The sequence below is a fragment of the Avibacterium paragallinarum genome, assembly GCF_900450705.1.
Lineage (GTDB): Bacteria > Pseudomonadota > Gammaproteobacteria > Enterobacterales > Pasteurellaceae > Avibacterium > Avibacterium paragallinarum.
In genome coordinates this window covers 452,553-567,895 of sequence record NZ_UGHK01000002.1, presented here as the reverse complement: position 1 = coordinate 567,895, position 115,343 = coordinate 452,553, and the positions used below count along the sequence as shown (strand labels likewise).

The 115,343-nt window shown below is 41.2% G+C and carries 96 protein-coding genes, 5 tRNA genes, 3 rRNA genes, 1 other RNA gene and 5 pseudogenes (1 of these 110 only partly in view); 62 read left to right on the top strand and 48 right to left on the bottom strand.

What is annotated here, in order from left to right:
- Positions 1–968 carry the 5' portion of an HTH-type transcriptional regulator MalT gene (gene malT, locus DXZ23_RS07475; RefSeq protein ID WP_017806060.1) on the bottom strand. Its footprint begins 1,711 nt before the window's first position, so the window shows 968 of its 2,679 coding nt (coding positions 1–968); it begins with the start codon at positions 966–968; its stop codon lies off the left edge, out of view.
- Between the two features lie 175 nt (positions 969–1,143).
- Here malT and glgP point away from each other — a divergent pair, with 175 nt between their 5' ends.
- Entirely contained in the window at positions 1,144–3,540 is a 2,397-nt protein-coding gene (glgP, locus tag DXZ23_RS07470; protein ID WP_017806061.1) for a glycogen/starch/alpha-glucan family phosphorylase, read from the top strand.
- Between the two features lie 22 nt (positions 3,541–3,562).
- Positions 3,563–5,635 carry a 4-alpha-glucanotransferase gene (gene malQ, locus DXZ23_RS07465; RefSeq protein WP_017806062.1) on the top strand — a complete coding sequence of 691 codons (2,073 nt, stop codon included), beginning with the start codon at positions 3,563–3,565 and terminating at the stop codon, positions 5,633–5,635.
- 43 nt (positions 5,636–5,678) lie between these two features.
- Here the strand turns inward: malQ and DXZ23_RS07460 are convergent.
- A pseudogene (locus DXZ23_RS07460) lies at positions 5,679–5,924 on the bottom strand (YtfJ family protein).
- Positions 5,925–6,007: 83 nt separating this feature from the next.
- Here DXZ23_RS07460 and DXZ23_RS15880 point away from each other — a divergent pair.
- The 3 genes and pseudogenes from DXZ23_RS15880 to DXZ23_RS07445 all read left to right on the top strand — a co-directional run.
- A pseudogene (locus DXZ23_RS15880) lies at positions 6,008–6,130 on the top strand (IS3 family transposase); the annotation flags it as partial.
- Between the two features lie 356 nt (positions 6,131–6,486).
- Positions 6,487–7,584, top strand: a complete 1,098-nt coding sequence (locus DXZ23_RS07450; RefSeq protein ID WP_017806064.1) for an ROK family protein — start codon at positions 6,487–6,489, stop codon at positions 7,582–7,584.
- An 86-nt stretch (positions 7,585–7,670) separates the two neighbouring features.
- Positions 7,671–9,010 (top strand): IS3 family transposase gene (locus DXZ23_RS07445; protein WP_114995485.1). Its coding sequence is split into 2 segments (ribosomal slippage): positions 7,671–8,121 and positions 8,121–9,010, totalling 1,341 coding nucleotides; the frame shifts between segments, so codons are not numbered across the junction.
- A gap of 89 nt (positions 9,011–9,099) precedes the next feature.
- On the opposite strand, the gene DXZ23_RS07440 is transcribed toward DXZ23_RS07445, so the two are convergent.
- From DXZ23_RS07440 to DXZ23_RS07430, 3 genes are all read right to left on the bottom strand, one after another.
- Complete coding sequence (locus DXZ23_RS07440) at positions 9,100–9,759, bottom strand: IS1595 family transposase (RefSeq protein ID WP_017805094.1); 660 nt, start codon at positions 9,757–9,759, stop codon at positions 9,100–9,102.
- 194 nt (positions 9,760–9,953) lie between these two features.
- Complete coding sequence (locus tag DXZ23_RS07435; protein WP_017806065.1) at positions 9,954–10,940, bottom strand: TRAP transporter substrate-binding protein; 987 nt, start codon at positions 10,938–10,940, stop codon at positions 9,954–9,956.
- Between the two features lie 24 nt (positions 10,941–10,964).
- Positions 10,965–11,993, bottom strand: coding sequence for a zinc-binding alcohol dehydrogenase family protein (locus DXZ23_RS07430; RefSeq protein ID WP_017806066.1), 1,029 nt, complete (start codon positions 11,991–11,993; stop codon positions 10,965–10,967).
- Positions 11,994–12,167: 174 nt separating this feature from the next.
- On the opposite strand from DXZ23_RS07430, the gene DXZ23_RS07425 reads away from it, so the two are divergent.
- Together DXZ23_RS07425 and uxuA are read left to right on the top strand one after the other, a co-directional pair.
- Entirely contained in the window at positions 12,168–12,905 is a 738-nt protein-coding gene (locus DXZ23_RS07425; RefSeq protein ID WP_017806067.1) for an FCD domain-containing protein, read from the top strand.
- A gap of 31 nt (positions 12,906–12,936) precedes the next feature.
- Entirely contained in the window at positions 12,937–14,124 is a 1,188-nt protein-coding gene (gene uxuA / locus DXZ23_RS07420; protein WP_017806068.1) for a mannonate dehydratase, read from the top strand.
- Positions 14,125–14,260: 136 nt separating this feature from the next.
- Here uxuA and rapZ read toward each other — a convergent pair whose 3' ends face one another.
- From rapZ to lptC, 5 genes are read right to left on the bottom strand one after another with little or no spacing between them, the layout of a single operon-like run.
- Complete coding sequence (gene rapZ / locus DXZ23_RS07415; RefSeq protein WP_017806069.1) at positions 14,261–15,124, bottom strand: RNase adapter RapZ; 864 nt, start codon at positions 15,122–15,124, stop codon at positions 14,261–14,263.
- A 21-nt stretch (positions 15,125–15,145) separates the two neighbouring features.
- Positions 15,146–15,658: a PTS IIA-like nitrogen regulatory protein PtsN gene (ptsN, locus tag DXZ23_RS07410; protein ID WP_017806070.1), complete on the bottom strand. Its 513-nt coding sequence runs from the start codon at positions 15,656–15,658 to the stop codon at positions 15,146–15,148.
- A gap of 3 nt (positions 15,659–15,661) precedes the next feature.
- Positions 15,662–16,387 carry an LPS export ABC transporter ATP-binding protein gene (lptB, locus tag DXZ23_RS07405; RefSeq protein WP_017806071.1) on the bottom strand — a complete coding sequence of 242 codons (726 nt, stop codon included), beginning with the start codon at positions 16,385–16,387 and terminating at the stop codon, positions 15,662–15,664.
- A gap of 11 nt (positions 16,388–16,398) precedes the next feature.
- Positions 16,399–16,911, bottom strand: coding sequence for a lipopolysaccharide transport periplasmic protein LptA (gene lptA / locus DXZ23_RS07400; RefSeq protein WP_017806072.1), 513 nt, complete (start codon positions 16,909–16,911; stop codon positions 16,399–16,401).
- Positions 16,895–17,476: an LPS export ABC transporter periplasmic protein LptC gene (gene lptC / locus DXZ23_RS07395; RefSeq protein ID WP_017806073.1), complete on the bottom strand. Its 582-nt coding sequence runs from the start codon at positions 17,474–17,476 to the stop codon at positions 16,895–16,897. The genes lptA and lptC overlap by 17 nt, the downstream gene beginning before the upstream one ends.
- Before the next feature lie 52 nt (positions 17,477–17,528).
- On the opposite strand from lptC, the gene DXZ23_RS07390 reads away from it, so the two are divergent.
- The 8 genes from DXZ23_RS07390 (at position 17,529) to murA (ending at position 22,499) form a co-directional block, all read left to right on the top strand.
- The gene (locus DXZ23_RS07390; RefSeq protein ID WP_017806074.1) at positions 17,529–17,747 is read left to right on the top strand and encodes a hypothetical protein; all 219 of its coding nucleotides are present in this window, start codon (positions 17,529–17,531) and stop codon (positions 17,745–17,747) included.
- Positions 17,748–17,770: 23 nt separating this feature from the next.
- Complete coding sequence (mlaF, locus tag DXZ23_RS07385; RefSeq protein ID WP_017806075.1) at positions 17,771–18,595, top strand: phospholipid ABC transporter ATP-binding protein MlaF; 825 nt, start codon at positions 17,771–17,773, stop codon at positions 18,593–18,595.
- Entirely contained in the window at positions 18,561–19,346 is a 786-nt protein-coding gene (mlaE, locus tag DXZ23_RS07380) for a lipid asymmetry maintenance ABC transporter permease subunit MlaE (protein ID WP_017806076.1), read from the top strand. The genes mlaF and mlaE overlap by 35 nt, the downstream gene beginning before the upstream one ends.
- A 78-nt stretch (positions 19,347–19,424) precedes the next feature.
- Positions 19,425–19,937, top strand: coding sequence for an outer membrane lipid asymmetry maintenance protein MlaD (gene mlaD, locus DXZ23_RS07375; protein ID WP_017806077.1), 513 nt, complete (start codon positions 19,425–19,427; stop codon positions 19,935–19,937).
- A gap of 27 nt (positions 19,938–19,964) precedes the next feature.
- Positions 19,965–20,603, top strand: a complete 639-nt coding sequence (gene mlaC / locus DXZ23_RS07370) for a phospholipid-binding protein MlaC (protein WP_017806078.1) — start codon at positions 19,965–19,967, stop codon at positions 20,601–20,603.
- Positions 20,604–20,606: 3 nt separating this feature from the next.
- Complete coding sequence (locus DXZ23_RS07365) at positions 20,607–20,942, top strand: STAS domain-containing protein (protein WP_017806079.1); 336 nt, start codon at positions 20,607–20,609, stop codon at positions 20,940–20,942.
- A 12-nt stretch (positions 20,943–20,954) separates the two neighbouring features.
- On the top strand, positions 20,955–21,215 hold the full coding sequence (locus DXZ23_RS07360) for a BolA family protein (protein WP_017806080.1): 261 nt from the start codon (positions 20,955–20,957) through the stop codon (positions 21,213–21,215).
- A gap of 9 nt (positions 21,216–21,224) precedes the next feature.
- Entirely contained in the window at positions 21,225–22,499 is a 1,275-nt protein-coding gene (gene murA, locus DXZ23_RS07355; protein ID WP_017806081.1) for a UDP-N-acetylglucosamine 1-carboxyvinyltransferase, read from the top strand.
- A gap of 61 nt (positions 22,500–22,560) precedes the next feature.
- On the opposite strand, the gene fbp is transcribed toward murA, so the two are convergent.
- Complete coding sequence (gene fbp, locus DXZ23_RS07350; RefSeq protein ID WP_017806082.1) at positions 22,561–23,562, bottom strand: class 1 fructose-bisphosphatase; 1,002 nt, start codon at positions 23,560–23,562, stop codon at positions 22,561–22,563.
- Between the two features lie 147 nt (positions 23,563–23,709).
- Between fbp and mpl the strand changes: the two genes are divergently transcribed.
- A complete protein-coding gene (gene mpl, locus DXZ23_RS07345) occupies positions 23,710–25,089 on the top strand; it encodes a UDP-N-acetylmuramate:L-alanyl-gamma-D-glutamyl-meso-diaminopimelate ligase (RefSeq protein ID WP_017806083.1) in 1,380 nt (459 codons plus the stop codon).
- 165 nt (positions 25,090–25,254) lie between these two features.
- Entirely contained in the window at positions 25,255–25,464 is a 210-nt protein-coding gene (locus DXZ23_RS07340) for a cold-shock protein (protein WP_017806084.1), read from the top strand.
- 309 nt (positions 25,465–25,773) lie between these two features.
- Here the strand turns inward: DXZ23_RS07340 and DXZ23_RS07335 are convergent.
- Positions 25,774–25,850: transfer RNA gene (locus DXZ23_RS07335), tRNA-Met, on the bottom strand.
- Positions 25,851–26,125: 275 nt separating this feature from the next.
- Here DXZ23_RS07335 and mltA point away from each other — a divergent pair.
- The 5 genes and pseudogenes from mltA to DXZ23_RS07305 all read left to right on the top strand — a co-directional run bounded on the left by mltA (position 26,126) and on the right by DXZ23_RS07305 (position 32,627).
- The gene (gene mltA / locus DXZ23_RS07325; RefSeq protein ID WP_026138517.1) at positions 26,126–27,250 is read left to right on the top strand and encodes a murein transglycosylase A; all 1,125 of its coding nucleotides are present in this window, start codon (positions 26,126–26,128) and stop codon (positions 27,248–27,250) included.
- Positions 27,250–28,023 (top strand): tRNA cyclic N6-threonylcarbamoyladenosine(37) synthase TcdA, encoded by a 774-nt coding sequence (tcdA, locus tag DXZ23_RS07320; RefSeq protein WP_017806088.1) that lies wholly within the window; start codon positions 27,250–27,252, stop codon positions 28,021–28,023. Before mltA ends, tcdA begins: the two co-directional genes overlap by 1 nt.
- A 101-nt stretch (positions 28,024–28,124) precedes the next feature.
- Positions 28,125–29,138 (top strand): zinc ABC transporter substrate-binding protein ZnuA, encoded by a 1,014-nt coding sequence (znuA, locus tag DXZ23_RS07315; protein ID WP_017806089.1) that lies wholly within the window; start codon positions 28,125–28,127, stop codon positions 29,136–29,138.
- 132 nt (positions 29,139–29,270) lie between these two features.
- Positions 29,271–31,230: pseudogene (gene rlmKL, locus DXZ23_RS07310) on the top strand (bifunctional 23S rRNA (guanine(2069)-N(7))-methyltransferase RlmK/23S rRNA (guanine(2445)-N(2))-methyltransferase RlmL); the annotation flags it as partial.
- 57 nt (positions 31,231–31,287) lie between these two features.
- Positions 31,288–32,627: pseudogene (locus tag DXZ23_RS07305) on the top strand (IS3 family transposase).
- Between the two features lie 109 nt (positions 32,628–32,736).
- On the opposite strand, the gene frdD reads toward DXZ23_RS07305, so the two are convergent.
- Genes frdD through frdA form a run of 4 tightly spaced genes read right to left on the bottom strand, consistent with a single transcriptional unit; the run spans position 32,737 to position 36,060 of the window.
- Positions 32,737–33,081 carry a fumarate reductase subunit FrdD gene (gene frdD, locus DXZ23_RS07300; RefSeq protein WP_017806092.1) on the bottom strand — a complete coding sequence of 115 codons (345 nt, stop codon included), beginning with the start codon at positions 33,079–33,081 and terminating at the stop codon, positions 32,737–32,739.
- Between the two features lie 4 nt (positions 33,082–33,085).
- Positions 33,086–33,487 carry a fumarate reductase subunit FrdC gene (gene frdC, locus DXZ23_RS07295; RefSeq protein ID WP_017806093.1) on the bottom strand — a complete coding sequence of 134 codons (402 nt, stop codon included), beginning with the start codon at positions 33,485–33,487 and terminating at the stop codon, positions 33,086–33,088.
- Between the two features lie 10 nt (positions 33,488–33,497).
- A complete protein-coding gene (locus tag DXZ23_RS07290) occupies positions 33,498–34,268 on the bottom strand; it encodes a succinate dehydrogenase/fumarate reductase iron-sulfur subunit (RefSeq protein WP_017806094.1) in 771 nt (256 codons plus the stop codon).
- Positions 34,261–36,060, bottom strand: coding sequence for a fumarate reductase (quinol) flavoprotein subunit (frdA, locus tag DXZ23_RS07285; protein WP_017806095.1), 1,800 nt, complete (start codon positions 36,058–36,060; stop codon positions 34,261–34,263). The genes DXZ23_RS07290 and frdA overlap by 8 nt, the downstream gene beginning before the upstream one ends.
- 296 nt (positions 36,061–36,356) lie before the next feature.
- On the opposite strand from frdA, the gene epmA reads away from it, so the two are divergent.
- Both epmA and DXZ23_RS07275 read left to right on the top strand, forming a co-directional pair.
- The gene (gene epmA / locus DXZ23_RS07280) at positions 36,357–37,325 is read left to right on the top strand and encodes an elongation factor P--(R)-beta-lysine ligase (RefSeq protein ID WP_035695598.1); all 969 of its coding nucleotides are present in this window, start codon (positions 36,357–36,359) and stop codon (positions 37,323–37,325) included.
- A 59-nt stretch (positions 37,326–37,384) separates the two neighbouring features.
- Positions 37,385–38,035 carry an IS1595-like element ISHpa1 family transposase gene (locus DXZ23_RS07275; RefSeq protein ID WP_035695600.1) on the top strand — a complete coding sequence of 217 codons (651 nt, stop codon included), beginning with the start codon at positions 37,385–37,387 and terminating at the stop codon, positions 38,033–38,035.
- A 103-nt stretch (positions 38,036–38,138) separates the two neighbouring features.
- Here the strand turns inward: DXZ23_RS07275 and prlC are convergent, their stop codons facing one another.
- Positions 38,139–40,184, bottom strand: a complete 2,046-nt coding sequence (prlC, locus tag DXZ23_RS07270; protein ID WP_017806108.1) for an oligopeptidase A — start codon at positions 40,182–40,184, stop codon at positions 38,139–38,141.
- Positions 40,185–40,324: 140 nt separating this feature from the next.
- Between prlC and DXZ23_RS07265 the strand changes: the two genes are divergently transcribed.
- Both DXZ23_RS07265 and DXZ23_RS07260 read left to right on the top strand, forming a co-directional pair.
- A complete protein-coding gene (locus tag DXZ23_RS07265) occupies positions 40,325–40,687 on the top strand; it encodes a YbaN family protein (RefSeq protein WP_017806109.1) in 363 nt (120 codons plus the stop codon).
- 59 nt (positions 40,688–40,746) lie between these two features.
- Positions 40,747–42,327 (top strand): peptide ABC transporter substrate-binding protein, encoded by a 1,581-nt coding sequence (locus DXZ23_RS07260; RefSeq protein WP_017806110.1) that lies wholly within the window; start codon positions 40,747–40,749, stop codon positions 42,325–42,327.
- A 4-nt stretch (positions 42,328–42,331) separates the two neighbouring features.
- Here the strand turns inward: DXZ23_RS07260 and DXZ23_RS07255 are convergent, their stop codons facing one another.
- From DXZ23_RS07255 to erpA, 4 genes are read right to left on the bottom strand one after another with little or no spacing between them, the layout of a single operon-like run.
- Entirely contained in the window at positions 42,332–43,087 is a 756-nt protein-coding gene (locus DXZ23_RS07255; protein ID WP_017806111.1) for a PIN domain-containing protein, read from the bottom strand.
- Positions 43,088–43,128: 41 nt separating this feature from the next.
- Positions 43,129–45,486: a penicillin-binding protein 1B gene (gene mrcB, locus DXZ23_RS07250; protein ID WP_035695602.1), complete on the bottom strand. Its 2,358-nt coding sequence runs from the start codon at positions 45,484–45,486 to the stop codon at positions 43,129–43,131.
- A 16-nt stretch (positions 45,487–45,502) separates the two neighbouring features.
- Positions 45,503–45,862 carry a YacL family protein gene (locus DXZ23_RS07245; protein WP_017806112.1) on the bottom strand — a complete coding sequence of 120 codons (360 nt, stop codon included), beginning with the start codon at positions 45,860–45,862 and terminating at the stop codon, positions 45,503–45,505.
- Position 45,863: 1 nt separating this feature from the next.
- A complete protein-coding gene (gene erpA, locus DXZ23_RS07240; protein ID WP_017806113.1) occupies positions 45,864–46,205 on the bottom strand; it encodes an iron-sulfur cluster insertion protein ErpA in 342 nt (113 codons plus the stop codon).
- Between the two features lie 199 nt (positions 46,206–46,404).
- Between erpA and map the strand changes: the two genes are divergently transcribed.
- The gene (gene map / locus DXZ23_RS07235; RefSeq protein WP_017806114.1) at positions 46,405–47,208 is read left to right on the top strand and encodes a type I methionyl aminopeptidase; all 804 of its coding nucleotides are present in this window, start codon (positions 46,405–46,407) and stop codon (positions 47,206–47,208) included.
- An 80-nt stretch (positions 47,209–47,288) separates the two neighbouring features.
- Here map and DXZ23_RS07230 read toward each other — a convergent pair whose 3' ends face one another.
- Positions 47,289–48,236: an IS110 family transposase gene (locus tag DXZ23_RS07230; protein WP_017805811.1), complete on the bottom strand. Its 948-nt coding sequence runs from the start codon at positions 48,234–48,236 to the stop codon at positions 47,289–47,291.
- A gap of 331 nt (positions 48,237–48,567) precedes the next feature.
- Here DXZ23_RS07230 and glnD point away from each other — a divergent pair, with 331 nt between their 5' ends.
- The 3 genes and pseudogenes from glnD (at position 48,568) to DXZ23_RS15420 (ending at position 52,430) form a co-directional block, all read left to right on the top strand.
- Positions 48,568–51,150, top strand: coding sequence for a bifunctional uridylyltransferase/uridylyl-removing protein GlnD (gene glnD / locus DXZ23_RS07225; protein WP_017806115.1), 2,583 nt, complete (start codon positions 48,568–48,570; stop codon positions 51,148–51,150).
- A gap of 449 nt (positions 51,151–51,599) precedes the next feature.
- Positions 51,600–52,259, top strand: a pseudogene (locus tag DXZ23_RS07220) (IS1595 family transposase).
- A gap of 27 nt (positions 52,260–52,286) precedes the next feature.
- Positions 52,287–52,430 (top strand): hypothetical protein, encoded by a 144-nt coding sequence (locus DXZ23_RS15420; RefSeq protein WP_165381641.1) that lies wholly within the window; start codon positions 52,287–52,289, stop codon positions 52,428–52,430.
- Positions 52,431–52,465: 35 nt separating this feature from the next.
- On the opposite strand, the gene hemL is transcribed toward DXZ23_RS15420, so the two are convergent.
- Positions 52,466–53,755, bottom strand: a complete 1,290-nt coding sequence (gene hemL, locus DXZ23_RS07215; RefSeq protein ID WP_017806117.1) for a glutamate-1-semialdehyde 2,1-aminomutase — start codon at positions 53,753–53,755, stop codon at positions 52,466–52,468.
- A 142-nt stretch (positions 53,756–53,897) separates the two neighbouring features.
- On the opposite strand from hemL, the gene wecA reads away from it, so the two are divergent.
- The 16 genes from wecA to DXZ23_RS07135 all read left to right on the top strand — a co-directional run bounded on the left by wecA (position 53,898) and on the right by DXZ23_RS07135 (position 68,120).
- Complete coding sequence (gene wecA / locus DXZ23_RS07210; RefSeq protein WP_017806118.1) at positions 53,898–54,962, top strand: UDP-N-acetylglucosamine--undecaprenyl-phosphate N-acetylglucosaminephosphotransferase; 1,065 nt, start codon at positions 53,898–53,900, stop codon at positions 54,960–54,962.
- A gap of 22 nt (positions 54,963–54,984) precedes the next feature.
- Positions 54,985–55,782 carry a Wzz/FepE/Etk N-terminal domain-containing protein gene (locus tag DXZ23_RS07205; RefSeq protein ID WP_017806119.1) on the top strand — a complete coding sequence of 266 codons (798 nt, stop codon included), beginning with the start codon at positions 54,985–54,987 and terminating at the stop codon, positions 55,780–55,782.
- Positions 55,783–55,963: 181 nt separating this feature from the next.
- A tRNA-Arg gene (locus DXZ23_RS07200) sits at positions 55,964–56,037 on the top strand.
- A 26-nt stretch (positions 56,038–56,063) separates the two neighbouring features.
- Positions 56,064–56,139: transfer RNA gene (locus tag DXZ23_RS07195), tRNA-His, on the top strand.
- A 6-nt stretch (positions 56,140–56,145) separates the two neighbouring features.
- Positions 56,146–56,222: transfer RNA gene (locus tag DXZ23_RS07190), tRNA-Pro, on the top strand.
- Positions 56,223–56,380: 158 nt separating this feature from the next.
- Positions 56,381–57,921, top strand: a 16S ribosomal RNA gene (locus tag DXZ23_RS07185).
- Positions 57,922–58,082: 161 nt separating this feature from the next.
- Positions 58,083–58,158, top strand: a tRNA-Glu gene (locus tag DXZ23_RS07180).
- Positions 58,159–58,370: 212 nt separating this feature from the next.
- Positions 58,371–61,371: ribosomal RNA gene (locus DXZ23_RS07175) — 23S ribosomal RNA — on the top strand.
- Between the two features lie 88 nt (positions 61,372–61,459).
- Positions 61,460–61,575: ribosomal RNA gene (gene rrf / locus DXZ23_RS07170) — 5S ribosomal RNA — on the top strand.
- The 16S, 23S and 5S rRNA genes sit together here with 4 tRNA genes alongside, the layout of an rRNA operon.
- 387 nt (positions 61,576–61,962) lie before the next feature.
- Entirely contained in the window at positions 61,963–62,562 is a 600-nt protein-coding gene (locus DXZ23_RS07165; RefSeq protein ID WP_017806120.1) for a TIGR04211 family SH3 domain-containing protein, read from the top strand.
- A gap of 8 nt (positions 62,563–62,570) precedes the next feature.
- Positions 62,571–63,830: a multifunctional CCA addition/repair protein gene (locus DXZ23_RS07160; protein ID WP_021724564.1), complete on the top strand. Its 1,260-nt coding sequence runs from the start codon at positions 62,571–62,573 to the stop codon at positions 63,828–63,830.
- Between the two features lie 10 nt (positions 63,831–63,840).
- A complete protein-coding gene (locus DXZ23_RS07155; RefSeq protein ID WP_017806122.1) occupies positions 63,841–64,473 on the top strand; it encodes a DUF1919 domain-containing protein in 633 nt (210 codons plus the stop codon).
- Positions 64,474–64,592: 119 nt separating this feature from the next.
- Positions 64,593–65,243: a 5-oxoprolinase subunit PxpB gene (pxpB, locus tag DXZ23_RS07150; RefSeq protein ID WP_017806123.1), complete on the top strand. Its 651-nt coding sequence runs from the start codon at positions 64,593–64,595 to the stop codon at positions 65,241–65,243.
- Positions 65,240–66,184: a 5-oxoprolinase subunit C family protein gene (locus DXZ23_RS07145; RefSeq protein ID WP_035695935.1), complete on the top strand. Its 945-nt coding sequence runs from the start codon at positions 65,240–65,242 to the stop codon at positions 66,182–66,184. The genes pxpB and DXZ23_RS07145 overlap by 4 nt, the downstream gene beginning before the upstream one ends.
- Complete coding sequence (gene pxpA, locus DXZ23_RS07140) at positions 66,171–66,911, top strand: 5-oxoprolinase subunit PxpA (protein WP_017806124.1); 741 nt, start codon at positions 66,171–66,173, stop codon at positions 66,909–66,911. Before DXZ23_RS07145 ends, pxpA begins: the two co-directional genes overlap by 14 nt.
- Positions 66,912–66,941: 30 nt before the next feature.
- Positions 66,942–68,120, top strand: a complete 1,179-nt coding sequence (locus DXZ23_RS07135) for an NRAMP family divalent metal transporter (protein WP_017806125.1) — start codon at positions 66,942–66,944, stop codon at positions 68,118–68,120.
- A 707-nt stretch (positions 68,121–68,827) separates the two neighbouring features.
- Here the strand turns inward: DXZ23_RS07135 and trhP are convergent.
- Complete coding sequence (gene trhP / locus DXZ23_RS07130; RefSeq protein WP_017806126.1) at positions 68,828–70,198, bottom strand: prephenate-dependent tRNA uridine(34) hydroxylase TrhP; 1,371 nt, start codon at positions 70,196–70,198, stop codon at positions 68,828–68,830.
- Positions 70,199–70,539: 341 nt separating this feature from the next.
- Here trhP and DXZ23_RS07125 point away from each other — a divergent pair, with 341 nt between their 5' ends.
- Positions 70,540–71,214: an HAD-IA family hydrolase gene (locus tag DXZ23_RS07125; protein ID WP_046098899.1), complete on the top strand. Its 675-nt coding sequence runs from the start codon at positions 70,540–70,542 to the stop codon at positions 71,212–71,214.
- Positions 71,215–71,461: 247 nt separating this feature from the next.
- Positions 71,462–72,340 (top strand): methylenetetrahydrofolate reductase, encoded by an 879-nt coding sequence (metF, locus tag DXZ23_RS07120; RefSeq protein WP_017806128.1) that lies wholly within the window; start codon positions 71,462–71,464, stop codon positions 72,338–72,340.
- 84 nt (positions 72,341–72,424) lie between these two features.
- Here the strand turns inward: metF and DXZ23_RS07115 are convergent, their stop codons facing one another.
- Complete coding sequence (locus tag DXZ23_RS07115; RefSeq protein WP_017806129.1) at positions 72,425–73,357, bottom strand: hypothetical protein; 933 nt, start codon at positions 73,355–73,357, stop codon at positions 72,425–72,427.
- Between the two features lie 119 nt (positions 73,358–73,476).
- A complete protein-coding gene (gene xthA / locus DXZ23_RS07110) occupies positions 73,477–74,280 on the bottom strand; it encodes an exodeoxyribonuclease III (RefSeq protein ID WP_017806130.1) in 804 nt (267 codons plus the stop codon).
- Positions 74,281–74,546: 266 nt separating this feature from the next.
- Between xthA and DXZ23_RS15870 the strand changes: the two genes are divergently transcribed.
- Together DXZ23_RS15870 and DXZ23_RS07105 are read left to right on the top strand one after the other, a co-directional pair.
- Positions 74,547–74,888 carry a response regulator transcription factor gene (locus DXZ23_RS15870; RefSeq protein WP_242510713.1) on the top strand — a complete coding sequence of 114 codons (342 nt, stop codon included), beginning with the start codon at positions 74,547–74,549 and terminating at the stop codon, positions 74,886–74,888.
- Positions 74,876–76,171 (top strand): ABC transporter substrate-binding protein, encoded by a 1,296-nt coding sequence (locus DXZ23_RS07105; RefSeq protein ID WP_152416095.1) that lies wholly within the window; start codon positions 74,876–74,878, stop codon positions 76,169–76,171. Before DXZ23_RS15870 ends, DXZ23_RS07105 begins: the two co-directional genes overlap by 13 nt.
- 135 nt (positions 76,172–76,306) lie before the next feature.
- Here the strand turns inward: DXZ23_RS07105 and DXZ23_RS07100 are convergent, their stop codons facing one another.
- The gene (locus DXZ23_RS07100) at positions 76,307–76,861 is read right to left on the bottom strand and encodes an NAD(P)H-dependent oxidoreductase (protein WP_017806132.1); all 555 of its coding nucleotides are present in this window, start codon (positions 76,859–76,861) and stop codon (positions 76,307–76,309) included.
- 47 nt (positions 76,862–76,908) lie between these two features.
- Between DXZ23_RS07100 and DXZ23_RS07095 the strand changes: the two genes are divergently transcribed.
- Positions 76,909–78,248 (top strand): IS3 family transposase gene (locus DXZ23_RS07095; RefSeq protein ID WP_114995483.1). Its coding sequence is split into 2 segments (ribosomal slippage): positions 76,909–77,359 and positions 77,359–78,248, totalling 1,341 coding nucleotides; the frame shifts between segments, so codons are not numbered across the junction.
- Between the two features lie 235 nt (positions 78,249–78,483).
- Positions 78,484–79,542 carry a protease SohB gene (sohB, locus tag DXZ23_RS07090; RefSeq protein WP_017806134.1) on the top strand — a complete coding sequence of 353 codons (1,059 nt, stop codon included), beginning with the start codon at positions 78,484–78,486 and terminating at the stop codon, positions 79,540–79,542.
- Between the two features lie 75 nt (positions 79,543–79,617).
- Here the strand turns inward: sohB and DXZ23_RS07085 are convergent, their stop codons facing one another.
- From DXZ23_RS07085 to DXZ23_RS07070, 4 genes are all read right to left on the bottom strand, one after another.
- Entirely contained in the window at positions 79,618–80,667 is a 1,050-nt protein-coding gene (locus DXZ23_RS07085) for an ABC transporter substrate-binding protein (RefSeq protein WP_017806135.1), read from the bottom strand.
- Positions 80,668–80,675: 8 nt separating this feature from the next.
- On the bottom strand, positions 80,676–81,764 hold the full coding sequence (locus tag DXZ23_RS07080) for a metallophosphoesterase (RefSeq protein ID WP_017806136.1): 1,089 nt from the start codon (positions 81,762–81,764) through the stop codon (positions 80,676–80,678).
- A gap of 88 nt (positions 81,765–81,852) precedes the next feature.
- Positions 81,853–84,123 (bottom strand): class 1a ribonucleoside-diphosphate reductase subunit alpha, encoded by a 2,271-nt coding sequence (nrdA, locus tag DXZ23_RS07075; RefSeq protein WP_021724551.1) that lies wholly within the window; start codon positions 84,121–84,123, stop codon positions 81,853–81,855.
- A gap of 219 nt (positions 84,124–84,342) precedes the next feature.
- A complete protein-coding gene (locus DXZ23_RS07070; RefSeq protein ID WP_017806138.1) occupies positions 84,343–84,993 on the bottom strand; it encodes an IS1595-like element ISHpa1 family transposase in 651 nt (216 codons plus the stop codon).
- A 244-nt stretch (positions 84,994–85,237) separates the two neighbouring features.
- Here DXZ23_RS07070 and nhaA point away from each other — a divergent pair, with 244 nt between their 5' ends.
- Complete coding sequence (nhaA, locus tag DXZ23_RS07065; protein WP_026138522.1) at positions 85,238–86,410, top strand: Na+/H+ antiporter NhaA; 1,173 nt, start codon at positions 85,238–85,240, stop codon at positions 86,408–86,410.
- A 51-nt stretch (positions 86,411–86,461) separates the two neighbouring features.
- Here nhaA and DXZ23_RS07060 read toward each other — a convergent pair whose 3' ends face one another.
- Together DXZ23_RS07060 and DXZ23_RS07055 are read right to left on the bottom strand one after the other, a co-directional pair.
- A complete protein-coding gene (locus tag DXZ23_RS07060; protein ID WP_017806140.1) occupies positions 86,462–86,776 on the bottom strand; it encodes a c-type cytochrome in 315 nt (104 codons plus the stop codon).
- The gene (locus tag DXZ23_RS07055) at positions 86,776–87,264 is read right to left on the bottom strand and encodes a TlpA family protein disulfide reductase (protein WP_017806141.1); all 489 of its coding nucleotides are present in this window, start codon (positions 87,262–87,264) and stop codon (positions 86,776–86,778) included. The genes DXZ23_RS07060 and DXZ23_RS07055 overlap by 1 nt, the downstream gene beginning before the upstream one ends.
- 162 nt (positions 87,265–87,426) lie before the next feature.
- Between DXZ23_RS07055 and yoaA the strand changes: the two genes are divergently transcribed.
- The 6 genes from yoaA (at position 87,427) to ffs (ending at position 94,023) form a co-directional block, all read left to right on the top strand.
- On the top strand, positions 87,427–89,349 hold the full coding sequence (yoaA, locus tag DXZ23_RS07050) for a DNA repair helicase YoaA (RefSeq protein ID WP_017806142.1): 1,923 nt from the start codon (positions 87,427–87,429) through the stop codon (positions 89,347–89,349).
- A complete protein-coding gene (gene tsaB, locus DXZ23_RS07045) occupies positions 89,346–90,056 on the top strand; it encodes a tRNA (adenosine(37)-N6)-threonylcarbamoyltransferase complex dimerization subunit type 1 TsaB (RefSeq protein ID WP_017806143.1) in 711 nt (236 codons plus the stop codon). The genes yoaA and tsaB overlap by 4 nt, the downstream gene beginning before the upstream one ends.
- Before the next feature lie 85 nt (positions 90,057–90,141).
- Complete coding sequence (gene fadD, locus DXZ23_RS07040; RefSeq protein WP_017806144.1) at positions 90,142–91,830, top strand: long-chain-fatty-acid--CoA ligase FadD; 1,689 nt, start codon at positions 90,142–90,144, stop codon at positions 91,828–91,830.
- Between the two features lie 78 nt (positions 91,831–91,908).
- Positions 91,909–93,063 (top strand): ribonuclease D, encoded by a 1,155-nt coding sequence (gene rnd / locus DXZ23_RS07035; protein ID WP_017806145.1) that lies wholly within the window; start codon positions 91,909–91,911, stop codon positions 93,061–93,063.
- 118 nt (positions 93,064–93,181) lie between these two features.
- Entirely contained in the window at positions 93,182–93,652 is a 471-nt protein-coding gene (locus DXZ23_RS07030) for a PM1805 family lipoprotein (RefSeq protein ID WP_017806146.1), read from the top strand.
- A gap of 272 nt (positions 93,653–93,924) precedes the next feature.
- Positions 93,925–94,023: signal recognition particle sRNA small type (gene ffs / locus DXZ23_RS07025), an RNA gene on the top strand.
- Between the two features lie 31 nt (positions 94,024–94,054).
- Here the strand turns inward: ffs and cydC are convergent.
- From cydC to DXZ23_RS07000, 5 genes are all read right to left on the bottom strand, one after another.
- On the bottom strand, positions 94,055–95,785 hold the full coding sequence (gene cydC / locus DXZ23_RS07020) for a heme ABC transporter ATP-binding protein/permease CydC (protein ID WP_017806147.1): 1,731 nt from the start codon (positions 95,783–95,785) through the stop codon (positions 94,055–94,057).
- Positions 95,785–97,548: a heme ABC transporter permease/ATP-binding protein CydD gene (gene cydD, locus DXZ23_RS07015; protein ID WP_017806148.1), complete on the bottom strand. Its 1,764-nt coding sequence runs from the start codon at positions 97,546–97,548 to the stop codon at positions 95,785–95,787. Before cydD ends, cydC begins: the two co-directional genes overlap by 1 nt.
- 155 nt (positions 97,549–97,703) lie before the next feature.
- On the bottom strand, positions 97,704–98,657 hold the full coding sequence (gene trxB / locus DXZ23_RS07010; RefSeq protein ID WP_017806149.1) for a thioredoxin-disulfide reductase: 954 nt from the start codon (positions 98,655–98,657) through the stop codon (positions 97,704–97,706).
- A gap of 61 nt (positions 98,658–98,718) precedes the next feature.
- Positions 98,719–99,570, bottom strand: coding sequence for a co-chaperone YbbN (locus DXZ23_RS07005; protein WP_017806150.1), 852 nt, complete (start codon positions 99,568–99,570; stop codon positions 98,719–98,721).
- A 163-nt stretch (positions 99,571–99,733) separates the two neighbouring features.
- A complete protein-coding gene (locus DXZ23_RS07000) occupies positions 99,734–101,083 on the bottom strand; it encodes a GntP family permease (protein ID WP_017806151.1) in 1,350 nt (449 codons plus the stop codon).
- Between the two features lie 275 nt (positions 101,084–101,358).
- Between DXZ23_RS07000 and DXZ23_RS06995 the strand changes: the two genes are divergently transcribed.
- Positions 101,359–101,880, top strand: coding sequence for a gluconokinase (locus DXZ23_RS06995; protein ID WP_017806152.1), 522 nt, complete (start codon positions 101,359–101,361; stop codon positions 101,878–101,880).
- Positions 101,881–101,978: 98 nt separating this feature from the next.
- Entirely contained in the window at positions 101,979–103,907 is a 1,929-nt protein-coding gene (locus DXZ23_RS06990; protein WP_017806153.1) for an ABC transporter ATP-binding protein, read from the top strand.
- Between the two features lie 44 nt (positions 103,908–103,951).
- Here the strand turns inward: DXZ23_RS06990 and DXZ23_RS06985 are convergent, their stop codons facing one another.
- The 10 genes from DXZ23_RS06985 to argR all read right to left on the bottom strand — a co-directional run bounded on the left by DXZ23_RS06985 (position 103,952) and on the right by argR (position 113,740).
- Positions 103,952–105,319, bottom strand: a complete 1,368-nt coding sequence (locus DXZ23_RS06985) for a sodium-dependent transporter (protein WP_017806154.1) — start codon at positions 105,317–105,319, stop codon at positions 103,952–103,954.
- Between the two features lie 9 nt (positions 105,320–105,328).
- Positions 105,329–105,964: an endonuclease III gene (nth, locus tag DXZ23_RS06980; protein WP_017806155.1), complete on the bottom strand. Its 636-nt coding sequence runs from the start codon at positions 105,962–105,964 to the stop codon at positions 105,329–105,331.
- Positions 105,965–106,663, bottom strand: a complete 699-nt coding sequence (locus tag DXZ23_RS06975) for an electron transport complex subunit E (protein WP_017806156.1) — start codon at positions 106,661–106,663, stop codon at positions 105,965–105,967.
- On the bottom strand, positions 106,650–107,282 hold the full coding sequence (gene rsxG, locus DXZ23_RS06970) for an electron transport complex subunit RsxG (RefSeq protein WP_017806157.1): 633 nt from the start codon (positions 107,280–107,282) through the stop codon (positions 106,650–106,652). Before rsxG ends, DXZ23_RS06975 begins: the two co-directional genes overlap by 14 nt.
- A 1-nt stretch (position 107,283) precedes the next feature.
- Positions 107,284–108,357 carry an electron transport complex subunit RsxD gene (gene rsxD / locus DXZ23_RS06965; protein WP_017806158.1) on the bottom strand — a complete coding sequence of 358 codons (1,074 nt, stop codon included), beginning with the start codon at positions 108,355–108,357 and terminating at the stop codon, positions 107,284–107,286.
- Between the two features lie 10 nt (positions 108,358–108,367).
- Positions 108,368–111,013 (bottom strand): electron transport complex subunit RsxC, encoded by a 2,646-nt coding sequence (rsxC, locus tag DXZ23_RS06960; protein WP_103846600.1) that lies wholly within the window; start codon positions 111,011–111,013, stop codon positions 108,368–108,370.
- Complete coding sequence (gene rsxB, locus DXZ23_RS06955) at positions 111,006–111,599, bottom strand: electron transport complex subunit RsxB (RefSeq protein ID WP_017806159.1); 594 nt, start codon at positions 111,597–111,599, stop codon at positions 111,006–111,008. Before rsxB ends, rsxC begins: the two co-directional genes overlap by 8 nt.
- A gap of 1 nt (position 111,600) precedes the next feature.
- Positions 111,601–112,182 (bottom strand): electron transport complex subunit RsxA, encoded by a 582-nt coding sequence (gene rsxA, locus DXZ23_RS06950; RefSeq protein ID WP_017806160.1) that lies wholly within the window; start codon positions 112,180–112,182, stop codon positions 111,601–111,603.
- Positions 112,183–112,379: 197 nt separating this feature from the next.
- Complete coding sequence (locus DXZ23_RS06945; protein WP_017806161.1) at positions 112,380–113,273, bottom strand: TIGR01777 family oxidoreductase; 894 nt, start codon at positions 113,271–113,273, stop codon at positions 112,380–112,382.
- The gene (gene argR / locus DXZ23_RS06940) at positions 113,273–113,740 is read right to left on the bottom strand and encodes a transcriptional regulator ArgR (RefSeq protein ID WP_017806162.1); all 468 of its coding nucleotides are present in this window, start codon (positions 113,738–113,740) and stop codon (positions 113,273–113,275) included. The genes DXZ23_RS06945 and argR overlap by 1 nt, the downstream gene beginning before the upstream one ends.
- Before the next feature lie 225 nt (positions 113,741–113,965).
- Between argR and mdh the strand changes: the two genes are divergently transcribed.
- The gene (mdh, locus tag DXZ23_RS06935) at positions 113,966–114,901 is read left to right on the top strand and encodes a malate dehydrogenase (RefSeq protein ID WP_017806163.1); all 936 of its coding nucleotides are present in this window, start codon (positions 113,966–113,968) and stop codon (positions 114,899–114,901) included.
- Positions 114,902–115,343: the final 442 nt, after the last annotated feature.

Sequence of the window (115,343 nt, the reverse complement as noted above, 5' to 3'; positions counted from 1 at the left end):
AAGAAAGAGGCAAAAAGCGGGTGAAAACGCCACCAATTATCATCGCTTTCCATTCGCTGTAAAAATAGCCCTTGTTTTTCTAGCCGTTCCAAAATAAATCGGCTCTCTGTTTCGCCCGTTACTTCAGCCACGAGAGTTTCGTTCATTGAACGCAGAATGGAGCAACGCAAAATAAATTGTCTGGTTGCTTTATCCACAGGGGCAAGCACTTCGTCGTTTAAGTAATCATTGATGTGAAAACTATGATGGGAAAGGCGTTTGGCAATATCTTGTAAAGTACTTTTTTGCTGTTTGGCAGAAAGGCTGATGAGTTGTAACGCCGTCGGCCAGCCCTCCACCTCATCACAAAGTGCGGTAATTTCTTGTTCCGTTAAGGGATCTTCTAAACGAGATTGAAAAAACGCAATACTTTCTTGATGAGAAAAAGGCAGCTGATGTGCATTAATTTCTAATAATTGTTCTTGCACTCGTAAACTGGCTAAGCTCAATGGCGGCTGAGAACGTGAAATCAAAATGAGCGTCATTGCAGGCGGTTGGTGTTTGATCCAATATTTTAATGCGTCGTGAATTTCTTCGTTTTCAATTAAATGATAATCATCAATCACCAGATAAAATGGCTGTTCGTAGGAAGCAAGATTGACCAACAACTGATTAAACAGTGAAAACAAATTGGAATAGGGCGGGTTGTCTTCATTGTGAATGTGGTTGTTGGTAGCTCTCGCTAATGCCGCACAAAAATAGCCTGCGAACCGCTCCGTTTGATTATCGCTTTCATCTAAAGAATACCAGCCTAGATGTGGTTTATCCTTTGCCCATTGGGAAATCAACGTAGTTTTGCCATAACCTGCGGGAGCGGTAATCAGCACTAAAGGATAATCTGAAGCCTGTTCTAGCAAGGATAATAAAGCGGTTCTGGTTACGCTATTTTGTAGGCGGTAAGAACAAATAAGTTTTGATGGAATTAACATTGTTAATAACCCTTTTGTTGATGAAAGATGTCTTTTGGAGTTCTCCTCCCCCAAATAAGAAATTACTTCCTACTCGTCATACTGACAAGATTATAACAAGGAGGATTTATTTTTTCTCCTGCCGAGCATAATAAAACAAGAAGAATGTTTAATTTATGCCTTAAAAGGAGTTTTTATGTCTATTTCTCATACAAATGAAATGGCGTTATTTGATAATAATGTACAAAAATACTGCCGTTTTTTTGAACTTAGTTCGCCGCAACAATTTACCCTTGAGCAATGGTATCAAGTCATCGCTCGTACGGTGCTTGAAATGGCATATCACAAGCCGCAAGGCAAGGTTGATGAGCAACGCCATATTAATTATCTCTCAATGGAATTTCTCATTGGCCGCCTCACGGGAAATAACCTGATGAATTTGGGCTATTATGAAGCGATCAAAGCCTATTTAGCCCAGTATCAGATTGAGCTAGTCGATGTTCTGGAGCAAGAGCGTGATCCTGCTTTAGGCAATGGCGGATTGGGACGCTTAGCCGCCTGTTTTTTAGATTCAATGGCAACGCTAGGGCAAGCGGCGACAGGCTACGGGCTGCATTATCAATATGGGCTGTTTAAACAGGCGTTCCAAGACGGAAAACAAGTAGAAAGTGGCGATGAATGGGGAAGAAATCAATATCCTTGGCATCGCTATAATCCAAGCAAAACCCAACAAGTGCATTTTGGCGGAAAAGTGGTGGCAATCGAGGGAGATCGCTATGAATGGCAACCCAAATTAACCATTGAAGGCAAAGCTTTTGATCTGCCGATTGTGGGCTATCAAAATGACGTAATCCAACCGCTACGCCTCTGGCAAGCAGACAGCCCACAATCTTTTGATTTAAACCAGTTTAATGAGGGCAAATTTGTCGCAGCGGAAAAAACCTTAATAAAAAGCACCGCACTTACACAGGTGCTATACCCGAACGATAATCATCGTGCAGGACAACAGTTACGTTTAATGCAGCAATATTTCCATTGTGCTTGTTCTGTGGCTGATATTCTTTCTCGCCATTTAGCACAAGGCTTCTCGCTAGAAGAATTTCCGAAACGTCAAGTCATTCAGCTTAATGACACACACCCAACCCTCGCTATCCCTGAATTAATGCGGATTTTACTTGATGAGTATCAACTCACTTGGCAACAAGCGTTGTCTATTTGCCAACAAAGTTTCGCTTACACCAATCACACCTTGTTGCCAGAGGCACTAGAACAATGGGATCAACGCCTATTCAAACAATTATTGCCACGTCACTTTAAAATTGTGGAAAAAATTAATCACCTTTTCCATCAACAAGTGAAAGCACAATTTGGCGATGATGCCAAAGTATGGGAAAAACTGGCAATTTTGTTTGATTATCGTGTAAGAATGGCAAATCTTTGCGTCGTGAGCTGTTTTGCGGTGAATGGCGTGGCACAGATCCATTCGGATTTGCTGGTTAGCCAACTTTTCCCCGAATATCATCAGCTTTTCCCGACAAAATTTTGCAATGTTACCAATGGCATTACCCCAAGACGATGGATTCAACAAGCCAACCCTGCATTAAGCCAGTTGCTCGATCAAACCGTCAAAGGCGACTGGAAAAAAGATCTTGAATTGCTCCACCAAGTGGAAAATGTGGTTGATGATACCAACTTCCGCGAGGCTTATTGGCATATAAAACAACAAAACAAAGCGGCTCTTGCCAGAGAAATTGAGCAAACGCTTAGCTTATCTATCAATCCAAATGCGATTTTTGATGTACAAATTAAGCGTTTCCACGAATACAAACGCCAGCATTTGAACTTATTAAATATTATTGCGACCTATCAATGGTTAAAAGATAATCCAAATGAAGATTATACGCCAAGATTATTTATTTTTTCAGGCAAAGCGGCACCAGGTTATTATTTGGCGAAAAATATTATTCACGCGATTAACAATGTGGCTGAGATCATCAATAACGATAAACAGATGAAAGATAAGCTACAAGTGGCGTTTTTACCTGATTATCGTGTTTCATTGGCTGAAAAAATTATCCCTGCGGCGGATATTTCCGAACAAATCTCAATGGCAGGGAAAGAAGCCTCAGGGACAGGCAATATGAAGCTGGCATTAAACGGAGCATTAACCTTGGGAACACTTGACGGGGCAAATGTGGAAATTGCCGAAATGGTGGGGAAAGAGCATATTTTCCTCTTTGGACATACGGTTGAAAGCATTCAAACTCTATTAGCAGAAGGCTATTCGCCGAAAAGTTACTATCGCAATGATCCTGTCTTAAAAAGTGCGGTGGATTTTTTAGCCAAAGGCAAAGCCAGCAAGGGGGATAAAACAGCCTTTAATCTGATGTTAGACAGCCTACTTGAACGCGATCCTTTCCTCGTTTTCGCTGATTTTGAGAGCTATCGAAAAGCTCAGGAACGTATTGGCCAGGCTTATTTAGATCGTGATGCGTGGTTAGAAAGTGCCATTTTAAACACCGCACGGCTTGGCAAATTCAGCTCGGATCGTTCAATCCGTGATTATCAATCACGCATTTGGCTAAAAAAATAGCGTAAAGACAGAGGTTAGCACAATGAACAGATCAACCAAGCGATTTCAGCAAGCAGGCATACTGCCTTATTTTTACGATGAACGAGGGCTAAAAAAAGTTGCCAGCCTGCAAACCCAGCAGCGTTTATTTAAGGCATTTGCGGGAAATACGGGGACATATTCAGCGATGTTGCCACCAGTAAAAATCCTTTATGAAAACACACCGCACTTTTTAAAGCTCCATCGCACGGATCTCAAGCATAACGTGCAAGGAGATTGGCGGCTTCAACTGGAGAATCAACAAGGGGAAATCAAAGGGAAAGTAAAACGCAATACCCTGCGTTTTCCTCATCATCTGCCGTTGGGTTATCACAATTTAACCTTAAAGGTCGGGACGAAAAACTATGCTTGCCGCTTGATCGTTGCCCCAAAACGCTGTTATCAACCACCAGAAATGGAACAAGGTAAAAAGCTATGGGGATCATTTATTCAATTATATAGCTTGAAATCTGAGCATAATTGGGGCATTGGCGATTTTGGCGATCTCAAACAATTTCTACGCCACATTGCGGCGACAGGGGCGGATTTCGTTGGGTTAAACCCCATTCACGCTCTTTTTCCTGCTAATCCTGAAAGTGCTAGCCCTTACAGTCCTTCATCAAGAAAATGGCTCAATATCCTTTATATTGATCTCAATACATTACCTGAATTTCAGCAAAATCCTGAAGCACAGCAATGGTTTCAGCAGCCACAAATTCAGCAAACCTTAGAAAAATTACGCACGGCAAGCCATATTCATTACACAGAAGTGATGGCATTAAAACTCGAAGGGCTACGACTTGCTTTCTCTTTTTTCCAGCAACAGGCAAATTCTGCTCGCCAAGCTGATTTTGGGCAATTTCTCCAACAAAAAGGGGAAAGCCTTATTATTCAAGCCACTTTTGATGCACTTCATCAACATCTCAGTGAGCAATTCCCTGAACAATGGGGGTGGAATTATTGGGCTACGCAATATCAGGATTATCATAGCGAAGCGGTAGCACGCTTTCAGGAAACCCATCAAGCGGATATTCGCTTTTATGCTTGGTTACAATTTATTGCGGAAACTCAGCTCAAAGAATGTAATGAACTCTGCAAAACCTTAAAAATGCCGATTGGGCTTTATCGTGATCTTGCTGTTGGCGTTTCCGATCAAGGCGCAGAAACTTGGTGTGATAAGCAACTTTATTGCTTAAAAGCCAGCATTGGTGCACCGCCTGATATTTTAGCGCCACAAGGGCAAAACTGGGGCTTATCGCCGCTCAATCCACATATTTTGCAGCAGCGAGCCTATCAACCCTTTATTGATCTTGTGCGAGCCAATTTGAACCACTGTGGTGCATTACGTATCGATCATATTATGTCACTGCTACGACTGTGGTGGATTCCTAAGAATGGCCAGGCACAAGATGGGGCATATATTCGTTATCCTGTTGATGATCTGATCGCTATTCTCGCCCTAGAAAGCCATCGACACAAAGCACTTATTATCGGGGAAGATCTGGGTACAGTTCCGAAATCCATCGTGAGTAAGCTCAAAAACGCGGGGATTTTATCTTATAAAGTATTTTATTTTGAATTTGATGAACAAGGAAATAGCCGAGATTTAGCCGATTATCCTTATCAAGCAATGACAACCTTAAGTACGCACGATCTGCCAACCATTGATGGCTATTGGCGAGGCTATGATTTTGAGCTTGGACAGCGTTATGGCATTTATCCAAATGAAAAAATTTTAGCGATATTGCAACAACAACGTCAGGAAGCTAAAGCAAAAATTTTAGCTCGCCTAACAGAAGCAGGAATTGAGCCTGATCTACCAAAAGATTTATCCTCCCCAATTAGTAAAAAATTTAATCATCAACTACAAGCCTATGTGGGGAAGGTAGAAAGTGCTTTGCTAGGGCTTCAACCTGAAGATTGGATAAATATGTCTGAACCCGTCAATATTCCGGGAACAAGCACTCAATATCCTAACTGGCGAAGACGACTAAGCCAGAATATCACAGAGATTTTTAATGATCCTGAAGTTCAGCAACTTTTACAGAAAATAAATACTTGCCGAAAACCGCATTAACTCTATGAAAATAGCCGATTAATCGGCTATTTTTTCAAAATGATTACTGATTTTTCAACAGACTGTTGACTAAACTCAATACTTCATCAATCTGTGCAGAAGAAAGTTTCCCCTCGTGAACAAACTTCACTTTGCCGTTTTTATCCAACACTACGATCAAACTTTCTTTCTCTTTTAATTTCCACGCATTTTTTACCGCACTTTGATTATCCAGCAAAATTTAGCTATACGCATTTTCTTTTTTCGCCTTTTCGGTTCAGCTTCGCACAAAAGCACTTGTGCCGCAAATGGCGTCATCGGCGTTAATGATGTTGGTGATTTGAATGTAAGCTTTTGAAATGTTGAGTTTTAATTGCGTCCATTAACTGCTGATTTTCTCTTTTTCTGCAATGTGTAAAACAACACGGCTTGATACAAAGTATGAGTCGTCGAGGAAATTGTTGGGATAATGTGCCGATGGGGCGTTGGTTTAGATGTTTTAAATATAAATGGATGTTATATGATCGTATTCAACTTCTTTTTTATGCAAAGAGAAATCGAGCGTTGATTAAAAAGTAACTACTTATCACAATCTACAAACAAAACCTGATTTTCACTAAAGTCGAATATATTAATCAAACAACGGCACAAAACTCTCTTTAACAAATCCCCCAAATCGTATAACCTTACAGCTTGAAGATTGCCCAACCAATGCACAGGGCTTATGTAAAATGGACGATTTTTATAACGCGGTAAAAAATGCCTTAAAATAACACCGCACTTTACCCATAGCCGATTACGGCTTCGCTTTTGTATAATGTGAAGCCGTACTCCCGAACCATCGCAAACCGTGAACGAGGCGTGATCAAAAAATGACTGAAAGCAAAAAAGACAATGCGATTTTTAATCTCAAAGCCAGCGAAAAACTGTTACTACGGCTCATTCGCCAATATTCCCCCTCACGCAAGGAATTAAGCGCCTTATCGGGTTTAACCCCTGGGGCGGTAACACAGTATTGCCGTAAACTGTTGTTTCTCGGGCTGATTAAAGAAACGGAGAAAATGGTAAAAAAACGGGGAACGCCTTCTTTTCATTTAACCTTAAATCCCAATGCTTGTTGCTCGATTGGTATCACCTTTTCAGATAACTCATTTCAGCTCGCAATCGTGGATTTTATTGGCAATAAAATTTCCAATGAACGCTATGTTTACCACAATAGCGTGCAATTTGATGAATTATGCCAACAAATTCGCACCGCACTTCAGCAACTTTTAGACAAAAAATTTCTCGCTGAAGCAAAAATTCTCGGCATCGGTTTTTCTCTTTCTGGCTACCTATTGGCCGATCAATCCATTTCCTCCCCTTGGTTTCCGTTATTACAAAATATCCCTAACTTAGCCAACGTATTCAGCGAAAAACTCGGCTACCCCTGCCATATTGAGAACAACATCAACACGGTGGCACTTGGGGAATATTATTCGGGATTATGGAATGATATTGAAGATATGGTGGTGATCAGTCTTGATTTTGGTATCGGTGCGGGGATTATTTCACAAGGTAAGCTAATCCGCGGCGGTTTTGGTAACGCAGGGGAAATCGGCTTATTATTTCCTTATGACGCCCCTCGCCCAAGCTGGAAATATTTGCAAGACGAACTCGGCGAGTCGCAGTTGCAAGAAAATTTAATGGAAAATCCTCAAGTGCAAAAATGGCTCGCACATAGCCAAGAGCAAATCCATTCCCTTATGCTATCTGCCATCGCGTGGCTCGATCCCCGCGTTATCGTCCTCACAGGAATGTTGCCACCGCCGTTAATCAACCAGTTGATTGACTATGTCAAAAACACAAAAACCATACAAAATTTACACCGCACTTCCGCCCAACTCTGTGCCTCAAAAATGAAGTTTGAAGATATTTCCACCGCCGCCGCCATCGTCCCGATTTATCATTTTTTACAGAATAATGAATAAAAAGTGCGGTGTGAAAAAATGAAGGATTTTGATCTGCACCCCAAAAGTTGGACTAAATAACCAACTGATTAAGGTGCAGATTTTTTATGACTAAATATACTCAACGTTTCAAACAACAAGTGCTCGACTTTTATCATCAAAATGGAAAAAACCGTTCGCTTACTCGCCAGTATTTTCAGCTTCCCCAAAGCACGTTAGCACGTTGGATTGCGAAATTTAATCATAATGGAATCAATGGATTAGCTGTGTTAGGTAAAAAACGATGTTATTCTGTTGAGTTTAAATTAAAGGTTATTCAAGCTATCAAAAAAGGCCAGTGCTCCGCTGAAGCCGCCTGCTTTCGCTTTGATATCCCCAGTTCAGGGATAATTAGTCAATGGTTGCAACGCTTTGAAAAACAAGGTATAGATGGGTTATTACTCAAACCTAAAGGTCGTCCAAGTATGAAACTCAACTCACCTAAAATGCCACCAACGCCCAAAACAGAAGAAGAACGCTTGCGTTACCGAATTTTGGAATTAGAAGCGGAGAATGCAATGCTAAAAAAGTTGCAGGAACTCAACCAACAAAAAATGCAGAAAAAGCCGTCATCGTAAATGCCTTACGCTCGCGTTTCCCGTTGGAATTGTTACTCAGGCTAATCGGATTGGCACGCAGTTCGTTCTTTTATCATCTCAAGCCAAAGTCGGATAAAAATGTAGCGATTTCACAGAAAATAGAGGAAATTTATCGCAAAAATGACGAAAATTATGGTTATCGTCGAATTACCTTGGAATTAAGGAAATACTTGATTATCAACCACAAAAGGGGGCAAGCGATAATGCAACGTTTGGGGTTAAAAGGAAAAAGTAAGCAGAAAAAATATCGTTCTTACCAAGGCAAAGTGGGACACATTGCCGATAATCTGTTGCAACGGGATTTTACGGCAACGATGCCGAATGAGAAGTGGGTAACGGATATCACCGAGTTCAAATGTGCGGAAGGCAAAGTGTATTTATCGCCGATTAAAGACTTGTTTAATAACGAAATTATTGCTTATGATGTGGCGAGAAGTCCGAATTTTGAGCAGATAACCAGAATGTTGACCCAGGCGGTGAACCGATTAGCGGGGGAAAAACCGATACTGCATTCCGACCAAGGATGGCAGTATCAAATGATGGGTTATCGGGAGATATTGAAAAAACACGGTATTACGCAAAGTATGTCGAGAAAAGGTAATTGCCTTGATAATGGTGCGATGGAAAGCTTTTTCGGGCGATTGAAGACGGAATGTTACTTTGGCAAGCGGTTTGAAACCTTTGAACAGCTTGAAAAAGTGATTCACGAGTACATTCATTACTACGACAATGAGCGTATTCAAGTGAAGCTCAAAGGACTAAGCCCTGTGGAATACAGAACTCAGTCCTTGAATGAAATTAGAATATAGTCTAACTTTTTGGGGGCAGATCATTTTCGCACCGCACTTTTTTATTCTATTTATTAGGATATTTATTTAGGGGCTGTAGTAGATTAGCCCTAAATTTCACACCATTTTCGCAATATTTTTAACTGCTCTTTTGGTGTCCCAAAGTTAAACCGAAATTCACATTCCTTCAAGAATAAAGGAAAGTTTTTTCGGTTAATTCCATTATATTTTCGCAGTATCCGCTTCGCCTGATTCCAAAAATTTTCAATGCCATTAATATGATTTTGTTTCACCGCAAATAGCTCGGAATGATTGATTCGTTCGTGGTGAAATTCACTCACATCAAGTGCGTCATAACTGCGATAAGTGTCCGTATAAACCCAGCTATCAGGCTTGATTTTTCTTTTAATAACAGGGAGTAATGTTTCACTCTTGGTGTTTTCAACCACAACAGTAAATACCTTTCCTTGTCGTTTTAGTAACCCAAAAACAGCAACTTTTCCAGCCGCTCCTCGTCCTCGTCCTCGTTTTCCCTTTCGATGACCACCAAAATAGCTTTCGTCTAGTTCAATTTCCCCCTCAAAAATCTCGTTAACTTCAAGGGATAAATGATAGCCAATCACAAGCCTGATTTTATGGTAGAACAAAGCGGCTGTATTCGGTTGAATATCTAGCAAATTTGCTGCTGTTCTTGCAGTAACTTCTGCGACAAAAAACTCAAGTAGTTTTTTCTGTATGGATTGCTTTAATTTACAATATGTTATCTTCATTTTTGTAGTATAGCATTGTTACTAATCTACTACAGCCCCAAAAAATAACGTAAAATAGCATTAAAAAAGACTAATAAAATCATTGAAACTAGAGCTGATATGGATAGATATTTTAGTACTCTATCTATTATGTTGAAAATTTGCATACTACCTCCTAAAAAATTCCACCATTTCTGAAAATGGTGGAATGATGATTATTTTGCTTGATTGATTTTTTGGATCGTATCTTTAGCCCAATCATATTTATTATAAAAGTTCTCGTATAATTTTTGAGAAGCATTTATCATTGAATTTCTTAATTCATCAGAGGGAATTACAATTTCATTGCCACTTTTAGCTAAGAAATCTTTTACTTCTTGTTCTGTTTTTATTGCAAGTTCCCATTCTTTTTCTTGATATAATTTAGCCGCATCAAGAAAAATTGCCTGATCTTCTTTGGACATTTTATTCCACGTTTTTAAGCTAATCTGTAATAATCCAGGTGAAAAAATATGATTTGTTTGAATAATATACTTTTGCACTTCATATAATCCAGAATCTCTAATTAGCATATAAGGATTTTCCTGCCCATCAATGACCTTTTGTTCTAAGGCTGTGAAAACTTCACTTAATGGCATACTTTGTGGATTCATTCCCATTGCATTAGCCCAGCTTACAAATAAAGAATTTAGCGGTACACGAAGCCTTAAGCCTTTAAAATCACTAAATTTTTGCACATTCTTATTTGATGAAATCACCCGAAAGCCATTCATACCATAAGCAAGCAGTTTAATACCATAATTTTGCATTTTATCGCCAATTTCTTGGGCGATTGGCGATGTGGTGAGTACTTTTTTTGCTTCTAAATTATCTTTGAAAAGATAGGGCCATTCCCATATACCAAAAATAGGATCTACATTTTGAAGTAATAATCCAGTAATACCCATTTCGATAGTTCCATTGCGTAAACCATTTACAATTTGATCTTCACCACCTAATTGATTATTAGGATAGATTCTTATTTCATATCGATGATTTGTTTTTTCTTCGATTGTTTTCTTAAAATAATCTTTAAGAATGATATTTGATGGGTGAGTGTCTGAATTGTAATGACCTAATTTAATAATTGTTTTCGCCCAAGCTGAGCTACCCATTAATACAGCGGGAATTAATAATAATTTTACTAGTTTGTTTAGTTTCATATTTAAATCCTCTTTATATAGTGGTTAAAGTACAGCATTAATTTTCAGGTAGTTATCAGGTTCATCTGACAATTTCTGAATATATTCAGGAATTTCATCAAATGAAATGACTTTAGTAACAATATCCTTTGCATTAAATTTTCCAGTGGATAATAGAGATAGTGCCTCTTCAAATTCCCCCTTACTTGTTCTAGAACCATAAATATCAAGTTCTTTAAAGGTAATGATATTTGTTGGCAGCGGTGTTTCTTTTTTTGGCCAACCCGTTAAAGCAATTCGCCCTGCAAAGGACGCAAATTTGAGCGTATTTTGTATTGATTCATTTGCTCCTGATGCTTCAATAACAACTTGAGAGAGATTATTATTGGTAATCTTTTGAATCTTTTCTAATGGATTTTCTTTTAACGAATTTATCGTATATTCAACACCAATAGATTTCGCATAATCTAATCGTTTATCTAATATATCAATAAGAATTGGCATTGCACCATAGAGCTTGCTCGCTAGTGCTGCCATTAACCCTATTGCTCCTGCTCCAATAATTGTTACAAATTCTTTTTCCTTAACGTTTGTACGATGAATTGCGTGTAAAGCGATTGTTAGTGGTTCAGCGAGAGGAAGCAACGTTAAGGGGACGTTATCAGGAACTTTCGTGATTAAGTGAGCTGGGTGAGAAATAATTTCTTGCATACCGCCATCAATATGGACACCAATAACATTTAATGTAGAGCAACAATTTGTTCTACCAATTGAGCAAGGATAACATTTACCACAATAGACGTAAGGATCAACAATAACACGATCACCTATTTTTATATTTTCTGGTATTCCTTTACCTATCTCTAAAATCCGACCTACTATTTCGTGTCCTAAAATTCTAGGGTAACTTACAAGAGGGTTTGTTCCTCTATAAGCCCCAATATCTGAGCCACATATACCAACAGATTCCACTTTGATCAGAACCTGATCATCTGATTTTAGTGGTGGCTGAACCTGTTGTATTGACACTTGGTATGGCTTTTTTAATCGTACGGCTTTGATTGAGTTTTCCATTTTTCATTCCTTAATTTTAGTTTATTAGAAAAATTATTCGACAGTAAATTGTTCAAATGATAGTCTTACTATAAATGAAAAAATTAATTATTGGTATGCCAAATATTAAAGTTTGTGATCAAGATCTAACTTTTTTATAATTTTGGTATTCCAAAATAAAGAGGATATAGTATTATGATTAACAGAACTTATAGCAAAATTGGTGAATTACTAAAGCAAGAGATCTCTCAAGGGGTTTATAAGATAGGCGATAAACTCCCTACGGAACGAGAGATTTCAGAAAGGTTGGGTATGAGCCGAACAATTGTTCGAGAAGCAATTGTGATGTTAGAAGTGGAAAAACTTGTAGAAGTGAAAAAAGGATCGGGGGTTTATGTCATTAATACCCCCAACAATATTGCGGGAGATTCGCAATTTCTTCTTCCTGATGTTGGTCCATTTGAACTATTACAAGCAAGACAACTCGTTGAGAGTAGTATAGCTGGATTGGCAGCTCAACAAGCAACGAAAAGAGATATTCAACGATTGAAAGAAATCTTGGTGAATGAAAAAGAAATGTTAGCAACGAATTCTGATGATTATAGTGCTGACAGAGAATTTCATTTAGCGATTGCTGAAATTACGCAAAATGATGTTTTGATCAAATTTCAAGAACAACTGTGGGAATATCGATTTAATAGTGCGATGTGGGCTCAACTACATACACGCATTCTAGCGAAAAATTACCATCATTTGTGGCTTGAAGATCATCGTGAAATTTTTATTGCGATACAAAAGAAAAATAGCTCTCTAGCTCGTGAAGTGATGTGGCGGCATTTAGAAAATGTAAAGCAAAAGTTGTTTGAACTTTCAGATATTGAAGATCCTAATTTTGATGGTTTTTTATTCAACAGTATGTCAGAAAACATATAAGTTTAATCAATCAAAATTGAAGGAGTAAAAAATGGAACAAACTTGGCGTTGGTATGGGCCTAATGACCCAGTATCTTTGGCGGATATTCGACAAGCAGGGGCAACGGGGATTGTTACTGCATTGCATCATATTCCTAATGGACAAATTTGGTCGATAGAGGAAATTGAAAAGCGTAAACAGCAAATTGAGCAAGCGGGGCTGGTTTGGTTGGTGGTGGAAAGCGTGCCAGTGCACGAAGAAATCAAAACGCAAACAGGCAATTATCAGCAATGGATTGATAATTATAAGCAAACCTTAAAAAACTTGGCTCAATGTGGCATTGATACCGTTTGTTATAATTTTATGCCCGTTTTAGATTGGACAAGAACCGATTTGGCATACCAATTACCTGATGGTTCAAAAGCGTTACGTTTTGATCACATCGCTTTTGCCGCCTTTGAACTGCATATTTTGAAGCGTCCGAATGCGGAGCAAACTTATACGGAAGAAGAACGCCAAGCGGTCAAAGCCTATTTTGAAAAAATGTCGGCTCAAGATATTGAACAGCTCACCCGTAACATCATTGCGGGTTTACCAGGGGCGGAAGAAGGCTATACGCTCGATGAATTTCAGGCACAGTTAGATCGTTATCAACATATCTCGCCAGAAAAATTCCGTACACATTTGGCTTATTTCCTACATCAAGTTGTACCTGTTGCCCAAGAAGTGGGCATCAAATTAGCCATTCACCCCGATGATCCACCACGCCCGATCTTGGGATTGCCTCGCATTGTTTCGACCATTGAGGATATGCAATGGTTCGTCGAAACAGAGCCTTTGCCTGCCAATGGTTTCACGATGTGTACGGGATCTTATGGCGTTCGCTCGGATAATGATTTGGTTAAAATGACAGAACAGTTCGCCGATCGCATTTATTTTGCACATTTGCGTTCCACTTGTCGCGAAGAAAATCCACTAAGTTTCCACGAAGCCGCTCATTTGGAGGGGGATGTGGATATGTTTAACGTGGTGAAAGCCTTGCTCACCGAGGAGCATCGCCGTTTAGCTCAAGGAAATACTCGCTTGATCCCAATGCGTCCCGATCACGGTCATCAAATGCTTGATGATTTACATAAAAAAACCAACCCTGGCTATTCCGCAATCGGGCGTTTAAAAGGACTGGCTGAATTTAGGGGATTAGAAATGGCATTGAAACGCGTCTATTTTCAACAATCATAACCTCTCCAAAAGAAGCCTTAAATAACAAAAGAGCGGTGCATTTTCGCACCGTTTTTTGCATTCCCAAGTAAAAACAGGCTGAAAAAGCACCGCACTTTGAAATCATTCTAGAAAAGTTCTTCAATAAGAAAATACTTTAACTAGCGACTTTTTGATGTTTTTCTAAGGATTTGTGTTGGATGCTTACATTTTTCCCTTTAGCTCGGAAGTACTCGCCAAGTTGTTGTGCAATGTAAACGGAGCGGTGTTTTCCACCCGTGCAACCGATGGCAATGGTTAGGTAACTACGGTTGTTTTGTTCTAACATAGGCAACCAAGTTTCAATATAGTTGCGGGTGAGGTAGATAAAGTGGTTTACTTCGTTATGTTTATTTAGAAAATCAATCACGGGTTGTTCTAATCCTGTCATTGGACGAAGTTCTATGTTCCAATGGGGATTGGGAAGAAAACGCACATCAAAAACATAATCAGCATCAAGGGGAATTCCATATTTAAAACCGAAAGATTCGATGATGATTTTGAGATCTTTTTGTTTGTGTCCACGCAAAAATTTGCGTAGATATTCCGCTAATTCGTGGTTTGATAGGTGAGTGGTATCAATAATCAAATCGGATTGTTGAATTAATGGCTCAAGATAATGATGTTCTGCATCAATTGCGGCTTCAAGGGAAAGGTCATCAATGGAAAGCGGGTGTAATCGGCGAGAATCGCTATAACGTTTAATTAGAGCACTCCGTTCTGATTCTAAAAAAATAACTTTAACTTGATGAAGTTGTCGTAAAAATTCAATATTTTGTTCTAGTTCTTGGCTTTGTTTTGGCACATTGCGAATATCAATGCTAATAGCAACGGAAGATTGTTGAGTAGAAAGCATTTCTATTAATTGAGGGAGCAGAGTGATTGGAAGGTTATCAACGCAGTAATAACCGATATCTTCTAAAGCACGTAGGGCGACAGATTTTCCTGTGCCTGAGCGACCGCTAATAATGATGATTTCCATATTTCTTTTTCCTCTCTTTTTTTAGTTTATATCTCCATTGCTCATATTATTTTCGGTTTCTTCATTATTAAGGCGGTCAGCGTATTCAAAAATTTGCCAAATTTCCTCCGCACTTTGTGCTGCCCTAAGTTGTTTACATAGAGATTTATCTAATAATTTTTCAGCTAATTGCGGTAGAATAGTTTGAGCAAACTCACCACATATTGTTGAGGGAACAAGCAACGCGAAAATAAGATCAACATCACGATGATCTTGAGATTCATAATCTATCGGGGTGTTTAATTGTAAAAAGACTGCAATGGGTTTATCCCCTTTAGGCAAACGCCCTTTGGGCATCGCTACGCCATTGCCCAATCCTGAATTGCCGAGTTTTTCACGGCTGAATAAGCACTCAAAGCCACTGTGTTCGGGATCTTTATCGTCAATTTGCGAAGAAACGAGGTGGCTTATCATTTCAAAGGCTCGCTTCTTACTGGAACAAACCACACCTTGGCGGATATTTTCTGGGGTGAGTAATGTTGTAAATTTAACCATAATTTATAATTTAAATTCTTCACCAAGATAAACGCGTTTAACTTGTTCGTTATTCATCACGTCGTTTGGTGTGCCTGTGGCAATCATTTTTCCTGCACTCACGATATAGGCTCGTTCGCACACATCAAGGGTTTCTCGGACATTGTGATCGGTAATTAATACGCCTAAACCGCGATCACGCAAATCCATAATAATTTTCTTAATATCAATCACGGAAATGGGATCGACCCCCGCGAAAGGCTCATCAAGTAGAATAAATTTTGGGTTTGCCGCTAAGGCACGGGCGATTTCTACACGGCGGCGTTCGCCCCCAGAGAGGGATTGTCCGAGATTGTCGCGAATATGCCCGATACTAAATTCTTCGATTAATTCTTCTGCTCGTTCTCGGCGTTGTTGGCTGTTGAGATCTTTGCGAATTTCTAATACAGCCATTAAATTTTCATAGACGCTTAAACGGCGGAAAATGGAGGCTTCTTGTGGCAAATAGCCTAAGCCTTTTTTTGCACGATCGTGCATTGGTAATAGGCTAATATCTTCATTATCAATTTGAATTTTACCTTCATCTTGTTGTACTAAGCCGACAACCATATAGAATGTGGTGGTTTTTCCTGCTCCGTTTGGTCCCAGAAGCCCCACAATTTCATTAGAATGAACTTGCAAGCTCACATCAGATACCACTTTTCGGCTTTTATAACTTTTTGCTAAATGTTCCGCATAAAGGGTTGACATAGTAATGAATCCTATTTTTTTTGATTTTTTGTGCGTTCAGGGATTAGGACAGTTTTAATTCTTGATTTATTAGAACCTATTGCTTTTAGTTGTTGTTTTTTTACATCATAAGTGATGTATTGGCCTGTGATTTTACTATCTAGTTGTCTGAGTTCTGCATTTCCTGTTAAAGTTAAAAATTCTGTTCCTAAGTCATAATGTACTTTATCGCCTTTGCCATCTACAGGTTTACCATCATCTAATATTTGATGAAAGGTAACTGGTGAGCCGTAGGCATCAACAGTTTCCTTCTTCTGACTATTTTTATCAGGACGGGTGATAACCACTTTGTTGGCTTTGATAACAATCGACCCTTGTGTAATCACCACATTATCTGTGAAGGTCACAGTGTGATTTCCCATATCCAAAGATTGGTTGTTTGATTCTACATTGATAGGTTGATTAGTATCGTCTTTTAATGCTAATGCTGGGAGAGAAAGGCTCAGCATTGTACAACATAAAAGAAAATTATTTGTTAATTTCATAATAGGTTTTTACCTGTTCTTGTAAAGTGGCAATTTGTTGTTGGAGGTTTCCCCTGAGTTTTAATCCGCTCGATGTAAAATTTAAGCCAGAAATGGTGGTCATTGTATCAGAAGTAATATCTTGCGTCTTTAAATTCACTTCGGCACGCTCAGTATTTATTCGCTGTAAGCGTGAATCCGCTTGTAAACTTTGTGCCAGCACATCGCCGTCTAAATACAACAAATTATTTTTGCTTAAGGTGGCATTGTTAGCACTGAGCTTCCAATTTTGATGTTCTAACTCAGGTTGGGAACTTTGCACATCAAACAAATACACAAGGGGACGCTCAAATTGTGTATGCCCATCATTATTGTAATATTCTACTTTATCGGCAAAGGCAACATATTGACGCTCCCCCGTTGGCGAATACACTGCCGTTTGCATTTTATAGCCCGTGTATTCAGGCTTATCGTCCGATTTAATCAAATCCGCTAATTGTGTCGCATCGGGTTCTTGGAGGCGATAAAACCAGCCCAATAAGCCAATTGCCACTAGTGACAAAATGAGAGTCCAACGAATATTCATAAAAGAGAATCACTCATCGATTAGGATAAATTGGCGGCATAATAGCACAATTTTGTTAAAAGCAAGAACAAATGATAGTGAGCTGTCCGCTGAAAAGGCAAAAGTGCGGTCAAATTTTACCGCACTTTATTGGCGGGAAAGGGGCGAAAATCAGAATACATCGCACGCTTTTTCCGCAAAACCTCCTATTAGTGGTAGCAAAAATTTTTGTCAAGAAATGCAAACAGGCTTTGACATTCTTTATTCATCGCATATCATTGACGCCCATTAATGATAAATTACATCGCAGGTGTTATGACACGTCCTTTTATTGAAATAAACAATCTCACCTTCAAACGTGGTGAGCGAACGATTTATGAAAAGCTGAATTTGCGTGTTGAGCAAGGAAAAATCACAGCGATAATGGGGCCATCGGGCATTGGTAAAACCACATTGCTACGCCTAATTGGTGGACAGCTTACGCCTGAAAGTGGCGAAATTTTAATTGATGGCAAAAATATCGTTGAAATGTCCCGTGCCGCTCTTTATGAAACCCGTCAGCGAATGGGAATGCTTTTTCAGTCGGGGGCATTATTTACCGATATGTCCACTTTCGATAATGTGGCATTCCCGTTACGCGAGCATACCCAGCTTCCTGAGTCATTAATCCGTGAAATTGTGTTAATGAAATTAGAAGCGGTGGGCTTGCGTGGTGCGGCGGAGTTAATGCCTTCTGAGCTTTCAGGGGGAATGGCAAGGCGTGCGGCACTTGCACGAACCATCGCCCTTGATCCCGAATTAATTATGTATGATGAGCCTTTTGCGGGGCAAGATCCGATCAGTATGGGCGTGATCATCAGCTTGATTAAACGGCTCAATGAAGCCTTGCAACTCACCTCCATCGTGGTTTCGCACGACGTGCAAGAAGTGTTGAGTATCGGCGATTATGCCTACATTATCGCCGATAAACGCGTGATCGCTGAAGGCACACCTGCCGATTTGCTGGCAAGCCAAGATCCGCAAGTGCAGCAGTTTATTCGAGGGGAAGCTGATGGGCCAGTGCGTTTTCATTATCCCGCCCCTGATTATGTTCAGGAGTTATTTTATGATCAGTACAATGATTTCCGCCTTAGGACGTAGTGCGATTAACTTTTGCAAGGCAATCGGGCGTTCCGGCTTTATGTTATGGGGAGCATTAATCGGGCGACCACAATTCCGCAAACATTTTCCCTTGCTGGTTAAACAGCTTTATGTGTTGGGCGTGCAATCCCTATTAATCGTAATGCTTTCAGGCTTATTTATCGGAATGGTACTGGGCTTGCAAGGCTATGTAGTGCTGGTGGATTTTTCGGCAGAAACCAGCCTCGGACAGCTCGTCGCCCTGTCATTATTGCGTGAGCTTGGGCCTGTGGTAACGGCATTATTATTTGCGGGCAGAGCAGGCTCAGCCTTAACCGCTGAAATTGGGCTGATGAAAGCCACCGAACAGCTCTCTAGCCTTGAAATGATGGCGATTGATCCGCTACGCCGCGTGATTTCTCCACGTTTTTGGGCGGGGGTGATTGCGATGCCGATTTTATCTATCATTTTCATCGCCATTGGAATTTGGGGCGGCTCGCTGGTTGGCGTGGATTGGAAAGGCGTGGACGCGGGCAGTTTTTGGTCGGTAATGCAAAGTGCGGTAACTTGGAAAGCCGATATTTTAAACGGCTTAATTAAAAGCCTTTGTTTCGCCATTGCGGTGGTGTGGATCGCCTTATTCAACGGCTACGACTGTATCCCGACTTCCGAAGGCATCAGCAAAGCCACCACCAAAACCGTAGTGAATGCTTCCTTATTGGTTTTAGGTTTAGATTTCATTCTAACGGCAATAATGTTCGGTGGGAGTTAATCTTTCAGTATCGAACTAACAAGATTTTCAATGTATGATTACGCACAAAAGTGCGGTATAAAATTAAAGGTGTTTTTTATGCGACAAACAGCAAAATATGAATTTTGGGTAGGACTTTTTCTCTTATTAGCCATCGCGGCATTTGCGTTTTTAGGGCTAAAAGTGGCGAATGTGCAAGGCTTTAGCCAAGCGAAATCTTATCAAATCACTGCAACTTTTGATAATATTGGCGGACTAAAGGTTCGTGCCCCGTTAAAAGTGGGCGGTGTGGTGATTGGGCGAGTAACCGACATCGAGCTTGACCCGAAAACCTATGTGCCTGTGGTGAAAATTGCGATCAATCAAGAATATGATGAAATTCCTGATAATAGCTCGATCTCAATCAAAACCGCAGGTTTGCTAGGGGAGCAGTATCTGGCACTCAATATGGGCTTTGATGACGGCGAAACCACCAAAATGCTCAAAGAGGGCAGCAAAGTGGTGGATACCAAATCAGCAATGGTATTGGAGGATTTAGTCGGACAATTCCTTTATGGCGATAAAAATAAATCCGACGCGACTCTAGCGGAAGCACCGCAAACCGCACAGTAATTCATTTTCGTTTAACAGGAGAAACCAATGTTAAAACAAACCGTAAAGCAACTCATGGCAAAAACCTTGCTTATTTTGACCGCACTTTTCTCATTGCAAGCAATGGCGGAAGACAGCCCTTATGTGTTAATGCAACAAACTTCAGATAAATTGTTCGCGGATATTTCAGCGAACCAAAGCAAAATCAAACAAGATCCGAACTTTTTAAGAACCTTAGTACGCCAAGATTTAATGCCTTATGTACACGTTAATTATGCGGGTTCATTGGTGTTAGGGCAGTATTTTAAAGCCACCACGCCAGAGCAACGCGAGAAATTTTTTGCTGCCTTTGGGCAGTTTATTGAGCAGTCTTACGCACAGGCTTTGACGCTCTATAAAAATCAAAAAGTGCAAATTGAAGAGCCAAAAGATATTTCTGGTAATCTCGTAAGCATTAAAGTGAATGTACTACAAAGTGCAAATGCTGATCCGATTAATTTAACGTTTTTTTGGCGTAAAAACAGTATAACGAAAAAATGGCAAGTGTATGATATGGCAGCAAGTGGCGTGAGTATGGTAAATACCAAAAAACAAGAATGGAGTGGCATTTTGCGTAAAGATGGCATTGAAGCCCTCACTCAACAAGTACAAAAAGCTGCCAACGCACCCGTTACTTTGAGTAAATAAGCAATGCAACAGAAAACAAGTTTAACTTGGGGGCTGGAGCAGAATGATGATAAGATAATACTCCGCTTAGGCGGGGTATTAACAAGGGATACTTTGTTACCATTATGGGAGCAACGTTCTTCTTTTTTATCGAAAATCGCTCTTGGCTCGCAACCGATTATTTGGGAACTTCAGACTTTAACGCGTATTGATAGTGCGGGTTTTGCCTTATTTTGTGATTATTTGTATCAAATGCAAAAGCAAGGGCAACCTCAGCAGTTGGTGAATGTGCCTAAGCAACTCTTGACATTGGCTGATCTTTTCGGCTTATCCCATTGGCTTAAGCCTTTTTTATTGTAGTGGAAACATTGAATGGAAACGCAAGAAATCGAACGAATTTTAAAACAAGCGTTAAACCTCGAACAGGTTTATGTGCAGGGCGAAAACGCCCATTTTGGCGTGATTGTCATTGATGATAACATCGCTGCTTTATCCCGTTTAAAACAACAACAAACTATTTATGCTCCCTTGATGAGCTATTTTTCATCAGGGGAAATTCACGCTTTAACCATTAAAACTTTCACTCAAGAAAAATGGCAGCGTGAACGTTTATTTAACCCGATTAGTCAGTAGGGAAGCAAAATGCAAAAATTCCGTGTTTATGGACAATCTCACCTTAGCGGTGAAGTGAATATTTCAGGGGCAAAAAATGCCGCATTGCCGATTTTATTTGCCGCTATTCTTGCTGAAGAGCCTGTTACCTTAACTAACGTGCCAGAGCTGAAAGACATTGAAACCACGCTAAAAATTTTGCGTCAGCTTGGAATGCAAGTCGAACAAAAAGCGGGTGGCATTGTGCATCTTGATGGCTCAAAAATCGATCATTTTGTGGCACCCTATGAATTAGTGAAAACAATGCGTGCTTCGATTTGGGCATTAGCCCCGCTGGTGGCACGCTTTCACCAAGGACAAGTGTCATTGCCAGGGGGCTGTGCGATAGGGGCTCGCCCTGTGGATTTACACATTAGCGGTTTAGAACGCTTGGGGGCAGAAATTGTCCTCGAAGACGGCTATGTAAAAGCCCATACCAATGGGCGTTTAGCAGGAACGCGTATCGTAATGGAAAAAGTCAGCGTGGGTGCAACCTTGTCTATTATGACTGCCGCGACCTTAGCACAAGGCACAACCATTATTGAAAATGCTGCCAGAGAACCTGAAATTGTCGATACTGCGGTTTTCCTCAACAAAATGGGGGCAAAAATCAGCGGAGCAGGCACGGATACCATAACCATTGAAGGCGTGGAACGCCTCACTGGCTGCGAACACGCCATTGTTGCTGACCGCATCGAAACGGGGACATTTCTTGTGGCAGGAGCAATTTCGGGCGGGCGTATTGTGTGTAAAAATACCAAAGCCGACACCCTTGATGCTGTGATCGACAAATTACGCGAAGCAGGAGCGGAAATTGAGGTTACCGAAAACACCATTACCCTTGATATGAAAGGTAAACGCCCGAAAGCGGTGAATATTCGTACAATGCCACATCCAGGCTTCCCAACGGATATGCAGGCACAATTTACCCTGTTAAATATGGTTGCGGAAGGTACAAGCAAAATCACGGAAAGTATTTTTGAAAACCGCTTTATGCATATTCCCGAACTTGTAAGAATGGGAGGAAAAGCGGAAATTGAAGGCAACACTGCCATTTGTTATGGCGTTGAACAGCTTTCAGGTGCGGAAGTTATGGCGACGGATTTACGTGCTTCTGTTAGCTTAGTATTAGCTGGGTGTATTGCTAAAGGTGAAACGATCGTTGATCGCATTTATCATATTGATAGAGGATACGAACATATTGAAGATAAATTACGCAATTTAGGTGTTCGTATTGAGCGATTCTCTCATAATGATTCACTTTAGACTTTTATATGTAAACTGAATTGGGCTTTCTATGCAGAGAGCTTGCAGATTGTTTATTAACCTAGCTGAATTCACGCATAAATTCTTGAGCTTTTTCCACCATTTCTTTTGAGCCGATAAACAGCGGTGAGCGTTGGTGAAGCTCGATTGGTTGCAAGTCTAAAATGCGGTTTTTACCATCGGTAGCCAACCCGCCGGCTTGTTCCGCTAAGAACGCCATTGGATTACCTTCATAAAGTAAACGAAGTTTGCCTTTTGGATAGTTTGTAGCACTTGGATAAATGTAAATTCCCCCTTTCAACAAGTTACGATGAAAATCGGAAACTAATGAACCAATATAACGTGATGTATAAGGGCGTTGAGTAGCTTTGTCTTCCTCTTGGCAGTATTTAATGTATTTTTTCACCCCCATTGGGAATTTGAGATATTGCCCTTCATTGATCGAATAAATTTTTCCTGTTGTTGGCATTTGAATATTTTCGTGTGAAAGGCAGAATACCCCTAAGGACGGATCGTAAGTAAAGCCGTTTACGCCATTTCCTGTGGTGTAAACTAACATTGTTGATGATCCATAAACAATGTAGCCTGCTGCCACTTGGCGATGTCTCGGCTGGAGAAAATCTTCTAATGTAACTGGTTTGCCAATGGGAGAAATGCGGCGGTAAATAGAAAAGATTGTCCCCACAGCCACATTCACATCAATATTTGATGAGCCGTCTAAAGGATCGGTTAAAATTACATATTTCGCATTACGTCCGCGTTCCGTATCGAAAGCGACAAAATTTTCCTCTTCTTCTGAGGCAAAGCCTGCCACTTCTTCTCGTGCAATGAGAGCTTGCTTCATTGTGTTGTGAGCAAATAAATCTAGCTTCATTTGCACTTCGCCTTGTACATTTTCCACGCCAGAGTTACCAATAATGTTATTGGTTAGCCCAGCTTTGTTAATATCACGGTGGATCACTTTCGCCACTAAGCGAATAGAAGAAAGAATGCCTGAAAGTTCGCCTTTAGCATTGGGATACTCCGCTTGCTTTTCAACAATCAATTGCCCTAATGTTTTCATATTTCCGCCCTATTTTTGATGAATAGCTTGTACAGTTTGAAAGAGTTGATTTATTATAGCTAACCTTTTGCTAGGGAAAATAACCTTGCATTGAGTTTGTGATCTTAGCCACATTTTATTTTTCGTTTTTTCATTAAGAGATAAAAAATGACACAAAAACATATTCATATTTTGGGAATTTGCGGAACCTTTATGGGCGGCGTTGCTATTATTGCCAAACAAATGGGTTATAAAATAACAGGTTCAGATGTTAATGTTTATCCGCCAATGAGTACCTTTTTACAAGAAAACGAGATTGAAATCATTCCTAATTATGATGTTGAACAACTCCACCCCACCCCTGATTTAGTGCTAATTGGCAATGCAATGAAACGCGGTAATCCTTGCGTGGAATATGTGCTTGAGCATAATTTGCCTTATACTTCGGGACCACAATGGTTGCACGATAATTTATTGCGTGAGCGTTGGGTGTTGGCGGTTTCTGGTACGCACGGGAAAACCACTACAACAGGTATGCTCGCTTGGATTTTAGAAAAAAATGGGCTAAACCCAGGCTTTTTAATTGGTGGTATTGCGGGGAACTTTGGCACATCGGCCCGCTTAGGGGACAGCCCGTTTTTTGTGATTGAAGCTGATGAATATGACACCGCCTTTTTTGATAAACGTTCAAAATTCATTCATTACAACCCCAAAACACTGATCATCAACAATATTGGCTTTGATCACGCGGATATTTTTGACGATCTTAAAGCGATCCAACGCCAATTCCACCATATGATCCGCACCATTCCCACCAGTGGTCGCATTCTTTCTTTTGCAGGCGAACAAAGCGTGAAAGAAACCTTAGAAATGGGATGTTGGTCGGAACAACAATTTTTAGGCGAAAATCAAGAATGGCACGCGGAGCGGATTACCAATGATTGCACCGAATTTGCGGTGTATCATTTTGGTGAAAAAGTGGCACAAGTGAAATGGAACATCGTTGGACAACACAATATGCACAACGGCTTAATGGCGATTGCTGCAGCCTATCACGCAGGCGTGTCGATTGAAAATGCTTGTGCCGCTTTAGGCAGTTTCATTAATGCAAAACGCCGTTTGGAGTTAAAAGGCGAAGTCAATGGCATCAGCGTCTATGACGATTTTGCCCATCACCCTGCAGAAATTCTCGCAACTTTAACCGCACTTCGAGATAAAGTGGGCGGTGGCGTGCGTATTCTCGCAGTATTAGAACCCCGTTCTAACACAATGAAAATGGGCGTACATAAAGATGAGCTTGCCCCAGCTTTAGTCAGAGCAGATCACGTCTTTTTATTGCAACCTGACAGTATTCCGTGGGATGTGGTAGATATCGCTAACCAATGCGTACAGCCAGCCAATTGGTCTGGCAATCTGGATAAATTAGTCGATATGATTGTCGCCGAAGCAAAACCAAGTGATCATATTCTTGTTATGTCAAATGGAAGTTTTGGTGGCATTCATCAAAAACTGCTGGAAAAATTAGCATTAAAAAATAATTCCTATTAATGGAAAATAAAGCGTGCTATTTACAAACTATGCTGTTAGTATAATTTCCGCTTATTTAAGCAAAAGAGATAACAATCAATAATCTGTGGCATATTTAAAGTTTTTATTTTTTATCATCATAATATTATTGCGTTATCTAAGATTAGATTTAACTTAGGATTTACAATGTCTAAAAATAATGGAACCGTTAAATGGTTCAACGAAACAAAAGGGTTTGGTTTTTTACAGTCTGAAGGTGGAGAAGAAGTTTTCGTTCATTTTTCAGCGATTCAATCAAAAGGATTCCGCACGCTGAAAGAAGGTCAAGCCGTTGAGTTTGATATTATTGATGATAAACGTGGTAAAAAAGCAGAAAACGTCATCATTCTCGCTTAATTTTTCCCTCTAAAAGAGCCACCGCAAAGTAAAAAGTGCGGTGGTTTTTTTATGCGTTTTTTGTATAGTCGTTTGATTTCAAAATAATACAACGTCAGTTAGCCTTGCCTTATTTTGAACTTAAATAACGATATTTTGACCTGAAAAATACGGCGAAAAATAGCCAAAACGCTTGCTAATAAGCCTGAAAGTGCGGTGGTATTTGACAAAGGTTTTTACTGAATAAATATTTTTTACAGGAACGCAAAATTCCAGCAGGCGATAAAAAGGCAATAAAAAACCGCTAATCATTAGCGGTTTCTTGAAATCTGGTTGCGGGGGCTGGATTTGAACCAACGACCTTCGGGTTATGAGCCCGACGAGCTACCAAGCTGCTCCACCCCGCGTCTATGGAGGTGTACTATACCCGATTTTATTTTTAATGCAAGGGGGATTGGGGAAAAAGGTGATTGATTGGTATAAAAATGGGCAATATGCTGATTTTCAAGCCAAAACGCTGAAAAATCTGACCGCACTTTGTTTCGCTTGCAAATTTGGTAGACACATTTTTGATAATAGCAAATCGTCCTGCTTAAAAACGCTATCTCTTTCGCGGATTTTTTGCTATTTTAACGCGTTTCCATTGTGGAATGACTGATTAAGGAACTTTATCTCTATGTCGATGTTGATGACAAAAAAAACTATTAAAAAACACGCCGCACTTTTTTTTCTGCTCGGCTTAGCAGGCTTGCTTTCTGCCTGTTCAAGTAGCCAATTGAGCAAAATACCAAGTAACAATAATAATTTGGCAGATCCCGAAATTTTTGGGGCGAAATATGCAGGGCGTAGCTATCAGCAGCAATTATTAATGCCCGTTTCAGCGGTTGAAAACCAAAGTGCGGTAATAAATCAAGGGGATTTTTTAACCCAACTTTCCAATGTTCGTCTTTATTCTGTAAGTTTAAGTAATAAATTTGTCGAGAGTTATGACAAGGTGACAAATTGGGTGCTAGCAGGGGCAAATGTGAATGAACTCGCGAACTTTGGTATTCGCCCGATGATAATGAAAGGACAAGATGGCTATCAGAACGTGTTGATGACAGGCTATTATTCACCAGTTATCCACGCACGCCGTACGCCGCAAGGCAAATATAATCAGCCCATTTATGCAATGCCAAGACCTTCACAAAAACGCGTGAGCCGAGCACAAATTTATGCTGGGGCATTGAAAGGCAAAGGGCTTGAGCTAGCTTACAGCGATTCAATGATCGACAATTTCTTGCTTGGCGTACAAGGCAGTGGCTATGTGGATTTTGGTAATGGCGATTTGAACTATTTCGCTTACGCGGGGCAAAACGGCTTAGATTATGTTGCCGTGGGTCGCTTATTGGTGGAAGATGGCGAAATTCCTAAAGAAAAAATGTCAATTCAAGCGATCAAAGATTGGGCAAAAGCCAACCCTTCCCGCTTACAAGCTTTGCTCGAACGCAACCCTTCTTATGTCTATTTCAAAAATGATCCAACGGGCAAAGTGAAAGGCTCGGCAGGCGTGCCACTTGTTCCAATGGCTTCCATCGCCTCCGATCGCTCATTGATTCCATCTGGCTCGATTGTACTCGTAGAAGTGCCACAAATCGATAAGAATGGCAACTGGACGGGAGAACATAAACTTCATTTAATGATAGCCCTTGATGTGGGCGGCGCGATAAAAGGTCATCATTTTGATTTATACCGTGGAATTGGTGATGAAGCGGGGCATATTGCTGGCTTATCAAAACATTATGGACGAGTTTGGTTGTTAAAATAATGACAGCGCGTATTGATAATTATGAACAGCGCTTTGGAGGCATTGCGCGTCTATATTCTGCTGAGGGATTAGCAAGGCTACACCAAGCACATATTTGCGTGATTGGCATTGGGGGCGTGGGATCTTGGGCGGTGGAAGCCCTTGCTCGTTCTGGCATTGGTGAGATCACAATGATTGATATGGACGACATTTGCGTAACCAACATCAATCGCCAAATCCACGCCATTTCTGGCAATGTCGGAAAGTTGAAAACGGAAGTGATGGCAGAGCGTGTCGCCTTGATCAATCCCGAATGCAAGGTGCATATTATTGATGACTTTCTTTCCAGCGAAAATTTGGCGGATTATCTCAGCCGTGGCTATGATTATGTGATTGATGCTATTGACAGCGTCAAAACTAAAGCGGCACTGATCGCCTATTGTAAACGCAACAAGATAAAGGTTATCACCGTGGGCGGGGCGGGCGGTCAAACCGATCCAAGTCAAATTCAAATTGCTGATTTGAGCCGCACCATTCAAGATCCCCTCGCCGCAAAAGTGCGGTCAATTTTACGCAAGGATTTTCATTTTAGCCAAAATCCAAAGCGAAAATTTGGGGTGGATTGCGTGTTTTCAACGCAACCGCTGATTTTTCCTCAAATGAGCGAAAATTGTCAGGTATCTGCTACGATGAATTGTGCCAATGGTTTTGGTGCGGCGACAATGATCACCGCAACCTTTGGCTTCTTCGCCGTTTCCCGTGTAATCGAAAAATTATTAATGACAACAGCCTAGCCTTCTTATTTTTTAATAAAAAAAAAGATAGCAATTTTTTGCAAAACGATCTAAGCTAAGCTGACAATTTCTGAGAATCATTCTTAAAAATGGGAGCGTTTATGACAACCTTAAATCGTTTATTTAAGCACAGTGCTGTCGCGGCAGCGGTGTTTTCTTTTTCTACTTTGGCAAGTGCGAGCGTGGTTAGCTCCATAAAACCCCTTGGTTTTATTGCCTCCTCCATTGCGGATGGGGTTACGGACACGCAAGTGCTTGTGCCAGCGGGGGCTTCGCCACACGACTATAATCTGAAACCTTCCGATGTGCAAAAATTGAAGTCGGCGGATTTAGTACTATGGGTCGGTGAAGACGCGGACGCGTTTCTTGCCTCATCATTGCAAAAAAATGTGGACGCAAGCAAAGTGGTTACGATCGCGAAATTGGCAGGCATCACACCTGATATGCTAGCCAAAGGTGAACATCACCACCACGATCACGACCATCACCACCACGATGGTGAAGATCACGACCACGATCACGAGCATCATCACGATCACGGAAAATCAGAGGCTCACGAGCATCAGCACAATCATGGAACAGATGACGCTCACGATGAATTAGAAACCAACTGGCACGTTTGGTATTCACCACGCATTAGCCAAGTGGTGGCTGAAGCGGTGGCAGATAAGCTCACTCAGCAATTCCCTGCGAAAAAAGCGTTGATTGAAAAAAACTTAGCCGAATTTAACCGCACTTTGAACGCACAAAATGAGAAAATCAAGCAACAGCTCGCCTCAGTGCAGAAAAAAGGCTTCTATGTATTCCACGATGCCTATACCTATTTCAACGAGGCTTATGGATTAAACCAAGTGGGTGCGTTTACCATTAATCCATTGGTTGCCCTAGGTGCGAAAAAATTGGCACATATCAAAGAAGAAATTGAAGAGCATAAAGTCGGTTGCTTATTTGCCGAACCCCAATTCACCCCGAAAGTGATCGAAACCTTGCATAAATCCACTGGCGTGAAAGTAGGTCGTTTAGACCCAATGGGCGATGCCGTTGCCTTAGGAAAAGATTCTTACGCCAACTTTCTACAATATACCGCGGACAGTTATTATAACTGCTTGAAATAATAGTGTTTTGTGTTTAGAGCGAGCATTAACTGTTCGCTCTTTCTTTTGCCTAAAAATCGAATTAAAATCGACCGCACTTTACGGCTCTGTTATAATCCCGCCATTCTTTTTGATGAAGCACAAGAGATGCCAATGAAAAAATTATTTGCCACCACTTCCCGTGGCTTTGAAGAATTATTAAAAACAGAACTTACTGAATTGGGTGCGAAAGAATGCCAAATCTCCCAAGGTGGAGTGCATTTTTTAGCCGATGATGAAACTTTGTATCGCAGTTTGCTTTGGTCAAGGCTCAGTTCACGAATTTTATTGCCATTAGTGCAAAGCAAAATTTATAGCGATTTGGATTTATATGCCACTGTAGTGGGGCAAAATTGGCTGGATATTTTTGATGAGCGTTGTCAATTTGTGGTGGATTTTAACGGCAAAAACTGTGAAATTCGTCATACTCAATTTGGGGCAATGCGAGTGAAAGATGGCATTGTGGATTATTTTGAGCGTCAAGGCAAAGCCCGCCCGAGCGTGGATAAAGACAATCCCGATATTCGCATTCACGCCTATTTAAATCGTGAAGATTTCATTCTTTCTTTAGATTTGAGCGGCGAAGCCTTGCATTTGCGTGGCTATCGTGAAGACACAGGTTCTGCCCCTTTGCGTGAAACTTTAGCGGCGGCGATTGTATTGCGTTCAGGCTGGCAACAAGGCACGCCGTTAGTTGATCCTATGTGTGGTTCAGGCACATTGTTGATTGAAGCGGCACAAATGGAAACGAGAATCGCACCACAGCTACACCGCTTACATTGGGGATTTGATTTCTGGAAAGGACATAATCCGCAGGCTTGGGACAAAGTGAAAGAGGAAGCTATCGCCCTCGCAAAACAAGGTTCAGCACAACTTCAAGCCCATTTTTATGGTTTTGATTTAGATCACCGCGTATTACAAAAAGCCAAACGCAATGCACAAAATGCAGGTGTTGCCCATTTAATCCAATGGAAACAAGGCGATGTGGCAGCGTTGAAAAATCCAGCCAGCGAGAAAGGCACACTGATTTGTAACCCGCCTTATGGTGAACGTTTAGGCACAACACCCGCATTAATCGCCCTTTATTCTGTGTTGGGGCAACGTTTAAAACACCAATTCGGTGGTTGGAATGCGTCTATTTTCAGTGGTGAACCTGCGTTGTTAGACTGCCTGCGATTGCGTTCGCACCGCCAATTTAAAGCGAAAAATGGGCCGTTAGATTGCGTACAAAAAAATTATCAGATCGCCGAAAACAAGCACGCACAAATTGAAAGTGCGGTGCAAAATGAACCGCACTTTTCCGCAGAAAGCCCACAAGTAGCACAGGATTTTGCTAATCGCTTGCAAAAATAGCAAGAAAATCGAAAAATGGGCGAAACAGCAGGGAATTAATGCTTATCGCCTTTATGACGCGGATTTACCCGAATATAACGTGGCGGTAGATCGTTATTTAGATCATATTGTGGTGCAAGAATATGCTGCACCAAAAAATATTGATGAAAACAAAGCCCGTCAGCGTTTACTTGATGCCGTAACCGCTACCCTTGCTGTAACAGGCGTAGAAACCAATAAGTTAGTGCTAAAAGTTCGCCAAAAGCAAAAAGGCACAAATCAGTATGAAAAATTGGCCAATAAGGGCGATTATTTTTATGTGGAAGAATACGGAGCGAAGCTGTGGGTGAATTTAACGGATTATCTGGACACGGGGCTATTTTTGGATCACCGTTTGACGCGAAAAATGGTGGGCGAAATGGCGAAGGGTAAAGACTTTCTTAATCTTTTCGCTTATACGGGATCGGCAACCGTTCACGCTGCTTTGGGAGGAGCAAAATCCACCACTACGGTGGATATGTCTAACACTTATCTCAACTGGGCAGAACAAAATTTAATTTTAAATGACATCGAAGGCAAACAGCACAAATTAATCCAAAGCGATTGCTTACAATGGCTAGAAAAATGTGATCGCCAATTTGATTTAATCTTTGTTGATCCACCTACTTTTTCTAATTCAAAACGAATGGAAAACAGCTGGGATGTGCAACGCGATCATATTCAATTATTCAGCCAATTAAAATGATCTGCACCCCAAAAGTTGGACTAAACAACCAACTGATTAAGGTGCAGATTTTTTATGACTAAATATACTCAACGTTTCAAACAACAAGTGCTCGACTTTTATCATCAAAATGGAAAAAACCGTTCGCTTACTCGCCAGTATTTTCAGCTTCCCCAAAGAACGTTAGCACGTTGGATTGCGAAATTTAATCATAATGGAATCAATGGATTAGCTGTATTAAGTAAAAAACGATATTATTCTGTTGAGTTTAAATTAAAGGTTATTCAAGCTATCAAAAAAGGCCAGTGCTCCGCTGAAGCCGCCTGCTTTCGCTTTGATATCCCCAGTTCAGGGATAATTAGTCAATGGTTGCAACGCTTTGAAAAACAAGGTATAGATGGGTTATTACTCAAACCTAAAGGTCGTCCAAGTATGAAACTCAACTCACCTAAAATGCCACCAACGCCCAAAACAGAAGAAGAACGCTTGCGTTACCGAATTTTGGAATTAGAAGCGGAGAATGCAATGCTAAAAAAGTTGCAGGAACTCAACCAACAAAAAATGCAGAAAAAGCCGTCATCGTAAATGCCTTACGCTCGCGTTTCCCGTTGGAATTGTTACTCAGGCTAATCGGATTGGCACGCAGTTCGTTCTTTTATCATCTCAAGCCAAAGTCGGATAAAAATGTAGCGATTTCACAGAAAATAGAGGAAATTTATCGCAAAAATGACGAAAATTATGGTTATCGTCGAATTACCTTGGAATTAAGGAAATACTTGATTATCAACCACAAAAGGGGGCAAGCGATAATGCAACGTTTGGGGTTAAAAGGAAAAAGTAAGCAGAAAAAATATCGTTCTTACCAAGGCAAAGTGGGACACATTGCCGATAATCTGTTGCAACGGGATTTTACGGCAACGATGCCGAATGAGAAGTGGGTAACGGATATCACCGAGTTCAAATGTGCGGAAGGCAAAGTGTATTTATCGCCGATTAAAGACTTGTTTAATAACGAAATTATTGCTTATGATGTGGCGAGAAGTCCGAATTTTGAGCAGATAACCAGAATGTTGACCTAGGCGGTGAACCGATTAGCGGGGGAAAAACCGATACTGCATTCCGACCAAGGGTGGCAGTATCAAATGATGGGTTATCGAGAGATATTGAAAAAACACGGTATTACGCAAAGTATGTCGAGAAAAGGCAATTGCCTTGATAATGGTGCGATGGAAAGCTTTTTCGGGCGATTGAAGACGGAATGTTACTTTGGCAAGCGGTTTGAAACCTTTGAACAGCTTGAAAAAGTGATTCACGAGTACATTCATTACTACAACAATGAGCGTATTCAAGTGAAGCTCAAAGGACTAAGCTCTGTGGAATACAGAACTCAGTCCTTGAATGAAATTAGAATATAGTCTAACTTTTTGGGGGCAGATCAAACTACCGCACTTTAATTTTTCGGTAAGGGACTGATAAAGATAAAAAAACCTTTTCTTACGAAAAGGTTTTTTGTTTTTTATTCGTTTAAATATTCCACACGGCAAACAATGTTAAAACGGAAAATAACGTGGCTAAGCCGTAGAAAATCACGCCAGCAGCGGGAATATGGACTTTAAAATCGTGCAAACCTAAATGGACACGATGAATACCACACCAAGCGGGGAAGATCAGCAAAGCGAGAATAGCGAGCTTGCCAATCCAAGTGCCAGCAAAGGCGATGATGTTATCAGGCGAAATCAACCCAAAGGGGAGCAAAAAACCTAAAATTAGCACAAGAACAGGGAAGAACACGGCACTGATCGCACCACCTGCACCGAATAAGAGCCATACGGCAGGCTCATTTGAACGTTTTGGATTTTGTTTATTCATATGCTTATTTCCTTACTAAAATTAAGGCAAGAATACTCACTACGGCGGTAATTGCCCAAAATACGCGAGAAAGTAATTTCGCATCTAGGCGTTCATTTTTCACAATAATATTCACCATTTGCGGTGCCATATTAAAGAACGTATAGCTATTTAATAGTACTGCCCCAAGGGTGATGATATTTAAAATCACTACCAGTGGATTTTGTAAAAAATGCACGAAATTGGTGGCAAATGCACCGTTGCCTAAACAAATTAAGCCATAAAAAAGTTCTAAGCAAAACCAAAGGGTTGGAACGGCAGTGCTTTCACGCAATACATAGAATTTGTAAAAATCTAACTTTTTCCACCAAGTTGGTTTAACTTCACGCACATATTTTTTGCGTTTGCTTGTGGTTACTGTTGTCATTTTCCTCTCCTTAGCTTTGCGGTTTTAGCATTGCCAACACATAATCTTTCGCACTTTCTATTTTGCCTTGGTTTACCGCAGAAGCTGGATTAACGTGTTTTGGACACACTTCTGAGCAGTAACCCACGAAAGTACAGCTCCATACCCCGTTATCGCCATTGAGAATTTTCATTCGTTCCGCTTTACCGTGATCACGATTATCAAGGTTATAACGATGAGCAAGCGTGATTGCCGCAGGGCCGACAAATTCTGGGTTTAAGCCGAATTGTGGGCAAGCCGCATAGCATAAACCACAGTTAATGCACATTGAGAATTGGCGATATTTCTCTAGCTGTGCTGGGGTTTGTTTAGTGCGACTTTTCGCTAATTCCGCCGATGGGTGCGGTTTGCCGTCCAGCGGTGGGGCTTCATTACCGATAATGTAAGGTTTAATGCTTTCTAAACTTTCAATAAAGTGGCTGAGATCCACCACTAAATCACGTTCAATCGGAAAGTTGGCTAAAGGTTCAATTCGCATATGCCCGCTGTAATCACGCAAGAATGTTTTGCAAGCGAGTTTTGGCTTGTTATTCACCATCATTCCGCAAGAGCCACAAATCGCCATACGACAAGACCAGCGGTAAGACAATTCAGGTTCAAGCTTATCTTTAATATAGCCAAGGGCATCTAATAGCGAGGTTTGGCTATCATAAGGCACTTGGTAAGTTCTTAAATAAGGTTCTTTATCTACTTCTGGGTTATAACGCAGAACCTCAATATTCATCATTGCTTGATTAGCCATTTGTTTGCTCCTTAGCTTTCGCTGCCGCTTCTTGAGCTTCAGCTTCCGCACCATAAACACGTTTTGCAGGTTGAGATTTTGTGATTTTCACTGGGCTGTATTCAATGCGAGGCATACCGTCAGCATTGTAGAAAGCCAAAGTGTGTTTTAAGTAATTCACATCATCACGTTCTGTGTAGTCTAAACGTTGGTGAGCACCACGAGATTCTTTACGCTCAATGGCTGAATTCGCGATAGATTGTGCTACATCTAAAATGTAACCCAATTCCACGGTATAAAGCACATTGGTATTGAACACACTTGAGCGATCAGCAATGCGAATGCGTTTATAACGTTCTTTTAGTTCAGCAATTTTATCAACGGTTTGTTGCATACTTTCTTGTGTACGATAAATACCACAACCTTCTTCCATTGAATCGCCCATTTCATCACGAATTTGCGACCAAGATTCTGTGCCTTCTTGATTGTAGAGATCTTCCAAACGTTGAACCACATCTTTCGCTTGTGCATCAACCGCACCTTGGTTGGCTGGGCTGGCTTCAGCAGCACGTTGTGCGGCATATTCCCCAGCTACACGGCCCAATACCACAAGCTCAGCAAGAGAGTTAGAGCCTAAACGGTTCGCCCCGTGCAAGCCTGATGACGCACATTCACCCACAGCAAATAAGCCTTTAATACGGGTTTCGCTGTTGAAATCCACTTCAATACCGCCCATTGTGTAATGCACCACAGGACGCACTGGGATCGGTGCTTTGGCAGGATCTACCCCCTCATAAGCTTTCGCAAGTTCACAAATAAATGGTAAACGTTCGTGCAGATATTTTTCACCTAAATGGCGTAAATCAAGATGAACCACGTCCACGCCTTTAGCGGTTTTTAACGTATTGCCTTTACGCCATTCTTGCCAGAATGCTTGCGACACCTTATCACGCGGACCTAATTCCATATATTTGTTTTCAGGTTTACCGATTGGGGTTTCAGGACCAAGACCGTAATCTTGTAAATAACGATAGCCATCTTTATTTACCAAAATACCGCCTTCACCACGACAACCTTCCGTCATCAAAATGCCCGTATTCGGCAAACCTGTTGGATGATATTGTACAAATTCCATATCACGCAATGGCACACCGTGACGATAAGCCATTGATAAACCATCACCGGTTACAATACCGCCGTTTGTATTGAAACGGAATGCACGACAGCCGCCACCAGTGGCAATAACCACTGCATTAGCATTAATTTGAACCAGCGTTCCCTCCATCATATTCATCGCTACCATACCACGAGCGTGTCCATCATCAACAAGAATATCTAACACGAAATGTTCATCAAAACGTTGAATTTGTGGAAATTGCATTGAGGTTTGAAAAAGGGTGTGCAATAAATGGAAACCTGTTTTATCTGCTGCAAACCACGTCCGCTCAATTTTCATACCACCAAAGCGGCGAACATTTACATCACCGTCCTCTTTACGGCTCCAAGGACAGCCCCAACGTTCTAATTGGGTCATTTCCACGGGAGAATGTTCCACGAAATATTCCACCACATCTTGTTCACACAACCAGTCCCCCCCTGCAACGGTGTCGTGGAAATGTTTTTCATAAGAATCTTCTTCTTTGATAACGGCAGCCGCTCCTCCCTCAGCTGCCACGGTGTGGCTACGCATTGGGTACACCTTAGAAACTAAAGCAATTTTTAAATTTGGATTTGCCTCCGCTGCTGCAATTGCTGCTCGTAGCCCACCGCCACCAGCCCCCACAATTGCAATATCGACATTAACAGTTTGCACGATATTCCTCCAATAAGTAGATGTAGTAAACAAACGTAGATTTCATGTTGAAATCTGAAATTTATTAGGGTTTCATTATTTTGCCACGCTTTTAGGAAATAAATCAGTATTTTTTTGATAAAAAAGGCTATCAAACTATGAAAGTGTGATCTAACTCAAAAAAGCTAATGTGAATATTAGGTGTAAATGAGAACTTTTAGCTTTAACACATTATTTTTTAACGAAAAAGGAGTTATTTATTTTTAGAGTATAGCGTAAAATGACTTTCTTAATTTTACTTTAAAAAAGAGTTAATTATGTCAGAGCATCAATGGAAACCGACAGCGAGTATTCAAACATTATTATCTAGAGCTAAAATAATCGCTGAAATTCGTCAATTTTTTAGTGAACGTGGTTTATTAGAAGTTGAAACCCCTATACTTAGTGAGTTTGGGGTTACAGATGTGCATTTATCAACATTTAGTACTAAATTAATTTCTCCTTTCCAGAACAAAGAAAAAACATTGTGGTTATCAACTAGCCCAGAATATCCGATGAAGCGTTTACTTGCAGCAGGAAGCGGGGCAATTTTTCAATTATGTAAGGTGTTTCGTAATGAAGAAGCGGGTAAAAAGCATAGCCCAGAATTTACGATGTTAGAATGGTATCGCCCCTATTTTGATATGTACCGGCTAATCAATGAAGTCGATGACTTGTTACAATATATTCTAGATTGTGAACCTGCGGAAAGTATGAGTTACCAGTTTGCTTTTCAAGAATATGTAGGTATTGATCCTTTGTCTGCATCTCAAGATAAACTTATAGAAAAAGCTAAAGAATATTGTTTGGAAAATGCAGAACGTGAAGATCGAGATACTCTACTACAATTTTTATTTAATGTGGCGGTTGAATCTCAAATAGGGAAAGATAAACCTGTTGCTATTTACCATTTTCCGGCAACTCAAGCAGCACTAGCTCAAATTAGTTCTGAAGATCATCGGGTTGCAGAGCGTTTTGAGTTTTATTATAAAGGTCTTGAATTGGCAAATGGTTTTTGCGAATTAACCGATGCTAATGAACAACGCCATCGTTTTGAACAAGATAATAAACAACGTGAGCGGTTAGGCTTACCGATTCATCAAATTGATGAACGTTTTCTTGCCGCACTTAAAGCTGGGGTACCAAATTGTTCTGGCGTCGCTTTAGGGGTTGATCGTTTAATTATGATTGCTTTAGGGCTAGAAAATATTAATGAGGTCATTGCTTTTAGCATAGAAAATGCGTAATTAAAGAAGGGGCTGTCCTAGATAACAACTAAAAAATCTATTTAGGTTAGAATGAACCAATGAGAAAAAGTCGTCTAAGTCAGCACAAACAAAATAAACTCATTGAGCTATTTGTTGCAGGTGTTACTGCAAGGACAGCAGCAGAGTTAGTCAATGTAAACAAAACGACTGCCGCATATTACTTTCATCGTTTATGCCAACTCATCTATCAAAACAGCCTTCACTTAGAGATGTTTGAAGGTGAAATTGAAGCCGATGAAAGTTATTTTGGCGGTGCTCGCAAAGGCAAACGTGGTCGTGGTGCGGCAGGGAAAATTGCGGTATTCGGGCTTCTCAAGTGCAATGGCAAGGTTTATACCGTTGCGGTTCCAAATACGCAATCTGCCACCTTGTTACCCATTATTCGGGAGCAGGTAAAGCCTGATAGTATTGTTTACACCGATAATTATCGTAGTTATGACGTGCTTGATGTGAGTGAATTTAGTCATTTTCGTATCAATCACAGCACACATTTTGCTGAAAATCATAACCACATTAACGGAATTGAGAATTTTTGGAGCCAAGCAAAACGCCATTTACGCAAATTTAATGGTATCCCAAAAGCGCATTTTGAGCTTTATTTAAAGGAATGTGAATGGCGTTTTAATTACAGCAACATAAAAAGTCAAATTTCTATTTTAAAACAATTGGTTAAAGGGAGTTTAGTCTAGTTATCTAGGACAGCCCCTTAAAGAAAATATGAACGTGCTTATTTAGGGAATAGTTTAAAGTTGGCAATTAAAGATGCACTTCATTGCCAACTTGTTGAAGCAATTAGAAAGCGTTTACTATTCCTTTATGTCTCAATAACGCGTCAAGTTGTGGTTCACGTCCGCGGAAGCGTTTGAATAACACCATTGGCTCTTCTGAACCGCCACGGGTAAGGATTTCGTCTAAGAACGATTGCCCTGTTACTGGATTAAAAATGCCTTCCTCTTCAAAACGTGAGAATGCATCTGCAGATAGCACTTCTGCCCATAAATAGCTGTAATAGCCTGCCGCGTAGCCACCCGCGAAGATGTGGCTGAAGCTGTGCGGATTTCTTGCCCAATCCACACCTTTGATGACGGCAACGTCATCTTTTACCTGTTTTAAGGTGTCTAAAATTTGGTTGGGTTGGTTCGCATCAAAATAATGGTGCAAACGGAAATCAAATAACCCAAATTCAAGCTGACGTAACACGAACATTGCCGCTTGGAAGTTTTTCGCTTTAAGCAACTGTTGCAATTTTTCTTTTGGTAGCGGTTCGCCCGTTTGATAATGCCCTGAAATAAAGGCAAGAGCCTCTTCTTCCCAACACCAGTTTTCTAAGAATTGGCTTGGTAATTCTACCGCGTCCCAAGGCACAGCATTAATGCCCGCCACATCTGCCACATCAATTTGGGTCAGCATATGGTGAATGCCGTGTCCAAATTCGTGGAATAAGGTGGTGACTTCATCGTGCGTGAAGAGTGCCGGTTTATCGCCCACTGGTGCGTTAAAGTTACAAGTGAGATAAGCCACTGGCTGTTGAATTGTGCCATCGGCTTTACGGCGGCGACCAACACAGTCATCCATCCACGCACCGCCACGTTTATTTTCACGGGCGTATAGGTCTAAATAAAAACTACCGCGCACTTGATCTTGGCTATCAATCAAATCAAAAAAACGCACATCTTTATGCCAAGTATCCACATCAAAACGTTCCACGGCGCGAATATTAAATAGGCGTTTAATTAGCTCAAATAAGCCTGAAAGTACGCGATCTTCTGGGAAATAAGGGCGAAGTTCTTCATCATTAATGGCGTATAAATGTTGTTTTTGTTTTTCGCTGTAAAACGCAATATCCCAAGGCTCAAGTGCGGTAATATTAAAGTGAGTTTTACAAAACGCTTCTAATTCCGCTAATTCTTGTTGTCCTTGTGCTTTGGAACGGCTTGCCAAATTATCGAGGAAATCCAACACTTGTTGCGGATTTTCAGCCATTTTAGTGGCTAGAGAAAGCTCGGTGTAATGTTCAAAATCAAGCAATTTTGCCAATTCAACGCGTAAAGTTAAGATCTCTTGCATAATGGCAGAATTATCCCATTTTCCTGCATTCGGGCCTTGTTCTGAAGCACGAGTCACAAAAGCACGGTACATTTCTTCACGTAATTGACGGTTTTCACAATAGGTCATCACCGGCAAATAGCTTGGAAACTCAAGAGTGAAGCGATAACCTTCTAGCCCTTTGCTTTCCGCAGATTGTTTTGCCGCTTGCAAAGCACTTTCTGGTAAGCCTTTGAGCTGGCTTTCTTCTTCAATCACTTTATCCCAGCCCATTGTGGCATCTAGCACATTGTTGCTAAATTGTGAACTTAGCTCGGATAAACGAGCGACAATTTCGCCATAGCGTTTTTGTTTTTCGGCTGGCAAAGAAATACCTGAGAGTTTGAAATCACGCAAGGCATTATCAATGGCTTTTTTCTGTGCCACGCTGTAAGTTTCATATTCTGGGCTATTTTTAAGCTGTAAATAGGCTTGATATAAGCCCTCGTGTTGCCCTAACCAAGTGCTATATTCAGAAAGCAATGGCAAGCAAGCTTGATAGGCTTCACGCAATTCAGGGCTGTTTTTTACTGCATTTAAGTGGCTCACTGGCGACCAAGCTTTGCTTAGGCGATCACCACTTTCAGTTAATGGTTCAATAAAATTCTGCCAAGTTAAGTGTGGTTGCTTTAAAACCTGTTCTACAGTATCTCGATTTTCTTGAATTAATTGTGTAATTGCGGGTTGAATATGTTCGGGTTTAATTTGCGAAAATTGCGGTAAGGTGGTTTCGCTTAATAGCGGATTTGTCATAAAAGCTCCTTGCTTTCCTAATCAATGTTATTGCATAACAAATAAGGGGAGATTCTATAATATCAAGGTTGAGAAATCTAAAAAAATGTGGATAATTGATAATTATTTTTATTTATTGGTTGGTATTTGGACAGTAGAAAATGAAAGCTATTTATATTTTGTTAGGATTTCTCTCGCTCGGCTTGGGAATTTTAGGGGCGTTTCTCCCCTTGTTGCCCACCACGCCTTTTTTGCTATTAGCGGTGTTTTGTTTTGCGAAAGGCTCAGAGCGGCTGCATAATTGGATCATTCAGACCCAGCTTTACAAAAATCATTTGCAATCATTCAGCGAAGAGCGAGCCTTAACCTTAAAAACAAAAATTCGTATTTTATGTTTTTCTACCGCAATGCTCGCGGCAGGTTTTTATTTTACACCGACCATTTACGGCAAAGTGGCGATTTTACTCGGCTTGCTCATTCACTATTGGATCTTTTTCTTCTGGATCAAAACCATCAAAGAATAATTGGTATTGCGGGGGCGTTTTTGTATAATGCGACTATTTAAACAAGCCCCTATCGCTCAATGTCATTATTCAATTTCACCAACGCGTTTAAAAGTGCGGTGCTTTTTGGCTGCCTTTTTTGCCTGCTGAATTGCGATCAAAAAAGTGTCCATACAACCACTGCGTATTCACGTCAAAACGAACCACAACTTCGGCTTCCGCGACTTGTGCGAGGGGTTTATACTGATGTGGTGATTTCCCCTGAACAACTACAAAATGAGGAACAGGCGAGCTTTTTGCGGGATATTGCGGAGGGCTTGGTGATGTATGACCCTCAAGGTAATATCCAACCTGCCGTGGCGGAAAGTTGGCACACGGAAGATAATAAAACGTGGATTTTTACCTTACGCGAACAGGCGAAATGGTCGAATGGCTCGCCCGTTACCGCAATGGATTTTGTGCAAAGCTGGCGACAGTTGGCAACCTCATCAAGCCCATTGAAAAATTATCTCGCTTTTCTCAATATGCAAAATGCCATAGCGGTCTTAGCGGGAAAAACGGCGGTGGAGGAATTGGGCGTGCAAGCCAATTCGCCACGCGAATTACAAATTACCTTAGATAAAGCCACGCCTTATTTGCCTGAAATGCTGGCACACGCTGCTTTATTGCCACAATATTTTGCTCTAAGTGAAGAAAAATATCAAAGTGAGCCGTTGCAAAATGAGCCGAAGAGCGAGCCACAAATTGTTAGCAACGGCGCTTATTATGTGAAAAGTCAGCAGGGCGATCGCATTCATTTAGCCCTCAACCCTTATTATTGGCAGAAAGAAACCGTTTTCTTCCCAGAGGTGGATTATCAGAAAATCCGCACTACTCAGCCTTTAGACGGGATTGATGTGGTGTTGAACCCGCAACAAAAAAATCTTCCCGTGCAATATTTGCCGAAACTTTGTACTTATTATTATGAGTTTAATTTTAACGATCCAATGTTGGAAAAAAGTGCGGTGCGAAAATCACTCATTTTTTTGGCTTCGGCACGCAATTTAGTTCGCGGTGAGCAAGCCTCCCATCTCGCTACTAACCATTTTTTACCGCAATCAATGTGGGACGAGCAAGAAACCGCGTGGAGTCCCATTTTGGTGGAGCAGCTTTTGCAGCAAAATGGCATTACGGAGCGTTCTCCATTGGTGCTGCGTTTGACCTTTGATCAAGAGGGATTTAATCAGATCATCGGGCAACGCCTTGTCCAAATGTTGTCACAGTCAGACCTCATTCATATTCAGCCAGAGCCTGTTTCTCGCCAAACCTTGCTTGCGAAGCGTGCCAAGGGAGATTTTCAAATTATCCGATCTGGTTGGTGTGCGGATTATAACGAGCCTTCCGCTTTTTTGATGAATTTCTATTCTAAAAACCCAGATAATAAATCAGGCTATCATAATGAAAAAGTGGACGCGTTATTAGAACAAAGCTTACAGCCAATTTCTAAAGAAAAACGCACCGCACTTTATCAGCAAATTAGCCAATTATTACAACAAGATAACGTCGTATTACCCGTTTTTCAGTACACCACCCCGATTTACCTCGCCCCGAATATACAAGGCGTAGATAAACAAAATCCAACGAATGTGATTTATAGTAAGGATTTAAGGCAAAGTAATTAATATCCTATTTTGAAAAAATGGCTTGCTGAATTTCGCTAATTTGTGATCTCGTTAAACCATTATTTATAAAAAAGCTCTTGAGCCAATTAATTTGGGTTTCTAATTTATTAGGGTGATGCCTTTTTTCTAAGCTATTTAATTTTGCTTTGGCTTTGTCAATATATGTTTTTAAGGGGATTGATTGAGCAGGAGAGAAATCCACCATTTTTATTAGTGCGTTAATGTCTTTTTCTGTGAGATTTTCTGCTTTTAGTAAAGAATTGACCCAATTAAATTGGCTTTGAGATTTATTCGGTAAACTTCTTGGTGAAATCTGGTTTACTTTATCAATTTGATTTTGTACTTTTGATGCTAGTATAGACATAGTTGCAGCTTGAGCATTATCATTTTGGCTGTCTGGCAATATATCGTCAATGCTATCTAATCGTTTCGCTTGTTGAATTCGCCCTTTTGTAAGATAGTAATGAATAATCGAATCAAAACCTTTATCTTTAGAAATAATATAAAGAGCATTAAATTGATATTCTGTCGTAATACGAGCCATTTCATCAACAATGATAAAATCTAATGCATTCTTTCCTGCTTTTGGACATTCAATAATGCGACAATTTTTTCCAAACATTATTAAAGATTTTATCAAAACAACAGGTAAGAGTTTTTGGTTTTCACCGACGCAAAGAACAATAAAGTACTCATTAGGCGATAAATGCGTTAATGTTTTAGGTTGCACGTTTTCATAATCAATAACGATCAAGTTCATACTATTCCTCTGTCAAGCATTAATAATACACTTTTTTATTTTTAATTCGCAGGCATTGCCTCTTCCACGGGAGCGGCTTGGGAATTTGATGACGGGATGAGTACGTCCCATAGGCTTTGGCGTTTTGGTTGTTCTGCTTTTTTTGGTGTTTCTTGCTCAGTGCAGAAGGATTGATTGCGATCTGCCCACACGGGAATTTGGCGGGAGCGGTTACAATCCCAACTACCATAGCTATTGATCCCCACCCATTTGATGCCTTCAGGGGCGGAGGGGTATAACGCTGTAGCGGTGGTGCGTTGTAAGTAGTCTTTATACACTTGCAATGCACCTGTTGCCCCCGTGAGTTTGGTTTCACCATTATCATCACGCCCTAACCAAACAGTGGCGAGATTTTCGCCATCAACGCCGACAAACCAAGTATCCCGTGCGGAGTTGGTCGTGCCGGTTTTTCCTGCCAAATGCAAATGGGAAAATTGGCTTTGTAAGCTACGAGCCGTACCGTATTCCACGGTTTGTTGCATTGCATAAAGGGTCTGGTAGGCAGCTTGTGCTGGCACAACTTGCTCTGGCTGCATTGCACGTTGATAAATGATATCCCCTTGCTGGTTAGTAATGCTATCAATGGTTGCCAGCGTAATAGTTGCCCCTAGATTGGCAATAGTTTGGAATAATTGGGCTACTTCGTAGGGGGAAATAGAATAAGATCCCAGCAACATCGCTGGAACTTTTGGAATTTTTACTTTATCCCACCCCATTGCCTTTTGTGTATCAATAACCTTGCTTAAGCCTACTTCCATTCCAATATTCACCGTTGGAATATTCAGCGAGCGGGCTAACGCGTCCATTAACATCACTGGACCGCTGTAACGGCGGTCGTAGTTTCGCGGTTGCCACGGCGGGCTGCCTTTTGTGTAAATGGTGATCGGCTGGTTTTGGATTGGCGTGTTTAGACGAAACTCACTCGGATCACTAAGTGCGGTCAGATAAATTGACGGTTTTACCAAAGAGCCAATTTGTCGTTTAGCGTTTAAAGCACGGTTAAAGCCCGCGTAGTTGGTTTGTCGTCCACCTACAATAGCTTTGATCTCACCATTGTGATAATCTGCTATGATCATCGCCGCTTCCAAATAGGGATTTTTATATTTCACTTGCAATTCAGAAACCGCATTGATCACTGCTTGTTCGGCATATTGTTGCTGTTTAATATCTAAGGTAGAGAAAATGCGTGTTCCCGACAGGCTACTTGCTCTATTTTCTCCTAGTCGGTGACGCAATTCGGCTTGTAGTGTTTGGATAAAGGCAGGGTATTTGCGGGTAATCTGCCCGTGTTTTTGCACGCCAAGTGGGCGTTTGCTCAGCATATCATACAGTTCTTGCCCGATGACTTTATGCTCAAGTAATAAATGCAACACCACATTACGGCGTTCAAGGGCAAGCTTAGGATTACGCCACGGATTATACAATGACGGGCCTTTCACCATTCCTACTAAAAGGGCGATTTGATCGAGGTTGATCTCGCGGATCGAACGGCCAAAATAAAAGTGGCTAGCAAGCTCAAAACCGTGAATTTGCGTGTTGCCATTTTGCCCGAGATAAATTTCATTGAGATAGGTTTCTAAAATACGGTTTTTATCGTAACGCCAGTCTAAAATCAGTGCCATTAAGGCTTCATTAATTTTTCGGCTGAAGGTGCGTTCATTGGATAAAAACAGGTTTTTTACTAACTGCTGAGTGAGAGTGCTTCCGCCTTGTACGCGGTGTCCCGCTTGAAAATTTGCCACCACAGCCCTTGCAATGCCTAATGGGCTAATACCTTCGTGCTGGTAAAAGCGGCGATCTTCAGTTAAAAGAAGGGTATCGATCAGCAATCTAGGATAATTTTGTAGCGAAAGAGTTAAGCGTTCTTCTTTTTCAGATTGTAACATTGCGATCAATTTTGGTGCGAGCGGAAAATCTTCAATGGCTTGCGTATTTACTAAATCTTCGATCACTGCTAATTGATTATTTTGGAAACGTAAACGAAAAACTCGTTGAGCTTCAGGTGCTGTGGGAAATGGAAATGCACCTCTTAATAAAACAATGGTGTCATTTTCAACTTTAAAATCTCCAGGTACGGCTATCATTGTGGTTTGGCGATAATTATTTTCTAATAAGCGTTGCTTCACCTGTTCAAAGCTAAGCTTATCACTCAAACGAATAGATTCAATACGACTATATACCTCTGCGGGAAGTTGCCAAATTTGTCCATCCATTTTAGAACGGATTTTGCCATCTAAATAAATGCAGTAAAAAATAAGGTGACAAATAATAACGAATGCTAATTTTATAGAAAAGTTACGAAAACGTTTTTTTTTCGATGAATTTAGGATAGATGAGGGCTTAGCTTTATTTTTTGCCATCGTTGTTGCACCTCATTTAACGGTTAAAAGATAAATAAGAATGTAAAAATTGTTCAAAATCTTCTAACCCACAAAAGGCAAGGCTTTCTTCATCATAATAATGGAAATCTTGCTCAAGGGCTTGTTGATCTTCAATGGCAAGGTTGTTCGCCCGCACCATCACTTCATCCGCACTAATAAACAGGCTGTATTCTGAACCGATTAAACGGAAATCTTGATTCGGCGACTGGCGTGCTTGCTCAATCGAAGAAAGTGCGGTAAAAATTGGCTTAGAATCTGACCGCACTTCGCTATTTAGCCAATTTGCCAAGGCTTCGTGTCCCATTGAACATTTGGCGGAAATCTGCCCGCCTTGGGCGAAAAATTGATAATCCATTTTAGATACTGAACGATGAACCACAACCGCAAGTGGTGGTGGCATTGGGGTTGTTTACCACAAAACGCGAGCCTTCTAAGCCTTCGGTGTAATCCACTGTGCCGCCGATTAAATATTGCAAGCTCATCGGGTCGATCACTAATTGCACGCCGCTGTTTTCAATGGTGAGATCACCTTCATTGACTTTTTCATCAAAGGTAAAGCCATATTGGAAACCGCTACAACCGCCGCCAGTGATATAAACACGCAATTTTAGTTCGCTATTTTCTTCTTCGCTAATCAAGGCTTTGACTTTATTTGCCGCCGCATCGGTGAAAGTTAAAGGGATTGCCATCTCGGTCATAATTTATCTCGCTTGTGTCTTTGTCAATGTTAAGTTGGCTATTATCTAATAACCTAGTAAACCATTCAAGAATTTATAGCCGTTTGCTTTCAAAATAATAGGGCGTTTTCGCCGCAAGCTATAATTTAAACGGCGAGAGCAAGGATTTTTCTTTGAAAAGGTGGTAAAATACCGCACAAATTTTTGTCTAGGAGAAGTTATGGCAATTCCAATTAGAACAGAACAAGAAATCGAAAAATTGCGGGAAGCCTGTAAGTTGGCATCTGATGTATTGGTGATGATAGAACCCTATGTGAAAGAGGGGGTAACCACGGGCGAATTAGATCGCATTTGCCACCAATATATGGTGGAACAACAAAAGGTGATCCCCGCTTGTTTAGGCTATCACGGTTTTCCAAAAGCCACTTGTATTTCCATTAATGAAGTGGTTTGCCACGGTATTCCAAGCGAGGGGAAAAAGCTCAAAAATGGCGATATTGTCAATATTGACGTTACCGTGATTAAAGATGGCTACTATGGCGATAATTCCAAAATGTATGTGGTGGGCGAGGCGAGTATCCGCAGCAAAAAACTCATTGACGTAACCCAAGAAGCTTTATATATCGGCTTACGCACAGTGAAACCAGGCATTCGCTTACGCGAGATCGGCAAAGCGATTCAAATTTACACCGAAGCACAAGGGTTCAGTGTGGTGAGAGAATATTGCGGACACGGCATCGGCACAGAGTTTCACAACGATCCGCAAGTGTTACATTATGCGGGCGATGACGGCGGTGTGATTTTAAAAGAAGGAATGGTGTTCACCATTGAGCCAATGATCAACGCGGGCAAACGGGAAGTACGTTTAATGGGCGACGGCTGGACGGTGAAAACCAAAGACCGCAGCCATTCCGCACAATTTGAACATCAAATTGTGGTAACCGCCAACGGTTGTGAAGTGATGACCATTCGCGAGGAAGAAGAAAAAGCAGGACGCATTCAACGTTTTATGGTGAATGTGTAATTTCCGCAACAATTTTGTTAAATGATCAATGTAGTGTAGCAACTGTATTCCGCTAAAAAGCAAAAATACAAATTCGTTAATTAAAGTGCGTGAGCGTCCCATTGCGAGTCATCGCGGACAATCGCATTTAAAATGGTGAGAAGCTTACGCATACAGGCGTTAATCGCCACTTTGAACGCCTTACCATTAGCACGTAAGCGTTCGTAAAATTGTTTGAGTTTAGGCTCAAAACGTACACAAACAAATGTTGCCATATACAGTGCATTTCGTACGGCTTTGCGACCACCTGAACAGCGGCTTTTCCATTTGGTGTTGCCACTTTCTTTAGGATGGGGTGCAACACCAACAAGTGAAGCGATTTGTTTATGTGTGTATTGACCTAACTCAGGCAACATTGACATCAAAACGGCTATTGTTTGTGTACCCAACCCTTTGATGTCTTTAAACTTTTTTATTGTATCGTCAAAATGTTTGAGATGCTGTTCGATTTCCCTATCCAGCTCATCAATACGCAGGCTGAGATAGTCGATATGCTGTTCAACACTGAATACTTGTGTGGAATGAACTTGTTCAAGGCGGTTTTTCTCCGCAAAACGCATTTCAACAAGCTGATTACGGCGTGAAACAAGGGCTTCAAGCTGTTCCTGCTCGGGAGTGGGTGGTATGTAAAGCTGCTGTGCTACATTATCACGCATTGCGAGCATTTGGGCGTAAAAAGCCAACATTTTGGCATCTTTATTGTCGGTTTTTGCTAGCGACTGCGACATCGCAAACTGATTGGTTTGTCGCGGGTTAGCAATCACCACACGAAAGCCTGTGCGGTGGAGTGCTTTAGCTAATGGGAGTTCAAGCCCACCGGTGCTTTCAAGGACAATTAAGTCCACACTGAAACGACGTAAATACTCAATGGTATGTGCAATCCCTTTCGGGTTGTTGGTTTCGGTCTTAGTTCGTTTTTGGGTAGAAAGCCCAATGACGAAATGACGTTTAGCAACATCAATACCACAATAAGTTTGTTCATTCATCATTAACCTGCCTTGCATTCGGGTTTAAGTCTGGCAACTGTTCGGTTTTTTGGTGAAATGTTATCTGCTCTCATTGCTACAACTCGGTTTGTTGCCTGGGGCGGACGCGAGATGCAGATAACGGGGTTTTGTTGCTATTTTATATTAATTTTAATATACAAGGGGCAGACCTGTGTGTCTGCCCGAATAAGTTTTCCCAAGCAGCAAGTGGAAAAATAAAAAATGGGCGAACACATAGGTTCGCCTCTACAGTTTTGTTAAATTATCAATGTAATGGTGGGGCAGACCCGCGTGTCTGCCCGAAGCTGAATAGCCCAAAAGGAACAAGCCTAAAATGTTTACCTACGCCCCCGCAACCCCACTCACCATACAATCCGTCAAACAACAAAAAGAGCAACTCAAAGCCTTTGAATTAGCTGAGTTTTCCGCTTGCTCCGTTTATGCCTTATTGGCAAATCGAACGGCATTTTATGATCAGCTAATGCAACATTTATGGCAGCATTTTGGCTTGGCGGAAGAACCCGCTTTGAGCTTGATCGCGGTGGGGGGCTATGGGCGAGGGGAAATGTTCCCACTTTCTGATCTGGATTTTCTCATTCTTGCCGAAAAAGAAATTGCGGGCGAGAGCGAACAAAAAATCAGCCAAATGGTGCAATTTTTGTGGGATTGCGGTTTCGATGTCGGACACGCAGTGCGAACCCTTTCTCAATGCGAACAAGAGGGCAAAGGCGATATTAGTATCGCCACCAATTTATTGGAAAGCCGCTATTTGTGTGGCAATCAAAAAACCTTTGAAAAACTGACCGCACTTTTAACCCACCCGAATTTCTGGCAGATTGAAGATTTTTATCACGCCAAAATGGCAGAAAAAAACGAACGCTATCAACGTTATCACAACACCAGCTATAACCTTGAACCCGATATTAAACACAGCCCAGGTGGGTTGCGGGATTTGCATTTGCTTTATTGGCTTGCGTTACGCCACACAGGGGCGAAAAATTTAGAGGACATTTTACAAACAGGCTTCATTTACCCCGAAGAATACGCCTTATTGCAAGAAAAACAGCATTTTTTATTCAAGATCCGCTTTGCTTTGCATTTAATTTTAAAGCGTTATGACAACCGATTATTATTCGATCGCCAAGTCAAAATCAGCGAGCTTTTGGGCTATCAAGGCGAGGGCAATCAACCGGTAGAACAAATGATGAAAGCTTTTTTTCAGGCGGTGCAAACCATCGCTTCGCTGACCCATTTGCTCACCAAACATTATCGCGAACATTTTATTGATAGCCTCAGCCAGCAAAGTTGCTTTGCCCTTGATGAGCATTTCCATTTGGCGAACAACGCCATTTGCTTAACCAATCCCCAATGCTTCACCCAAGCCCCTGAAAGCATCTTAACCCTGTTTTATTACCTCACCCAATATCCTACGGCGGAAATTCATTCTTCCACATTACGACAACTTAGCCGCACGTTAGAACATTTTCACGGATATTTATGCAATTTTCCTCTTGCTCGTGAAACTTTTTTACGCTTACTCCAACAACCAAATTGCGTAAAACGAGCCTTTATGCCAATGCACCAATACGGCGTGTTACGCATTTATTTGCCACAGTGGAAAGCCATTGAAGGCTTAATGCAATTTGATTTATTTCACAGCTATACCGTTGATGAACACACCCTACGCGTAATGGGAAAACTAGAGCAATTTTTATCCCCAGAGGGCGAGCAGGCTCACCCCATTTGTAGCCAACTGTTCCGCCAATCTCAAGATCACAGATTGTTGTATTTAGCCGCCTTATTTCACGATATTGCCAAAGGGCGAGGCGGCGAACACGCTGAATTAGGTGCGGAAGACATCGCACAATTTGCCACATTGCACGGCTTTTCCGAACAGGATACCGACCTAATGCAATGGCTTGTGGCACAGCATTTATTAATGTCTGTAACCGCACAACGGCGGGATATTGATGATCCGAATATCGTCTTGGAATTTGCAGCCGAAGTGAAAAACGAGCAACGCCTTGATGATTTACTCTGCTTAACGGTGGCAGACATTTGTGCTACCAACGAAACCCTATGGAATAGCTGGAAAGCCTCATTGCTCGCACGGCTTTATGCTTATACCAAACAACAACTCGAACAAGGCTTAACCCAAGGTTTAGATAACCGCCTCAAGATTGAAGAACACAAAACCCAAGCCTTAGCCTTGCTACAACGCGAATATCCCTTGCTCAGCGGTGAAGACATCATCACCTTGTGGCAGCCCATCCCTGATGAGTATTTTTTACGCAATAATGCCAAACAAATTTGCTGGCACACGCAATTACTCTCCGAAGCGGACGGCAACGCGGTGGTAAAAATCAGCAACCGTTTTTCAGCGGGAGGCACGGAAGTGTTTATTTATTGTCAGGATCAAGCCAATTTATTTAATAAAGTGGTGAGCATTATCGGCAGCAAACAGTTCAGCATTCACGACGCGCAAATCATCACCGCAGATAATGGCTACGTTTTCGACAGCTTTATCGTTACCGAACTAAACGGCTCACTGGTGCGATTTGACCGCCGCCGCGAACTCGAACAGACGCTCATTACAGGGTTAAATGCCGAAAAAATCCCGACTCTCAGTACGGTTAAAAATCACCATTTAAAACCATTCAGCGTCAAAACTGAAGTGAAGTTCCTGCACACCGACCACCCAACACACACAGAAATGGAGCTTTTCGCCTTAGATAAAGCGGGATTACTCGCTGAAGTCAGCCGAATTTTCATCACCCATGGTATCAATTTGCTCAATGCCAAAATCACCACTATCGGCGAAAAAGCAGAAGATTTCTTTATTCTCAACAAAGCTGGAAAAGCCTTATCCGCAATAGAACGGCAAATGTTGGAAGACAATCTTTTGCAACGACTATAAAAAATTGCGGTAGAAAATACCGCACAAATACCCCGTTTCTAGTGTAAATTGCCTTCGTTCCAATAAAATTTTTAGAAAAGTAACGCCGCACGAGAGCGATGCGAACATCTGTCTTACTTTTCGTTAAGAACATCTTATTGGAATGAAGAAAAGCAATTTAGTTCGGTGGACTCTTTTCTTTGCTTACTTTCTTTTGAGTAAGCAAAAGAAAGTAAGTTACCAATGGGCCCCATTATAACTACCAAAGAAAAAAGCCATTCGTTCAAATAAAGATAGCACTTAACAACAAACAAAAAATAAGTGAAGTTGCAAAATTCGGTATAGAGGTGGAGATGGGATGCACCTTCTACAGTTGACTGAATAATTTCGTCTTATAAAACTAAAAAATATTAGCTATTCGTTAAAATTTAGGGGCTGTAGTAGATTAGTAACAATGCTATACTACAAAAATGAAGATAACATATTGTAAATTAAAGCAATCCATACAGAAAAAACTGCTTGAGTTTTTTGTCGCAGAAGTTACTGCAAGAACAGCAGCAAATTTGCTAGATATTCAACCGAATACAGCCGCTTTGTTCTACCATAAAATCAGGCTTGTGATTGGCTATCATTTATCCCTTGAAGTTAACGAGATTTTTGAGGGGGAAATTGAACTAGACGAAAGCTATTTTGGTGGTCATCGAAAGGGAAAACGAGGACGAGGACGAGGAGCGGCTGGAAAAGTTGCTGTTTTTGGGTTACTAAAACGACAAGGAAAGGTATTTACTGTTGTGGTTGAAAACACCAAGAGTGAAACATTACTCCCTGTTATTAAAAGAAAAATCAAGCCTGATAGCTGGGTTTATACGGACACTTATCGCAGTTATGATGCGCTTGATGTGAGTGAATTTCACCACGAATGAATCAATCATTCCGAGCTATTTGCGGTGAAACAAAATCATATTAATGGCATTGAAAATTTTTGGAATCAGGCGAAGCGGATACTGCGAAAATATAATGGAATTAACCGAAAAAACTTTCCTTTATTCTTGAAGGAATGTGAATTTCGGTTTAACTTTGGGACACCAAAAGAGCAGTTAAAAATATTGCGAAAATGGTGTGAAATTTAGGGCTAATCTACTACAGCCCCAAAATTTATGATAAATAATGAAAAAGTGCGGTCTTTTCTAACCCTATTTTTCAAATTTTCCAATATGACAGTAACAATGAACATCACACCGTTAAGAGCCATTTTTCAGCACCGCACTTTTTGTTTTCCTATTTTTATCGGGGATATTTAGGGCGTATGGCAACGCCCTTATATCTTCCAGTGGAATTAGGCGTTTTTCATTGCTGCGAAAGCGTTATCTGCTGCTTGTAAGGTGCGTTCAATATCTTCTTTACTGTGAGCGAGGGACATAAAGCCTGCTTCATAGGCGGAAGGGGCGAGGTAAACGCCTTGCTCGAGCATTTTATGGAAAAATTGTTTGAATTTTTCTGCGTCGCATTGCATCACTTGTTGGTATGAGCTGACTTCCGTTTGATCGGTAAAGAAGATCCCAAACATCCCGCCTACATAATTCACCACAAAAGGAATGCCGTGTTTATCGGCGAGGGCTTTTAAGCCCTGTGCTAATTTTTCGGTGAGTTGTGCGAGGCGTTGTTCATTGCCCGCTTTTTTCAATTCGGTTAAGCAAGCTAAGCCCGCTGCCATTGCAATAGGGTTGCCAGAGAGCGTTCCTGCTTGGTAAACGGGGCCAGTTGGGGCGATGTATTGCATAATTTCTTTTTTCCCGCCAAATGCACCTACAGGCATTCCGCCGCCAATAACTTTCCCTAGCGTGGTTAAATCTGGGGTTACGCCATAATATTGTTGCGCCCCGCCTAAGGCAACGCGGAAGCCTGTCATTACTTCGTCAATGATGAGCAATGTGCCATATTGATCGCAAAGCTCGCGGAGCTGTTGTAAAAATCCTGCTTTGGGTGGGATACAGTTCATATTGCCCGCGACGGGTTCAATGATTACGCAAGCGATGTCTTGAGGATATTGCTCAAAGGCGTGTTTGACGGAGGCGATGCTGTTGTATTCGCAAGTGAGGGTGTGTTTGGCAAAATCGGCAGGAACGCCTGGTGAGCTTGGTTGCCCGAGTGTGAGTGCACCTGATCCCGCTTTAACCAGTAGGCTGTCGGAATGCCCGTGATAGCAACCTTCAAATTTGATAATTTTGTCGCGTTGGGTGTAACCGCGTGCTAAGCGAATGGCGGACATTGTGGCTTCTGTACCAGAACTCACCATTCTTACCATTTCAATGGAAGGAACGAGCTGGCAAACCAGTTCGGCTAAGTCGATTTCTAAAGGGGTAGGCGCACCAAAGCTCAGCCCTTTTTCGGCAGTTTTTTGCACCGCACTTAGGATCGCTGGGTGGTTATGCCCTAAGATCATCGGCCCCCACGAGCCGACATAGTCAATATATTGCTTGCCATCGGTATCAAAAATATATGCCCCTTGGGCCTTATCAATAAAAACGGGCGTTCCGCCCACACCATTGAATGCTCTAACAGGAGAGTTTACGCCGCCCGGAATGACTTTCTGAGCATTAGCAAATAAAGTTTCAGATTGGTTCATTAATTCACCTTCCATTCTTGTTGAAATAATAAATTGACGGGGCATTGTACTGTAAAACGATGTAAAAGAATAAAAATATTTATCTCCGCCTTTTTCTTTGTGATATGCTTTGTCAATATGTTTATTACTATGACATTTTATTATGTGGCTCAGTTTTACATTAACCTTTCTCAGCACATTAGCAACTCTGTTTGTGATGCGTCCTATTGCACAAAAGATCGGTTTAGTTGATAAGCCTAATCATCGTAAACGCCACCAAGGGGCGATCCCATTAATTGGCGGCATTTCGTTATTTGTTGGAAATCTGATTTTTTATTTTTTAGAGTGGGATCAACTGTGTCTTCCCGCGCTTTATTTATTCAGCATTTTTGTTCTGCTCGTCATCGGTGTATTAGATGATCGCTTTGATATTAGCCCTTTTTTACGAGCGGGTATTCAGGCGTTTCTTGCGATTTTAATGATTGATATGGGTAATATTTATCTCGATCATCTCGGGCAAATTCTTGGGCCTTTTCAACTAACTCTAGGCTCGATTGGCTTGATTATTACTGTATTTGCCACGATTGCCGTGATTAATGCCTTTAATATGATAGATGGTATTGATGGTCTGCTCGGTGGGTTATCCAGTGTGGCGTTTGCCGCAATCGGGATTTTGCTCGTAATGGATAATCAGATGGATCTTGCCTATTGGAGCTTCGCATTAATTATTGCTTTGCTCCCTTATATGCTATTAAATTTAGGCATTCCTTTTGGCACACGGTTCAAAGTGTTTATGGGGGACGCGGGCAGTACGCTCATTGGCTTCACGATCATTTGGATTTTACTGCTTAGCACGCAAGGCAAAGGACACCCAATGAACCCCATTACGGCACTATGGATCATTGCCATACCTGTGATGGATATGATCGCCATTATTTACCGCCGTTTACGCAAAGGCAAAAGCCCGTTCAGCCCCGATCGCTTACATATTCATCATTTAATGGTGAGAGCGGGATTAAGTTCAAGACAAGCTTTTTTGCTCATTACATTCATTGCTGCACTTTGTGCTGGTTTTGGCATTCTCGGCGAAATTTATTACATCAATGAATGGATAATGTTTCTTGGCTTTATCATTTTATTTTTCATTTATTCATTTTCCATCGCTAGAGCCTGGCGAATTACCCGCTGGGTGCGTAGAATGAAACGTCGCCAACGTCGTTTATCATAAATATTTAAGGAGAATTACTGGCGTGAAACAGTCGATTAAAAAATATTCTATTGTTATTTTGATTACTTTCATCTTTATTGTAGTTGGATATGGAGTCAGCTTACTTGAAAAAACACAATGGAAATCAGAGGCACAAATCTTTCAGCCTACAACAAATGAATTGGGGAATTACTACGCATTAGCTTCAATGTATCAATTTATTCAAGGAAAAGTACTCTCAGAAGAACATTTGACCCAAAAAGTGTATGAGGAATTTAAACGTCAGCTTACCTCATATGACAATATTCGACGGTTTTGGCAACAAACGCCTTATTATAAACAAAAAGAAACGGGAAATATCCAAGCAGATCGGATATTACTTGAGGAATTAGTAAAAACAGTGAAATTTTCAACCGCACGTAGGGGAACAGCGGATAGCCTGACATTGCAATTAGATAACCCAAAGCAAGCATTCGAGATGCTTAATGCTTTTATCGCATATACTAATCTTTCTGCTCGGCAAGTTATTTATAGTGAACTTATTGGCGAATGGAAAACTTTGTTTAATCAAGTTGATAGTGCAGCACAACTAAATTTAGGAAGCCTTTTACAAGGAGATGCAATTGGCACGCAAGATTGGCAAGGAAAGCTTAAAATGATGAGGGCAGTAAGTCCACTTGATAATAATTTAATTGCCTATCGTTATCTAAAAACCCCTAGCCAGCCACTACAGTCTGAACCTTTTTCTTTGTTCTGGATTTTTATTGGGGGATTAGTAGGGATTTTAGTTGGTATAATCACTGTGAAGGTGATAGAGAATAGAAAAAGGAAGTTTAAATAAGGGCAATAAATATCAATTTGAGAAAAGTTTGTTGTAAAATATACTCAATAAGTATTCACTTTATAATCAAATTGAGCAAAAAATTATCTTGTAATAAAAAAATTAAAAAAAATACTAGACAAGCTATTTTGAAACTCTTAATATACGCCCCGCAACGACGCAATGAGATTTAAAAAAAAAGGCGTTCGTAGCTCAGTTGGATAGAGCGTTGGCCTCCGGAGTCAAAGGTCGCAGGTTCAAATCCTGTCGAGCGCGTCAAGTCAATGCGTATCTAAACAATGGTGGCTATAGCTCAGTTGGTAGAGCCCCGGATTGTGATTCCGGTTGTCGTGGGTTCAAGTCCCATTAGCCACCCCAATTTATCGGCGAGTAGCGCAGCTTGGTAGCGCAACTGGTTTGGGACCAGTGGGTCGTAGGTTCAAATCCTATCTCGCCGACCAATTTTTTTGCTCTTTAACAATCAATCAGACAATCTGTGTGGGCACTTGTTGAATTCTGAAAAAATTAAAGATTTATAAACAATGAGTGCGTAACTGAAATTCATCGTGATTTTAAATGAAATCACAGAGCTTTGTTAGTGTACGAATTGAGAAAGATTAAACTGAAGAGTTTGATCATGGCTCAGATTGAACGCTGGCGGCAGGCTTAACACATGCAAGTCGAACGGTAACGGGTTGAAAGCTTGCTTTCAATGCTGACGAGTGGCGGACGGGTGAGTAATGCTTGGGAATCTGGCTTATGGAGGGGGATAACCATTGGAAACGATGGCTAATACCGCATAGAATCGGAAGATTAAAGGGTGGGACTTTTTGCCACCTGCCATAAGATGAGCCCAAGTGGGATTAGGTAGTTGGTGAGGTGAAGGCTCACCAAGCCTGCGATCTCTAGCTGGTCTGAGAGGATGGCCAGCCACACTGGGACTGAGACACGGCCCAGACTCCTACGGGAGGCAGCAGTGGGGAATATTGCGCAATGGGGGGAACCCTGACGCAGCCATGCCGCGTGAATGAAGAAGGCCTTCGGGTTGTAAAGTTCTTTCGGTGGTGAGGAAGGTTGGTGTGTTAATAGCACACTGATTTGACGTTAGCCACAGAAGAAGCACCGGCTAACTCCGTGCCAGCAGCCGCGGTAATACGGAGGGTGCGAGCGTTAATCGGAATAACTGGGCTTAAAGGGCACGCAGGCGGTAAATTAAGTGAGATGTGAAATCCCCGAGCTTAACTTAGGAATTGCATTTCAGACTGGTTTACTAGAGTACTTTAGGGAGGGGTAGAATTCCACGTGTAGCGGTGAAATGCGTAGAGATGTGGAGGAATACCGAAGGCGAAGGCAGCCCCTTGGGAAGCTACTGACGCTCATGTGCGAAAGCGTGGGGAGCAAACAGGATTAGATACCCTGGTAGTCCACGCTGTAAACGCTGTCGATTTGGGGATTGGGCTTTAGGCTTGGTGCCCGTAGCTAACGTGATAAATCGACCGCCTGGGGAGTACGGCCGCAAGGTTAAAACTCAAATGAATTGACGGGGGCCCGCACAAGCGGTGGAGCATGTGGTTTAATTCGATGCAACGCGAAGAACCTTACCTACTCTTGACATCCTAAGAATCCTGTAGAGATACGGGAGTGCCTTCGGGAGCTTAGAGACAGGTGCTGCATGGCTGTCGTCAGCTCGTGTTGTGAAATGTTGGGTTAAGTCCCGCAACGAGCGCAACCCTTATCCTTTGTTGCCAGCACTTCGGGTGGGAACTCAAAGGAGACTGCCAGTGATAAACTGGAGGAAGGTGGGGATGACGTCAAGTCATCATGGCCCTTACGAGTAGGGCTACACACGTGCTACAATGGTGCATACAGAGGGAAGCGAGCCTGCGAGGGGGAGCGAATCTCAGAAAGTGCATCTAAGTCCGGATTGGAGTCTGCAACTCGACTCCATGAAGTCGGAATCGCTAGTAATCGCAAATCAGAATGTTGCGGTGAATACGTTCCCGGGCCTTGTACACACCGCCCGTCACACCATGGGAGTGGGTTGTACCAGAAGTAGATAGCTTAACCTTCGGGAGGGCGTTTACCACGGTATGATTCATGACTGGGGTGAAGTCGTAACAAGGTAACCGTAGGGGAACCTGCGGTTGGATCACCTCCTTACCAAATAGAATAGATGAGTGCTCACACAGATTGTCGTGATGGTTGTTAGACAATAAGAAGCAAAGAAAGGAATAGTGATGGTGTTGAAGAAACTAGCGATATGAGAAAATGGCTTAAAATCACACCGCACGTTAATAAAGCAGAGAGACGCTTTCTATGTTGTCCCCTTCGTCTAGAGGCCTAGGACATCGCCCTTTCACGGCGGTAACAGGGGTTCGAATCCCCTAGGGGACGCCATAGAAAGCGAATTTTTCGCGATTTGCTCTTTAACAATGTAAAAACAAGCTGAAAACTGAAGAGACTTTCAAGCTAATGAGGGAGTGGTGAGAGTAATAGAACTGCTTTCTGATTAAATTGAAAAAGTCTGAGTAAAAAGACTTACTTGAACAAAAGCAAGTAAGCGTTCTCAACGAGAGAACAACTTCGGGGAAAAATCCTTGAGGTTGTATAGTTAAGTGAGAAAGCGTACAGGGCGGATGCCTTGGCAATCAGAGGCGAAGAAGGACGTGCTAATCTGCGAAAAGCGTGGGTGAGTTGATAAGAAGCGTTTAACCCACGATGTCCGAATGGGGAAACCCGATAGGCGAAGAGCCTATCATTGCGAGGTGAATAAAATAGCCTCGTAAGGCGAACCGGGAGAACTGAAACATCTAAGTACCCCGAGGAAAAGAAATCAACCGAGATTCTGTGAGTAGCGGCGAGCGAAAGCGGAGGAGCCAGTAAGTAATAGCAGCAGAGATAGAGGAATTGTCTGGGAAGGCAAGCGACACAGGGTGATAGCCCCGTACTTAAAATCCAGGCTGTGGTACTAAGCTTACGAGAAGTAGGGCGGGACACGAGGAATCCTGTCTGAAGATGGGGGGACCATCCTCCAAGGCTAAATACTCCTGATTGACCGATAGTGAACCAGTACTGTGAAGGAAAGGCGAAAAGAACCCCGGTGAGGGGAGTGAAATAGAACCTGAAACCCTGTACGTACAAGCAGTGGGAGCCCGCAAGGGTGACTGCGTACCTTTTGTATAATGGGTCAGCGACTTATATTTTGTAGCGAGGTTAACTGAATAAGGGAGCCGAAGGGAAACCGAGTCTTAACTGGGCGTTGAGTTGCAAGGTATAGACCCGAAACCCGGTGATCTAGCCATGGGCAGGTTGAAGGTTGGGTAACACTAACTGGAGGACCGAACCGACTAATGTTGAAAAATTAGCGGATGACTTGTGGCTGGGGGTGAAAGGCCAATCAAACCGGGAGATAGCTGGTTCTCCCCGAAATCTATTTAGGTAGAGCCTTGTGTGAATACCTTTGGGGGTAGAGCACTGTTTCGGCTAGGGGCCCATCCTGGGTTACCAAACCGATGCAAACTCCGAATACCAAAGAGTAATGCACAGGAGACACACGGCGGGTGCTAACGTCCGTCGTGGAGAGGGAAACAACCCAGACCGCCAGCTAAGGTCCCAAAATCTATATTAAGTGGGAAACGAAGTGGGAAGGCTTAGACAGCTAGGATGTTGGCTTAGAAGCAGCCACCATTTAAAGAAAGCGTAATAGCTCACTAGTCGAGTCGGCCTGCACGGAAGATGTAACGGGGCTAAAATATAGTACCGAAGCTGCGGCATCAGGCGTATCACTAATACGCCTTAACGATTAACCACTTGCGAAGCAAGTGGGTAAAGCGAAAAACACGTTGAGTGTAATGGCAAAGAATCGAAGAGGGATATTAGTGATACGTCTGTTGGGTAGGGGAGCGTTGTGTAAGCGGAAGAAGGTGGTTCGAGAGGATTGCTGGACGTATCACAAGTGCGAATGCTGACATAAGTAACGATAAAACGGGTGAAAAACCCGTTCGCCGGAAGACCAAGGGTTCCTGTCCAACGTTAATCGGGGCAGGGTGAGTCGGCCCCTAAGGCGAGGCTGAAAAGCGTAGTCGATGGGAAACGGGTTAATATTCCCGTACTTGGTAAAGTTGCGATGTGGGGACGGAGAAGGTTAGGTTATCGACCTGTTGGAAATGGTCGTTTAAGTTGGTAGGTGGGTGAGTTAGGCAAATCCGGCTCACCGTTAACACTGAGAGATGATGACGAGGCACTAAGGTGCTGAAGTAACTGATACCACACTTCCAGGAAAAGCCACTAAGCTTCAGGCTTTACTAAACCGTACTGAAAACCGACACAGGTGGTCAGGTAGAGAATACTCAGGTGCTTGAGAGAACTCGGGTGAAGGAACTAGGCAAAATAGCACCGTAACTTCGGGAGAAGGTGCGCCGGCGTAGATTGTAGTGACTTGCTCACGAAGGTTGAACCGGTCGAAGATACCAGCTGGCTGCAACTGTTTATTAAAAACACAGCACTCTGCAAACACGAAAGTGGACGTATAGGGTGTGATGCCTGCCCGGTGCTGGAAGGTTAATTGATGGTGTAATCGAAAGAGAAGCTCCAGATCGAAGCCCCAGTAAACGGCGGCCGTAACTATAACGGTCCTAAGGTAGCGAAATTCCTTGTCGGGTAAGTTCCGACCTGCACGAATGGCATAATGATGGCCAGGCTGTCTCCACCCGAGACTCAGTGAAATTGAAATCGCCGTGAAGATGCGGTGTACCCGCGGCTAGACGGAAAGACCCCGTGAACCTTTACTATAGCTTGACACTGAACCTTGAATTTTGATGTGTAGGATAGGTGGGAGACTGTGAAGCGGTAACGCCAGTTATCGTGGAGTCGTTGTTGAAATACCACCCTTTAACGTTTGATGTTCTAACGAAGTGCCTGAAACGGGTACTCGGACAGTGTCTGGTGGGTAGTTTGACTGGGGCGGTCTCCTCCCAAAGAGTAACGGAGGAGCACGAAGGTTTGCTAATGACGGTCGGACATCGTCAGGTTAGTGCAATGGTATAAGCAAGCTTAACTGCGAGACAGACAAGTCGAGCAGGTGCGAAAGCAGGTCATAGTGATCCGGTGGTTCTGAATGGAAGGGCCATCGCTCAACGGATAAAAGGTACTCCGGGGATAACAGGCTGATACCGCCCAAGAGTTCATATCGACGGCGGTGTTTGGCACCTCGATGTCGGCTCATCACATCCTGGGGCTGAAGTAGGTCCCAAGGGTATGGCTGTTCGCCATTTAAAGTGGTACGCGAGCTGGGTTTAGAACGTCGTGAGACAGTTCGGTCCCTATCTGCCGTGGGCGTTGGAGAATTGAGAGGGGCTGCTCCTAGTACGAGAGGACCGGAGTGGACGCATCACTGGTGTACCAGTTGTCTCGCCAGAGGCACTGCTGGGTAGCTAAATGCGGAAGAGATAAGTGCTGAAAGCATCTAAGCACGAAACTTGCCTCAAGATGAGTTCTCCCTGACTTAAAGTCAGTAAGGGTTGTTGGAGACGACGACGTAGATAGGCTGGGTGTGTAAGCGGTGTGAGCCGTTGAGCTAACCAGTACTAATTGCCCGAGAGGCTTAACTATACAACGCTCAAGGGTTTTGGCTTGTTTTTGTTAAAGAAGTAAAGAACGAATAGAAAAGATAAAGAATGTAAAGAATTTAAAGAATTATCTTGGCGGCGAAAGTGCAGTGGACCCACCTAAATCCATGCCGAACTTAGAAGTGAAACGCTGTAACGCCGATGGTAGTGTGGGAATTTCCCATGTGAGAGTAGGACACCGCTAGGTTTTGAATGAAAGAAGAACGCCATTGAGGGAACTTGATGGTGTTTTTTGTTGTTTCTTATGTTTATATTTTCTTGCACTTTCTTGGGGGGAGGAGAATAGTGGCTTATTATGTTTGAATGTTTAGCAACATCTATAAAATTATCCTTCCAAATATCGAAGATATTTATAGGAAATATTTATTGTTTGATTCTTATTATATCTGGAAATTTAATAATAGATTAAATTGATGAATACATACTTTTTATGTGTTGTAGCTGGCTTGTAAATTCAAAGATAAAGCAATTTAGAGAAGGTTTTATTTTAGAGAGTTTTCTTATTCATTAGCTTTGCTAAGCGGTTAAAGTAAGGTACAATCTCAGGAAAATTTTATAAGCTTAAAGGTTATAAATGAAAAAGGTTGTTTCATATTTACTTTTGTTTTTATCCATTACTGCGTTTGCTAATCCTGAAACGCATTATGTTACTGAAAATCTTTCTACTTTTTTACGTAAAGGAGCTGGGGAGCAATTTAAAATAGCGGGGACAATCCGCTCTGGAGAGCCAGTAACTGTGTTAGAGCAAAAAGAGAAATATACTCTTATTCGAGATAGTAGAAATCGAGAAGCTTGGATATTAACATCTGAATTATCTGCAACACCAAGTAGTAAAGATGAAAATCCTAAACTTAAAGCATCGATAGAAGAATTGACTCTTAAATTAAATAGCTTGGATCACGATTGGCAACAACGAACTAGTGAGCTTCAACGTCGCACTAAGCAAGCAGAACAACAGAGTAGTTTATTACTAGAGCAGAATTCCCAGCTTAGACGTGAATTAGAAATCAGTAAAAACAAAAACAGTGATCTTGAAGCGATGCTTGATGCAGGTAAACGAGAAATTGCAATCCAATGGTTTATTTATGGTGGAGCCGTTTTAGGTATTGGCTTGTTATTGGGGCTGATTTTGCCTTTTATTTTACCTAAACGTCGCCGTGATGGATGGGCTTAATTTATATAATGCAAGTTTATCTAGTTGGTGGTGCTGTACGAGATCAGCTCTTAAATATTGAAGTTAAAGACCGCGATTGGGTTGTAGTAGGGGCTACTCCACAACAGCTATTACAAAAAGGTTATATTCAGGTAGGAAAAACATTTCCCGTTTTCATTGATCCACAATATAAAGAAGAATATGCCTTAGCTAGAACAGAAAAAAAATCAGGGACTGGCTACACAGGGTTTATTTGCAATTTTGATCCTACAGTGACTTTGGAACAAGATTTAATACGTAGAGATTTAACCATTAATGCTATTGCTCAAGATCAACAAGGCAATTTATATGACCCTTATGGTGGAATAAAGGACCTCAATCTTGGAATATTACGTCATATATCATCATCATTTATTGAAGATCCTTTACGAGTTTTACGTGTGGCTCGTTTTGCAGCACGCTATTTTTATTTAAATTTTAAAATTGCTCCTGAAACGATTGAATTAATGACACAAATAGCTCTTCAGGGGGAATTGCAGCATCTCTCTGCAGAACGTATTTGGTTAGAAACAGAAAAAGCATTGCAGACTCAAAATCCTGAAATTTATTTTGAAATATTGTACAAGATTGGTGCATTAAAACAGTTATTACCCAAACTAAGTAATTTATGTGTATTTTCTTCTCATAATTTATCTGATTCTCATTCTAGAATGAATTCCTTTAGCCGGATAATGTTAGCATTACAAAATGCAACTAAGCTTACAGGGAACTATTCCTCACAATCAAAAAATGCTATACGCTTCTCCGCTATTTGTTGTGCTTTAAAAGATATATTGACCTTTAAAGATAACAATTATTATGAATCTGAAGAGAAAGGAAATATCCTAATAAAAAGTCTATGTGAAACATTAAAAATACCTCACTATATTAAAGACTTAGCTTGCTTAAGTTGTAAATACTACAATCTTATCAATAAAGTATTCCAACTGAATCCAGAAGAAGTTTTAAGATTATTTAGTGAATTAGATTGTTGGCGTAGACCTGAACGTTTTAAGGAGCTACTTCTGGTTTGTACTGCAAATCAAAAAGGATTAGAAGGAAAAAAAATGTATTATCCACAGGCAGATTTTATTTTTCAACTTTATCAATCCACATTGGAAATTAATATAAAAAAAATCATTGCTGATGGTTTTCAAAAAGAAGAAATTAAGAAAGAACTTACTAGGCAACGTCTATATATGGTTCAACAAACCTACAAAAATTTCTTACATAACAGAAATATGAATTAATGGATATGTTATGTTGATTCGCTTTATTAAGAACAAAGTTAATGCTATTTTACGTCAACTAATTATTAATCCGAGAAATCGCCTCCGATTAAAAAATAAAGGAATGACTATACTTGCAAATAATTGTAATGGTGGTTTTATTTTACATGATTTAAATCAACCCTTTAATTCGCCTTTTGTAAATCTATATCTCGAACCAAACGATTTTATTCGTTATGTAAAAGATATAAATTATTATAACAAGCAAGAATTAGTTTTTATTTCTGAGAATTATCCTTTTCCCGTGGCATATTTAGGTGATATTAAAATTTATTTTATGCACTATACCAGCGAACAAGAGGCTCAAGAAAAATGGCAAATACGTTCCCAACGTATCAATTTGAATAATCTTTTTATTATACTCACTGCAAGAGATAATTATTCTGAGCAAGATCTTAAAGAATTTGATGAATTACCTTATAGGAATAAGGTGGTATTAACACTTGGAGAATGTAGTCAAATTCAATCTGCTTTTTATATTAAGGGGTTAGAAAACCACCATTCTAGAGATATTTTCCTCTATTCGGGATGGTCCGGAAAACGATATTATGATCAATTTGATTATGTATCTTGGTTTAATGAAAATAAAAACACCACAATATAAGATAATAATGATAAATGTGCTTCCTTAATCGTATCTCGAATCTTTAAAATATTTATTGACAGTATTTACAAATCAATGTAAAAGGAATAACAATTCATTAACAAATGAGGGGTTATTCTATGTTCACGTTCTCTTTAACCAGCGAATGCACTTTACTCTGTTCACTACCTCCACCTGCTGAATTAGATAAACAACGACAAATTTGGTTTGTTGCTGAGAAAATGCGACAGCAGGAGAATGTACAAGAAGTGGTGGTCGGTATGAATAATTTTAGCTTGTTTTATACTCCAAACGCTGATCTTGACAAATTAAAATGGAAAGTTTCTCAATATTGGCAAGAAACGCCAGAACAGACCTCAAACCATCAAGGTCGTTTAATTGAGATTCCTGTACATTATGGCGGCGAATTTGGAGAGGACCTCTTTGATGTGGCAAAATTCCATCAGACCACTGTTGAAGAAATTGTACGTCGCCATACTAGCCCAATTTATACGGTTTTTATGATTGGATTTCAACCTGGCTTCCCTTATTTAGGAGGGGTGCCTGAAAACCTCCATACGCCAAGACGTGATCAACCGAGGACGAAAGTTCCTGCTGGTTCGGTTGGGATTGGTGGTTCTCAAACTGGCGTTTATCCTTTCACTTCGCCAGGAGGATGGCAATTACTTGGTAGAACAGAAATCCCACTCTTTGACATCAAGCAAACTCCACCCGTGCTATTGATGGCGGGAGATAATGTGAAATTTGTTGCGGAGAGTATCACACTATGATCTATATAGAGAAAATGTACGGCTTTGCACATATCCAAGATATAGGGCGTTTTGGCTTTCGTAATTTTGGTATTGGACACGCTGGAGCAATGGATTCCCTCGCGTTGCAAGCGGGTAATTTATTACTCGAAAATGCACCAAATACACCGGCTATTGAAGTGACATTGGGGGGATTTAGTTTGACTTTTGATTGCGATACTCCTTTTTGTTTTACTGGGGCGTTATGTGAGGCTTATCTTGATGATCAACCCGTCTATGCGTATTGGCGATACACAGCAAAAGCACGTCAGCGTTTAACAGTGAAACAAATTACTATAGGGAATTATCTATATCTTTGTGTGGCTGGAGGATTCAGGGTTCCTAAGGTATTGGATTCTTATAGTACGGATCTCAAAGCAGGATTCGGTGGTTATCAGGGGCGACTATTGCGAGCTGGGGATAATTTACCAACGGGAAAACGTGATACAGTGTTATCATCAATCAGTATAGAACCCATTGATTTCACGAATAAAATTCATCTTATTTCCTCATCGGAGTTTGAAGATTTTACTGAGCAAAGCAAATTGCTGTTACAACAGCAGACTTGGCGGCTAGAAAAAAATAGTAGCCGAATGGGGTATCGTTTGAGCGGTGAGAAAAAATTAACCTTAAAACAACCCCTTGAAATGCTTTCCTATGCTGCTCCAATGGGGACGATTCAAGTGCCGCCCGATGGAATGCCGATTGTGTTAATGGCAGATACACAAACCACGGGCGGTTATCCTAAAATCGCTTGTGTTATTGAGGCGGATCTTGGGCGGTTTGCACAATGTGCCTTCAACCATTCTAAACAAAGTGCGGTCTATTTTTCGATAGTTTCTTATCAGGAAGCACGCGAACGTTATCAACAAAACCAAGAATATCTAACAAATATAAGGAGAAAAGTGAATGCAACACGTTGATTTGAATGTGGATTTAGCAGAGGGGGGTGGCAATGATCAACGCCTTTTGCAATTAGTAACTTCAGCGAATGTAGCTTGTGGTTTACACGCAGGGGATTTTAATGAAATGCGTAAAGCCATTCGTTGGGCCAAAGAAAATAATGTGCGAGTTGGGGCTCACCCCAGTTTTCCAGATAGAGAAAATTTTGGCCGCACTAATATGCAACTATCGGATGAAGAACTTAAAGCTTGCTTACTATATCAACTCGGTGCAATCAAAGCTTTGTGTGAGGCGGAAAATGTGCCTTTATCTTATGTTAAACCACATGGTGCACTCTATAACCAAGCCGCCAAAGAGGAATCTCTTGCCACATTGATTGTGAAAACGATCAAAGCTTTTGATCCCGAGTTAAAATTGATGGGATTATCAGGGAGTTTAATGCTCAATGTCGCAGAGCAGCAAGGCTTAGGTACTATTTCAGAAGTTTTTGCAGATCGCCATTATTTGGCTGATGGCTCACTGGTTCCCCGCTCTCGTGCTGATGCAATGGTTGAAAGTGATGAAGAAGCCATTAACCAAGTTTTACAAATGGTACTTAATGGTACGGTACGCAGTGTTGATGGTGTGGAGGTTGCTATCAATGTCGATAGTATTTGTTTGCACGGTGATGGTGAACACGCCATTTCTTTTGCTGATAAAATTCGTCAAGCACTTATTCAAAGAGGCATTCAGCTAAAAGCGAATTAAAATAAAATTTAAATATACAGGAGAATTTCTATGCTAAAAGATCGTAGTGCATTATTAGGTGCGGCATTTTTAATGGCGACTTCAGCCATCGGACCAGGATTTTTGACACAAACTGCTACCTTTACTCAGACATTATTCGCAAGTTTTGGTTTTGTCATTTTATTATCCATTTTGCTTGATATTGGGGCACAGTTGAATATTTGGCGTATTGTTGCGGTTTCTGAAAAGAAAGCACAAGATATTGCCAATGCAGTACTTCCTGGGGCGGGCTATTTTTTAGCAATATTAATCGTAATGGGCGGATTGGCGTTTAACATTGGCAATGTGGGTGGCGCAGGGCTAGGGTTAAATATTTTAACTGGACTTGCTCCTGAAACAGGAGCGATTATTAGCGGTGCGATTGCGGTTGGTGTCTTTTTATTTAAAGAAGCAGGAAAAATTATGGATCGCTTTGCGTTAGTAATGGGGTTTGTAATGATTGCATTAACCATTTATGTCGCATTAAATGCAAATCCTCCACTTGCTGAGGCGGCTATTCATACCTTTGCTCCAGAAAAACTTGATGTGATCGCCATTGTAACCCTTGTTGGAGGCACAGTAGGTGGCTATATTACATTTGCAGGGGCACATCGTTTGCTTGATGCTGGAATTACAGGAAAAAACTCACTTAAAGAAGTCAGCAGAAGTTCGGTTTCGGCTATTTTAATTGCTTCTGTTATGCGTATTGTACTGTTTCTCGCTGTACTAGGTGTGGTATCTCAAGGGGTAAAACTCGATCCTGCTAATCCAGCGGCAACCCCATTCTCTTATGTCGCGGGTAATGTGGGGATTTTTGGTATTGTCATCTGGGCAGCGTCCATTACTTCCGTTATTGGTGCCGCCTACACTTCCGTATCTTTTTTAACAACATTCTCGCCTTTTATTGCTAAACACAGAAACTGTTGGATTATTGTCTTTATCGTTATTTCAACCGCGGTATTGGCTACAATAGGAAAGCCAGCTCAAGTTCTTGTTTTTGTTGGTACATTAAATGGACTAATTCTACCAATTTCTCTTGGTTTAATTTTATTAGCCGCTCATCGTAGTAAAATTGTTGGAGATTATAAACATCCGATATGGTTAACCGCTGCGGGGGCTTTGGTGGTTATTTTAATGGCTATACTTAGTCTAATGACGTTATATAAATATATTGGAAACTTATCAGGCTAAACTGGAAACAGGTAATTGATTACACATATAGACTTCTATTAAATAGGTTATTGTTATAATAGGAGTCTAGATATTATTTTATAGTCGTTTGATTTCAAAATAATACGGCGTTACTTCGCCTTGCCGTACTAGTTGTACTGTCTGCGGCTTGTTGCCTTGTCTTATTTTGAACTTAAACGACTATACATTTCTATCTCCACCTCTAAATCATTTTGATTTATAAATAACTGAAATCTATGTTTATTTTGTTGATTTTATTATCTTTTTCTCTTGAATTGGCAGTCTAACTGCGACATATAAAAAAGACGTATTAATCAATTTAATCTATATTTGGCAATTTAAATCTCAATAAAAAGCCCCCTTATAGAATATAAGGGGGAATATTTGGAGTCATACTTTTTTAGGGTATGGTGGAATTATAGCGTTAAAAATTTAAATTGCAACATTTTATTAACATAAATTTAATAATTATTTAATAACTTGGTGCGAATTAAGATAGTATAAAAAGGGGGGGGAGGGGAGTTTTCAAGCAGAAATTAATCATTGGCATCTTATTTTTAGAGTTAAAATAAGGCAAGGATATAAGTGGTATGGCAAAGTGAAAGAACTCGATATTATTTTGAAATCAACAGGTAATAATCGCAGGCAGTAAAAAAGATGAGCGATAACACTCATCTTTTCTGTATTGGATTGCTTGCAGAAAAATCTTATTTGCTTTCTGCGTGCGGGTTACGCGTGTTGGCATTGACCAAATTTCGCATTAATAACGCATAATCAAGCTCAAGATCTTCAGGCACATCAAGGAACACAAAATGTCCATCGCCTAATGCTGCCTCCACTTCTTCGCCTTTGCGGTTCAGCATTCTTTTGATTTTGAACACAATATTGCCTTTTGGGGTCATTAATTCCACTTCATCGCCGAGCAAAAATTTGTTTTTAACTGCCACTTCAGCTAAGCCGTCTTTACGCACGCCCGTAAATTCGCCGACAAATTGCTGACGCTCTGAAATGCTGTAACCATAGTCGTAATTTTGATATTCATCGTGGGTGTGGCGGCGTAAAAAACCCTCGGTATAACCACGGTGAGCAAGGCTTTCTAGCGTGTCCATCAGGCTTTCATCAAAAGGTTTGCCCGCTGAGGCATCATCAATGGCTTTGCGGTACACCTGTGCGGTTCTTGCACAATAATAGAAAGATTTAGTGCGTCCTTCGATTTTGAGCGAATGCACGCCAATTTGTGCCAGTTTTTCAACGTGTTGTACCGCTCGCAAATCTTTGGAATTCATAATATAAGTGCCGTGTTCGTCCTCAAAGGCAGACATTTTTTCTTCAGGGCGTTGGCTTTCAGCGAGCAGAAACACTTTATCAGTGGTTTGTCCTTCGCCTAAGGTTGGGGCAACGTTTTTGATTGGAATTTCTTCCCCAACAATATTGCCGACTTCATCTTCTTTTCCCTCTTCAACGGAATATTCCCAGCGACAAGCATTGGTGCAAGTGCCTTGGTTTGGGTCGCGTTTATTTATATAGCCTGACAGTAAACAACGCCCAGAATATGCCATACACAATGCCCCGTGAACGAAAATTTCAATTTCCATATCAGGCACTTGCTGGCGGATTTCAGCGATTTCCTCAATGGAAAGCTCGCGGGACAAAATCACGCGGGTTAAGCCCATTTGCTTCCAGAATTTCACCGTTGCCCAGTTTACCGCATTGGCTTGCACAGAAAGGTGAATATCCATTTCAGGGAAATGCTCTCGCACCAACATAATTAGCCCCGGATCGGACATAATTAACGCGTCAGGCTTCATTTCTACCACAGGCTGAAGATCTTTGATAAAGGTTTTTAATTTAGAATTGTGCGGGGCGATGTTCACCACCACATAGAATTTTTTGCCGAGGGCGTGGGCTTCGTCAATCCCAATTTTCAAATTGGCGTGGTTAAATTCATTGTTTCGCACACGCAAGCTATAACGTGGCTGCCCCGCGTACACCGCATCAGCCCCATAAGCAAAGGCATAACGCATATTTTTTAATGAGCCTGCTGGGGAAAGCAGTTCGGGTTTAAAAGTGGTTGTCATAAATTTCTCTTAGTGTCTGATTACAAGTCAGGCATTCACCCAAGGCGAATGCGTAAAAGCCGTTATTGTAGGGGGATTTTCGGATTTGTAAAGCGAGGGTTTTCTCATTTGCACAGCCCGATGTAAAAGTGCGGTGTAAAAATTACCCTATTTTTTGACCGCATTTTTCACACCGTAAGAAATCAGCTACTTCTTTTGAGGTAAATCTTGACTTAAAGAACGCCCAAGGTGTATATTCTTTACCCAATCAAAGGGCAAGCCTTTTGTTACCTTTCCTTTCTCATTCAGACAGCATTGCCTGCCATCATATGATTAACCAAATGATCCAAAAGGAGTTTATTATGCGTAATGCGGAAAAAGTAAGTTTTAACGCGCAAGCCATTTTATTTGATATGGACGGGACATTAATTGATTCCAGCCAAGCCTGTGCCAGAATTTGGGGACGTTGGGCGGAGCATTATGGTTTAGATAAAAAAGCGGTGATCCACCAATCACACGGTCGCCGCCCTGAAGATACCGCTCGCAGTATTTTAGGTGAAAATGCGGATATTCACGCGGCCGTGGAGTTATTTACCCAAGAAGAAGCCAAAGAAACGGAAGCCACCACCATTGCGGGGGCGAAAGCCTTGTTGGAAAAAATTCCTCAAGGAAAATGGGCGATTGTTACTTCTTCCACCGAAAGCATTGCCAAAACCCGCTTGCAATATTGCCAGTTGCCCTTTCCGCAAGCCTTGATCACGGCGGAAAAAGTGAGCCAAGGCAAGCCAAACCCAGAGGGCTATTTAAAAGCCGCACAAGATCTGGGCGTGGATATTCAGCGTTGTGTTGTGTTTGAAGATGCTCCGGGGGGGATTGAAGCTGGGCATCGTGCTGGGGCGAAAGTAATAGTGCTTGCCACCACTTATCCTGCTCTAGCATTTCCTAATGAGCTGGTGATTAAGGATCTTGAAGCGGTTGATGTTCGCTTAAATGAAGTAAGTGGTGAACTGGAAATTCTATTTTCGTCAGTGTATTAATTTTTTACTGAGAAAATGTTTCTTTATTCTGTTTCTACTTCTGTGAATATGGTTTTTCTGAGCGGTAAAATTTACCGCTTTTTCTATTTTATTAGCGATTATGCTTTTATCAGTATAAAGAGTATTTTTTATTATGAATTATTTTCATTAAAATAATGAAATTTTTGAAATTGACACATAGTTATTTTCTTTTTAATGTTATAGCCGTAAAGCAGTCTAAATAGGAAAAATGACAAAGGAAAGTATTATGAGTTATGCAAAAGAAATAGATACGCTAAATCATTATTTATCAGGGGTTAATGGCAATATAAATGTTTCATTTGAGTTTTTTCCACCTAAAAATGAAAATATGGAAAAAATTTTGTGGGACTCTATTCATCGCTTACAAGTGTTAAAGCCGAAATTTGTTTCCGTCACTTACGGGGCAAATTCGGGTGAGCGGGATCGTACGCATAGCGTAGTGAAACGCATTAAGCAAGAAACAGGGCTTGAAGCCGCACCACATTTGACGGGGATTGATGCCACGCCTGAAGAATTAAAACGCATTGCACAAGATTATTGGGACAGTGGCATTCGTCGCATCGTGGCATTGCGTGGCGATGAGCCAAAAGGCTATGCGAAAAAGCCATTTTACGCTTCCGACTTGGTGGAGTTATTGCGTTCCGTCGCTGATTTTGATATTTCGGTGGCTGCTTATCCTGAAGTGCACCCAGAGGCGAAATCTGCACAAGCGGATTTAATCAATTTAAAACGCAAAATTGATGCAGGGGCAAACCACGTTATTACCCAATTTTTCTTTGATATTGATAGCTATCTCCGCTTCCGTGATCGCTGTGCTTCCATTGGGATTGATGCCGAAATTGTACCCGGCATTTTACCTGTAACCAATTTTAAACAACTACAAAAAATGGCAGCGATCACCAATGTAAAAATTCCAGCTTGGCTTGCGAAGATGTATGAAGGCCTTGATGATGACCCGACAACGCGAAATTTAGTCGCAGCCAGCGTGGCGATTGATATGGTTCGCGTTCTTTCTCGCGAAGGAGTGAAAGATTTCCATTTCTACACCCTAAACCGCAGCGAATTAACTTATGCCATTTGCCACACATTGGGAGTGCGTCCATAGTATCAGAATATATGACTTATTTGAGGGGATAGTAGATTAACTACTGTGCTAATTCTATATTCATTTATATCGTATTAATTCATATTATTTTATCGTTTTCATACATTCTTCTTCGAATGGATGAAAACGATATTCTTCAATATTTTCAAGTGTTCTTTCTTCTTTACTAATATGATCGTTCCATATTCCTTCGACATAGATGATTTTGTTATGAGAAATAGACTTAAACCAATATTTACCCGTTTTATTCAACTCAATTAAGTGAGGGTTGTCGCATTTTTCAAAAAGAGGGTTATATTCTAATTTTGTAATAAGGTAGCTAATATTTTTATCTGTTATTATTTGTTTGGTTAATATTTTTTCTAAATACTTAATATGAGTTGATGAAAAAAAGAATAGAAGTGATATCGCAAAAAGTTCAAAACCCCAAAGACTTTTATTTTTAATAGAGGTTAGAATAAAAATAGAAAGTTCAAAGGCAATGGTTAGGTAACCAATAAAATAGAATGCTCCTAGCGTAATTGGGATAAACAATTCACTAAATGTGGGAAATTGTTGTATAGGAGAAAGGGTTATTTCGGATACAGCTTGGCTTATATCTGAATAATATTCAGAGTATAAAGTTGGCTTTATGATATAGAAAAAATAAGTAAATAATGCTGTGGAAATGGATATGATAACCGTATTTTTCTTTTGGAATAAAATGATGTTTTTATTTGTTTTTATAATGTTAAGTGCGATTAATGCATTAGTTATATTCAAAAATAATACAGAGCTAATAGGATTAACTCCTTCTATCATAAGTTGTATTTCAAAGTGTAGTGAGAAATACCGTAATATTGCAATATTAAGGATGATGGCAATGATAATGAGCTTATAGTTTAGGGCTTCAACAATAGATTTTTTATTATCATTAATATCTTTAGCAGAGCTATGAATGTAAATGCTGATAAGTAATAAAATTAATGTGATAGAAATAGTAAGTTGATCAGTAAATATATTAAATATTGTATTCATAGTAATTTCCTTTAACTGTTTATGGAAATTAAATTATGAACATTTTATTTAAAAAGACAATAAATCAAGTGCGGTACAAATTTTTAAAATTTTCCAAAAATTTGTACCGCACTTATATTTTATTCAAACACCGCCCAAATTGGTGCGTGGTCGGAAGGTTTTTCCATCGCACGAATATCAAGGGCAATGCCTGTATCTGTACAACGATCAATTAAATTATTGCTTGCCAAAATGTGATCAATACGTAAGCCTCGGTTGTCGTCAAAACCTTTTGAGCGGTAATCAAACCACGAGAATTTATCATTGGTGGTTGGATTTAAGTGGCGGAAAGTATCCGTTAAACCGTAATCATAAAGGCGATTGTACCATTCGCGTTCTTCGGGCAAAAATGAGCATTTTCCCGTACGCAACCAGCGTTTACGGCTTTCCTCACCAATGCCGATGTCCAAGTCTGTCGGGCTGATGTTCATATCGCCCATAATGATGATTGGGTTGTTTTTATCGTGATCTTGCTTTAAATAGCGTTGCAAATCCGCGTAAAATTTTTCTTTGGCAGGGAATTTGGTTTCGTGGGTACGGCTTTCTCCTTGCGGAAAATAGCCATTAATTACTGTAAGCAAACCAAATTCGGTTTCCATTTCTGCCATAATGATGCGTTTTTGTGCGTCCGCTTCATCTGTAGGGAAGCCTTTGTGAATGGCTTTGGGCACTTGTTTGAGCAAAAATGCTACGCCATAATGCCCTTTTTGCCCGTGGTGATAAACGTGATAACCTAAGTGTTCCACCAACGCGTAAGGGAAATCTTCATCGGCGACTTTAATTTCTTGCAAACCTAAAATATCTGGCTGGTATTGTTCAATAATAGCTTCAAGCTGATGAGGTCTAGCTCGCAATCCATTGATATTAAAAGACATTACTTTCATTCAATAAGTTCCTAATCGTTCATTTATAAAATCAGACGGGCATTATACTAAGGTTTGTAAGATTTCAAAAATGATAAAAAATTTCACCGCACTTTGTTTTGTCGTTTATCTATTGATTTATATCAGTAAATTGGTAGACAAACTTCTTTATGATGATTCTGTTTGCAAATAACAAATTAGGATAAAAATGGAATTGGCGTGGGCGTGCTTGGTGGATGGGCAAAAACAATTAATAGAGTGGGATAGTGGTGTAGGGAAAGCGTATTTTGAAATGTTTCCTCCGCTCATTGATTATGCTCAGGCTTTACTTTTTTCCAAACGAGATAGCTTGTGCTTTTATTATCAAACAGAAAAATAATCAATGGCTTAATGTGAGTTTACAACGCTATAAGCAGATTTTTACCTTAATGACAGCCCAGCAAACTCAGTTGCCTTTTGAGCTGAGTAAGCGAGAAATTGAAATTCTCACCTTGCTCAGTAGTGGACTAAGCAATGTAGAAATTTCTCAACAGCTTTTTATTAGTGAACGTACTGTTGCTAAACACATTGAGCGTCTTTTTCAAAAACGCAAATTGAAAATCGGACTAGCTTGGCGGTGTTTGCGGTAACAGAAAATCTATGCTGTTTGCCAACGCCGGGTGATTTGTCGCAATCTGTTTTAGCGACGTATGAAATTGAAGCCCTTGCGAAAGGAAAAAAACTGCCACAAAAAGCACCGCACTTTATTCATTCAACAATGGCTTATCCAATTACCATCGGCGTGCCTTGTGTTGAACAAGGAATCGGTAAGTTGGATACGCAAGAATTATGCAACGGCTCACGATTAGCAGTGGAAATGATCAACCAACAAGGTGGGATTAATGGGCGGCAAGTGCGGTTAGAAACGGTGGGGTTTTGTGTTGATGATCCGAAAAGTATCCTTCAAGCATATCAAAGGTTATTAGATAAAGAAGTTGATGCAATTTCTACGAGCTATGCCTGTTATTCTCCCGATTTACACGAATGGATTGCGAGTAAAGGTATTCCGTATATTCATCTTGCTACACATAGTGATTTGGGTAAATCTCATCATAAACAGATAAAAAATATTTTTCAGGCGTGTGCCAGCGATATTAATTATGGTGCCGGGGTTGCACGTTTTATTCGAGCTTATCAGCATCATTATCCACAAGTGATGAAAAATAAAAGGATTTTGGTGATTACCGTAAAATGGCAAAAAATTGATATTGGTATTGAAAATCTTATTTTTCAATTACGTCAGGAACATTGGCAAGTTGATGTTTTAACATTAGAAAAATCGCCACAGGTTTTTGATTATGCTATTAAACAAGTGCATCAGCTTGATCCGACGTTGATCGTGTTTGCTTCTTATTTTGCGGAAGATATTTTACAATTTTATCAATTGTTTATCCAAAATCCGATTAATGCGATTATTTATAGTATTTACGCACCTTCGGTATTTTTACCGCAAGAAAAACAGTGTGAAGGCGTATTGTGGGCAAGTACTACAGGGCTTAGTATGACTTATGCGGGACGGAAATTTTGCCAAGATTATCAACGATTTTTTCATCATCAACCCAGTTATTCACAAGCGAGCGTCGCTTATGACCAAATTCAAATTCTTGCCAATGTTTGGCGACATAGCACTTCCCCAAGAGCGTTTAAAGAGATCATTAATGGCATTCGTTCTTTAGCTTATACAGGGGTAAACGGCACTTACTATTTTGGTGGAGAAGTGCAAGCGGGGCTGGCTTACCCTGATAACACCCAAGATCTATCTACCAGCCAACCGCATTTATTATTTCAAATCCAACAGGGGAAAAGTACAGTCATTGCTCCAACCCTCTTTGCTGAGTCCAAATTTAAACTACCGCATTGGCTCAACGTTTAGCATAAGAAAAGCCGGTACTTTTGATGTCTAGTGTTTTGGCAGCTTTCGCTGCCTAAGATTTTGACAAAGAGCTGAAATGTTGTTCGAATGAAAGGAACAATATTAGAGAATATCAGCTCTTCTTTGTTAAATATATTAAACTAATGTATCAATTTTCGCTCTAGCTTGTTCTTGCGATTTTGCTGCTACTTCTGAGCCAGAACCTACGCCTTCCACAAAATCAACATCATCAATACCAATAAAGCCTAAAAAGGTTTTGAGATAAGGCGTTACTATATCTGTGGTTTGTCCTTGATGAACACCACCAAAAGAAGCTAATACAATAGCTTTTTTGCCTTTTATTAAGCCTTCAGGGCCGTTTTCTGTATATTGAAAAGTAACACGCGGGCGAGCGATGAAGTCAATATAGCTTTTTAATTGAGTAGGAATATTAAAGTTGTACATTGGTGCGTTTATAATGAGGATATCGGCGTTTTTTAATTCCGCAACCAATTCATCAGAAAGAGCAAGTAATGCTTTATCTTGTTCTGTTTTTGGCTCACCTCGTAAGGCATTAGCGGCGATAGCATCAAAATGTGGGAGTGGATTTGTGCCTAAATCACGAATTGTAATCTGTGCATTAGGGAATTTGGACACAACATAATCTGAAAGCTGGTTGGTTTGGGAATGAGTGCCTAAAATGATCTGCACCCCAAAAGTTGGACTAAATAACCAACTGATTAAGGTGCAGATTTTTTATGACTAAATATACTCAACGTTTCAAACAACAAGTGCTCGACTTTTATCATCAAAATGGAAAAAACCGTTCGCTTACTCGCCAGTATTTTCAGCTTCCCCAAAGCACGTTAGCACGTTGGATTGCGAAATTTAATCATAATGGAATCAATGGATTAGCTGTATTAGGTAAAAAACGATGTTATTCTGTTGAGTTTAAATTAAAGGTTATTCAAGCTATCAAAAAAGGCCAGTGCTCCGCTGAAGCCGCCTGCTTTCGCTTTGATATCCCCAGTTCAGGGATAATTAGTCAATGGTTGCAACGCTTTGAAAAACAAGGTATAGATGGGTTATTACTCAAACCTAAAGGTCGTCCAAGTATGAAACTCAACTCACCTAAAATGCCACCAACGCCCAAAACAGAAGAAGAACGCTTGCGTTACCGAATTTTGGAATTAGAAGCGGAGAATGCAATGCTAAAAAAGTTGCAGGAACTCAACCAACAAAAAATGCAGAAAAAGCCGTCATCGTAAATGCCTTACGCTCGCGTTTCCCGTTGGAATTGTTACTCAGGCTAATCGGATTGGCACGCAGTTCGTTCTTTTATCATCTCAAGCCAAAGTCGGATAAAAATGTAGCGATTTCACAGAAAATAGAGGAAATTTATCGCAAAAATGACGAAAATTATGGTTATCGTCGAATTACCTTGGAATTAAGGAAATACTTGATTATCAACCACAAAAGGGGGCAAGCGATAATGCAACGTTTGGGGTTAAAAGGAAAAAGTAAGCAGAAAAAATATCGTTCTTACCAAGGCAAAGTGGGACACATTGCCGATAATCTGTTGCAACGGGATTTTACGGCAACGATGCCGAATGAGAAGTGGGTAACGGATATCACCGAGTTCAAATATGCGGAAGGCAAAGTGTATTTATCGCCGATTAAAGACTTGTTTAATAACGAAATTATTGCTTATGATGTGGCGAGAAGTCCGAATTTTGAGCAGATAACCAGAATGTTGACCCAGGCGGTGAACCGATTAGCGGGGGAAAAACCGATACTGCATTCCGACCAAGGATGGCAGTATCAAATGATGGGTTATCAGGAGATATTGAAAAAATACGGTATTACGCAAAGTATATCGAGAAAAGGCAATTGCCTTGATAATGGTGCGATGGAAAGATTTTTCGGGCGATTGAAGACGGAATGTTACTTTGGCAAGCGGTTTGAAACCTTTGAACAGCTTGAAAAAGTGATTCACGAGTACATTCATTACTACAACAATGAGCGTATTCAAGTGAAGCTCAAAGGACTAAGCCCTGTGGAATACAGAACTCAGTCCTTGAATGAAATTAGAATATAGTCTAACTTTTTGGGGGCAGATCAAATGCTGGATTTTAAAACTAATACTTTTTGCATAATAAAACCTTAATTTTTGTTTATCGTAATGCGGGGCATTATAGAGCCTATATATTTTTAGTAAATAAAAGAGATGGAAAAAGATTTTTTCTTAATTGTGAATAATCAGTAGAAAATTGCACTTTGCTAAAAATCCGTTATGATCGTACTTCCATTTTATTTAAGTATAAGGACAGATTATGTGGTCGGAATTAGCGGTAGGCTATGGTTTATTTATTTTAGAGATACTGACATTATTTTTGGTAATCATTGCTTTTATAGTGGTGATACTTTCCTTTAAGCAGAAAAAAATGCATCAAGTAGGGGAGTTAGTAGTTACAGATTTGTCACAAGAATATCAAAAAAATGTGAAACGATTAGCGGACTTTCATCTTTCTGAAGAGGTATTAAAATATACGGAAAAGGTACGTAAAAAAGAAGAAAAACAAAAAGCCAAAGCAGAAAAAGAAAAGTGTAAAACAGGGAAAGATGCAAGAAATGAACGGAAACCGCATTTATTTGTTTTGAATTTTAAAGGGGATATTTTAGCTTCAGAAACCGCGGCTCTTCGCGAAGAAGTGAGTGCAATTATTGCTGTAGCAAAGCCAGAAGATGAAGTCTTACTTTGTTTAGAAAGCCCAGGCGGGGTTGTGCATGGTTATGGTTTAGCTGCATCACAATTAGCACGTTTAAAGCAGCATCAGATAAAATTAACTGTAGCGGTAGATAAAGTGGCTGCGAGTGGTGGTTATATGATGGCGTGCGTGGCGGATAAAATTATTGCCGCACCATTTGCCATTATTGGATCGATAGGGGTCGTGGCACAAGTACCAAATATTCATCGTCTCTTAAAAAAACACGATGTAGATGTAGATGTAATGACAGCCGGTGAATATAAACGCACCGTAACATTATTAGGGGAGAATACGGATAAAGGTAAGCAGAAATTTCAGAAAGAATTGGAGGAAACCCATCAATTATTTAAACAATTTGTAGTACAGCATCGTCCACAGATTGATGTAGAACAGATTGCAACGGGAGAGCATTGGTTTGGGCAACAAGCATTGAAGTTAAATTTGATTGATGAGATTACAACCAGTGATGATCTTATTTTACAAGCAATTAAGGTAAAGACAGTACTTGCAGTGAAATACAAAGTGAAAAAATCTTTGGTACAAAAATTAGGTAAGCAAGCGGAAGAAAGTATAGAAACTATCGTACTTCGTTGTCTTAAAGGAACTGGGAGAACAGGAATATAGAAAAGCTTCTGTGCGAAAACAGATTTACTTGGCAGATATGCATTATCTGCCAATATTGCTTTTATACTGATGAAGTTAGTTTGAGTTTTTTAATTTAATCTCTTCTACCCATTTATGAATGAGTCTTTTCCCTTCATTTGCATTCCCAAATCGTTCAAAATCAATATCCATTAATTTTAAGGTTTTTGGATCGATTGAATTAGGGGATGCTTCAGCATAAATGTTAGTTGGAATTTGGTAAACTTTAGCTTCTTTCCAAGGGATTTCTTGGGCATCTTTGGATAAAGCCCAATCTACAAATAATTTTGCATTGTCCAAGTTTCTGGCTCCTCTAATAATACTCATTCCCCCCAAAGAATAACTATCTCCTTCGCAAGGCAAAATGGCTTCTACGGGGGCACCATTTTCTTTTTCCGTAGCGTAACTATGAATGAATCCTACGGTAACAGCACTTTCTCCACGGGCGAGATTGCTCGTTACTTGGTTACTTTTTAAATATTGTGAAACATTGTGATCCAGCTGTTTTAAAAACTCAAAAGCTTTGTCTTCCCCCCAAAGTGTGATCAGCGTACTGATTAGTGTATAAGTTGTTCCAGAAAGTTGAGGATCAGGTATCTGGATTTGATCTTTTAAACGAGGATCTAATAAATCCTTCCAGCATTTTGGGTATTCTTTGATATTCAGTTCATCAAATTTTTTTGTATTGACCCCTATACCCAGTACGAGCATATAAATAATCGATGTGAGATCACCTTTTTTTTCTAATAGTGTTTTAAAGTTCGGCATAGTCTCAGCTTGCATGGGAGAACGATATGGTGTGAGCAAACCTAAATCACCGGCTTGGTAATGAAGATCAATCGTTCCTCCATACCATACATCAGCTTGAGGGTTAGATTTTTCTGCTTTTAGCCTAGATAACGTTGCCCCAGTACTATTACGTACAAATTGAGTTCTAATATTGTATTTTTTACTAAATGCCTGTGTGATTTTTTCACAAGTTGTATGTTGCACACTACAGTAAACCGTCAATTTCCCTTCAGCTTTTGCGAGTGAGGGGGAGAGTAAAGGAATACCAAAACAAAGTGCGGTTAGAATTTTGTTCAATTTATTATTTAATAAATTCATTTTTGCTCCTATTTGCCTTTTACATCAATAATGAATACTTCGGATTGCGAGCCTAATCGCATAGGAACGCCCCAAAAACCATAGCCTGAGGTAACGAAAAAATGTCCCTTACCAATTTTTTTATAGCCGTAATCTAAATCATATAATAATTTAGTAATAATATTACCTGGAAAAATTTGTCCTTTATGAGCGTGTCCTGAAACTTGGATATCAATAGGAAGAAAGGAATGCTCAAGAATTTCATTGGGACGATGATCAAGCAGAAATATAGGCAAGTTAGTATTCACTGTTTCAAGAAGTTGTGCGGTTTTTAGCCGCTTTTGGAATAATTTATCATTACGCCCTATAAGGATAAATCTATTATTAATATTTGCTATATTATCCATTAGAACCCTAATACCAACTTTTCGGAGTTCCTGAGAAATCTCTTGTTCTTTTCCTAAAAAGTCGTGGTTACCTAGGGTGGCATAAACACCAAGAGGAGCTTTTAATTTTGAAAGGTGAGAAGACATATTTTCTGCAATATAAGAATCAATATTGTCATCCATAATATCTCCAGGCAGTAATATAATATCAACATTCTCTTTATTCATAATATGAGAAAGTTTATCTAACTGCGTACAACCAAATAATCGTCCTAGATGCAAATCGCTTGCCATACCGATACGTAAAGGGGACAAAGGCTTATCTATCTCAATTTCATAGTGAATGACTACAGGGGTATAAGCATTATAAACGCTGGTTCCAATTATGCTACATAGACCTACAGGATATAGCCAAGTTAATATGTTGTATGATTTTATACCATATTTTGTTTTTTTTAATAATAGATAAACAACACTACACAGCAGACTACTAAAGGAGGAAAAAAGGAGTATCACCAGAATAAATGCACCAATACGAAACATTGGATAAATATGGAATACGGTAAGTAAGAAAATGCTATTAATACTTATGTAGAGACTTGCAACAAAAAGCCGATAGGAAAGTGTGCTGTTTTTAACATACAACCAAGATAATGTTTTTGTGAAAACAAAAATCAAGAATTGTAGGCTAATAATACAAAGCGTGAAAATAAGAAAATAATCAACTTCCAATGTTTTATCCTTAATAAAATAATAAGTAAAAAAGGCGGTTATATTTAACCGCACTTTACACTTTGCTCATTTTACTGATATATATAAACTAAATTTTACAAGCCCCGCCAGCACAACTGTCATCAAGATCTTCTTGGCTGTCTTCTGCACCATCGCGAGTATTTTGATAGTAAAGTGTTTTTAATCCATATTTATAAGCAGTTAATAAATCTTTTAATAGCACTTTCATTGGCACTTTGCCGTCTTCAAAACGTTGAGGATCGTAGTTTGTGTTAGCTGAAATGGCTTGATCAACGAATTTTTGCATAATCCCAACCAGATGTAAGTAGCCATCGTTATTTGGAATGTCCCATAATAATTCGTAATTGTCGCTTAAGTTTTCATAATCTGGCACAACTTGGCGTAAAATGCCGTCTTTTGAGGCTTTAATACTCACGTGTCCACGTGGTGGTTCAATACCATTGGTGGCATTAGAAATTTGTGATGAGGTCTCTGATGGCATTAAGGCTGTCAGTGTGGAGTTACGCAAGCCAATGGTTTTGATTTCTTGACGCAAGGTTTCCCAGTCGTAATGCAATGGCTCTTTGGTGAGGCTATCCACATCTTTCTTGTAAGTATCAATCGGTAAAATGCCTTGTGCATACGTGGTTTGATTGAAATATTCACAAGCTCCAAGCTCTTTGGCTAAATTCATTGAGGCTTTCAAAAGATAGTATTGAATTGCCTCGAAAGTGCGGTGAGTGAGGTCATTGGCACTGCCATCAGAGTAGCGAACGCCATTTTTCGCGAGATAATACGCATAGTTAATCACCCCAATACCTAATGAACGGCGAGCGAGTGAGCTACGTTTTGCCGCAGGAACAGGGTAATCTTGGTAATCTAACAGTGCATCTAATGCACGCACGGCGAGATCTGCCAGTTCCTCCAGCTCATCAAGGTGTTGAATTGCTCCCAAGTTAAAGGCGGAAAGGGTACAAAGAGCAATTTCCCCTTCTTCATCGTGAATGTGAGAAAGCGGTTTTGTTGGCAGTGCAATTTCTAAACAAAGGTTTGATTGACGCACGGGAGCAACACTCGGATCAAATGGGGAATGTGTGTTACAGTGATCCACGTTTTGAATATAGATACGCCCTGTTGAAGCACGTTCTTGCATTAATAGTGAGAACAGTTCAACGGCTTTTACGCTACGTTTGCGAATGTTTGGATCTTGTTCGTATTGGGTATAAAGACGTTCAAATTCATCTTGATCAGCAAAGAACGCTTCATATAACCCTGGCACATCAGAAGGGCTAAACAAGGTGATTTCGCCACCTTTGATTAAGCGTTGATACATTAATTTATTGAGCTGTACACCGTAATCCATATGGCGAACACGGTTATCTTCCACGCCACGGTTATTTTTTAATACCAATAGGCTTTCGACTTCTAAATGCCAAATCGGGTAGTAAACGGTCGCCGCACCACCACGTACGCCACCTTGCGAGCAAGATTTCACTGCAGTTTGGAAATACTTATAGAACGGAATACAGCCCGTATGGAATGCTTCACCGCCACGAATTGGGCTACCTAAGGCACGAATTGCCCCCGCATTAATACCAATCCCCGCACGTTGCGATACATATTTCACAATGGCAGATGCAGTAGCATTAATTGAATCTAAACTATCACCACATTCAATTAGCACACAGGAACTAAATTGACGTGTAGGCGTACGCACTCCCGCCATAATTGGCGTAGGAAGCGAAATTTTGAATGTGGAAGTCGCATCATAGAAACGACGTACATAATCTAAACGGGTTTCTTTCGGATAGTTAGAAAATAAACTTGCCGCCACTAAGATATATAAAAACTGTGCGGATTCATAAATTTCGCCGGTAACGCGATTTTGCACGAGGTATTTCCCCTCAAGCTGTTTCACCGCCGCATAAGAGAAAGTCATATCACGCCAGTGATCTAAAAAACCGTCCATTTCGTCCCATTCTTCACGGCTATAATCGGTTAAAAGGGCTTCATCATATTTCCCTAAACGGACCAATTTTTTAACGTGATCGTAAAGACGTGGTGGATCAAAATGTCCATAGGCTTTTTTACGCAAATGGAATACTGCAAGGCGAGCCGCTAAATATTGATAATCAGGGGTTTCTTTACTGATGAGATCCGCTGCCGCTTTAATAATAGTCTCGTGAATATCTGAAGTGCGAATACCTTCATAAAATTGAATGTGAGAACGCAGCTCTACTTGAGATACTGAAACATTATCTAACCCTTCAGCCGCCCAAGTAATCACTCGGTGAATTTTGTCTAAATTGATGGGTTCTTGTTTTCCGTCACGTTTGGTGACCATCATCGCTTTATTCATAGAGTATCCGATTTGTTGGTATTGTACTAAAACACAATATCTAGTAGGTTATAGAAAATTGGATACAAGATAATGGGTTATTGGGAAAACTGCAAGTATAAAATTTTCTGTTATTTTTCATCTCAATCTTGACAGAAAATAAGTTCTTTATACATAAGAAAAAATAATAAATCTAATTTTTCTGTTTATGATGTTTATATTTGGGGCTGTCCTAGATAACTAGACTAAACTCCCTTTAACCAATTGTTTTAAAATAGAAATTTGACTTTTTATGTTGCTGTAATTAAAACGCCATTCACATTCCTTTAAATAAAGCTCAAAATGCGCTTTTGGGATACCATTAAATTTTCGTAAATGGCGTTTTGCTTGGCTCCAAAAATTCTCAATTCCGTTAATGTGGTTATGATTTTCAGCAAAATGTGTGCTGTGATTGATACGAAAATGACTAAATTCACTCACATCAAGCACGTCATAACTACGATAATTATCGGTGTAAACAATACTATCAGGCTTTACCTGCTCCCGAATAATGGGTAACAAGGTGGCAGATTGCGTATTTGGAACCGCAACGGTATAAACCTTGCCATTGCGCTTGAGAAGCCCGAATACCGCAATTTTCCCTGCCGCACCACGACCACGTTTGCCTTTGCGAGCACCGCCAAAATAACTTTCATCGGCTTCAATTTCACCTTCAAACATCTCTAAGTGAAGGCTGTTTTGATAGATGAGTTGGCATAAACGATGAAAGTAATATGCGGCAGTCGTTTTGTTTACATTGACTAACTCTGCTGCTGTCCTTGCAGTAACACCTGCAACAAATAGCTCAATGAGTTTATTTTGTTTGTGCTGACTTAGACAACTTTTTCTCATTGGTTCATTCTAACCTAAATAGATTTTTTAGTTGTTATCTAGGACAGCCCCTTATATTTTAGTAGAAAAATAGGGTTAAAAATTGAATAAAAAATCAAAAATTATTTAATGATTGAAAAAAATTTGGTGATTGATATTGACCCATTTTTCTTTTATATGTTAGAAAAAATGAGAGATAATATTTCATCATCAATAAATTATCCATTGTGTGTTTTATGTTCACTATTTTATTTAGGAGAGATTAATGGTTCGATATATTCGGTATTTTATGAAACTAGAAGCTGCGGGAGGAATGCTTTTATTGTTTTTTGCTGCATTTGCGATATTACTTGCTAATACCCCATTAAGTCGTTTTTATTTTAGTTTTCTTGATGCTCCCGTCGTGATCCAATTTGGTTCCATTGTAGAAATTAATAAGCCTTTATTTATGTGGGTCAATGATGGATTTATGGCAGTGTTTTTTGTCCTTGTGGGTTTAGAAGTAAAAAGAGAATTACTTACAGGGGCGATTTCAAGTTATCAAAAAGCCATTTTTCCCGCGATTGCAGCACTAGGAGGAATGATTGTTCCCGCATTAGTTTACTGGTTGATAACGAAAGACACACCACAATATCAAGGTGGTTGGGCAATCCCGATGGCAACGGATATTGCGTTTGCGTTAGGCGTGCTAGGATTGCTTGGTAGTCGCGTGCCTTTTGCCTTAAAAGTCTTTTTACTTGCACTGGCGATCATTGATGATTTAGGAGCAATTATTGTTATCGCATTATTTTTCTCACATGATTTGAGTACACGAGCATTAATTCTCGCTAGCATTGCGATTATTGGATTAATCTTACTTAATCGCTTTAAGGTTTCCAATTTAGGGGCTTATGCCATTGTTGGTTTAATATTATGGATATCGGTGTTGAAATCAGGCGTACACGCCACGCTTGCTGGCGTTATCATCGGTTTTAGTATTCCGCTCAAAGGCAAAAACGGCAGAAAAGTGTTGCACGATATGGAACATATTTTAGCCCCTTGGTGTTCTTTCTTTATTTTACCGTTATTCGCCTTTTCCAATGCTGGGGTATCCTTATCAGGAATGGGGTTAGACACCTTAAGCTCACCGCTCACTTTAGGCGTGATCTTAGGGCTATTACTGGGAAAACCATTGGGTGTCTTTTTGTTTAGTTATCTTTCTGTATTATTCCGTATTGCAAAATTACCTGAAGGAATTAATTTTAAACAGATTTTCGCCATTGCCTTGCTCTGCGGTATTGGTTTTACTATGTCAATGTTCTTAGCGGGTCTTGCCTTTGGTGGCGATGGGGCAAGTGAAATGGCAAGCTTTGCTCGAGTAGGTATTTTACTTGGTTCAGCCATTTCAGCGGTAGGTGGTTATTTCTTACTAAAAGTTTGTACGAAATCTAAGGGATAATATGAGATAAAAAAATCGGGCTATTCAACGTAGCCCGATTTTTCATTAATGTTATTTTTTCAATGTTGGAATGTATTCCGCTAATCCTTTCATTTCTTCTTCACTTAAACGAGATTTCGCCGCATTTCCTGCACCGACAATCTCCCCCGCCTTACGTTTTTCAAGTGCGGTGAGAATTTCTTCAGTTTTTAAGCTATTGATAATTGCAGATTGATTTAATGCTGATTTTTCCCCTTGTTTGCCGTGGCACATTGCACAAGAGCGATTAAAAATTTTTTGCGTATGCTCAAGGCTTTCATTAGCGTGGCTGTTGAGCGCCAATAGCGAGCCTGCAATAAAAAATAGAGTAGAAGCGTAACCTTTCATTATTTTTCCTCAAATAGTTTTCGTAATTCGTCCTCAGGGATTAAGCCCTCGAATTTATAAAGGATTTTTCCTTTAGGATCAAGCACGAATGATGTCGGTGTGCCAACTAACTGATAACGTTCAGCCGTGATATTAAGCTGATCTTTGGCAATCGGCAGTGTGAGTTGATTTTTTTCTGCGACAGCTTGCGTGTTACCGCGTTCACCATCAATATTAATGGCTAAAAGTTGTAAGTGTTCGGGATAGCTTTGGGAAAATTGCTGTAATAATTTCATTTCAACAATACAGATGCCACAGGTTTCTGACCAAAAATTGATGAGCAATTTTTTCCCAGTAAATTGGCTTAATTCCACCTTGTTGCCTTGCAAATCAAAAGCAGCAATATCAGGGGCTTGGCTGCCGATGTTGGCAGTTTGGTCTTTACAAGAAATAAGCAAAAAAAGCACCGCACTTAATAAACCAAGTTTTAGACTATTTCTTAATTGCATTCTGTTATCCATAAAAAAATTGACGTGCTATGTTACCACAGAATATAGCATTCAATATTTTTTGATTTGTAAATTAACAATAACGCTATCCAGTACAACACTGTATAGCGTTTTTCTGTTAGAATACGCCCAATTTTGATTTTTATTTTTTAACTGGGATAAATGGATAGCCAAAATGTGATTAACGCCTTTGCGGAAACGGGCGTGCTAAGTCAGCATATTAAGGGATTTCGTCCGCGTGCTGAACAGTTAGAAATGGCACAGGCTGTGGCTCAGGCGATTTCGGCGAAAGAAGCCCTTGTGGTGGAAGCAGGAACAGGCACAGGCAAAACCTTTGCTTATTTAGTGCCTGCGTTGCTTGCGGGGAAAAAGACCATTATTTCCACGGGCTCAAAAAATCTGCAAGATCAGTTGTTTAATCGCGATCTGCCTGCCATTAAAAAAGCCTTGAATTACACGGGGAAAATCGCCTTGCTTAAAGGGCGATCCAATTATCTTTGCCTTGAACGCTTGGATCAGGTGATTGCACAAGGCGTGTTGGGTGATCGCTCCGTGCTGGCGGATCTTAGCAAGGTGCGAAAATGGAACAATGCCACCAAAACGGGGGATTTAAGCGAATGTGTCGAGATCGCTGAAGATAGCCCCATTTTACCGCAACTGACTAGCACGACGGAAAGCTGCTTAGGCTCCGACTGCCCGAATTACGGCGATTGCTATGTGGCAGCTGCACGCAAAAAAGCATTAAATGCCGATGTTGTGGTGGTGAACCATCATTTATTTTTCGCCGATATGGCAGTGAAAGAAAGTGGCTTTGGTGAGCTTATTCCTAATGCACAAGCTATTATTTTTGACGAAGCCCATCAGCTCGCGGATATTGCAAGCCAATATTTTGGGCAATCTCTCACCGCTCGCCAATTTTTTGATTTATGCAAAGATGCGAATATTGTTTATCGCACCGAATTGAAAGATTTAAAACAGCTTGGCGTGGCAGCGGATAATTTGCTCAAATTGGTGCAAGATTTCCGCTTATTGCTTGGTGAGGGTAATCAACGGGGCAACTGGCGAACTCTTTATCAGCAAAGTGCGGTGCAAAAAAATGTCGAATTATTGCAAGAAAAGCTGGCATTTTTAGCCGAAGTGGTGAAGCTCTCGTTAGGACGTTCGCAAACGCTAGATAGCATTTTTGAGCGAATTGGGGCAATCCAATTAATGCTGAAACGCCTGCAAGAAAGCCATTTGGTGGGCTATTGTTATTGGTATGAAACCTTGGGGCGAGGCTTTGGCTTGCACATCACGCCTTTGACGGTTGCGGATAAATTTGGCGAACAGCTCAACAGCAAAGAAGCCGCGTGGATTTTTACGTCTGCCACCTTAGAAGTGGGCGGCACATTTGAGCATTTTTGCCAACGTTTAGGCATTGAAAAGGCGACACAGAAAATCTTGCCTAGCCCGTTTAATTATCCTGAACAAGCCTTGCTGTGTGTGCCGCGTTATCTGCCTGCATTAAATCGTGCGGATACCCAAACTCAGCTAGGGAAAATGCTGTTGCCGATCATCGAAAGAAATCAGGGGCGTTGCTTTGTGCTTTGTACCTCTTATGTGATGATGCGGGGGCTGGCGGATTTTTTCCGTGAACATAGCAATCTCACGATTTTGTTGCAAGGCGAAACGGCGAAAACGAAATTGCTGGAACAATTCACTACCCAATCGCACGCCGTTTTAGTGGCGACATCAAGTTTTTGGGAAGGTGTTGATGTGCGAGGCGAGGCATTGTCTTTAGTGATTATTGATAAATTGCCTTTCACTGCTCCCGATGAGCCGCTGCTCAAAGCCCGTATGGAAGATTGCCGTTTGCAAGGCAAAGATCCCTTTAATGAAATCCAAATTCCAGAAGCGGTGATCACTTTAAAACAAGGGGTAGGGCGATTGATTCGCGATGTTACCGATCGCGGTGCGGTGATTATTTGCGATAGCCGTTTAGTAATGCGATCTTACGGCGAAACTTTTTTGAAAAGTTTGCCCAACGCCAAACGAACTCGAGATTTAAATACTGTAATCCAATTTTTAACTGAGAAAAAAGAATGACAACCTTACTAGCTTTAGATACTTCAACGGAAGCTTGTTCCGTTGCCTTATTGCATAAAGGGGAAATCACCCATTTAGACGAACTGGCACAACGCACCCACACAAAACGCATTTTGCCAATGGTTGATGAAATTTTGAGCCAGTCGGGGCTTCAGCTCAAGCAAGTCGATGCTCTCGTGTTTGGGCGAGGGCCGGGTAGCTTTACGGGGGTGCGAGTGGGAGCTGGCATTGCACAAGGCTTGGCATTGGGGGCGGATTTGCCCGCTATTCCCATTTCTAACCTCACCGCAATGGCACAGCAAGCCTATGAGCAATACGGCACAACGGAGGTGCTTTGTGCCATTGACGCAAGAATGAATGAAGTCTATTTCAGCCAACTTCACGGGGAAAAAGTGCGGTCAGATTTTGGCACGTTTTTTTCTTGGCAGCCTGTGGTGGCAGAGCAAGTGTGTTCGCCAGAACGTGTCTTAGAGCAAGCTAAAATGGTTGAAAATGGAATGAAAGTGGGAACAGGCTGGCAGGCTTATGTTCAGTTAGAAGGGCTAACTTGGGCGAAGTCGAGCGAGATTTTATTACCTTCAGCCCGTGCAATGCTTCCCCTTGCCTTGCCTCAATATTGGCAAAAACAATGGATAAGTGCGGTAGAGATTGAGCCAGTTTATTTACGCAACGAAGTAACGTGGAAAAAACTCCCAGGGCGGGAATAGCCGAGAACAAAAAAGCAAGATTTGGCACATCGCAACGCGAGTGATAAAATCCCCACAATTTAACCCAAGAGAAAAAGGATAACAAATGGAAAAGCCTTGGTTTATCAATTATCCAGAAGGTGCGGAAAAGCATATTGACACTTCTGCCTATGAAAATATCTTAGATATGTTCGACAAAGCCGTGCGTGAACACCCAGATCGTGCTGCTTATATTAATATGGGGCAAGTTTTAACCTTTCGTAAACTGGAAGAACGCAGCCGAGCTTTTGCTGCCTATTTGCAAAATGAATTAAAGTTGCAACAAGGCGATCCTGTGGCATTAATGATGCCTAATTTATTGCAATATCCTATCGCCCTGTTCGGCATTTTGCGAGCGGGAATGGTGGTGGTGAACGTTAATCCGCTTTACACTCCGCGAGAGCTAGAACATCAGCTCCAAGACAGCGGGGCGAAAGCCATTGTGGTGGTGTCAAATTTCGCTTCAACCCTTGAAAAAGTGGTGTTCAATACAGAAGTGAAACACGTTATTTTAACCCGAATGGGCGATCAGCTTTCTTTTGGTAAACGCACGCTGGTAAATTTCGTGGTGAAATACATTAAAAAGCTCGTGCCAAAATATAAATTGCCACACGCGGTTACCTTCCGTGAAGTGCTAGCTGTGGGGAAATTCCGCCAATATGTCCGCCCGCAGATTTCTGCCAATGATCTCGCCTTTCTGCAATATACAGGGGGAACAACAGGCGTGGCAAAAGGCGCTATGCTTTCGCACCACAACATTATTACCAATGTTTTTCAAGCCAAATGGATTGCTTATCCTTTCGTTGGTGATCATAGCAAAGAACGCAAAGCCATTCTTGCCTTGCCGCTTTATCACGTTTTTGCCTTAACAGTAAACTGCTTATTGTTTATTGAATTAGGTGTTACCGCGATTTTAATCACTAATCCACGGGATATTGACGGCTTTGTGAAGGAAATGAAGAAGCACCGCTTTGTCGCGATTACTGGCGTGAATACCTTATTTAATGCCTTGTTAAATAATGAAAATTTCAAAGAAGTAGATTTCTCATCACTGAAACTGTCCGTAGGCGGTGGAATGGCGATACAGCAATCTGTCGCGACTCGCTGGCACGAAACCACAGGCTGTAACATTATCGAAGGTTACGGAATGACAGAATGTTCACCGCTCATCGCCGCTTGCCCGATTAATGTGGTGAAGCATAACGGCACGATCGGCGTGCCTGTGCCAAATACGGATATTAAAATTCTCAAAGAGAATGGCGAAGAAGCCCAATTAGGCGAAGCGGGTGAGCTTTGGGTAAAAGGCGATCAAGTAATGCAAGGTTATTGGCAACGCCCTGAAGCCACCGCAGAAGTGCTGAAAGACGGCTGGCTCGCCACAGGGGACATCGTGATTATGGACGAATCTTATAGCCTGCGGATTGTGGATCGCAAAAAAGATATGATTATTGTATCGGGCTTTAATGTGTACCCTAACGAAATTGAAGATGTGATTATGCTCAATTATAAAGTGGCAGAAGTGGTGGCGATCGGCGTGCCAAATGAAATATCGGGTGAAACCATCAAAGTGTTTGTGGTAAAAAAAGACGAAAGTTTGACCCGTGATGAGCTTCGCCAACATTGCCGCCAACATCTCACTGGCTATAAAGTGCCGAAAGAGATTGAATTTCGTGATGAATTGCCAAAATCTAACGTAGGAAAAATTTTACGCCGCGTCTTGCGTGAAGAAGAATTGGCAAAACGCCCCGCGAATTAAGCGTCAATTAATCTTGAACAGTCAAAGAGGGCGGACGAAGGTTCGCCTATTTTTCTTTAACCTAAAAGAACATTAACAATGACTCAGCCAATAAAAAAAGAGCTAAAAAACGCACCGCACTTTCAAATTATTGATTCCGATCAGGCATTGGAGAAAGTTTGCTCTCAAGCACGTCAATGTAAGGTGGTAGCACTGGATACCGAATTTATCCGCACCAGAACCTATTATCCCAAATTAGGCTTGATCCAACTTTATGACGGAGAGCAAGTGAGCTTAATTGATCCGCTCACGATCACGGATTTTTCTCCTTTCATCGCTTTGCTTGCCGATCAAAATGTGCTGAAAGTGCTACACGCGTGCAAAGAAGATCTAGAAATTTTTCATCATTATTTCAAACAGTTACCCACGCCTTTAGTGGATACGCAAGTCATCAGCCAATTTCTCGGTTTCGGACATTCAATGGGCTTTGCCAGTTTAATCCAGCACTATTTTGAGTTAGTACTTGATAAAGGTGCATCACGCACAGATTGGCTTTCCCGCCCTTTGTCTCATACGCAATTACATTATGCCGCAGCGGATGTATGGTATTTATTACTCCTTTATGAAGAAATGCAACAGTATCTAGTTCAAACGGTATGGCAAAGTGCGATGTTGAATGAATGTGAAATGTTATTAGAAAACTGCCAGAAGGCGAAGTCGGAAGAATTTGCTTATTTGGATATTCCGAATGCGTGGAAACTCAATGAAGCGGAGCTAATGACGTTAAAATTGCTCGCAAAGTGGCGTTTACAAGAAGGAATTAGACGAGATGTTGCACTAAATTTCATTATTAAAAGTGAGCATTTATGGCAAGTCGCTAAACATAGTCCTAAGCATACTTCAGAATTGCTGGCATTGGGATTATTGCCAATGGAAGTCCGACATAATGGAAAAAAAATATTGCAAATTGTTGATAAAGCGAAAGGAATACCGCAAGAGCTGTATCCTCCTCGAATTGTTAGATTGATGGAAGATCCGCGTTATCGTCCAGGGCTTAAGGCTTTGCAACAAAAATTAAAAGAAATCACGCCGGCTGAATTGCCAATGGATGTGATTGCAAGTAAGCGAGGATTAGAAAGTTTAATGAAATGGTGTTGGATAAAAGAGCAAGATCCCAATCAATTGCCCAATTTATTAAAAGGGTGGAGAAAGGAGTTCGGTGATATTTTATATAAAACTTTGCAAGAGTTTTGATTATATACTTGGCAATTGCCCTTGATCAAGGGTAGAATAATCAATTCCACTTGAGGAAAGTTAACTAATTTCATTCTAGTTATATTTATTAAATAATTACTTAAAGGAAGAAAATAAAATGAATAAAATCATTAAATTTGGTGCCACTATTATTTTTACGTTTTTTTTAGTTGCTTGTAATAAAGGCGATCCAGCAGCCGATTATCAAAAATTGGTTGAATGGAGTGCCAATAATCAGCAAAGTCAGCTTGCATTTCAGCAAGAGTACGAACAAAAATTGGCAACTGGCGATATTAAGCAAATTGAAGAAGCAATGAATGCTTTAAGCGTTAGAAATGCTGAAGTACAGAAAAGTTTAGACTCATTAGACATTAATAGTAAAGAAATCAATGAGTTAAAAGATAAAATGAAATTTGTGTTGTCATTGTCTTCTGAACTTGCGAAAGATGGCTTGAAGTTAATCACTAATCCTACAGAGGAAACTCAGAAATTAGTTGAAGAAAAAACTCAAAAAGCAACTGAAGCTACACTAGAGCTACAAAAGCTTCAAGCAGAATATGCAGAGAAGTATGGTAAAAAAACGCAATAATTAGTAGTATATTTTCACTTAAAGAACCGCTACACCAGCGGTTTTTTATTTGCCTTTGAATTCAACACTGTGCAATGCCATATCTTATCAAAACATCATTTATGCAGTATACAGCTTGTATTTTCTCTTATTTTGTTTTAAACCTTGGTAACGTGCGTTATTTAATCAGTTAAATCTCCCTTTAATTTGAAAGGTTTGCAATTCGATCATACTTGAGGCATAATGCACGAGTTTTATTTTCCCACTACAGGAAAATAAGTGTTATGGAAACCTTCTCGGTTCCTCGCAACGAGGTCTGGTTTACTCGGTCAGGTTCGGAAGAAAGCAGCCAAAGTCAGATTTTTCGTGTGCCGAGATTAAGCTGGGAAGGTTTCCGCCCAGCTTGCTTTTCTCCGTTTTTTCCTAGATACGTTCTACTAATTGCCTGAAAAATCCATTTTCTTTTGTTATCAATGTTTGATAATCTCCTCGTTCGATGAGCTTTCCTTCGTCAATCACGCAAAGGCAGTCAAATTGTTCTATCGCGGTCAGGCGATGGGTTACCATCATTAAGGTTTTGTCTTTGCTGCGGTTGAGAATCAGTTGCAACATTTGGCGTTCTGTTTCGCGATCTAATCCTTCGGTCGGCTCATCAAGCAATAAAATGGGGGCTTGATTTAACAATACACGTGCTAAACCTAAGCGGCGTTGTTCCCCACCAGAAAGAGGGCGACCGCCATCGCCAAGCCACAAATCTAAGCCTTCTTCTTGATTTAATAATTTACCTAATCCTACTTGATTTAACACCTCGATCATCGCTTCATCTTGAATGACTTGCTGATTTGCCAGTTGTAAATTATTGCGTAAGGTATCACTAAAAATATGGATTCGCTGAGTTAAAAAGCAAATTTGCTCACGCAAACTCGGCTCTGTATAGCTTTCAATCGGTTGATCCGCAAGGAAAATTTCGCCATGTGTAGGAGCATAATTTCGTACTAAAAGCTGTAATAAGGTAGATTTTCCGCTTCCCGTTTTGCCTAAAATCGCAATTTTCCTGCCTTGCGGAATATCAAGATTAATCTTTTCTAACGCAATGTCTTGACGTTCGGGATAGGTAAAAAACAAATCCTGCAGCTTAATAGAAAGTGCGGTGCTTTTTTCAAGCGTTTTTTCTCCGTGAAATTGCACTAAAGGGGCTTGGTCGGTGATGTCCGTAATGCGTTGTGCGGACGCCATCACTTGCCCGATATGCAGAAAAGCTGCACCTAAAGGCATTAGAATTTCAAAGGCTGCTAATGAGGCGAGGGCAAAAAGCGCGATGATCGCAGGGCTATATTGATCATTGCCAAAATCCGCATCGGCGGCGAACCATAGCGTAAATACCAGTAAAAGCCCGTTTGCCAATAGCATAAGTGCGGTGGAAAATCCGCTTAAATTGGCTTCTTTTTGTTGTAATTGTTGCCATTGCTGTTCAGTGGCATCAAGTTTGTGTTTAAGCGGTTGTTCCGCGTTGAACAGCAATAATTCCGCTTGAGATTGGATAAATTCGACAAATTGCGTGCGATATGCCGCCCGTGCGTGGGTAAGCTGATGACCGAATTTTTTGCCCAGATGATAGAACAATGTGGGGATAACACAGACCAACACCAACAAAATTCCACCAAAGGAAAGCCCTAAAGTGAGATTAAACAAGCTCAAGCCGAGCGTTAAAAAGCCGATTACAACCACCGCACTGGTAAATGGGGCAAGTAGGCGAAGATAAAGGCTATCTAATGTATCCACATCAGCCACTAAACGATTGAGCAAATCGCTATTACGATAACGATTTAATACCGCAGGGCTAAGCGGAATGATTTTTTTGAACACTTGCACACGCAATTTAGCAAGGATTCTAAATGTGGCATCATGCGTAACGATTTTTTCAAAATAACGTGCGACCGTCCGCCCGATTGCCAGCCCTCGCACGGTGGCAGAGGGATAGAAAAAGTTAAATAAACTTCCTGCACCCGCAAGAGCGGTAGCGGCAAGAAACCAGCCCGACACGGTTAATAAACCAATGCTGGCGGCAAGCCCCGTTATCATTAGTAGTAAGCCTAAAAACAGCACAAATTTGGCGTGTTTAAATAAACGTAAAAATGGCAAAAGAGTTCGCATTAGTTAATATCCTGTTTACGTTGAGCCAGAAGTTCGGCAAAAAAGCCCTGATGTTGTAGCGTGGCAAAATTGCCTTGTTGAACAATCTGCCCTTGTTGCATTACGAGAATGGCATCACATTGTTTAAGATCTTCAATGCGGTGCGTAATCATCAATGTGGTTTGTTCACGGCTGATTTTTTGCAAGGCGGAAAGCACCAAATTTTCAGACTGTGCATCAAGGCTAGCGGTAGGCTCATCAAGCAAGAGAAGATGACGCGGACGCAACAAGGCTCGTGCAATGGCTAAACGTTGTGCCTGCCCAACAGAAAGCCCAATGCCCCCTTCTTTAATTTCGCTATCCAGCTCCAATTTTTCCGTGAATGTTGCCGCTTGGGCTTGTTGTAGGGCGTGTCGAATGGCATTTTCACTGGCATTGATACCACCAAGTAATAAATTTTCTCGAATGCTACCTTGCAGTAACAATGGGTTTTGCCCTACCCAAGCAATAGCATTACGCCATTGAGTTTTGTGGATTTCGCACAACTCAATGCCATTGATTTTTAAACTGCCCTGATAGTCTAAAAAGCCGAGTAGGGTATTGATGAGCGAGGTTTTCCCCGCACCACTTTGCCCGACTAAAGCGGTGTAGCTGTTCGCAGGTAAATGAAAATTCAGAGGTTGAGTGAGTGGCTTGCCCTGTGGTGATAGCACTACAAGATCTTGTGCGGTAATGGCAATCGCCTCATTGGGGTGAAAATCTTGTGGAGCGTTTTCTGGTGCGTTTAGGCTTGGTTGTTCCAGAAATTCCACAATGGCATCTGCTGCTCCGATTGCCGCTGCACGATCGTGATAATAAGTGCCGAGATCACGCAAGGGCTGATAAAACTCAGGGGCGAGTATAAGGCAGAAAAAGCCGATAAACAGCGTAATTGGCGTGCCATAAGATCCAAAATCCAACTCGCCCAGATAGTTAAACCCGAAATACACCGCCATTAAAGCAATGGAAATGGAGGTGAAAAATTCTAAAACCGCAGAGGATAAAAACGCCATTTTCAGTACGTCCATTGTGGTTTCACGAAAGGCTTCGGTGGCGTCTTCAATATGCTCGGTTTGTTCTTGAGTTTTATTAAATAGACGCAAGGTTTCCAGCCCACGCAAGCGATCTAAAAACTGCCCGCTCAGTTTCGCCAAAGTTTGCATATTTTTTTGGCTGCTGTCTGCCGCGGCAATGCCAACGAGGATCATAAAAATCGGCACGAGAGGGGCGGTGAGTAATAAAATTAGCCCCGCAGCCCAGTTGAGCGGAAACACCGCAATTAAAATAATCAGTGGAACGATGACCGAAAGGGCTTGTTGTGGTAAATAGCGGGCATAAAAATTATGCAAGTTTTCCACTTGTTCCAACATTATGGTTGCCCAGCTTCCCGCGGGTTTTTGATTGATCATTGCAGGTCCAACTTGATGGAGCTTAGCAAAAATCTGTTGGCGGATAAAATGGCGCAATTTTTGACCGCACTTAAAGCCTAAGCGTTCGCGTAACCACAGGATTGCCGCCCGCAAAGCAAAGCCAAAAATTAAGGCGATAAAATAACCGATGAGATCCTGTTTTGGGGCTTTCTCAATAATGAGCTGATGTAAGAGTGTTGCCAGTACATAGGTTTGAGCAACAAGAACGATAGATGAGAGGCTGGCGAGTAAAATATTCAGCCCGAGTAATTTTTTTATTGGTTGTTGTTGCGTTCGCAACCATTTTTGTAAATGCCGTTGGCGAGCTTTATCCATAATGCGTTAAGGTTGAGGTAAAAATAAAAAGAAGAGCTGTGCCTCATTTGATAGTCGTTTGATTGCAACATCATATTTCGTTGCTTCTTGCTATTGGCGGAGCAACGCTTTGTCTTATTTTTAATCAAAACGACTATCTAATGTGCCGCCCGCGATTAGGCTTGGCTATCTAAAAAACGTTCCGCATCTAAGGCAGCCATACAGCCCGTTCCTGCTGAGGTGATCACCTGACGGTAATTATGATCCATCACATCACCCGCTGCAAAAACACCCTCTACAGACGTGGCAGTAGCATTGCCCTCTAAACCTGATTTCACCACAATATAGCCATTATTTAATTCCAGCTGATCGGCGAAAATTTCGGTGTTGGGCGCGTGTCCAATGGCGACAAATAGTCCGTCTAATTTAAGCTCTTCCGTTTGCTCGGATTGCGTATCTTTTAAGCAAAGCCCCGTTACCCCCATATTATCGCCAAGCACTTCCTCTAAAGTGCGGTGGGTATGGAGGATAATTTTTCCTTCTTCCACTTTTTTATATAAACGATCCACCAAGATTTTTTCCGCACGGAAGCTATCTCGGCGATGAATTAAATGCACTTCTGAAGCAATATTAGCTAAATAAAGGGCTTCTTCAACAGCGGTGTTTCCTCCACCAATCACCGCGACGGGCTTGTTACGATAAAAGAAGCCATCGCAAGTGGCACAAGCGGACACGCCTCGCCCTTTGTACGCTTCTTCTGAGGGTAAACCAAGATAACGAGCGGAAGCACCTGTGGCGATAATTAACGCATCACAGCTAAAACTTTGCACATCACCGTAAAGTTTGAAAGGACGCGAAGATAAATCTACACGGTGAATGTGATCGAAAATGATCTCCGTATCAAATTTTTCTGAGTGTTGTAGCATTCGCTGCATTAATTCTGGGCCTGTGGTGTCGCCAAAATCGCCTGGCCAGTTTTCAATTTCTGTGGTGGTAGTGAGCTGTCCGCCTTGTTGTAAACCTGTAACCAAAACGGGGTTTAAATTGGCTCGAGCGGCATAAATCGCTGCCGTGTAGCCCGCAGGGCCTGAGCCTAAAATAAGTAGTTTGCAATGTTTCATTTCTGACATAAATTCCTAATTAATAAGTGAAAACGCCGAGATATTATACCTTTTTGCGATCTTAAAGCGATTAATAGAGCAACGAATACAGTAATCGGCGATATTTATTGGTAATCGGATCGTTGTTGCCAATCGCCGCTAAAATCGATAAAAATTCCTGCTTCACTTCGCCATTCAGCACCGTAAGATCTTGTTTTAATAGGCTAAATAATAAGTCTAAGGCTTCTTCATTGCGATGGGCTTGGTGAAGTTGTAATGCCAGTTTTAAGGCAATTTCAGGGCTTGGATTTTTCGCAAAATCTTGCTGTAACTGCTGAATTTCTGGGGTATCCGCTGCTTTAATTAATAATTCAATTTGTGCTTGTAACCCTTGCCAACGGCTATCGCGATCCTGCAAGGGAATGCGATTTAAAATTTCCTGAGCGGGTTCAACTTTTTTCATCGCGATATAGGTTTCCGCATAAAGCAAGGCAATATCGCTATTTTTATGCTCCGAAGCCTCCCACGCCTCTTTTAATAACGGCAATGCAGCATCGTAATTTTGCACACTGAGAAAATCTAACGCCTGATTAAATTTGATCTCTTCTTCTTTGGGTAAAATCAGGCTTAAATGCTGTTCTAAGGTAGCCTCATCTAATGCCCCTTGGAACGCATCAAGGGCTTGCCCTTCTTTGAATAAATAGGTTGTCGGCAAGGCTTGAATGCGGAACTGTGCGGCGACCATTTGCTCTGTTTCACAGTTGATCTTGCCTAACACAAATTGCCCTTGGTATTTGTCCACATAGCGTTCAAGCACTTGAGTAAAAGAAAGGGAATCCGCGTGGCTCGGTGCATAAAACACCAATGCCAACGGCATTTGCTGGCTTTGCTGTAAAACCTCAGTGAGATTTTGCTCGGTAATATCAAGAATATAATGGCTCATTTTCACTCCAATTTGAGTTACAAAAATTGTCATAGATTGTAACAAAAGTGCGGTGGTTTTTGGAAAACTTTTTCTAAAACCACCGCAGTTTATAAAATAGATTATCGTCGTTTAAGTTTTCAAATAAGGCAACATTATGTTGAAATCAAACGACGATTTGTGATTACAGCAAGAAACTTCCCACCAACGCAAAAGCGAAGCCAGTAAAACCAATTAATGTTTCTAGCACTGTCCAGGTTTTTAATGTGGTTTTGGTATCCATTTCTAAAAAACGGCTAACTAGCCAGAAACCGCTGTCATTAACGTGTGAGAACACCGTTGCCCCTGAGGCGATGGCGATTACAATAAAGCATAAATCGAATTGACTTAACCCTGTTGTGGCAGCGATAGTTGGAGCGATGAGTGCTGAGGTGGTGGTTAATGCTACCGTTGCAGACCCTTGTGCCACACGCAACGCCATTGAAATAATAAAGGCGGCGACAATCACGGGCATACCTGTGTCCGCTAACATTGAGGAAAGCACATCACCAATGCCACTGGCACGCAATACGCCGCCAAACATACCGCCAGCCCCAGTTACGAGAACAATGGAGCAGATTGGACCGAGTGCGTTATCACAAATTTTCTCAATTTGTTCATTACTGCGTTGATCTTTCAGTAATAAAATCGTAGCAAGCAAGGTGATTAACAGAGCAACGGGCGTTTTGCCTAATAAACGTAAGGCTTGAACCCAAGTTTGTGAGCCATCAACTACGCCTGTTACAGAAAGGGTATTTAGCCCTGTATCGAATAAAATTAATACTAAAGGTAATAGTAAAATGGTGATGATCTTACCAAAACTTGGTGGATTTTGCACCGCAGTTTCATTAATGGCATTAGCGTTAAGGAAGGCTTTTGGCAATTCAACCATCACTTTTTTGCCTAAATATTGGCTAAATAAATAGCTGGCGATATACCAAGTGGGAATGCCACAGCCTAGCCCGACAATGACTAATAAGCCCATATTTGCCCCTAATAAATCGCCTGACGCAACAGGGCCAGGGTGAGGGGGAACAAAGGCGTGCATTACAGCGAAAGCCCCAGCCGCAGGGAACGCATAACGTAATATTGAGCCGCCAAAGCGTTTGGCTACGCTAAAGATAATCGGCAGCATTACCACTAAGCCCGCATCAAAGAAAATCGGGAAGCCAAAGAGCAAAGAGGCAACGCCTAATGCAAAAGGTGCGTTTTTCTCACCAAATTTATTAATGAGCGTATCTGCTAAGACTTTTGCACCGCCAGTGATTTCAAGCAAACGCCCGATCATCGCCCCTAAACCCACTAATAATGCAACAGAGGCTAATGTGCCGCCAAAACCTTTTGTAAGGGTAGGTAGAATTTGGTTGAATGGTACGCCTGTTGCTAAGGCTGTGAGTAAACTCACAATAATTAATGCCACAAATGCGTGAACGCGGAATTTCATAATCAATAAAAGCAACAGTAATACGGAAGCAATTAGTGTGAAAATCAACATACAATATCCTTAATATTTGATTCTTAATTTCTTTACCAAAGGCAAGAACGAATGGCTAATTTACCCGTAACATAACAATTATTTCATTAAGGTAAAATAGTTCCGCATATTATTAGTTAAATCTCTAACTAAATTCAAATAATTAGGAAGAAAATCCCTATTCTTGTTAAAAATTTGTGATAATGATCACAGAATGCAATGTTACCAGTAACTCTAATTCTGATTTTTTGTTATGGTTAGTAAAATAAAATGAAATTCAGAGTATAGGAATTAAAATGGAGAAAGCAAAAGGTAAAAGTGTTATTTTAATGGGGGTATCTAGTACGGGAAAAACCTCTATTGGCACAGAAGTATGTCATCGTTTAGGTTTAAAACTTATTGACGGCGATGATCTTCATCCTCGTGCGAACATTATCAAAATGGGAAGTGGGCAACCGCTTAACGATGAAGACCGTGCACCTTGGTTAGAACGAATTAATGATGCTGCATTTAGCCTTGAACAGAAAAGTGAAGTAGGCATTATCATTTGTTCGGCATTAAAGAAAAAGTATCGCGATCGCATTCGTGCGGGAAATGAAAACGTAAAATTTCTCTTTTTAGAAGGCAGCTTTGAGCTAGTTTTAGAAAGAATGAAACAGCGTAAAGGGCATTATATGAAAACAGAAATGCTTAAAAGCCAGTTTGACACACTCGAAACCCCACAAGCTGACGAACCCGATGTGATCCATATCGATATTGATGGTTCTTTTAATGAGGTGGTAGAACGTTGCGTAAACGCACTCAAACCGCTGTTATAAAAAAGTGCGGTTGAAAAATACCGCACTTTTCCTTTCTACTCAATCCCCTCAAGACCTGTTAAAATACCCATTATTTGCATTAAAAGTAAGGAATAATTTTGGCACTTATTAGCTTAACCAATGGTTATTTATCATTCAGCGATCACCCATTGTTAGATCACGCTGATCTTTTTATTGAAGCGGGGGAGCGGGTGTGTCTTGTTGGTCGCAATGGAGCGGGGAAATCTACATTAATGAAAATTCTCGCCGGCGAAATGGTGATGGACGATGGGCGATTGCAGTTTGAGCGAGATCTTGTTATCTCACGTTTAGAACAAGATCCACCGCGTAATGCACAGGGGAATGTGTTTGATTATGTAGCGGAGGGGATCGCTCATTTAGCAGATTTATTGAAAGAATATCACCGCACTTCAGATTTATTAGAGCAAGAATATCACGACAGTACATTAAACCGCTTGGCAGAAATTCAATCGCAGTTAGAACACGCCGATGGTTGGCGATTTGAAAATAAAATCCGCGAAACCCTCGAAAAATTAGGGCTTCAGCCGAATATGCCATTGTCGGAACTCTCAGGCGGTTGGTTGCGTAAAGCCGCTTTGGCTCGTGCGTTGGTTTGTGATCCCGATGTGTTGCTCTTGGATGAACCCACCAACCACCTTGATGTGGAAGCCATTGAATGGTTGGAGAATTTCTTGCTTAATTTTGCAGGTTCGATCATCTTTATTTCTCACGACCGTGTATTTATCAGCAAAATGGCAACCCGCATTGTGGATTTAGATCGCGGCAAATTAGTGTCATATCCTGGCGATTATGGCAAATATCTTATTGAAAAAGAAGAAAATTTACGCGTAGAAGCCTTGCAAAATTCACTGTTTGATAAAAAATTAGCACAGGAAGAAGTTTGGATTCGTCAGGGTATTAAAGCTCGACGTACCCGCAATGAGGGGCGAGTGAGAGCATTAAAAGCCTTGCGAATGGAGCGACAGCAACGTCGCGAAGTGCTTGGCGGGGCAAAATTGCAAGTGGATAATTCCACGCGTTCAGGCAAAATTGTGTTTGAATTGGAAGATGTCAGCTATGAAATTGCGGGTAAAAAGCTGGTTTCTCATTTTTCTAGCACCATTTTACGCGGGGATAAAATCGCCCTCGTCGGTGCAAATGGAATTGGTAAAACCACCTTAATCAAGCTATTACTGGGGGAAATTCAGCCCACTTCAGGGCGGATTAAGTGCGGAACAAAATTAGACATCGCCTATTTTGACCAATACCGAGCCGATCTCGATCCCGAGAAAAGCGTGATGGATAATGTGGCAGACGGCAAGCAAGATATTGAAGTGAATGGAGTGAAACGCCACGTTTTAGGCTATTTGCAAGATTTCTTATTCCCCCCAAAGCGTGCGATGGTGCCAGTGAAAGCCCTGTCGGGCGGGGAACGCAACCGCTTATTGTTAGCTAAATTATTGCTCAAGCCAAATAATTTGCTGATTTTGGACGAACCCACCAATGATCTTGATGTAGAAACCTTAGAGTTGCTTGAAGAATTGCTTACGGACTACCAAGGCACGTTGCTGATTGTGAGCCACGATCGCCAATTTATTGATAACACCGCGACCGAATGCTATATGTTTGAGGGCGAGGGCGTGATTAATAAATATGTCGGTGGCTTCTTTGACGCAAAACAGCAGCAAGCCAATTATTTCGCTCAGAAAGCAGCGAACGCGGAAAAAACACCGAAAAATGAAAGTGCGGCGGAATTGGAGAAAGTTTCTTATAAGCCGAATAAAAATCGTCCCGTAAAATTGTCGTACAATGAACAACGTGAGCTAGAACAGCTACCGCAGCAATTAGAAAAACTAGAAGAAAAAATCACCGCACTTCAACAGGAAGTATCTGATCCCAATTTTTTCCAGCAAGATCATCAGTACACTTCTGACAAACTGCAACAACTCGCCGAAGCGGAACAAGCACTTGAAATGGCGTTTCTGCGTTGGGAAGAATTGGAAGAAAAGAAAAATATGGTGGGGTAAACGCGATATAAAATAAAAGGGCAGAGAATTTCTGCCCTTTTTTGTTAGATTAAGTTACTAATGAAGATTACTACAATAATTAAAGGTACAACATATTTCACATAATTAAACCAAATTGTAGTAAACGTTGAATTAGGGTTGCTTGACAGTTCTTTTTTCGCCTCATCTTTGAGAACAAAACCCACGAAAATGGCACAGCCAAGTGCAGTGAGTAAAAAGAGAATATTTCCACTCACATAATCAAAGGCATCGAAAATGCTTTTGCCAAAAATGGTGAAATCTTTTAGTAGGCTATCACTTAAAATTGACGGAATGTTGCCGAAAAGGAATATACTTCCTAAGGTTAAAAGAATGGCTTTTCCGCGACGCATTCTAAGTTTTTCTTGTAGTGAGGTAATAATCACTTCATAAATGGTGATTGAGGTGGTTAGAGCTGCGATCAACAGTAAGCTAAAGAAAATAATCGCAAAAATTCGTCCTGCCCATAAATGGGAAAATACGATCGGCAGGCTTTGGAATACGAGGGTTGGGCCTGCATTTGGTTCAATGCCAAAGCTAAAGAGCGAAGGAAAAATCATAAAGCCCGCTAACACAGCAATAATCGTATTGGTGAAGCCTGTGATAACCGCAGTTTGTACTAAATTTTCTTCTTTACTGAGATAGCTTGACAGGGTGATAAGCACGCCAAACCCTAAGCTCAAGGCGAAAAACACTTGCCCTAGTACCATAATGAACAGTTGCGGGGTGATTTTGGAAAAATCAGGCTTGAGATAATAAATAATCCCCTCTGCCGCCCCAGGTAGGGTAATGTTGCGGATTACCATTCCAATAAGGAAGATAAAAAGCAACGGCATTAAGTATTTCACAGAGCGTTCAATTCCGCCGATGATGCCTTTGGCGAGAATTACATAATTAATCGCAACGAAAATAAAGGTGTAAACCGCGATTTGTAGCGGGCTGTTGCTGATACTTTGCTCATAAAAGGTTTTAGCATAGTCTTTGGTGATAGTGGTGGAAATATCAAGGCTGCCCGAAATGAGGCTGATGATATAATTCATCACCCAGCCGCCAAGCACCATATAATATGCCATAATGCCGAACGCCCCGAGTAGCCCCATATAGCCGATGATTTTCCAATATTTAGAATGCGGTTTGCTGGTGAGTTTATCCGCAAAGGCATCAATGGAATTAACGCGTAAACGTCGTCCGATCACGTTTTCTACTAAGATCATTGGAATACCGATTACAATCATTGCAATGCAAAACAGAAGCACATAAGCCCCGCCGCCGTTTTCCCCAACGAGATAAGGGAAACGCCAAGTTGCACCGAAACCAACGGTTGCTCCTGCCACCGTCATAATGTAGGTCAGTCGGCTTGACCAAGTTTGTCGTTCAGATTTTTGGGTTGTCATAAGTTACCTTTAACTTTCGGTTTTTTCTTTGTATTCACAAAGATCTTCAATAATGCAAGAGCCACAGCGGGGTTTGCGAGCAATGCAAGTGTATCGTCCGTGCAGAATAAGCCAATGATGCACGTCTGCTTTAAATTCATCAGGGACGACTTTAAGCAATTTCTCTTCCACTTGTAACACGGTTTTTCCTGGTGCGAAGTTGGTGCGGTTACAGACGCGAAAAATGTGAGTATCAACGGCGATCGTTGGGTGTCCAAATGCGGTGTTTAACACCACATTTGCGGTTTTTCGCCCCACGCCTGCGAGTGCTTCAAGTGCGGTGCGATTTTCAGGCACTTTTCCTTGATGTTTTTCGATTAAATCACGGCAGGTTTTAATAATGTTTTCCGCTTTGCTATTAAATAACCCAATGGTTTTAATATAGCTTTTCAGCCCCTCTACGCCGAGATCTAAAATCGCTTGTGGCGTGTTGGCAACGGGGAAAAGTTTCGCCGTGGCTTTATTCACCCCTTTATCAGTGGCTTGTGCCGATAAAATCACCGCAATTAATAATTCAAAGGGCGAATTATAATGTAATTCAGTGGTGGGGTGGGGATTTTGATCCCGCAGTCGCGTTAAAATTTCAATACGTTTTTGTTTATTCATCTATTTATTACTTTTATGATCAATGACGTTTTTAATGGCTAAAATAATGCCTAAACCAAGGAATGCCCCTGGCGGTAAAATGGCGAGTAGGAAATGGCTATCAAGTTGAAATAACGTCAAATGGAGCGATTTCGCCCAGCCCCCCAAAAGGTTTTCCATTCCAATGAACAATTTGCCCGTGCTAATCACTTCACGCATCGCCCCAAGCAAGCAGAGGCTGAAAGTCATACCCACACCCATCGCAAAGCCGTCAAACAATGAAAGCCAAAGGCTATTTTTAGACGCAAAGGCCTCCGCACGCCCAATCACAATACAGTTGGTTACGATCAATGGAATGAATATCCCTAAGGATTGATAAAGGCTGTAAGTGTAAGCATTCATTATTAATTGCACGATGGTAACCGTGGTGGCGATAATCATCACATAAATGGGAATGCGTATGGCGTGCGGAATATAGCGGCGGAAGAGCGACACAACTAAATTCGTACACATCAACACCGCAATGGTAGCAAGTCCCAAGCCTAGTGCGTTGCTCACCGAGCTAGACACCGCCAGCAACGGACAAAGCCCGAGCAGTTGCACCAACGCAGGATTATTGTGCCAAAAGCCTTGTTTGAACAAAAGTTGCCATTGGCTCGTTTTTTCTGAAATCAAAGTGCGGTCAGTTTTTTCGCTATTTTTTATTTCAGTCGTTTCCACTATGCCCCTCCAGCTTTTCCTGATGAAGATAATCTAATAGCAACAATGCGGAACGTTTGACTTGATTGACGATCGCCCGTGGTGTGATGGTCGCCCCTGTAAATTGATCGAACGTGCCGCCATCTTGTTTTACAGCCCATTGAGATAAATTTGTTTTATTAATTTTCTTGTGATTGAAGCTCAAAACCCAGTTAGAAACGTGCAAATCAATTTTATCCCCTAGTCCCGGTGTTTCTTTATGTTCAAGGACGCGTACGCCCAAAATTTCCCCCTCAGGGGTTACGCCAACCAAAAAGCGAATGTTGCCAGAGTAGCCATCTGGGGCAATGGTTTCATACAGATAAGCGATGGCTTGCTGAGCTTTTTTGGCCTCACAAAGTTTAGTAATTCGCACATTTTGTGCTTGCGGAAAAGTAGGTTTGTAGCAACTCGCTAACAAATCATTATCGTAATCCTTCGGAGGAATGATCTGAGCGAACAATTCTTCTTGTTGCTTGGCCACTGCAGCTTCAATCGGTGTTTTCGTCAAAAAATAAACCCCAGCGGAAAGTGCGGTACAGATTAAAGCGACTGAGCCGAGCAGAAGCCCATAACGTCCACTCATTTTTGCAGTTTGCATATTAACCTCGTTTTTTATGCCCGCTCACCACGGGGCGGGTGTAATGATCAATTAATGGCACGCAAATGTTCGCCAATAACACAGCAAAGGCGACGCCATCGGGGTAGTTTCCATTGGCACGAATAAGGCAGACTAACAAACCAATCAACCCACCAAAAATCCATTTTCCTTTTGGCGTGATAGACGCTGTTACAGGGTCAGTGGCGATAAAGAATGCACCGAACATCGTTGCCCCGCTAAACCATTGCCACAGCGGGCTTGGGGCAGTGGCAGAAAACAGCCAATGCAAAGTGCTAATGAGTAACATTGAAAGCAAAAATGCGGCGGGAATATGCCAATGAATGATTTTTTTCCAAATCAGGAAAAGCCCACCTAATAGGAAGCAAAGATTCACCGCCGCCCAGCCTAGCCCTAAATTGAGATCCATTGTGAACGGCGAGACGGTAAAGATCGGCGATTGATTAATCTGGCTCAATTCCATTTTCATTTTCAACGCGGTTTTTACGGAATCTAACGGCGTGGCTTGGGTGATCCCATCAATGGAATTGGTGAGCTGTTGCAACGTGAAGCCATCGCTTGTCAGCCCGTGAAAAATCAACTGGTAAGCATCGCTTAGGCTAGGCGGTTCGTTTAATAATTGCACAGGGGGAAGCCAAGCTGTCATTTGCACAGGGAAAGAAATCAGCAAAATCACATAACCCACCATCGCAGGGTTAAAGAGGTTTTGCCCCAAGCCTCCATAAACGTGTTTACCGAGGAGCACCGCCCCAAATATGCCGATTAAAATCACCCAATAAGGGGCATAAGGCGGGATCGCCATAGCTAAAATCAATGCCGTGAGAACGACGCTAAAATCGCGAATGTAAAACAAACGAGGCTTGCGGCGTAAATGGGTCACCAGCAATTCTAGTAGCACCGCCAAGCTAATGGCGAGGGCAGATTGAACTAACACCCCAAATCCGAAATAGTAAATTTGTGCCACCAGTGCGGGCAGCATCGCCGCAATCACCCATAGCATAATGCGAGCGGTTAATTTGCCCGAATGGGTGTGGGGCGAACTCATCATCTTAAACATTGATAAACCCTTATTCTTTAATATGTTGTTCTCTTGCTTGTTTCTTGGTTTTGGCTCTTGCCACCGCCGCCGCGATCGCCGCTTTTTTAGCATCAAGTGCGGTCAGATTTTCAGCCATTTTTTCTTGCGTTTCGCCTTTCTCAGGTGTTGCGACGCGAGATTGAGCATTACCCGATGGGCTACTCGTCGCCTGAATCATCGAGATCGTCTGCTCCGTTGTATCCAACCCCGCTTTAATCGAATTAAGTGCATTTTCCACCGCATTTTTCTGATCTAGCGAAAGCATTGTACGATCGGACTGTTGCAAAGAATGCGAAGCCTTGATTTCCGCTTGCGAGCTAAGATTTTCTGCCGCCGTATTCAATTCAGTATTTTGCTTTTCCTGATTTTCTGTGGCGGAATTTCCCGCTAGGGCTTGTTTCTTTGCCTTGGCTCTGGCAATCGCCGCAGCGATAGCGGCTTTTTTCGGATCAAGTGCGGTCGGATTTTCAGGCGTTTTTTCTACCACACTTTTGCTTTGTGTATTTGCTTCTGCTGTTTCTGTATTTTGCTCTACCGTACTCAGTTCAGCGTTTTGTTTTTCTGAATTTTCAGCAGTGGCGGAATTTCCCGCTTGAGCTTGTTTTTTCGCCTTGGCTCTGGCAATCGCCGCAGCGATAGCGGCTTTCTTCGGATCAAGTGCGGTTGGATTTTCAGGCGTTTTTTCGATCGCACTTTCGCTTTGTGTATTTGCTTCTGCTGTTTCTGTATTTTGCTCTACCGTACTCAGTTCAGCATTTTGTTTTTCTGAATTTTCAGCAGTGGCGGAATTTCCCGCTTGTGCTTGTTTCTTCGCTTTCGCTCTGGCAATCGCCGCAGCGATAGCGGCTTTTTTCGGATCAAGTGCGGTCGGATTTTCAGGCGTTTTTTCTACTGCACTTTCGTTTTTCGGATTTCCCTCTACCGCATTTGGAGCAAGATTGCCCTCTGTGCTGAGTAAGGCTTTCCCTTGTGCTTCTTGCTGACGGGCTAAACGGCGAGCCTTACGCTGTGCCATAATTTCGGCGTTATCAGGTTGGAGCTGACCTTTTTCATCAACAAAGGTTTTTACCTCGGGGGATTGCTCGGCTTCGCTTTGTTTTTTCGCTTTCAAACGTTCCAAGGCGGCTTGAACAGGATCGATGCCTTGCTGTTTGGCAATTTCTTCACGGCGAGCTTCAGCGGCTCGTTGCGTGCGAGCTTTGCGGGCTTGTTCTTCTTTTTCTAAACGAGCTTGACGTGCTTCAAAGCGTAGCTTGGCTTCGTGAGATTTTTGTGCCTGTGCTTTGATTTCCCAAATTTTCGCTTTTTCTTGACGGAAATATTGGATCAGCGGAATGTGGCTTGGGCAAACATAGGCACAAATACCGCATTCAATGCAATCTTGCAGAGCGTATTGCTCTGATTTTTGATGATCTTCACTGCGAGCGAACCAGTAAAGCTGTTGTGGCATTAAATGCACAGGGCAAGCATCGGAGCAGGCAGAGCAACGAATGCAGGCTTGTTCTGGCTCAGGCTCGGCATACTCAAAATGATCGGGAGCGAGCAGACAGTTGGTAACTTTGGTTACGGGGGCATTGAGATGGGGGAGGGTAAAGCCCATCATCGGCCCGCCCATAAACACGGGAAAACGGGCGTCATATTGATAGCTCACCTGTTGCAACAGAGCGGAAATTGGCGTGCCGAAACGTACCCAGTGGTTGCCTTTGTGGGGAATTTTATCGCCTGTGAGGGTTACCACGCGTTCGATCAAAGGCTCGTCATTGATGACCGCTCTTTTAATCGCAAAGGCGGTGCCGACATTGTGCATTAATACGCCAATGCTTGAGGAACGTTGCCCGCTCGGCACTTCAACCCCTGTCAGCACTTGGATTAGCTGTTTAGCCGCCCCTGAGGGATACTTGGTGGGGATCACTCGCACCTCAATATCATTTGCCCCTTTTAAGGCGTGTTTGAGGGCTTGAATGGCTTGTGGTTTGTTGTCTTCAATGGCGATTACCACTTTTTCGGGGCGTAAAATATAGCGTAAAATGCGTATGCCCTCGATGATCTCAGCAGGATAATCTTGCATTAAGCGATCGTCGCAGGTGATATAAGGCTCGCATTCAGCCCCGTTAATAATCAGCAATTTCACCTTGTTTTCGGCGGACTGAATTTTGGCAGCCGTTGGGAACACCGCACCGCCAAGCCCCGCAATTCCTGCTTGATAAATGGTTTCGATAAGCTGGGCTGGCGTTTGGCAGAGGAAATCCTCAATAGGGTGCTGTTCTCGCCATTGATCTTTGCCGTCCGCTTGAATTTGAATGGTGAGCTCCGCCAGCCCCGAAGGGTGAGCGGCGACATAAGGGGAAATGGCGATAACTTTGCCTGAAGTCGGGGCGTGAACGGGTAAGGCTCGTAAGCCCTCACCACGGGTCAGCGGTTGCCCTTTCAGCACCTGATCGCCCACTTGAACGAGCAAATTTCCCGCATTGCCCGCGTGTTGCTTGACGGGAATATAGTAGCAATCCACCTCAATGGCAGGCTGAATAGGGCGTTGGTTGGACTGAGATTTCATTTCGGGCGGGTGAATGCCACCGTCAAAGTCCCATAATCTACCCGAATTAAATCTGTTTAATACATCGGTTTCATCAGCCATTATTCACCTCATTCTTGCTTTTGTTCTCGGTGATTTCTACCACAGGAATGACTAAGTTGGGATCGAATTTCCAATCCCATTCATCAATGCCTTTTTCGACTTTTATCATTGAAATACAATCTGTTGGGCAAGGGGCTACGCAAAGTTCACAGCCCGTGCAAAGATCGGGGATCACCGTGTGCATCGCTTTATTTGTGCCGATAATGGCATCAACAGGGCAAGCCTGAATGCACTTTGTGCAACCAATGCACATATCTTCGTGAATTATCGCAACCTTTGGCGTGTTATCTTCTTCATCAAATTCGATGGATGGCACATCAACGCCGAGTAAATCCGCAATTTTCACCACTAAAGGCTGCCCACCAGGGATACATTTGGTGATCACATCGCCTTGAGCGATGGCTTCCGCATAGGGTTTACAACCAGGGTAACCACATTGCCCGCATTGACTTTGGGGCAGTAAGGCATCAATTTTTTCAACAATGGGATCACTTTTCACTTTTAGCTTTACCGCGGCGATGCCGAGGATAATGCCAAAAATGATCGCAAGTAGTGTAATCGCAATTAAAATACTGGATAAACTCATCTTAGGCTCTCACTAAACCCGCAAAACCCATAAAGGCAAGGGACATCAAGCCCGCGGTGATTAACGCAATGGAAGCCCCGCGAAATGGCATTGGCACATCAGCGGCAGCAAGGCGTTCACGCAAAGAGGCGAACAGCACCAGTACCAAAGAAAACCCTAAGGACGCACCGAAACCATAAATCACAGATTGGGTAAGCGTGTGGGCTAAGTTTACATTGAGCAACGCCACGCCCAACACCGCACAGTTGGTGGTGATTAAGGGCAAAAAGACACCAAGCAAGCGATAGAGTGTTGGGCTGGTTTTGTGGATAACCATTTCAGTAAATTGCACCACCACGGCAATCACCAAAATAAAGGAAAGCGTGCGTAAAAAAATCCCATTAAATGGTGTAAGCAAATAATGATCGATTAAGTAAGAGCAAAGGGAGGCAACGGTTAGCACAAACATTGTCGCAAGCCCCATTCCAATGGCGGTTTCAATTTTTTTTGACACCCCCATAAAAGGACAAAGCCCTAGGAATTTCACTAGGACAAAGTTATTGATAAGTGCGGTACTAATTATCAGTAAAATATAGTCGGTCATAAGCGTTTTTATCCGTTGCTTTCTCTTTCGTTATTCTTCTGTATTGTGGAAAGCTCAGTGGTTAAATAAATATGTTAGCATTAAGCAAAATATAGCTTGTTATTATCGCCATTTCTCACCTTGATAACAATAGAAAATTTTAGGTAACACACTTTGTGCTTGTTCAGCCACCCCATAACCCTATTAAATAGGGCGGCTTAACGATTTTTATTTTTTAATTCTACAGTTAGGAAGTCTTGAAAATTTGATATATTGAATTGAAAGCCTGCATCGCGTAATTTCTTTGGCGATATTCGCTGGCTGTTTAATAATAGCTGGGTTCGTTCGCCTAAAAAAATGCGTAATAGAAAAGCAGGAACATTGGCAAAATGCGGGCGGTTTAGATATTCACCGAGTTGTAGGTTAAAATCTTGATTCGTGATAGGCTGTGGGGCGGAGAAGTTGAAGGCTCCCTTGCATTGTGGATTTTCTAATAGAAAGAGAATGCCTGAGATCATATCTTGCAAGCTGATCCAAGCCCAATATTGTTTGCCGCTCCCCAGTTTTCCGCCTAATCCGAAACGGTATAATGCTAGCATTTTGGGGAATGCACCACCATTAAGGCTAAACACCATACCAGTGCGTAACAAACAAACGCGGGTGTTGGCTTGTTGAGCAGCAGCTTCCCATTGCTGGCAAAGTTGTGAGGGAAAAGCTGTGCCAGCTGGCGAGTTTTCATCGATCCAGTGATCTTGATGATCGCCGTAATAGCCTGAAGCTGATCCCGAAATAAAGGTATGGGGCGGGTTGTCGCTTCGATTGATAAGTGCGGTCAGATTTTGGGTTAAGTTTACACGGCTGGTGAAAAGTTCCGCTTTTTGCTTGGCAGTCCAGCGATGATCGAAAATGGGTTCGCCTGCCAAATTAATCACCGCATCAAAATCATTTAACTGTTGAAATTCAGCTAAGTCATTGATTTTCTTTACGCCTTTTGGGAAGTGAAGCGGCTGAATTTGACGGGTTAAAACACAAAGCTGGTGTTGTTTCGCCAACAGTAGCGGGATCAAGGCAGAGCCAATTAAGCCCGTGCCGCCAGTGAGTAAAATATTCATTACAATGAACGCTCAAACAGCTCTTGAACACATTGCATTAACTGCAAAATGGAGGTGTCGGCCGTGGGGGTGATAAAAATCGTGTCATCACCTGCAATCGTGCCGAGAATGCCATCGCTTTTGCCGACGGAATCAAGCAAGCGAGCGATAAGCTGAGCCGCCCCAGGGCTAGTTTTTACAACCACAAGAAAATCATTATGGTCAATATCCATGACTAAATTTTTTAATGGACTGCTGGAGGTGGGAACGCTTAATTCATTTGGCAGGCAATAGACCATTTCCATTCGGCTATTGCGTGTACGTACTGCACCAAATTTTGTCAGCATTCTTGACACCTTAGACTGATTAATATTGCTAAAGCCTAAGTTTTGCAGGGCGGTGACAATTTCACCCTGCGAGCCGAAACGCTCTTGAGCTAAAAGTTCTTTAAAGGCGAGGATTAAGTTGTCAATTTTTTCTTGTGCCATTGGGATTACATTTTCTATGATTATGATTTTGCATAAATTGTGCATAAAAATTCACTTTTATGCAAGTTGAAAGTAATGCGTGAAAAAATGCGGTCTTAAAAATGAGAGATTTTTTACAAAAAGTTTGAGTTAGATCTCAGTATTGAATTTCTCTGTTTGAATTTGTAATGAGATAAGTCTAAAATCCAAGGCGATTAATTTATAGCTAGAAATGAGGAGTATTAAATGAAAGTTGCTGTTTTAGGTGCTGCTGGTGGTATTGGTCAAGCCTTGGCTTTGTTATTAAAGCTACAATTGCCGGCAGGTTCAGAATTATCATTATATGATATTGCCCCAGTAACTCCTGGCGTAGCGGCAGATGTAAGCCATATTCCTACGGCGGTAAAAGTACAGGGATTTGCAGGTGAAGATCCTACGCCAGCACTAGAAGGGGCTAATGTGGTGCTAATTTCCGCAGGTGTTGCCCGCAAACCAGGTATGGATCGCTCAGATCTGTTCAACATTAATGCGGGTATCGTGCGTAATTTGGTGGAAAAAGTCGCTCAAGTTTGCCCGAAAGCTTGTATCGGTATCATCACCAACCCTGTGAATACCACTGTTGCGATTGCGGCAGAAGTGTTGAAAAAAGCTGGGGTGTATGATAAGCGTAAATTATTTGGTGTGACTACTCTTGATGTGCTTCGCTCAGAAACCTTTGTGGCTGAGTTAAAAAATCTTGATGTTTCTCGTACCGCAGTACCAGTGATTGGTGGACACTCAGGCGTTACGATCTTGCCTTTATTGTCGCAAGTGCAATATGCGGAATGGAAAGAGGAAGAAATCGCCCCATTGACAAAACGTATCCAAAATGCAGGGACTGAAGTGGTGGAAGCCAAAGCAGGTGGCGGGTCAGCAACTTTATCTATGGCACAAGCTGCCGCCCGTTTTGCTCGTTCATTAGTAAAAGGCTTAAGTGGTGAAACTGTGGTGGAGTGCAGCTATGTTGAGGGTGATGGCAAATATGCTCGCTTCTTCGCCCAACCTGTCCGCTTAGGCAAAGAGGGGGTGGAAGAAATCCTCCCAATTGGCGAGCTAAGTGCCTTTGAACAAAACGCCCTAGAAGCAATGCTCCCAACATTACGTGCGGATATTGAGTTAGGAGAGAAATTTATTAATAGCTAGTTTTAAATTAATGTTACTTCTATTCGAGTAACGTGTTTTTTAACTGTAAGTATTAGCGTGGTTGGTAAAGGAGTTATCAACCACGCTTTTTTATTATTTCTCTATGATTCGGGAGTAGGCTTATTTAAATTTAGAAATAAGATAGAATGTTGAGTGGAATATCATATATAACTATTTTTACTACAGGATTAGTATCACAGATTTTATTTATGCAAATCAAGAATAGATAGGATTCACAATGATTTTCTCTATTAGGGGATGGATATAAAAAGAGATTATAGAACTAAAATGCTGATTTTCCTAAAATCGGGAATAATAATTGAAAGTGTCTATGATGGGATTGGTGCCAGTGGTCGGACTCGAACCGGCACGCTTTTAAGGGCGGCGGATTTTGAATCCTATCCGTTATAAATATCTATAATTATTAATTAAATCAATGACC

What these genes read in the sequence shown, in the direction of transcription:
- DXZ23_RS07440 (WP_017805094.1), bottom strand. Translation starts at nt 9,759, where the DNA reads ATGAAGATAACATATTGTAAATTAAAGCAATCCATACAGAAAAAACTA.
- lptC (WP_017806073.1), bottom strand. Translation starts at nt 17,476, where the DNA reads ATGAATATTCGTTGGACTCTCATTTTGTCACTAGTGGCAATTGGCTTA.
- wecA (WP_017806118.1), top strand. Translation starts at nt 53,898, where the DNA reads ATGTGGCTCAGTTTTACATTAACCTTTCTCAGCACATTAGCAACTCTG.
- DXZ23_RS07340 (WP_017806084.1), top strand. Translation starts at nt 25,255, where the DNA reads ATGTCTAAAAATAATGGAACCGTTAAATGGTTCAACGAAACAAAAGGG.
- DXZ23_RS06995 (WP_017806152.1), top strand. Translation starts at nt 101,359, where the DNA reads ATGGAGAAAGCAAAAGGTAAAAGTGTTATTTTAATGGGGGTATCTAGT.
- erpA (WP_017806113.1), bottom strand. Translation starts at nt 46,205, where the DNA reads ATGACCGAGATGGCAATCCCTTTAACTTTCACCGATGCGGCGGCAAAT.
- DXZ23_RS07125 (WP_046098899.1), top strand. Translation starts at nt 70,540, where the DNA reads ATGCGTAATGCGGAAAAAGTAAGTTTTAACGCGCAAGCCATTTTATTT.
- sohB (WP_017806134.1), top strand. Translation starts at nt 78,484, where the DNA reads ATGTGGTCGGAATTAGCGGTAGGCTATGGTTTATTTATTTTAGAGATA.
- map (WP_017806114.1), top strand. Translation starts at nt 46,405, where the DNA reads ATGGCAATTCCAATTAGAACAGAACAAGAAATCGAAAAATTGCGGGAA.
- DXZ23_RS07165 (WP_017806120.1), top strand. Translation starts at nt 61,963, where the DNA reads ATGAAAAAGGTTGTTTCATATTTACTTTTGTTTTTATCCATTACTGCG.
- xthA (WP_017806130.1), bottom strand. Translation starts at nt 74,280, where the DNA reads ATGAAAGTAATGTCTTTTAATATCAATGGATTGCGAGCTAGACCTCAT.
- DXZ23_RS07265 (WP_017806109.1), top strand. Translation starts at nt 40,325, where the DNA reads ATGAAAGCTATTTATATTTTGTTAGGATTTCTCTCGCTCGGCTTGGGA.
- mlaD (WP_017806077.1), top strand. Translation starts at nt 19,425, where the DNA reads ATGCGACAAACAGCAAAATATGAATTTTGGGTAGGACTTTTTCTCTTA.
- rsxG (WP_017806157.1), bottom strand. Translation starts at nt 107,282, where the DNA reads ATGCAAACTGCAAAAATGAGTGGACGTTATGGGCTTCTGCTCGGCTCA.
- cydD (WP_017806148.1), bottom strand. Translation starts at nt 97,548, where the DNA reads ATGGATAAAGCTCGCCAACGGCATTTACAAAAATGGTTGCGAACGCAA.
- rapZ (WP_017806069.1), bottom strand. Translation starts at nt 15,124, where the DNA reads ATGGAAATCATCATTATTAGCGGTCGCTCAGGCACAGGAAAATCTGTC.
- nhaA (WP_026138522.1), top strand. Translation starts at nt 85,238, where the DNA reads ATGGTTCGATATATTCGGTATTTTATGAAACTAGAAGCTGCGGGAGGA.
- DXZ23_RS07290 (WP_017806094.1), bottom strand. Translation starts at nt 34,268, where the DNA reads ATGGCTAATCAAGCAATGATGAATATTGAGGTTCTGCGTTATAACCCA.
- DXZ23_RS07255 (WP_017806111.1), bottom strand. Translation starts at nt 43,087, where the DNA reads ATGAACTTGATCGTTATTGATTATGAAAACGTGCAACCTAAAACATTA.
- tcdA (WP_017806088.1), top strand. Translation starts at nt 27,250, where the DNA reads ATGACAGCGCGTATTGATAATTATGAACAGCGCTTTGGAGGCATTGCG.
- glgP (WP_017806061.1), top strand. Translation starts at nt 1,144, where the DNA reads ATGTCTATTTCTCATACAAATGAAATGGCGTTATTTGATAATAATGTA.
- rsxD (WP_017806158.1), bottom strand. Translation starts at nt 108,357, where the DNA reads ATGTTTAAGATGATGAGTTCGCCCCACACCCATTCGGGCAAATTAACC.
- metF (WP_017806128.1), top strand. Translation starts at nt 71,462, where the DNA reads ATGAGTTATGCAAAAGAAATAGATACGCTAAATCATTATTTATCAGGG.
- trxB (WP_017806149.1), bottom strand. Translation starts at nt 98,657, where the DNA reads ATGTCAGAAATGAAACATTGCAAACTACTTATTTTAGGCTCAGGCCCT.
- DXZ23_RS07365 (WP_017806079.1), top strand. Translation starts at nt 20,607, where the DNA reads ATGCAACAGAAAACAAGTTTAACTTGGGGGCTGGAGCAGAATGATGAT.
- nth (WP_017806155.1), bottom strand. Translation starts at nt 105,964, where the DNA reads ATGAATAAACAAAAACGTATTGAAATTTTAACGCGACTGCGGGATCAA.
- DXZ23_RS07425 (WP_017806067.1), top strand. Translation starts at nt 12,168, where the DNA reads ATGATTAACAGAACTTATAGCAAAATTGGTGAATTACTAAAGCAAGAG.
- DXZ23_RS07230 (WP_017805811.1), bottom strand. Translation starts at nt 48,236, where the DNA reads ATGATGAATGAACAAACTTATTGTGGTATTGATGTTGCTAAACGTCAT.
- DXZ23_RS07060 (WP_017806140.1), bottom strand. Translation starts at nt 86,776, where the DNA reads ATGAAAGGTTACGCTTCTACTCTATTTTTTATTGCAGGCTCGCTATTG.
- DXZ23_RS07245 (WP_017806112.1), bottom strand. Translation starts at nt 45,862, where the DNA reads ATGGATTATCAATTTTTCGCCCAAGGCGGGCAGATTTCCGCCAAATGT.
- fbp (WP_017806082.1), bottom strand. Translation starts at nt 23,562, where the DNA reads ATGAAAACATTAGGGCAATTGATTGTTGAAAAGCAAGCGGAGTATCCC.
- rnd (WP_017806145.1), top strand. Translation starts at nt 91,909, where the DNA reads ATGACTCAGCCAATAAAAAAAGAGCTAAAAAACGCACCGCACTTTCAA.
- glnD (WP_017806115.1), top strand. Translation starts at nt 48,568, where the DNA reads ATGTTTACCTACGCCCCCGCAACCCCACTCACCATACAATCCGTCAAA.
- DXZ23_RS06985 (WP_017806154.1), bottom strand. Translation starts at nt 105,319, where the DNA reads ATGACAACCCAAAAATCTGAACGACAAACTTGGTCAAGCCGACTGACC.
- pxpB (WP_017806123.1), top strand. Translation starts at nt 64,593, where the DNA reads ATGTTCACGTTCTCTTTAACCAGCGAATGCACTTTACTCTGTTCACTA.
- DXZ23_RS07145 (WP_035695935.1), top strand. Translation starts at nt 65,240, where the DNA reads ATGATCTATATAGAGAAAATGTACGGCTTTGCACATATCCAAGATATA.
- pxpA (WP_017806124.1), top strand. Translation starts at nt 66,171, where the DNA reads ATGCAACACGTTGATTTGAATGTGGATTTAGCAGAGGGGGGTGGCAAT.
- DXZ23_RS07055 (WP_017806141.1), bottom strand. Translation starts at nt 87,264, where the DNA reads ATGCAATTAAGAAATAGTCTAAAACTTGGTTTATTAAGTGCGGTGCTT.
- mrcB (WP_035695602.1), bottom strand. Translation starts at nt 45,486, where the DNA reads ATGGCAAAAAATAAAGCTAAGCCCTCATCTATCCTAAATTCATCGAAA.
- DXZ23_RS07430 (WP_017806066.1), bottom strand. Translation starts at nt 11,993, where the DNA reads ATGGAAAACTCAATCAAAGCCGTACGATTAAAAAAGCCATACCAAGTG.
- frdD (WP_017806092.1), bottom strand. Translation starts at nt 33,081, where the DNA reads ATGAATAAACAAAATCCAAAACGTTCAAATGAGCCTGCCGTATGGCTC.
- fadD (WP_017806144.1), top strand. Translation starts at nt 90,142, where the DNA reads ATGGAAAAGCCTTGGTTTATCAATTATCCAGAAGGTGCGGAAAAGCAT.
- DXZ23_RS07070 (WP_017806138.1), bottom strand. Translation starts at nt 84,993, where the DNA reads ATGAGAAAAAGTTGTCTAAGTCAGCACAAACAAAATAAACTCATTGAG.
- DXZ23_RS06945 (WP_017806161.1), bottom strand. Translation starts at nt 113,273, where the DNA reads ATGAATATTTTACTCACTGGCGGCACGGGCTTAATTGGCTCTGCCTTG.
- frdC (WP_017806093.1), bottom strand. Translation starts at nt 33,487, where the DNA reads ATGACAACAGTAACCACAAGCAAACGCAAAAAATATGTGCGTGAAGTT.
- rsxA (WP_017806160.1), bottom strand. Translation starts at nt 112,182, where the DNA reads ATGACCGACTATATTTTACTGATAATTAGTACCGCACTTATCAATAAC.
- epmA (WP_035695598.1), top strand. Translation starts at nt 36,357, where the DNA reads ATGTCAGAGCATCAATGGAAACCGACAGCGAGTATTCAAACATTATTA.
- DXZ23_RS07135 (WP_017806125.1), top strand. Translation starts at nt 66,942, where the DNA reads ATGCTAAAAGATCGTAGTGCATTATTAGGTGCGGCATTTTTAATGGCG.
- DXZ23_RS07360 (WP_017806080.1), top strand. Translation starts at nt 20,955, where the DNA reads ATGGAAACGCAAGAAATCGAACGAATTTTAAAACAAGCGTTAAACCTC.
- tsaB (WP_017806143.1), top strand. Translation starts at nt 89,346, where the DNA reads ATGACAACCTTACTAGCTTTAGATACTTCAACGGAAGCTTGTTCCGTT.
- DXZ23_RS07275 (WP_035695600.1), top strand. Translation starts at nt 37,385, where the DNA reads ATGAGAAAAAGTCGTCTAAGTCAGCACAAACAAAATAAACTCATTGAG.
- prlC (WP_017806108.1), bottom strand. Translation starts at nt 40,184, where the DNA reads ATGACAAATCCGCTATTAAGCGAAACCACCTTACCGCAATTTTCGCAA.
- malQ (WP_017806062.1), top strand. Translation starts at nt 3,563, where the DNA reads ATGAACAGATCAACCAAGCGATTTCAGCAAGCAGGCATACTGCCTTAT.
- DXZ23_RS07260 (WP_017806110.1), top strand. Translation starts at nt 40,747, where the DNA reads ATGTCATTATTCAATTTCACCAACGCGTTTAAAAGTGCGGTGCTTTTT.
- rsxC (WP_103846600.1), bottom strand. Translation starts at nt 111,013, where the DNA reads ATGGCTGATGAAACCGATGTATTAAACAGATTTAATTCGGGTAGATTA.
- nrdA (WP_021724551.1), bottom strand. Translation starts at nt 84,123, where the DNA reads ATGAATAAAGCGATGATGGTCACCAAACGTGACGGAAAACAAGAACCC.
- mlaC (WP_017806078.1), top strand. Translation starts at nt 19,965, where the DNA reads ATGTTAAAACAAACCGTAAAGCAACTCATGGCAAAAACCTTGCTTATT.
- mltA (WP_026138517.1), top strand. Translation starts at nt 26,126, where the DNA reads ATGTTGATGACAAAAAAAACTATTAAAAAACACGCCGCACTTTTTTTT.
- mlaF (WP_017806075.1), top strand. Translation starts at nt 17,771, where the DNA reads ATGACACGTCCTTTTATTGAAATAAACAATCTCACCTTCAAACGTGGT.
- DXZ23_RS07155 (WP_017806122.1), top strand. Translation starts at nt 63,841, where the DNA reads ATGTTGATTCGCTTTATTAAGAACAAAGTTAATGCTATTTTACGTCAA.
- DXZ23_RS07000 (WP_017806151.1), bottom strand. Translation starts at nt 101,083, where the DNA reads ATGTTGATTTTCACACTAATTGCTTCCGTATTACTGTTGCTTTTATTG.
- DXZ23_RS07030 (WP_017806146.1), top strand. Translation starts at nt 93,182, where the DNA reads ATGAATAAAATCATTAAATTTGGTGCCACTATTATTTTTACGTTTTTT.
- trhP (WP_017806126.1), bottom strand. Translation starts at nt 70,198, where the DNA reads ATGACAACCACTTTTAAACCCGAACTGCTTTCCCCAGCAGGCTCATTA.
- yoaA (WP_017806142.1), top strand. Translation starts at nt 87,427, where the DNA reads ATGGATAGCCAAAATGTGATTAACGCCTTTGCGGAAACGGGCGTGCTA.
- mpl (WP_017806083.1), top strand. Translation starts at nt 23,710, where the DNA reads ATGACACAAAAACATATTCATATTTTGGGAATTTGCGGAACCTTTATG.
- ptsN (WP_017806070.1), bottom strand. Translation starts at nt 15,658, where the DNA reads ATGGTTAAATTTACAACATTACTCACCCCAGAAAATATCCGCCAAGGT.
- cydC (WP_017806147.1), bottom strand. Translation starts at nt 95,785, where the DNA reads ATGCGAACTCTTTTGCCATTTTTACGTTTATTTAAACACGCCAAATTT.
- rsxB (WP_017806159.1), bottom strand. Translation starts at nt 111,599, where the DNA reads ATGAGTTTATCCAGTATTTTAATTGCGATTACACTACTTGCGATCATT.
- DXZ23_RS07435 (WP_017806065.1), bottom strand. Translation starts at nt 10,940, where the DNA reads ATGAAACTAAACAAACTAGTAAAATTATTATTAATTCCCGCTGTATTA.
- DXZ23_RS07005 (WP_017806150.1), bottom strand. Translation starts at nt 99,570, where the DNA reads ATGAGCCATTATATTCTTGATATTACCGAGCAAAATCTCACTGAGGTT.
- DXZ23_RS15420 (WP_165381641.1), top strand. Translation starts at nt 52,287, where the DNA reads ATGATAAATAATGAAAAAGTGCGGTCTTTTCTAACCCTATTTTTCAAA.
- mlaE (WP_017806076.1), top strand. Translation starts at nt 18,561, where the DNA reads ATGATCAGTACAATGATTTCCGCCTTAGGACGTAGTGCGATTAACTTT.
- lptA (WP_017806072.1), bottom strand. Translation starts at nt 16,911, where the DNA reads ATGAAATTAACAAATAATTTTCTTTTATGTTGTACAATGCTGAGCCTT.
- DXZ23_RS07115 (WP_017806129.1), bottom strand. Translation starts at nt 73,357, where the DNA reads ATGAATACAATATTTAATATATTTACTGATCAACTTACTATTTCTATC.
- lptB (WP_017806071.1), bottom strand. Translation starts at nt 16,387, where the DNA reads ATGTCAACCCTTTATGCGGAACATTTAGCAAAAAGTTATAAAAGCCGA.
- mdh (WP_017806163.1), top strand. Translation starts at nt 113,966, where the DNA reads ATGAAAGTTGCTGTTTTAGGTGCTGCTGGTGGTATTGGTCAAGCCTTG.
- hemL (WP_017806117.1), bottom strand. Translation starts at nt 53,755, where the DNA reads ATGAACCAATCTGAAACTTTATTTGCTAATGCTCAGAAAGTCATTCCG.
- murA (WP_017806081.1), top strand. Translation starts at nt 21,225, where the DNA reads ATGCAAAAATTCCGTGTTTATGGACAATCTCACCTTAGCGGTGAAGTG.
- DXZ23_RS07160 (WP_021724564.1), top strand. Translation starts at nt 62,571, where the DNA reads ATGCAAGTTTATCTAGTTGGTGGTGCTGTACGAGATCAGCTCTTAAAT.
- DXZ23_RS07450 (WP_017806064.1), top strand. Translation starts at nt 6,487, where the DNA reads ATGACTGAAAGCAAAAAAGACAATGCGATTTTTAATCTCAAAGCCAGC.
- znuA (WP_017806089.1), top strand. Translation starts at nt 28,125, where the DNA reads ATGACAACCTTAAATCGTTTATTTAAGCACAGTGCTGTCGCGGCAGCG.
- uxuA (WP_017806068.1), top strand. Translation starts at nt 12,937, where the DNA reads ATGGAACAAACTTGGCGTTGGTATGGGCCTAATGACCCAGTATCTTTG.
- argR (WP_017806162.1), bottom strand. Translation starts at nt 113,740, where the DNA reads ATGGCACAAGAAAAAATTGACAACTTAATCCTCGCCTTTAAAGAACTT.
- DXZ23_RS07085 (WP_017806135.1), bottom strand. Translation starts at nt 80,667, where the DNA reads ATGAATTTATTAAATAATAAATTGAACAAAATTCTAACCGCACTTTGT.